We start from the raw sequence: 115343 nt of genomic DNA, 5'->3' as shown, positions 1-115343 counted from the left end.
TTTGACGTCAAAATTTTGCTTCACGTATTGAACCGTTTCCCGCTGCCACTCGCTGTAGCCGTCGGAGGAGTCGATGACGAGAATGTCCACGCCAGCCTCTACCAGGGCAGGTACGCGCTCCATGTAATCCTTCGTGTTGATGCCCGCGCCGACGATGTAGCTTTTGTTTTTATCCAACAGCTCCGTCGGGTTCTCCTTGTGCTCATCGTAATCCTTGCGGAACACCAGTGTGTCCAGACGCCCGTTCTCATCGACGATTGGCAAGCAGTTGAGCTTGTGATCCCAGATCAGGTTGTTCGCTTCGGACAAGGTAATGCCGGATTTGCCGTAAATGAGCTTGTCGAACGGCGTCATGAACGCCGATATCGGACGATCCAGCGGGTCGCGGCTCTTCCGGTAGTCGCGCCCTGTGACGATGCCCAGCAGCTTGCCGTTCGCTGTGCCGTCTTCCGTGATGGCAACCGTTGAATGGCCGGTCTCTTCTTTTAGTGCCAACACATCGCTGAGTGTGTGATTCGGTGTCAAATTCGAGCGGGAGACAACGAAGCCGGCTTTGTAGCTTTTGACCTTGCGCACCATTTCGGCTTCCGCTTCAATGGATTGCGAGCCGAAAATAAACGAAATCCCGCCGCTACGCGCCAACGCAATCGCCATTCCGTCATCGGATACAGCTTGCATGACAGCAGAAGAAAACGGGATGTTCAGTGAGATTGCAGGCTCCTCACCTTTTTTGAATTTGACTAAAGGCGTCTTGAGTGTGACATTCGCCGGTGTGCATGCCTTCGTCGTAAGGTTAGGGATGAGCAGAAACTCACTAAACGTACGGGACGGTTCGAGATAATACGTAGCCACTTGACTTTTTCCTCCTCAGTGATCGACAGGTAAATTTTTATAATCTTATCACTGAATCTATCTCGCGGTCAATGGCTATTTCGGGAAAAGAGCGCAGTTTATGGCTGCCACACCTGCGGCTCTTCGGTATCGCTGACATATTGAATGTTCGTCGGTGTAATTTCAAGAACGACATAGTTTGGATCCTGCGGACCGTCGAACCATTTTTTCATGTCTGCGTCCCACAGCTTGTCACGCAGAATCTGATTGCTGCTCACTTCCGCTGTCGCTTGAATTTGCAAAATTTGCGAAGACGGCTTGCCGTCATAGCCGACCAGCACATGCACATGCGGATTTGTCTTCAGTTCATCGACTTTGTCGGTTAGGCGGCTTGTGGCAACGTACAGCTTCAGCCCTTCGTGATGCAGCACCATGTAGCGCACGATCGGCTTGTCGCCGTCAATGGTGGCGAAGGAGCAAATGTGGTTGGCGTCAAGGACGGCCAGGATTTTGTCCTCTAGCTTCGTTTGAGTTGTTGTTGACATACGTGTTGGGACACTCCTCTCAAAAATGGGTGAACTGTCCTAGATTGCCCTGCGGGGAGGGACTTCATCCAGAAGTGTCCGGCGTGCGGGTGACCGACGGTGGTGGACCAAGTCAATGGGCGGGAACGGACGGATGATGGGCAAGTAGCGTGCCTTGCTTGTTCACCAACTGGAAAAACTCCCGTTCATTTCGTCTGGAAACGGCTCCAGCGTCGGCTGAACTGGAAAACCTCCAGCTCATTCAGCCGTTTCTGGGGATTGGCCGCCAAAAGGACACATAGACTGGAAGAATTCCAGTTAAGTCCCCCATTATGGGCGAAATTGCGAAATGAACTGGAGGAATTCCAGTTCGTTTGGGAGCAGCGGCGCTGGGGGATGAACTGGTTTGCGGGGAGGGCGGTGGCGAGCACCGTGATAGTTAGACGCTGGCGGCAGCAAGCATAACGACTGCAAAAGCAGAGGACAGCGGGCGGCGCAGCAGGCCGCCATGCAAAAAAAGCCGCATACCCGAAGGCATGCGGCTTACGCATTAAAGTGCCGCCAGCTCCTGCAGCGGCATCGTATAAAAGCTCGCCGGTGCGCCAGCATCCGGCGGGAAATGCACGACGAGCAGCTCGTGGCTGCGCTCGTCGATCTCCCCGCTTTGCAGGTACGCCTGCAAAGCGAAGGGCAGCACCTCCACCACCGTGTGCTTGTGGAGGTCTTTTTCGCTGATGCGGAGACTGGCGAAGTCTCCGCTCACGCGGCCCGGCTCCTCCGCCAGCAAGCGGAGATACGCGTTCTGCTCGGACTTCTCCAGGGAGAAGTCCCACCAGATTTTCCGCGGCTTGTATTTGTGGCCGAGGAAATAGTCCAGCTTCATCAAGGCTTCGATGATGGGGTAATTGTCCGTTCCGCGGTGCAGCAGGAAGTCACGCAGGCGTGTAAACAGATCTTCGAGCTGGTGCCCGATCTTTTGCCAGCCGCGCGCTTCCCAGTAGTCGCCGAACTCCTGGAAGAAATCGAACGCCGACTCGAACTCGTTCGCGATCAAATACTTCACCGTATGGTCCATGCGGTGGGCGTTCCAGTATTTTTCCAGCACGTCTTCGACGCGCTTGATGCGGATGAGATCGGTAAACGGCAGGATGTCGTTGCCGAGAATTTCATACGGGGCATGGTCCATGTAGACATAGCCGTATTTCTCGGCGTCGGCCCGCATGCCGGTGCCGCGCAGCATTTTGAGGAAGCCGAGCTGCAGCTCTTCCGGCCCCAGCGCAAACACGTCGTTGAACGTCTTGCGGAACGAATTGTAGTCCTCCTCCGGCAAGCCGGCGATGAGGTCGAGATGCTGGTCGATTTTCAGGCTGTGCTTCACTTTCGAGACGGTACGTGTCAGCTTGGCAAAATTCTGTCTGCGCTGCACAAGCTCGTTTGTCGTATCGTTCGTCGACTGCACGCCGATTTCGAAGCGGAAGATGCCTGGCGGCGCATGCTCCGCCAAATAATCCAGCACCTCCGGCCGCATGATGTCGGCGGTAATCTCGAACTGGAACACCGTGCCGCGATGGTTTGCGATCAGAAATTCAAAAATTTCCATCGCATAATCCCGCTTGATATTGAACGTCCGGTCGACGAACTTGATCAGTTTCGCGCCGGCATCGATCAGGTACAAAATATCGGCCTTCGTCCGCTCGATGTCAAAATACCGCACCCCCACCTCGATACTGGAGAGGCAGAACTGGCACGAGAACGGACAGCCGCGGCTCGTCTCAAAATACACAACCCGATTCGCGAGGCTTGGTACATCTTCTTTAAACCGGTGCGGCGACGGAATATCGTCCAGCTTGAGCTTCGGCCTGCCCGGCATGAGCACAACCTCATCCTCTTTGCGGTACGCCAGCCCATAGACAAAATGATACTTGCGCGTCGTGGAGATCTCCGTCAGCAGTTGGTGGAACGTCTCTTCCCCTTCCCCCATGACGATGAAATCAACCTCAGGGATGCGCTTCATCCAGTAGTCCGTGTCATAGGATACTTCGGGTCCGCCAAGGACGATGAGAATTTCCGGGCGGATTTTTTTGATCATTTTAATAATGTGAATGGTTTCTTCAATGTTCCATATATAACACGAAAAGCCCAGCACATCCGGCGCCTTCTGATAAATGTCGGAGACGACGTTCATGACCGGATCTTTGATCGTATATTCCGCGATTTCTACGTCAAAATCCTTCTCGCAAAACGCTTTCAGATAGCGCAGCGCCAAGGAGGTATGGATGTATTTGGCATTCAGGGTTGTTACAAGTACTTTCATGGTTATAAACCTCGTTCTATTCTCAGATATCGTGCCCTCTCATTTTACACGAAAAATGAGAATTCAACAAAGCCGCCGTCCCCCGGAACAGATCCGGTCGCGGCTGTCTTGAAGCGGCATCGGGGTTCAATGCCCCCAAAACGCAACAAACCGCCCCAAGGGCGGCTTGCTACAGAACCATATCGTCGTCCAAATGCGGAACCTCGTACGGGAATTGCAAGAAAGAGGCTTCCTCAATCGCCTGCTTCCACCGCTCCGCATGGGCGTAGAGCTGCTGCTCGACCTCTTCGATTCTGCGATGCACGTCGCTGGCGTTATCGGTTGCTTCCTTGCGCAAAAACGCCTGCAGGGCGGAGCGTTCTTCAAACCACTGCGTTAATTGATATAACAGCATGGGATTTCCCTCTTTTCCACTGTGAAATACAGCCTATAGGAAAAGTGTTCCCATTCTGGCGGCGGCGTATGCGTGGGGCCCGCTCAATACCAACTCGTAAACACCGACGAGCTCCCATACGCAATCGGAAAAGCCGCTGCGACCATAACAATCGGCCCCCACCAGGTGAAGAAGGAAAGTCCTCCAACGAGGCTAATCACGATCAATGCTGGGAGCACGAGAATCGGAACAGCCTTTTGCAGCGCTTGATGCTTCATCTCATCCTTGATTGGAAATAGGTTCAGAAACGGCGTCGTAAGCTCGTCCTTGCAGAACGATTTGCGCCAGAAGACGAGCAGCACCGCTGCGAGAATCCAGACAAGTACCTTGATCCCTACAGGGAGCAGAAATATAGCTGCACTCACCGCAACAGCAAACTGGATGGATTGCCGCCATTGCAGACCGTTTCTGAAAAAGGACTTAATCAGCATTTCGGCCATCCCGGTGCCGGCTCCCTTGCCTTTCAGCAGTCGTTGCGATTTGCCAAATAGAAGCGGCGTTCTGCGGATTGGCTTCCTTTTGCGTTCCATCACACGAATGAGCATCAGGGAGACGATTCGCATCCGCGCATCGCGTTCCCTCTCCACATCGGCAAAAAAGGTGCCTCTGGCACGCAGTCTTGCCCGGGTCAGCAGCGCGAACGTCAGCGCTCCTAACGCTATCGAGACCCAGCAGTAGAGCACATGATCCGCGAGCGCTGTCACGATGAACTGGAAAAAGGCAACGCCGACCGCGAACATCACAATACGCCATACCCAAAGCATGAAACCACGAAACCGCAGTGCCAACAATTGACGGAGTAATCCGATGTTCAATTTGAACACATAAATGAGCAGCCAGAAACACGCAACTTGCAAGACACTATACGCATACACGGGCACAAGCAGCGGCAGGAAAACAAGCGTAACCAGCAGCGACGTGAGGCCCTGCAGTGCCACCGAATACCGATAGCCGAGATGCATCAGATGGCGGAACCAGCCTTCATTTTGCCGGAGAAATAACTGATCCCCCTCCTCAACAAAGTATCGCAAGGTGCCCAACCATGTAAATAGATAGCAAAGTGTAGCGACGGTATGCACAGAAATCCCATGGAGCCAAGCGGGCGGCGTCATGTACCAAGCGTAATAATGATAGCCGGCCACAAGCAGCACAGGAATGACGAAATAGATGGCAATGACCCAGTCCACAGCCATACGCATGGCGCGAATCTGAAATTTCCAATCCGAGCGTACTCTTCGGGTAAAAAGCTGAAAGCTGCTAGTCAAACCGCGGTCTCCTCTCATAATAGCGAATGGAAGCAGTCAAATAACGGGGCATCGGGCATGTCGCACTGCTTCTGAATGTCCTGCAACGTGCCGTTCGCCACTAGCCTTCCGCCCGAAAGCAGCACGAAAGAGGAGCAAATCCGCTCGGCCGTATCGAGCACGTGCGTACTCATGAGAATACCGGCGCCACGCTTACGCTCCTCCTCCAGCATCCCGAGGAAGTCCTTGATGGCCTTCGGATCGAGGCCGATAAAAGGCTCGTCCACGATATACACATCCGGTTTATTGAGGAAACCGAGAATGAGCATAATTTTCTGCTGCATCCCTTTGGAAAATTTCCCAGGCAATTGATGCTTTTCATCCTGCAACCGGAACCGGTGCAAAAGATCGTCCGCCCGCTCCAGAAACACGGCACGATCCAGCTCATAAACCGAAGCCGCGAACTCCATATGCTCCCACAGCGTCAGCTCATCGTACAGAATGGGATGCTCGGGAATGTACGCGTAGGTTTTGTTTTCACCCATGAAGGAAATTTTGCCTTTAAAATCTTTCAAAAGCCCGAGGATGCTCTTGATGGTCGTGCTTTTGCCGGCGCCGTTCGGCCCTAGCAAGCCAATGAGTTCGCCTTGCCGAACGGTAAAATGAATCCCTTTAATCATATCCGGCTTCTCTTCATAACCGGCTTGTTCGATATATACGTCTAGTAAGGCTAATCGTTCATCTGGCATTCCGTGACGTCCTTTCTTCCCTTTTCTTGCCTCTATCCTATCACGAAAGTATGCCCGATATATGAAGGGAAGATAAAAAAGAAGAAAATTGCGGCACTTCCTGCGGCAGGTGAACCCCGCCTAGGACGCTGGGTTCAAACTGTCCCCCGTTACCTGCATTTCTTACATGTAATCTCGCAGAAAGGAAGGGATTGCAGGGGATTACCTGCATTTCCTACATGTCTCTTGCCCAACTTTCCTTCAAAAGTGGCTGAAATGGGCGATTTCTTGAAATGTTACTGTAGGTTTTGCAGTTCATGGGGCGATTTCGACTGATTTCTGGGAAAAGAGCTGTAGGATTTACAGGTCATCCTGGCGGGGGCTCCTAGCTGGGAGTCTATGAAGCGGCCCTTCTGCATCGAAAACCTGCAGCGTAGCTTCGATCCCAAACAAAAAATCCGCGCAGCGCGCGGATCGATAATCGATAGCGGCCCCCCAAGTCTCCTAAACGTTGGGACCGCTAACTGTGCCTCTTGTAGATTACCCTGCAAGAGGGCAACCTCTTTTCAGCTATAGAACACCCAGCTTCACTTCATTGATGGTGCCCTGCACGCCTTCGGGCAGGCGAATCTGAACGTCCACGTTCTCCGGATACGTGACGGTCAGCGTCATCGTCTGCGTGGACGTATCCAGCGTCCACGCGACGTCGATGCGGCCGCCTGCCGGATGCGGCACGCTGCCCTTCGCCCAGGTCAGATCGCCGGGGATCGGCGCGATCTCGACCTTGGTCCAGCCTGGCGTCAGGCTGCGCACGCCAAGAACTTCCCGGCCGAGGAAGTAGGCCGGCGCCGCCGACCAGGCGTGACAATGGCTGCGGCTGAGCATGTCGGGATTCGCCCGATTTTCGAGGAAATTCGGGTACTGCTCCCAGCATGTCGTCGCGCTATGGCGAATCATCTGACCGTAGTTGCGGCGGATGTCTTGCACCATTAGCTCCGTTTCGCCTAGCTTCGCCAGCGCCTCATAATAGAAGAACGACATGAACGGGCTGCCGATTTGAACGAAATTCGTCGGAGGCGCGATGAGATACGTGTCGATTACCGCTTTGCGGTCGCTCGGCGCGACACCGGTTAGCGACGCGACCACCTGCGTCTGCATGGAAATCACCGTAGAGCGGCGGCCATCCGCGTGAATGCAGTCGATGTAAGCCTGCGCTTCCTCGTTCCAGAGATGGCGGTTGATCGCCTCCTGGAGTTGATTCGCCGCCTTATCCAGCTCGGCTGCCCCCGCTTCGTCCCCGGCCAGACGCCCCATCGCCGCGCCGGATTTCAGCGTGTGGACTAGGAACATATTTTGATGGGTCACCACGCCATCATTCGGCTGATCGATTGGCGACCAGTCGAGCAGGTTCCAGCCTTTGATGTTAAATAGCCCTTTATCGTCAATATGCTTGAGGTAGTGGGTCAAGGTGAACTTGATGTGCCCATACATCTCCGCCGCAAACTCCCGGTCTCCCGTCTGCTCGTAATACTCCGCGCACGCGATTGCCCAAAAGAACGTCCAGTTCGGAATGACGCTGCTCCAGCCGCTCGGCACCTGATCCGCGAACAGCGGCGTCTGGAACTCCGAGCCAGGAACCAGCTTCAGACAGCGCTTCACGATGTCCTGCACACCGAACAAATAATTGCTCACCAGCGCTTCATTCCGGCTGTCGCCGACCCAGAACACTTGTTCAAACGCCGGGCAATCCACGAACGTGTCTTCCATGCAGAGCTTGGTCGTATGGCGGGAAATTTCCCAGATATCGTTAAGCAACGCGTCAGAGCTGGTGAACGAGCCCACCTCTGCCACCGGGTAATTGGACTGGAGCATTGTTACGCTGTGAATCTTCACCGGCTTGACAGCTCCGCGCACCGTCAATGTCAAATAGCGAAGCCCCCGGCGAATCGGCGACTCATAGCGCTCACGGCCCCCCAAAGCCACATAGCGCAGCGTGTGATCCAACCCGAACATATCCTGGCGGTACTGGCCCGACATATATTCAAAACCGTACCAATCCAGCACCGTCCCCGCTTCCGCTTCAATCTCGAATTGCAGGTAGCCAGAGTACTCCTTGCCCAAATCGAAGAGCACCTCGGTATCATAGCCTTCGAAAATCGGAACTTCCGCTGGCTGGCGATGCGGGATGACCGCGTTCTGCAGCTCCGCAGGCACCGCATATTTCACATTCTCCTTGCGCCAGACGCTGAGCGCGAAGACGTCCGCTTCCGAGACATGAGCGGCAGCGATCGGCTTCACCCATTCCCCGTATACCGACAAGTCGTCCAGGGTGATCGCTTTATCGCGCAGCGCCACGTACGTGGGATGCGCCTCGTTCAGCTCTCGCGTATGCTGATGATCGAGCAGCTCGACGCTGTCGAACGGGCCGATGCGCAGCCAGTCGGACAGCAGTTTCTCGCCTGCTGTGGTGGATTGGCCAGGCCACGTCGGCGCCCGAAACGACACGGAGGCCGGCTCGTCCGCATAGACGCCAACTTGCAGCTTGCCGGTATGAATATTGCTGGATACGTCAATGGCCAGCAAATTATCGCCTTCGTGCAGCTCCACATCGACATAGCGCTCCGGCTTCGAACCGTAGAACTGTTGCTCGAGCCTGCGACCGTTCACGCTGATGGCTCTCAAGCATTCATTCGACTGAACGAAACCGATCGTCGCTTTACATGCCCGATCCGCATAAAGCGAGGTAATCACATACCCGAGAAACACATTGCGATTCGCATGATTCTCACTGCCTTCAACCAAAGCGTTCCGAACGTCCACCGTTGCTGTCGCTCGGAAAGACTTTACTTTCGCCAGCGACTCTACGCGCACCGGCACGATCGTCTCCTCCGTGAGCAGCGGAATGTCCCGCAGCTTCAGTGCTGTCCAAGGCGCCATTCCCACGGCGCCAAGTGCAAGAGATGAAGCCCACGCCGTGTCGTCGAAATGCTCACTCGTCCACGCGGCATCCCAGAGCCGAGCATCCACAAACTCTGCGAATGCATGTTGACACGATGCCCGCGGTGCCCGTGGATGGTGCCCGAGATGCACAGCGTTCCGCCAGGTGGCATCGGTGGCCGCCAACACGTTCCCGCTGCCGTCCTGCACCTGGGCAAGCAGCCCGCCCCGCCCGCGTAAATAATAGAACGTGGAGATGCCAAAATGCATCACCAACACCGCGATGGTGTTCGGCTGACCGGGCTTCAGTAAATGCCCGATCTCGTATTGGTCGTAAGCCAGCTCGGACGGCCAAGAGCGAACCGGCCCACGCCCGAGCCGCGTGCCGTTCACATACAGCACATATCGCGAATCCGCGGTGATGCTGAGCAAAGCACCGCTTCTGCTTTCATTTGCTGCCGGGACCTCGAACGTTTTTCGAAAACACCGCCATTCATTTCGCGGGCTGGCCTCCCCCTCGCCCCAAATCCAACTTGCCTGCCAGTCTATGTTCGTCATTCACGTAAACCTCCTGTCGATGAGTCCGTTCTTTCCTTTATTTTAAAAAATACGGCTCGTAATGTTAGGGGTTTATCACGACATTTAAGGGGTATATAATGACATCAAGAAAGCCGAACTGAAAAGGAGATGGCGGCAGTGCGTAAAGCAGATTTACTGATGGAGAAAGGCGAGTATTTTTTCACGAACGGCTTCTCCATCTTCGTCAACAAAGTGAAGGAGCGTTTTGAGCTTCCGGAGCATGTGCACGATTTTTATGAGATTTGCTACGTGGTGGAAGGCAGCGGCTTTCACTATGTCGAGGAGGAAACGATTCGCGTAAGCAGGGGCGACCTGTTTTTCCTTCCGATTGGCGTCTCGCACATTTTCCGCCCGGCCTCGGCTGACCCGAATAAGGCGCTGGTGATCAGCAATTGCATTTTTGACGAACGGCTGTTTCAATTTCTAACCTCCATTCTGCCGGATCAGTTCGGCATGTATCGGTTTCGGGAGCAGCTGCTTCAACGCGACAACTGGCTGCACATGCGGGAACGGTCCGGGGAATTTGGCCTTGTGTTCGCATCGCTATTCGAAGAATTTCAGCAAAAACGAACCGGCTACGAAACGATGCTGTGCGGGCTGCTGCTGCAGCTTTTCATTCAGATGGAGCGTGCGCTCGAAAGCGCAGAGGCCCCTGTCTACAATCGAATGGAAACGATTTTGCGCGTGGTGCGGGAACGATTGGGGGACAAAATGACGCTGGCCGACGTCTCGGATGCCGTTAATCTCGGCGTTCGGCAGCTCCAGCGCATGATTGCCGAGCAGCTCGGCTGCTCCTTCTCCGAACTGCTGCTGAGCGAGCGAATCAACCTGAGCTGCCGCCTGCTGGAAGATGCGGCGAACTCGCGCCGCTCCATCGCGGACATCGCTGCCGCCGTAGGGATGCAAGATGTAAAACGGTTTTACCGCGTGTTCAAGGAGAAGACCGGGATGACGCCGGGGGCGTATCGGGTAGGTCGAGGGAGTGAAAATTTTGTCGGTTTTCCCTGAAAATTGTAATTTATTTAGTAAAATTTTCAAAATAATACTTTAGGTTATATCTCTTTTGAGATATAGTAATAGGGGTGGGAATAACTAACAAATATACCAAGGGGGATTTTTAGAATGTCGATGAATCAAGTGAATTTGGGTACAGATCCAAGAGAACAGGTGATGACGGTTAAAAACTGGCTGATTACCAGCTTGATTATGTGTATTCCGCTCGTCAATATCATCATGCTATTTGTGTGGGCTTTCGGTGACGGAACAAATAAAAACAAAGCTAACTATGCGAAGGCCGGCCTGCTTCTTATGCTGATTGTCCTTGTTCTATATGCCGTCATTGCAATTATTTTCTTTTCAGTATTCGCCAACGCTTTAAAAGACGCTTCCTTCTAAAACACGACATAAACCACAATGACCGTTACCAGGACCTCCGCAGCAGGAGATCGAGGAAACGGTCATTTGTTTTTCTATTACCCTTCCTTCATATCCGAGGAATCTTAACGCTCACCGTCGTTCCCCGGCCTAATTGGCTGTCGATCTCGACCCCATACCCTTCGCCAAACAGCAGCTTGATTCGGTTATGGATATTGGAAAGGCCGATGCTTGCCCCGTCCGGACTGCTGCTCACACGCTCGGCATAGTCCATATTCAGTTTATGTTTCAAGTGTTCAAGCTCGTCTGGGCCGATCCCTCTCCCGGTATCGGTAACTTGAAAACAGACATCTCCATTCGCATCGATGTAACCACGCACAGAAAGCTGTCCCTCTGCATCCATGCGTTCAAGTCCATGATAGACGGAATTTTCAACGATCGGCTGCAAAATCATTTTCGGCGTTTTCTTCTCCAACAGCCGCTCATCCACGTGGACTTCCAGCGAAAACTTGTTTTCATAGCGGATGGAAATAATATTCAAATAAGCTTGCACACATTGCAATTCTTCGCTGATCAACACCAGTTCGTCTTTTTTAATACTATAGCGAAAAATTTTGGACATCGATGAAGTGATCTGCGCAATTTCCTTACTGCCGTATTCGAGTCCGATGGAGCTGATGCAATTTAACGTATTGTACAGAAAATGCGGGTTGATCTGGCTTTGCAGCGCGGAGAATTCAGCCTGCTTTTTGCTGAGCTCGGATTCATATAATCTTGCCTGCGTATTGAGAATGTTGCCGGACATCTCTTCCATTTGATCAATCATCGAGTTAATATCGTACGCCAGAGCGCCAACTTCATTGGTGGAGCGCACCTTAATCCGAAAGCCTCTGTCCCTGGTGCCAATTCTTTTCATATCGGCGACAAGCCCCATGACCGGTCGGGTCAAATTGTTCAAAAAGAAGTAGCCCAGCAGCAGCATACTCAGACTGATCCCGACGCCGGCAATGATGCTCATGCTTTTCATATCGTTCATGTCGGTCGTCAGCTCGCGCACAGGAATGATACTGACGATACGCCAGCCGTCGGCCTGCTCCAGGCCCTTTTCCTGCACGATCACGTCCTCCCCGTTAAGGTTGGTTTTGACGCCATTTGTTAAACTGCTTCGGTCTACAGAGAGGATGTCCTTGTATAAAATGCCGCGAAAATTAGAATTGTTGGACGCGATGACCTCATTTCGGCTGTTGAGGATGTATAACGTCGACGTAGGCGTTAAATCTGTATTTTTCACAAGCTCTTGCAGCTTCTCCGAATTCACCATGACCGAGCAATAGCCGGTTTGTTCGGAGAAATGAATCCCGCCAATCGCTTCAATAATGGGGGCTATGTAAAAGAAATATTCGCTTCCAGTTTTTTCATCTTTTAAAATATCGGTGAACGTTCCTTGCTTCACATTTTTATAAGCATTGATGAAAGCATCATATTGATTGAAGAAAAATATATCGCTGTTTGCCGTAGATAAACTGTAAATTCGTCTTCCCGCGACGTCATTGATCGCGATGCCGTTCACATACGAGTTAAAGGACCTCATCGATTCCATGAGATCCAGGACATAAGGGCCGATGTCGAAAGCCCGTTTATAATCGTCATCCGCGATGGTAAATTCTTGAATTTTTTTATTATTCACCGCGATGCTTGTGCTCACTTCGATATCTTTAAAAACGGAATCGATCTTCTGACGTGTTTGTTCAATCATTTTATTCCCGTAGTTGGTTGCCCTTTGCTGGGTCAGATTGGAGAAGCTGTAATAGAAATAGCATTCCATCGTTGTGAAAAGGATGACCGTGAATACAAAAATAAGCAAAATCTGATGCTTCAGTTTCAGTCTACTAATCTGCAAACGCCCCACTCCGATCCCAATCCATCAGCTTTTTCTGAATTTTGCAGGTGTAACTCCGCACTGCTTCTTAAATACTTTATTGAAATAATAGTAATCGACGAACCCCACTTTGGTCGCCACTTCTTCAATCGAGAATTCCGTATGCTTCAACAATTCACAAGCTTTTTTAATCCGTAATTCCGTCACATATTCCGAAAACGTTTTGCCCAGATTTTTTTTGAAAAGTTGGCAGCAATACACTTGGTTAATAAAAAATTTGACGGATAAATCCTTCAGGTACAGCTTGGTCTGAAAATGATTGTCGATATATTTCACCATCTGGTTAAAATGCGCGAGGATGTCGCCTTCATGGACAGGCTGGCTGTTTAATTGCTTGATATACGTAACAATATCATGCAGGAAACTGCACAAGGACTCAAAGTTCTCAAAGCGCTCTTTCAATTCGGAATAATTGAGGAAATCGAGTTCCATGTCCCTCAGCTCTTCGTAATAGGTGCCGACCAACACGCTTACCAACTGGTTCCAGAAATAAACGACCTCGCCCATACCCAGTTGATGCTGCTTAAAGAAGCGTACGAGCCTCTCAACGAGATCATCCATTTCATCGAACCTGTTCTCCTGCATCATGGAAGCAATGCCGTCTGTCAAGGGCTTAACCACAGTCAGCTTGGGTTCATACTCGAATACTCCGTTCTCCTCATGCACAAAGATGTGAGACGCTGCGAGATCGGCCTCCTTGATGAGCTTGGCCATCTGATCATAATTCGCCGCCATGCTGCTAATCCCCACCGCTTTGATCGGGGATCCGGCCTCAGTGCCAACGGAACGACTCCATTCATCCTTCCAATCGGAGCTAAGGTCACCTTTGAGAATATATAACGTCTTTCTTGATCCCAATTCAACTTTTAACGTATGCCTGCGATCGAAGAACGTAAAGTCTTGATGAACTTTGTGATCGCCATTGGCGTATAGGATAAGCACACGGAAGTAATCACCCGAGGAATGTTCAAAAAAAGGCGTTAGGCGATTCAATTCGCCTTTATCCCCTGAGGTGAGCGCCTCCAGGATTAAGTGATTTCGCGTGCTTCTTTTTTTAGCAAAATGCAGGGCCAGCTTTTCGATTAACGGGTCGGCCATCTCAATATCCAGCGGCTTTAAGCAATAATCCAGCGCGCCGTATCGTAACGCCTCCTGCGCATAAGCGAATTCAGCGAAACCGCTTACAACGACAAACTCGACATCCAATCCCTTTTCCTTGGTAATTCTCATCAGATCAAGGCCGGATACTTCCGGCATTCGAATATCTGTAAAAACGAGGTCAGGGCACGTCTCGGCTATAAACGCCAATGCCTTATGTACGCTGGTAAATTGGCCTGTGATTTCGAAGCCGTATTTCTCCCACTGGAATGCATTTCGTATGCCTCTTATCGCCCATGGTTCATCATCGATAATAATAACGCTATGCATAGGTACCCCCTCCGCGCTGACCTTTCAAATTTTAATGCTTAAACGGCAAGATCACAAGACGGCGCCAAACAGCAAGGCACCTGACAGGCAGGCACCTTGCGCATAGGACCAGCGGGGCAGCCGCTGCGGCTGTGATTACTTCTTATTGGCTTGCATCGCCCTGTAAATTTTCACGTTCTCATCCATAACGGCCTTCCCGCCCGCAGCCATATACTCGGCAACCAGCTTATCGTACAAGCTGTCGAACTCCGCAGGCTTGCAAACGATCAATTTATCCGTCATTTGCTTGTTCATATCGCCAAGCGTTTTGCCGAGCTTGATATTGGACTCATTCGGCGTATCGAAGAAGAAGCCTGTGTACGTGTCCGTCGTATTAATCTTGTAGGATTGTTCCGCAACAGCCTCATATCCGGGCGCCGATGCAGCCAAAGCTTTGATGTTCTTCTGCTGGTCGCCAAGCTCCACACCGTTGACAACCAAGGTATAGTCAAGATTCAGATAGCTGGTTTGCATATTATCGCCCGTTTGGTTAATCACCTGCGGAAGACCGGCAACCATCTTGTGATTGACTCCCTCCTGTCCATATTGCAGGAAGAATAACACTTTGGGGTCGGACATCCAGTTCAAATATTTAATGGCCAGCTCGGCGTTTTTACTGCTTTTCGGAATAATGATATTTACGCCGTTTTCATTGTACGCAATTTTCTTGTATTTTCCTTCATCGTTCAAAAAGGTATCAATCGGCACAAAGTTGGCTGTAGGCGCATTTGCTTTTAAAGGTTCGCTGATATTTTGCCGCAGCGGGTAATCCCAGTTGGCACTGAAGAAGCCAACTTTCCCGTTCGTCAAGTCAGCGTCGGCTTGCTTGGCTGTTTTATCTAAAGCGAAATCAGGGCTGATTAACTTCTCATTATAGAGCTTGTTGAGGAATTTGAGCGCATCCTTGTTGCCCGGTTTTAGCCAGTTCGGCATTGTCACGAATTCTTCATCCGACTGTTTCCCCCAGAAAGATTCCGCTAAATTTCCATAGCCATAATTCATGCCAGTTGCTGCCAGTCCCCAAGGGATAACGCCATTGACGCCGCCCGGATTCTTATCTCGAAAGGCAACTAAGGCATTGTAGAGTTCATCTCTGTTCTTAGGAAGGGGCAAGCCCAACTTATCCAGCCAATCCTTGCGAATAAACGTGCCAATCCAGGCCAGTGAAGTTCGCTTGGCAGGGATCGCCATCTGTTTTCCTTCAAAAACGCCGTAAGAGAGAACCGTTTTCCCCAAGTAATTCGTCAATTCCTTGCCACTCTTCGCCAGCAGATCATCGAGCTGCATGATGCCGTTGATTTTCGCATATCGGGACACGGTCGGACTGTCATACGTAAAGGAAATATCGGGGGCCTCATTCGCGGCCATCAAGACATTGAGCTTATCGATTTCCTGCGATCTCGGAACCGGAACAAATTTCACAATCGCATTGTTCATCTTGCCGAAATTATCGTTGATATACCGCGTCCACGTATTATTGTTCAGGTCCGGCTGTCCCTGTATGCCTCTGTCAAAGATTTCAACAGTCAGTGTAGTCGGCGGACCTGAAGGTGCTGCAGCTGTCGCTGACGTCGATGCTGCCGCTCCCGTTGATTGGCTCTCTGGGGTCGTATCGCTGCCGCATCCTGCGAGTGCACTTGCGAACAACGTCAAAGCCGGCAATACAACCATCATCTTTTTAATTTTCATAGGTACCCTCACCTTTTTCAATTTATCATACTCCCAAACCTGTACCGACGGCCATCTTGCCTCCCAGCTCCTCGCTGATTGGCAGCCTAACCACCTCCTTTCGAGCCGAGCCTGTTTTCACCCTTTGATCGCTCCTGTCATGACGCCATCCACAAAATATTTTTGCAGCTTCGGGTAAACGACAAGAATAGGAACGGTTGCAAACATGACACTCGCCGCTTTCAAAGACTCAGGTACAATAAAAGCGCCGATACTGCCCTCGCCTTGCTGCGTATCCAACTGCTGATTGGCCGTTATAATCTGGTACAACTTTAACTGCATCGGATACAGGTTCTTATTCGTGATGTAGAAGAGCGCGTCCTGAAAACCGTTCCATCTGTCGACCGCGTAAAAGAGGCTTAACGTTGCGATCGAAGGCAAAGACAGCGGCAGCACAATGCGCACAAGTATTCCCAGGTCGCTGCAGCCATCGATCGAGGCCGATTCTTCCAAGCTTTCCGGCAGCGAAGAGAAAAAGGTTTTGAGAATAATGACATTGAACACACTCATCGCGCCCGGCAAAATCAAACTCCAGACCGTGTTGATCATGTCCAGATTTTTGACCAACAGATAGCTCGGGATTAGACCTCCGCTAAAGTACATCGTGATGACCAGGACGGTTAATAGGAAGTTTCTTCCCTTTAATCTTTTCTTTGTAAGCGGATACGCTGCGCAAATCGTTAAAAACATACAGAAAAGTGTATATATAATCGTAAGCACGATCGTATACCCAAGCGTATAAATCATTTCAATATCGCTTAAAATTGTTTTGTACGTTTCAAGGGTAAACCCTACCGGCCAAAGAGTAACCTTCTGAGAAGTAATGGCATTATTCGAACTTAAAGAAAGCGCAATCATATATAAGAATGGAACAAGACACGTGATGGCTACACCAGTTATGAAGACGATAATACATAGATCCACCCAATTGAATTTTTTCTTGCTGCTCATCCCAGGCACACTCCTTACCAAATTCCTTGCTCGCCAATTTTCTTAGCGATATAATTCGCTCCCACTAAAAACACCAGCCCGACCACCGATTGAAACAGCCCAACTGCCGTTGCCTGCGAAAAATCTCCGGAACCAATACCGATCCTGTACACATAGGTACTGATGACATCCGAATATTCGCTTACCAGTGAATTCCCCATCACAAACGGACGATCGAATCCGATGGAAACCATTCTGCCAATTTGCAAAATAAGCAAAATAATAATCGTCGGCTTCATGCCAGGCAGCGTAATATGCCAGACTTTACGAAGTCTGCTGCACCCGTCAATATCTGACGCTTCGTACAGCTCCTTATTAATCCCGATGATGGAGGCCAAATAAATGATGGTTCCCCATCCAACACTTTGCCACACCCCAACGCCGACATACATGACCAGCCAGTTCGCTTTTTGAGATAGAAATTCCATCTTCCCAAAGCCAAGACTGGATAAAACGCTGTTGGCCATGCCACCTGAAGCAAACATCAGGTACACCATGCCGCCGATAATGACCCAAGATAAGAAATGCGGCAAATAGAGAATCGTTTGGGTTATTTTTTTGAATCGTACATGCCGAAGTTCATTTAATAAAATGGCCAATATAATCGGTGCCGGAAACCCCGCGATCAAATCCAGAAAGTTTAAAACCAGCGTATTGGTCAGCGCGCGGTAAAAACTGCTTTGATGAAAAATGAAGTTGAAGACATCGAGTCCAACCCACTCGCTCCCGCTTATCCCCCCAAAAATGTTGTAATCCTGGAACGCCATCAAGACGCCGTAGATCGGGGCATATTTAAAGATAACGATGTACGCGATGGGCAGCAGCAGAAGCAGATAGAGCAGGGCATCCTTTTTGATGTAGTGCAGGATACTTTTCTTTCTATGTACTTTGACGTTTTCTCCAGCGTGGTTTAAAACCGCTTTCACAGATGTCATCCCCTCGTCTAGCAAGTTTTAGGTCATGTACCTCATTATAGTCTTGAGCATTCCGAATAAAATGTAATTTCTTAAATGGATTTTGGTAATAAAAAAAGGAACAGTCGCCGATTACGGCAAACTGTTCCTTTTTCGTTCGTATTACCCGACCTATTTCAGCAGCGCACCCGCCGCTTCCAGCACCGCTTGCAGCTCCGCGACGTCGATGTCCGCCGGCAGCACGCCGTGCTTGATTGCGAGTCCCGCCGCCGAACCGGCCGCCTGACCTGTCGCCATGCAGCTTGGCGTCAATCGTGTCGTGGCGAGCGCCTCGTGGCTCGTCGAAATGCAGCGCCCTGCGGTGAGCAGGTTCTCGATCTTTTTCGGCAGCAGACAGCGGTAGGGGATGTCGTAGGCACCATCGCCTTTGACCCATGCCGCCGTCACGCCTTTGCCGGACGGATCGTGAATGTCGATCGGATAGCCGCTGCGCGCGATCACATCGTCAAAGTGGCGTCCCTCCACGACGTCGTTGACCTGCAGCGCGTACTGCCCGTCGATACGCCGCGTTTCGCGAATGCCGATTTGCGCGCCGACATTAGAGATCGAGGCTTTTTCAAAGCCAGGCAGGTTGTTCCGCATGAACTCCGCCACCATCAACACCTGCTTGCGGCCCAACTCCTCCGCTTCCGTCAAATCCTCGACGTTCGTGCCGTCCAGCCCTTGGACACGCGTCGTGTTCACGAGCACTTCGTCCGCCTCAGGCCCGGTGAAGAACAGCACCTGATCCCGGTTGATCGGCAGGTTCGCTTCCTTCCAATGCTTGAAGTAGCCAAGCACGCCGGACAAAGGCAGTTCGGCCAGCTCGGCGAACGGCGTCTTTTTATAAAACTCGTCCGGATGGTCGATCATATACTGCTTCACCCGGTCCAGGTCCACACCGCGCATCCGGAATTTCATCGTCATCGGCTGCGTCAGCTTGTCGCCGTCACGCCCTTTGAGACAAGGCGCACCCGACAAGTACGCCACGTCCGCATCGCCCGTCGTATCGATAAACACTTTGCCGCGGACGTCGATTTTGCCCGACTTGCTCGTCAGTTGTACCGATTGGATGCGGTTATCCACCGTCTCCACGCTGTCGACAAAGCTATGCAGCAGCAGCTTCACGCCCGCCTCTTTCATCATATCGACTGCCAGCACCTTGTAAATTTCCGGATGATACGGGGTAATCGTGTTGACAAAGCCTACCGTATCGCGCAAATGCCCCGGCGAAGCGTTCATCGCCATCAGGCGGTCGATCATTTCCTGGGCAATCCCCGCAATGACCTGCTTGCCTTCCGTCGTATGAAACGTCATCCACGGATACACAAGCGCCGCCGTCGACATCCCGCCAATAAAGCCGTATTTTTCGATTAAAACGGTTTTCGCACCGCTTCTTCCCGCTGCAATGGCAGCGTTCACCCCCGCCGGTCCTCCGCCAATGACGACAATGTCTGCTTCTATCGTTTTGTTCATCGTTCTCGCGCTCCCCTAAGTAAAGTTCGTTGCTACTTCTTTCAGTATAAGTGTAAATTAAGCTTCAGATTAGTTTAAAATTAGTTTAAAATTGATAGCAAATAAAGAAAGCATGCACACGCTGAAAAGGAGACACCCAGACGATGCGCAAACGAATTACGCTGCAAGATTTGGCCGATCAACTTGGCCTCACGATCCAGACCGTATCCAAAGCGCTGCGCGGACTGCCCGGCATGTCGGAGCAGACGCGAAGCGAAGTGTTCAAGCTTGCACGCGAGCTCGGCTATATGACCAAAGAGCAAAAAACAACACTCCGTCACGATCTCATCTCGCCATACCCGACTGTGCAACGCCGGTTTGTGCTTGTGCAGAACAAGCTCTCGCTCAACTTCAACCGCCTGCTGCTGCAAGGCTTGCATGAACGGTTCATGGAGTTCGGCCATACGGTGCAGCCCTTGCTGCTGCCGCCCAAGCTCAAGGCATCGGACTTTGACGATTGGGCCGAGGAGGCGGGATTGCCCTATGCGGAGGGGGTTTTTATCGCGCCAAGGATGAATTTCGACCTGCTGGAGCAAAAGCTGCTGGAACTCCCCCTCCCCCGTATCCTGCTCAACTATCCCCCGCCGGAGGCGAAAGTGGACAGCGTCATCTGGGATGTGTACGAGGCGGTGTTCCAGGCGGTGCGGCGGCTCGTGCGTATGGGGCATCGCGACATCCTGTATGTGGGTGACACTGAGAGTCAGCGCGGTTTTGTGCTGCGGTGGCAAGCGTTCGGCGAGGCGATGAAAGAAGCTGGATTAGGGGCAGCTCCGGACGAGCATGCCATCCGGCGGGACGGGTCGGACCGGTGGCTGGGGGAGTTTGAGGCGCTGCTGCATGCGCGCAAGCCGACAGCCATCATCTGCGGCATCGACGAAGAGACCGCGCCGGTCTATCATAGGCTGCGCAAGCTGGGAATCGGCGTGCCGCAGCACATCTCGCTCGTGGCGCTGCTCAACGAGCAGACCGACACGCTGCCGCTCCTCTCCCGCCCGCAGCTCGCCATTCGGGAGGCCGGCTACCGCGCTGCCGATCGCATGCTGTGGCGGATCGCCAATCCACACCTGCCTTTTGAGCAGGTGCGGGTACAGGGGGATTTTAGCATGGGGAGTACGATTCAGCGGTTGTGCATGATATAGTAGATAGAAAGATTGGACCGGAAGGTCTGATCGCCATAGGAGGTTAATTTCATGCATAAAAAGCCAAGCGTACGCCCATCGCGTCCCGCTGCCAAATCTGGCGCGAAGCCCGGCTTCTCCCCTCGCGCAGCGCAAAGCAAAAGCGTTCAGGTCAAAAGCACGGCATCGGATGGGAACGTTCGCCAATATAGCGTAAAAGAGCCGCAGGAGCTGCTGTCTTTTCTACTTACAACGCTGAATCAAGGCCGCAATGCGGTCAAAGCGATTCTTGCGCGCGGTCAAGTCGCCGTGAACGGGAAAGCCGTCACCGCCTACAATTATCCGCTCCAGACCGGTCACACGGTGACGATCAACAAGGAGAAAATCGTGGAGGATATTCCTCTCGCCGGCATGGCGATTTTGCATGAAGATGAGGATGTCATTGTCGTTCACAAGGATGCCGGACTGCTCACAATCGCGACCAATCCCGAGGAAAAAGAAATCACCGCCTACCGCCAGCTGACGGCGCATGTGCGGCATCACAATCCTAAGGCGCGCGTTTTCGTCGTGCATCGTCTGGATCGCGACACCTCGGGCGTCCTGCTGTTCGCCAAAACGGAAGAAGCCCAGCAGCGTCTGCAAACGACGTGGCAGGACAGCGTCAAGGAACGCACCTACGTTGCGCTTGTGGAAGGCCTTGTGAAAAAGCCCGAAGGCACCGTTTCCTCCTGGCTCAAAGAGCATCCCAAGTCGCTGAAAATGTATTCGACGCCGTACCCGAACGACGGTCAGCACGCCGTGACGCATTATAAAACGCTGCAGGCGAATAAAAGCTTTTCGCTGCTGGAGGTCCAGCTCGAAACGGGCCGTAAAAACCAGATCCGCGTCCATATGCAGGACATCGGCCACCCCATCGTCGGCGATAAAAAGTACGGCTCCCGCACGAAAGAAATCGGCCGGATGGGGCTGCACGCCCGCGTGCTCGCGTTTGTGCATCCAGCGACTGGCGAGGAGATGCGGTTTGAGACGCCGGTGCCGAAGTCGTTTTTGCGGCCTTTTCAGGAGCCGGGCACTAAGAATTAATTGAAGGGAAAGGAGCAGCCAACATGAAAATGGTTGTCTTGGACGGATATACGCTCAATCCAGGGGATTTGAGCTGGGAAGCGCTGCAGGAGATGAGCAGCGAATGGGTTGTCTACGATCGCACGGCTGTGCATGAGATCGCGGAGCGAGCAGCCGGCGCCGCCATCGTGCTGACGAACAAAACGCCGATCAGCGCCGATACGATTCGCGCGCTGCCGGCGCTGAAGTACATCGGCGTGCTCGCCACCGGCTATAACATCGTGGATACGGCGGCAGCGCGGGAGCGCGGCATCATCGTCACGAATGTGCCGGCGTACAGCACTCATTCGGTCGCGCAGACCGTGCTCGCCCTGATGCTGGAATTCGCGAATCGCGTCGGGGCGCACAGCACAAGTGTGCTGCAGGGCGACTGGGCGAATTCGGTTGATTTTTGCTACACGGTTGCACCGCTCATGGAGCTTGCCGGCAAAACGATCGGCCTCGTGGGCCTCGGCCAGATCGGCAAACAGACCGCAGCGGTGTGCACCGCGCTGGGGATGAACGTCCTGGCCGTCGGCAGCGGCCGGAGCGTGCCGGCGCCGGTCGCGGGCGTGGAGTGGACGACCCTCGAGGCGCTGCTTCAGCGCTCGGACGTCGTCTCCCTCCACTGCCCGCTCACCCCGGCGACGCAGGGGCTGATCAATCGCGAGCGGCTAGCGCTGATGAAGCCGGGCGCGCTGCTGATCAACACCGCCCGCGGCGGGCTGCTCGATGAAGCGGCCGTCGCGGCTGCGCTGAACGAGGGCCGCCTCGCCGGCGCCGGGCTGGACGTGCTCAGCGTGGAGCCGCCGAGCCCGGACAACCCGCTGCTGCACGCGCGGGGCGTCATCATCACGCCGCACATCGCCTGGGCGACGAAGGAAGCCCGGACGCGGCTGATGGCAATCGCGGCGGACAATGTGCGCGCTTTTCTCGCCGGGGAACCAGTGAATACGGTTGGCTGATTGAACTTGAACCGCCAGGCACGGGAGTGCTTGGCGGTTTTTTGCTGTGCCGGTACGGCACCGGGCTTGCGCCGAATCGCGTTAAGCCTTGGCAGCAGCGGCCTACCTTGGGCACGGGGAAGTAGGCCGTGTAATGAGTGCGCTGGGCCTGATGGCGCGGGGTTTTGACGGAAGGTGCCCATCTTACTTACAGTTAGTTGGCTGCGGAGAATGGCGGTTGTCCCACTGCTGTAAGGGGACTTTAGCTGGCGGCCAATACCTGCATAATGTACATCAAATTCGCGGGGTTCGGCGTTTTGCATGCGAGTACCTGCATTTGATACATGTAAAATTGCGCCCTCCCCTGCAGAACCGGGTAAAACGTCGACTTCGGCGCATTTTTACTGTAGGTTATGCAGGTTTTATGCTGATTTCCGCCTCTTTGGGCGGAATTTGATGTAGGTTTTACATGATGTATGTGATCAGAGTGTGGCTCGTGCGGCAAGATTGGGCGGTGGAAGGCTGTGTGGCGAGTATCGCGGGGCAACGGATAGTAGCTAAGTAGCGAGTTTGGCAGGACACGGGAAGTAGCTTTGTAGCTTGTTCCGGCGAGTATCGTGGGTACCGGAAACTAGCTTGTTCGGCGAATTTGGGGGCACGGAAAGTAGCTTGTTCCCCCCGAACGGCTGGACACGGGAAGCAAATTACGGTTTCACAGGTCCCTTTCATCCCCGAAAGCAAAAAAATGGTTGACATTTATAATGATAATGATTATCATTTTCATAAAATCGAAACCATGTATCTTTCTAGGGGGAACACACTTGAAATCGCCGATCAAACTTTTCATCTTCGCCTTATCCGCGTTGCTGCTCGTCTTCATGACCGCATGCGGCTCCGGCAGCAGCACTAGCAATTCCAGTGCAGGCACAGCAACGCCTGCCGCTTCAACCGCAGCTTCCGCTGCTCCTTCTGCACCACCCGCCGGGCCAAAAACAATCAAACACGGACTCGGCACAACGGAAGTCAAAACGACGCCAAAACGCATCATCGTTCTGGAGTGGACGTATGCGGAAGATTTGCTTGCCGTGGGCGTACAGCCTGTTGGCGTCGCCGATATTAAAGGCTACAAAGCGAACGTCAACGTGTCGACGCCGCTGGCAGATACAGTTGTGGATGTCGGCACGCGCCAAGAGCCGAATCTCGAAACGATTACAGGCCTGAAGCCAGACCTGATTATCACGGCCGCGTTCCGCTCCCAGAAGAACTACGACGCCCTGAGCAAAATCGCGCCTACCATCGCGTTCAACCCCTACCCGGCTGAGAACGAAGGCGACCAATACACTGAGATGGAAACGACGTTTAAAACGATCGCTGACCTCGTCGGCTAGCAAACCGAAGCGGACAAAGTGTTGGCCGACCTTCAGCAAACGTACAAAGCGGCTGCCGACAAGCTGAAAGCTGCCAACAAAGCAGGCGCCGAGTTTGCCCTTACGCAGGCCTATACAAATCAAAATGCCGCTGCCTTGCGCCTTTTCACCGATAACTCTATGGTCGTCAAGATTTTGGAAAAAATCGGACTGAAAAACTCGTTTAAATCGAGCAAGTTTGAGAGCTATGGCTTCTCGCTCGGCTCCGTCGAGCTGCTGACGCCGATTCAAAACACGAACTTGTTCTACATCGTGCAGGACAACGACAATGTTTTTGAGAACCAATTGAAAGACAATGCTGTCTGGAAGGGCCTCACGTTTGTAAAAGAAAACCGCACCTTCAAGCTGCCGCAGAACACGTGGACGTTCGGCGGGCCGCTTTCCGCGAAGGTGTTCGTGGATCAAGCAACGACGGCTTTGCTGAAAACCAAATAAGCCTCAGCTAGCACAAGAGGGCGTCCCGGCCAGCCTAACGGCTCGGGGGACGCCCTCTTTCTTGTTCGCCTTGACCAAGGCGAACGGCTATTTCAGCAGCGCCGCATAGTCCTGCTGCGGCACAAGCCCTTCCTCCGCGGCACGCTGGAGCAAGGTGAGCACCGCGGCGTAGCCGCTGTCGCCGAGCTCCGCCGTGAACGCGTTCACGTATAGGTCGATGTGCGCCTGCGCGACCGCGGGGTCCATCTCCTGTGCGTGCGCCATCACGTAATCGCGCGACGCTTCGGGATGCGCCCAGGCGTACTCGACGCTCGCGCGCGCCCATCCCGCCAGCGCAGCAAGATCCATCGACCGGCGCGCCACGATGGCGCCGAGCGGAATCGGCAGGCCGGTATCCTGTTCCCACCAGTTGCCGAGGTCGGTGAGAAGCGCTAACCCGTAGGACGGGTACGTAAAGCGCGCTTCGTGAATGACCAGGCCAGCATCGATCCGGCCGTCTCGCACCGCCGGCATGATCTCGTGAAACGGCATAACGACGATCTCGCCGACCCCGCCCGGCACCTGTTGTGCCGCCCACAAGCGGAACAGCAGATACGCGGTCGAGCGCTCGCTCGGCACCGCGACCCGGCGGCCGCTGAGCGCTGCCGGTGTCGGCGCCTCTGCGCCGTCAGGACGCGTCAGCACCAGCGGACCGCAGCCGCGGCCCAGCGCGCCGCCGCAAGGCAGCAGCGCGTAATCCTTCAGCACCCACGGCAGCGCCGCGTAGGAGATTTTGAGCACGTCAGGACCTGTGCCTTCAGCAGCCAGCTTATTCGTAATATCAATATCCGCATATAAGACGTCGAGCTCCGGTGCGCCCGGAATCAAGCCATGCGCCCAGGCATGGAAAACAAATGTATCGTTTGGACAAGGTGAAAACGCAATTTTCATATTAAAGCACCTCCGCTAAGACTGAACCTGCTGCTTCTAACGCTTGCAAAGCATCGCCAATGCGCCACGCATCGCGATCCCGCGGACCTACGCGGTTGGAAATCGTGCGCAGCTCCAGCACGGGAACCCCGAGGAGCTGTGCCGCCGTCGCCAGCCCGAAGCCTTCCATGGCTTCGGCTGCCGCCCCAGGCACGCGAGCTGCCAGAGCCGCCGCCGTAGCGGCCGTGCCCGTGGCCGTCGCCACGGTCAGCACCGGCCCCGCCTGCGCTGGGAGCCCGGCGGCCTGCAGTGCGGCTGTCGCGCGCTGAGCCAGCTCGTCCGCGACAGGGACGCGCGACGCCCCAAAGCCCAGCTCTTCCAGGGAGCTGAAGCCGTCGAGCAATTCCGAGCCGAGGTCCGCCGCGACGATTTCGCTTGCCACGACGATCGAGCCAACCTCGGCTCGTCCTTCGAAACCGCCGGCGATCCCGGCGACTAGCAATAAATCATAAGGCGCTTTGGACAGCGCCAGCGCCCCGTTAACCGCACTGGCGGCCAACCCTACGCCCGCCAAAGCATATTCAAATCTCGGATCGTCGCCGAGCCCGCGCCGAATGGCGTCCCGCTCAGGCGCGACCGCTGTCATGACCAACACACGCATCTGTTTAAATCCCCTTTTCCCATCAACTTGCTTATCTTCTATTGTACATGACCTGTTTCGAATAAGAAACTTTTCCTCCATCTCCGGTGTATCCGCACGCTTGACACTTCCACCTAATTTAATTATTATCTAATTAGATACTCATTAAATCAAAGGAGCTCCCCTCCATGCAATTAGATAAAATCATCCTCTACCACAAAGCGCTCGCCGATCCGACACGGATTCGGCTGCTTATTCTGCTGGCGGATGGCCCGCTGAACGGGCAGACGCTAGCCGAGAAACTGGGCGTCACCCCTGCGACTGTCACGCATCACGCCGCCAAGCTGCGCGAAGCGAACCTTATTCATGAGCGTCGGGAGAAGAACACGATTTTCTTCGCCATCAACGAAAAGCAGCTGCGCGCAAATGCGCAAGCCTCGAACGACATTATTTTTCGCCAGCGCCAAGGAGGCCAGGAATCTATGCCCATCGACAATTCACAAGCCAGTCTGGAACAGTCTGTGCTGCGCAACTTTTTTACACAGGACGGCAAGTTGAAGCACATTCCCGCCCAGCTCAAGAAAAAACTGATCGTCCTCACTCACCTCGCCGGCCAGCTTGAGAAAGGCCGTTCCTATACGGAGAAAGAGCTGAATCAGTGGATTGAACGCTTCCACCCTGATTTTGCCACGCTGCGGCGGGAGCTGATTATGCACCATTTTATGTACCGTGAGCATGAAATTTACGAACTCAATCCGCCCGAAATGTGGGCCAAGTGGGAACAGCTCGGCTAACTGCACAATCCTAAGCGGATGGACACGTTTACCTATTTTCATATGTGCTATCAGGGCATTCATCCATACCTCTCCTAGTCACCTGACATATAGTAATCTTGTGAAGGGAGGGATTGGCATGGGTTATGGTTGCGGCACTCCAGGTTACTCCGGTGCTTCTGTAGTTCTCGTATTATATATCCTCTTGGTCATCGTTCTGGCTACTTTCGGGTTCGGATGGTAATCACTTGCCCCCAATAGCATCACTTGCTTATCTATTCCCATTGCTCTTGGGGGAGCCCCCTACATGGACAAAACAAGCGGCCGGCGCGATATTCTCGTTCCTGCCGCTTACGTTTTTCCCTCGTAATACGTTATAATGAAAGCTTAAGGGGGCTGGACGCGCATGATTGCGGTGTACAAGCTTCCGTTGACCTTATTTGAAGCAGGATGGTGACGAAGATTTGTGGCTAACCCAATCTTGACGATCGTGGTTCCTTGCTATAACGAAGAAGAAGTGCTCCCGGAAACGGTATTTCGGCTTAGCGCGATCCTGGACGGTATGATTACGGAGGCATTGATTTCTCCCGACAGTACGATGCTGCTCGTAGACGACGGCAGTAAAGACGCAACCTGGCAGCTGATCGACCGTTTTCATGAAGCCAATACATTCGTAACCGGGCTGAAACTTGCCCGCAACGCCGGCCATCAGAGCGCGCTGCTCGCAGGCCTTATGCAGGCCAAAGCCTACTCCGACTGCGTTGTATCGATCGACGCCGATCTGCAGGACGACACGGATGTCATCCGCGAGTTCGTCTTGAAGTATCGGGAAGGCTACGACATTGTCTACGGTGTGCGGCAGGACCGTTCGTCGGATACGTTGTTCAAGCGGGCGACGGCCCAAGGCTTTTATAAACTGATGACCTCGCTCGGGGTCAAAATCCACTACAATCACGCGGACTTCCGCCTCATGAGCAAACGGACACTGGACGAGATGGAACAGTTCCAGGAAGTGAATCTGTTTCTGCGCGGCATTGTGCCCCTGCTTGGTTTTCCTTCTACGAAGGTGTATTACGACCGGAAGGAGCGTTTTGCCGGGGAGTCCAAATATCCGCTGCGGAAAATGCTCGCTTTTGCCTTCGATGGCATTACGTCATTCAGCGTCACTCCGATCCGCTTTGTGACCGTGCTTGGCTTTCTCTTGTTCGCACTGAGTGTCGTGGCCGCGATTTATGCACTCATCGGCAAAATCGTCGGCGCCAACGTCACCGGTTGGACGTCGCTCATTCTGTCCGTATGGTTCATCGGTGGGGTACAGCTCCTGGCGCTCGGGCTCATCGGCGAATACATAGGCAAAATCTATAAAGAAGTGAAGCACCGCCCGAAATTTGTCATTGAAAAAAGGCTGCTGGCCCCCGCTGCGCTTGAAGATGCGCATGCCAAGTCAGCAGCTCCCAGCTTTGCAGGTCGGACAAGATGAACAAGTTCTCGCGACTGCTGACCGGCAGCTTTGCCCGCTTCCTGCTCGTCGGTCTGCTCAACACGCTGATCGGCCTGTCCGCCAGCTTCATGCTTTTTAATTGGCTGCATCTCAATTACTGGGCTTCCACGTTCGGCGGCAATACGATCGGCGCCATTGTCAGCTATTTCCTGAATCGCACTTTTACGTTCCGTTCGACCGCGCGTATCGGCAGCTCTTGGTGGAAATTCGGGCTCGTCATTCTCATCTGCTACGGCTTATCTTACGGAGCCAGCTGGGGGCTGGCCTCGTTTGCCGCGGCGCTGTTCCCCTCCGTTCCTGAGACCTGGCTCCATAACGCCGCCATTCTGGCAGGCAACGGGTTGTATACGATTGGCAATTATTTCGGGCATAAACTTTTCACGTTCCGGGCTCATGGGATGGAGGAAGGCAGGGCAACCTAACTTCCAAGAGGTGATGCCTAATGGCACGAAGAAGAAGCAGCCGGGCTATGGTTCCCGGTGCAAGCGAAGGATTGGGCTTGCTGAAAGCCCAAGTGATGAAAGAGCAAGGGTACGCTGTCGATCCGGCGCGGCCCGATCTGGTGAAATACGAAGTCGCTCGCACGCTTGGCGTTCCTCTGCAGCCCGGTTACAACGGGCAGCTGAAATCCGAGGATGCCGGCCGGGTCGGCGGGCCGATCGGCGGCGCGATGGTGCGCGAGCTCGTGCGGATGGCGCAGCAGCAGTTGGCAAAGAAATAGTGAGGATGGCCAAAGCCGGCGGTGTGTCGGAACGGTGATCCTTTGTTCCCTCACATCGCTGTGAAACTAAGGGATGGCATAATGCCATCCCTTTTCATTATGGAAACTATGTTAGATAACCGACCGACTGCTGCCCCTCGGACTGCTTGTTCACCGCTCTGCCGGTAAAGGTGTAGGTGCCGGACCCAAGCTTCACCTGCGTTCCTTCCGTTTGCTCGAGGACAGGGATCGCCGCGTCTCCCTCACCAGCTTTTACGCCATCTATGCTTATATTGCGTGCCGGAACGAGTACGCTTGCGGTCGTATTCGCCGGGATTTCTACGATAAGCGTCAGCTCTCCCGCTTCAATCAGCGACCACTCTACGGCGATTCGGCCGTACAGCGACGCATAGGAGGCTTTCACATGCTTAAGATCGCCGCCCGGCTGCGGACGAATGAAGGAATGACGGAAGCCGGGGACGGACGAATCCGCCTCAATTCCTGCCATGTAACGGAACATCCATTCGCCAACGGAACCAAGGGAATAATGGTTGAATGAGTTCATCGAAGGCGTTTGGAAGCCTTTATCCTCTGTCCAGCCGTCCCAACGCTCCCAGATTGTCGTAGCTCCATGCAAGATGGAGTACATCCAGGATGGGAAAGCCTTCTGGGTCAAAAGCGTATAGGCGACGTCCGACTCGCCGCTTTCCATCAAGGCCGGCAGCAAATACCCGACGCCGAGGAAGCCCGTGGACAACCGGTCGCCGCGCGCACGGATATTGTTCGTGAGGTGCCGGATGGCGAGCGTCTTCAACTCCGGCGTGAGCAATCCGAAGTGAAGCGCCAAAACGTAGCCGGTTTGGGTTTCGCCATGAATACGGCCGTCGCTGCGGACGAACCTCTCACAGAAAGCCTTGGCGATGTTCGTAAAGTGAGTTTCGTACAGGAGCTGATCCTCTACTCGTCCGATCGCTCCAGCGATTTTGGAAAGCAGCTTCGTACTGTAAGCGAAGTAGGCTGTGGCGAGCACCTCGTTCGGAGTGTCAGCTTCGATCGAGAGCCAATCCCCATAATTGGCGTAATTCGGACGAATCAGATTATCCGTACTGCTCGTTAAATAATCGACCCATCGAACCATGGCGTCGTAATGCGTTTGCAAGATCCGCTTATCACCGTACATCGTGTACAACGTCCAAGGAATAATGACACCCGCATCGCCCCAACCTGCATTATCGGGAGCGAACCAGTTCAGACGCGTGTTCCACATTTTGTGGCGAATCCATCCGGCGTCCGGAGCGACGTCTGTGAACGCGCCGGACGGCTGCTGACAATCGATGATGTCTTGCATGTATTTAGTAAAAAACCGTGAAACGTCCATATTATAAGAAGCCGTCCGAGCAAAAATCTGGGCATCCCCGGTCCATCCCAGCCGCTCATCGCGCTGCGGACAGTCCGTGGGTACGGACAGGAAATTACCCCGTTGGCCCCAAGTAATGTTCGCGTACAGCTGATTCACCATCCCATCCGACGTTTCGAGCGCACCTGCAACCGGCGTATCGGAATGAATAACTTTGCCGGTAATCGCGGTCAAGTCTGGTTCCCCCGGATACCCGATCACTTCTACATATCGAAAGCCATGGAACGTAAAATGCGGTTCGTACTTCTCTTCTCCGTCTCCCTTGAGTATATAGTGGTCCTGCTGTACGGCAACCCGCAGATTGTCGAGATAGAGCGAACCGTCGGGATTCAACATCTCCGCATGGCTTAACGTAATTTGCGTACCGGCTGCTCCCTGTACGTTCACTTCCGTCCAACCCACCATGTTCTGCCCCATATCGAAAATGTAACTGCCCGCTTCCGTTCTTCTCACAGTGATCGGCTTCATCGTTTTCATGATCCGTATCGGAGGCTCGACGGCGGCCACAAGCAGGCCATTGTAGCCCGATCGAATATCCGGAGTCTCCCAGTCCGAGTCGTCGTAGCCCGCTCGATCCCAGCCGGTCAGCTCCAGTCTGGCATCGTAGATTTCGCCCTTGATCAGATCGGAATACCGAATCGGCCCTTCTGTCGTTCGCCATGTGGCATCCGTTGTGACAATTTCCCGGCTGCCGTCCTCGTACTCGAGGCATGCCTGCATAAGGAAGAAAGGCCGTTCCCCATACACGTGCCTGCCCAGAAACCCGACCGTACCCGCATACCAGCCGTCTCCGAGAATAACCCCGAACGCGTTCGCGCCTTGCGTAAGCTGTTCGGTCACTTCATAGGCATGCACCTGAACGCGCTTGTCATAATCCGTCCAGCCAGGGGCAAACAGATGGCCGACCGGCTGCCCGTTCACCTTCAGTTGAAATAAGCCAAGTGCCGTGACGTACACCATCGCACGGCGAATATCGGAGCGAACCGAGAACTCTTTGCGCAGAAACGGCGACGGCTGCATGTTCAGCTCGGGCTTCGCTTTGCGGCCGATCCACTTGCCTTTCCATTCACTGCGGGAGAGAATCCCCATCGACCAGAACGCGGGCTCGCTCCATGCGGAGACCTGTCCCTGCTCATCCCAAACGCGCACCTTCCAAAAGTATAACTTCTCCGATTGCAGGGCTTTGCCTGCATAAACCACTTGAATCGAATCGTCCGAATCGATCTTGCCGGAATCCCACTGATCGCCCCTATCCAGCTCCAAATCTTCCTTTGTGGAGGCTACTACAATTTGATAGGTGCTCTGCCGAACATTCCTTCGATCCGCTTCCAACTGCCAAAAAAAGCGAGGCTCCAGGCAATCCAGCCCTAACGGATTCATCAGATATTCGGTTTTACATGCCGTCACGCTTACTGTCATTAGGGAATCCTCCTATTGTAGATAGCGAACAATTGTAATTTGGCATACAGGTCCTCCAAGGTAAACCGGGAATCCACATAACGGTAAACCCGAATCTTCCTCGCTCCCGGCTGCGGCACATACCGCTGATCCGGCCCGATCAGAGGCGCTTCCAGGAAATCATATTCAAACATATGGTCATCCAGCAGCAGCGACACGGCGGGCGAATCGCCCAAGCTCCACATTTCTCCCTTCGGCCACCGCGGCTTGCTGCCCCATGCCATATTGAATTCTGCCAATTGATCGAACAAATATTTCCCGATTTCTCCATACGGCCTCACCCGAACAGCAAGCTCCGCCAGGCTTACCCGGACCATGGAATACACGTTCTTGGGCACCTGCCACAACGGAATCGGTGAGCGCAGCACCACGTTGGCTGCTGCGATGTCGTTGCCGAGATTGAATTCCTCCCCGCCCTCGGGATACGTGCCGCCGCCGATCCAAACAGCCGTCAAGCGCTCCGCAATACGAGGCTCCTGCAAGTAAGCCGAAGCCAAATCGGTGAGCGGCCCAAGGAAAATGACATATAAAGGAAGGGAATCCTCTCTTAATGCCTCCCGAATGATTAACTCAGAGCCTGCCGAAGGGATCGGCGTCTTGTCATCCAGGAGAGCGGAAGGCGCTCCCTTGAACACCTGGACGTCTGATTCCATTCCCATAATACGTAGGACCTTGCCGATTTCTTCGTAGGAATCCTCCATGGAGGTTGCGCTTCGCTCCCCGAAGTTTGCCGCAATCATGCCGCTAATGCGGAAGCGCGGCGTCAAGAGCGCATGCACAATCGCATATTGGTCGTCCGCCTCATTTTTAGCGTCCGTATTGACGATAAGCCGGATCTTTTTCTCCTCCGGCACGGAATAAGGCCAATTCATGAGATCACTCCTTCGTCCAGCACGAGCTTCACAATGGTGTCGACGGTCTGCCAATAGGCTTCCGGCACGGAGATCGTCATTCCGCTGTCATCCTGCGTGAACGGTAGACTCTCCAAAGCAAGCGTTTGGCAGGCAAGCACCTTCCGCTCCAGCGGAGGCAGCTTCACGTCGCGGAACGCTTGCGGATTCAGAATGTGCACATACACGATGTTATCGCGGCAGGTGGTTCCATACACGCCGTCCGCCGGCTGCCAAGGGCCGCCGCGCGTGCCGTAGACACTCTCACCGTTCGCGCGCATCCAATCCCCGATCCGAAGGAATAGCTGCACTTGATCCTCCGGAATCACGCCATCTTGATCCGGCGTGACGTTGAGCAGCGCATTGCCGTCGCGCACGAAGACATTCAGAATCAAATCCATCACTTTTTCGAACGGCATTGCCTTATTTTCCGGCCGCCATGCCCAGGAGCCTCCTATGCTGAAGTTTTTCTCCCATGCGAACGGAATGATCGATCCGTTGATATCGTGCGGACCTTCGTCACAGGAGAAATCCCCTTCCCAGCCGGAGCGCTCGTTGATGACGGTGTTCGCATTGTATTTCCGCACCATGCTGTTCAGCTTGATCGGCTCCCACAGCCAGGCCCCGCCTGCGTCCGAGCCCTTATGCGCCAGCCACGAGCCGTCATACCAGAGGATATCGATCTTCCCATATCGCGACATCAATTCTTCGACTTGATCGTAAGCTTGCTTTTTTAACAGCAAGGCGTTATCGTACTTCTCCACCGGCTCGAAGTAGCCGGGAAATCGCCAATCGAGCGGAGAATAGTACAGCCCGACCCCAAGCCCTTGCTCCCGTGCCGCCTCGGTATATTCCTTCACGAAATCGCGCCTTGCCTCCGCCTGCATCGTCGTATACTGCCCATAGCTGCCCGGACTGTCCCAGAGGGAGAAACCATCATGGTGCCTTGCGGTCATCACCATATAGCCCATGCCGGCATCCTTCGCCAGCTTTGCCCATTTCCTCGCATCGAACGACTGTGGGTTAAAGGACATGGCTATCTTGCGGTACTCCTCCTCCGGCACTTGTTCATGATGCATCACCCATTCACCGCGTCCGATGATCGAATACGCACCCCAGTGGATGAACATCCCCAGCCTGGCTTCACGCCACCAGCCGAGGTCCTCTTCCGACAGCTTAAGCTCCGAACATTTAATCCCGTCGGTGCTCTTGAACCGGACGTTGCTTTTCAGCATCGAAGCGAGCTCCGCCCCGCTCATGGGAGACGGTTCGCCGTTCGAATAGGAGAGTCCCAGCTTGGCGATCTTCCTTCGGTTCGACTCGTTATACATAAGCTTTTTGACTTCCTGCAAGGAGAACCAGTACGTATCGTCCGGATTCAGTTCCGATTGATAACGATTGATCTTCCCCGCGTATACCTCCAGCTGTTCATCGGCCAGCGTATCCAACTGGACACGAAGATACTCCGCTTTCTCTTCAGCCGGCAGGCGGCCTGCACTCAGAAATTTTTCAACGAAATCGAGCTCGGTTTGCGTAAGCATCCTTAAGTCCTCCTTATTGCCGAAGCGAATAATCGCGTAAAATATCGCTGACCCTCACCGGCTGCCCCGTCTCCATGCTTCTTTCCATAGCGGCCATGACCGCCAGCGTATGGATGCCTTCGTTCAAATCCGGCTTCGGCGTCTCCCCACGGTCCAGGCATTCGGCAAAATATTCGATGTAGTTTTGATACTCCCCGGCGTGATGACTTTCTCCTTCGAAGCGGAAATAGTAACCGTGCTTCTCTTCGAACGAATGCGTTATCGGCTGCTCGCCGGCAAAATGGGTGTGATACAGCAGCTTCGAATAAAGCGATCGGCTCGTTCCTTTGGAGCCCCTCAGCGTGCAGCCGATGCCCGAATCGATCTGGCGGAGCGTCGGCTTCGTATACGAGCCGCTTACTTGGGCGATCCTTCCCTCCCCGTCGCGAAGCAGGAATCTCAGATCATCGGGTGCGGAGAGTCCATATTCCTTGTTCACTGTGCTGGCATGGCCGTAACCGAACACTTCCTCTATGCCGGGAAGATACCATTTGGCCAAGTCAACGGCGTGGCTCATGAAGTTGTGCATCCAGCTAAACCCTTTCTGCCGGGCCCAATCCCGCTGCAGAAACCAGCGCGCGTCGGAGATGTAGTACGTTTCGATCGTATCGACATCCCCGTGCCGTCCTTCCAAATAATCTCGCCGCTGGTGCATCATCGGCTCGAAGAACCGCGAGCTCTGCCCGACGAAAACGAGCTTGCCTGCCGTCTTCGCCGCTTCCAGCAGAGAGCCTGCCTCTTCGAGTGAATGCAGCAGCGGCTTCGTCACGATAACATGCTTGCCGGCCTCAAGCGCTTGCTTGATATGCCGGCCGTGCAGTTGATCCGGCGTATAGATCGCGATAACCTCAATTTCCGGATCTTCCAGAAGGTCGTCATACCGCAGCGTATAGCGGCTTAAGCCGAATTCCTCCTGGCGCGCCCTGCATACTTCCTCATTCAGATCGCATATGTTTATTAATTGCCAGCGGCCGCTCTGCTGCGCCGCCGATAGGATGCTTCGTCCTTCGCCCAATCCGATTACGCCTAACTTATACGTCTTGGCTGCCATGCCCGCTCCACTCCTTAGCTCTTTTCCTCTTCCGTGTATACAGGGTCTTTCAGATCCCATATAACGTTCATCCGATTAATTTGCGTTCGTCAAAGCCTGATGCTCCGCATACAGCCAATCCAGGGAGCTTGCACTTTCGCTTAGCGGAGATACATCGCGCTCGACCAGCTTCTGGTTCGCCGAGATGACGCCGACGATCGCAAAAGCCCCCTTGCCCAGATTCAGCGAGTGCCGTCCGGGTTCGTACAGAAACGCATGCACATTCGCGCTCGGGTAGAAAGCCGGCTTTACGCCCTTTCGCAAAACCGGCGCGAGACCGCCTCGAGCATCGGCATGGGTGTTTTCGTCCAGTGTCGGGACTTGCAGCCATTGGGCTTCGGGGGATTGGAAATAACCGACGAGTACACGGGCCGGTTCGGCCAGCTCGAAATCGACGATCACCCCGCGATTAGCCGCCTCCTCACGGCTGAACCGGATCCCGGTCAAGCCCTCCAGCTCCTCCGCATAGCTATGCGCGAACACTTCGCCGTCCGTGAAAAGAAAGCTGTCCTTGCGGAAGACATACGTTTCGGCATCCGTGGAATGCAGGATGAACGGCGCGGCACGATAAGGCGTGATCTTCTCCTCGCTGCCCACAGCCAGCGGCAGCCTTCCCTCTTTCAAATCTTGAACGCGCGCCTTGAAGTTCTGCAGTTCCTCCTCGTAAAGCGGCAGGCAATCCCTCCAGTGGCAATATTTTTCTCCATCCGGAAAAGGAATTTTTCGATGCGCCGTCAGCATGCTGTTGGCGTACATGTACGTTTTTTCCGTGAGGGCGGTCAATTTCCGGTACCACTCCACGCTCTCCTGCAAATAAGGCAAGCCTTTCTCCAACACCTCAAGCCGAGTCAGGTAATCTCCCTTCGCAGCTTGCTTGTAGAGCAGCACCTGAACCGCTGCACGCACCTTAGCTCCGTAAAAGCGAACCATATAACGAATCGCTTGGATGTCGGTTGCGATGCGCTCGAATTCCTCCGGGTTGCTCGTCACGTGCGGCCGAGCCCGCTCGATCGCTTCCGCGGCCAGGTCAGCGAACATCTCCGCCGCTTCGACGACGTCGAGCGGCGTCTCGCCGATATGCGGCTCGCCGTTCGCCTCCCGCTCCGCATACAGCTCGAGGCGCTCTCCTTGCGGAGCATGATCCTCCCAAAGCGCTTTGTACGGAGAGTACCGGTCGGGATTCGTCAATTGGCTCATCGTCATCCCGAGCGACAGCGTCTGCCGGTTGCCCTCGGTGATGCCGAACCGGCGGAGAAGACGCGGTGCGCATTCGCCGAATGCATCATACGCCTCCAGAAGCGCGGCGCCCGCTTCCTGTGAGCCGAAGCGGCTCGCAAGCTCCTCGGCCCAGTAACTGCGCTCTGTCTCCTGATCGCGATCCGGATTCCAAGCGTATCTGGCCCAAGCTGCGTACCAGATCCAGTCGCGTTCGACTTGGCGCAGTCTCGGGGATACCTTATCTGCCGTGTAGGGCCAATCCCAATAAAACAACGGATACACGTGCAAGCCGTTCGCCTGCTGCCGATGTTTGGCAGCCTGCATGCTCTTCTGAATAAAGGCCGGCGCTCCATAGCGGAACGGCTCCAAATTAGCCAGAATATGAATGTTGACGATGTGAACGGATTGCATCGAGCTCAAGTTATTGTGCGTTTGCACCCAGCCGCCTCTCGGCGTCCATGTGGTGAGCGATTCACCGTTATATTTGGCTTCCGTATAGAGGTTCGGGTAAAGCGGCAGCGCCTTCTCTACGATCGGCTCCGCCTTAACGGCGTGCGCACGCAAAATGATCGGAGGCAGCTCTTTCACCTTCAGATCCGCAAGCCCTTCCTTCATCCCGGCGATAATCGTTTCGGTAAACCATTCCATCCCGTACACGCTGCCGTGCAGAGCCTCGCCGAGACAGAGCATAATGCCGACATTCGGGAAGGAACGCACGAATTCAGCGATCGATTTGCGCGTATAATCCGCCGTAATCGGCAGAGGCTTCGGCTGGTGCAGCTCCAGTCCATGCTTTTCGGCGAACGGCAGCGGAATATGGATGTTGTAGAAGTTAAGCACCACCCAGATCCCGCGTTTGTCGGCCTCCGCCGTAAGCCAGTGGAAGATCTCAACATTCTGCAGGTATTCTTCTTCCGTCACCTCAAGCGCTTCCGGATAGTCTTTCAGCTTGACGAGCGAAGCGAACGGGTGGCCGGTCCAGATGTAGACGACGTTGCTGCGCTGTTCGAGAAGCATATCCAGATATTCCTGCCACATTTGTTTGTCATAAAACCACGGAAAGCGGTCCGGTGTAATCGGATACTCATACGTTCTACGCGGCGGCTCAATCAACGTCTTCTGGAGACCGAGCACTGGTCCGCGCAGCACGAACGCCGGCGTTTCGCCAACTGCCACAAGCTCCGGTACCCGCCCCGCCTTTCGGATTCGCCGTGCCAGTTCCTGCGCGCCATACAGCGCGCCGGTGTCGTTACCGCCGGACACGACTATCAAACCGCCCGGCAGCGTCGCGAGATAAAAGCCTTCTTTGCCGGGAGACATACTGTGATAAAGGAGCACTTCCTGCTCCTCCAATGTACGGATAAAATCCGATTCTTCCCGGTTGCCGACAAAGATCTTAAGCCCTTTCGTATTGCGGTAAGCCGCTGCGGTCCAGACATCCCTGCCCGCGCACTTAACCTCGTAGCCGCAAGATTCCAGGCTGGTTTGCAAAAGCGTTAAACCGTGCAGAAGTCTGTTTGAGGCATCTTCCTGCACACCGATATACACGATTTCCTTCTGGTTTTGCATGGTTTTTCTCCTCCTGGCGGTATACGCAATGTATTTTTTACTTAAGCAATCCGGATATTTCCGCATGCAGTGTGCAGCCTGTCGGATCGGCTTTATAGAACCGGACTTCCGCATCGCCGAAGCGCTGTTTCCAGCAATCGCCCGTTCCGAGATAAGGGGCGGCCGTTTCCCGTGCGTCATCACTCAAGAAATCGTTGGTGACAAGCCATACGCCTCCTCCGGGAAACCGGCGGCTTTCCTTCATGCCGGCCGGAGCAAGCCACTCCGCGATGATCACGACGGTGCCTTGTTCCGCTCTGCGTTGCAGTGTGTTCAATGTATCCCCGGACAGGCGGGAGCCTGCAGCGATGATCAGCTTAGGGCTGCCCAGTTGATCATCCCGCACGTGTTCATCGAAGACGACGACGTTGTTGACGGGGTCGAACAGCGTATGCATGGACGTTTGCGGAAGCTCCGCGCACCCTGATGGAAGCGGATACCCTTCCGGCGTCACCCGCTGCTTCAATTCATGCCGGGGGAAGGTGTATCCCGGAATGTGCATACAGCTGCCGTGCGCCGGGATAGAACCTTGACTGAGCAAATGCCATGCTGCGAAAATGCTTTTCGTCGATTCGGCCGGCTCCAGCTCGCGGTTCCCGTAAAGCCGGGCGTTCTGCCCGTAGTTGCTGTCTTCCGAATGAATGAGGACGATATCCGGGCTCGCTTCATGATGAGTCCAGCCTAGCGGATGGTTCGGCACGAAGTCCTTGACGAACCGCTCCCAAACGTCGCCGTAGGCCGTTTTCGCAAAGCTGTTGCCCTTATGATGGAGCAGCACATCGACGTTCTCGACGAACAGATGGGACGGTCCCATCAAATAGCCCATCCGCAAAGCCGATTCGAATTCCTCCGGCGAATGTCCCGGGAAGCCCGACGTCCGCGTGAACCAGCGGCCGATATCCGGTCCCCAAAGGTCGGCGCATATCCACATCGAACGGCCGTATTGCTTGGCGGCGCCGAGGGCCGTTCCGAGCTGAAGCGCCTGGAACGATTCCTTCATGATTTTCGGGCAAATGTCCATGCCGGCGCGGGCTTTGGCGTGAAACATAACCGGAAAAACGTGCTCCGACACGAGCGGAAACTGGGCCGGATTCAAACTGTGCTTCTCTGCAAGCTTCCGAACATGGTCCGTTCGCGCTGATACCGACGCCACCAGATGCTGATACGACGCCTCCAGTGAAAGGCCATCTGTCGCCCCCCAATGCGGGTGCCAGCCGTCCTTGCGATATTGTCCGGCATTGATTTGCAGATGCTCCGGTTCGTCGTACAGCAGGCCGATCAGCCTGCCGCTTCGAGCGGCCTCTACAATCGCTTCGTCAGGTACGTCCCAGCGGTTGGTTCCTTCCACCCAAGGCCCGTTAATATTGCCGTACTCGTTGCCCAAGCACACATCCATCCCGCTGCGCACCATATCCTGGAGCATCTCCGAATGTCCCTCAAGACCTGGCATCATATGGTGCACGTAAAATTCCGCCCCCAAGCCTTGAAGCGCTTCTACAAATCGTTTCCCGGTCGGGGGAGGATCCTGCGACAAATAAATCATCCCTGTACCGGTTCGCATGATCTCATCTGAGCTATCCCCCGCCCACGGATCCTGCCAGGCCAGCACAGGCCCTTGTATCCCAAGCTTTGGCTGCATGGACTGCCGCTCTTTCGTCATTGTTCAAGACCCCCTATTTCATACGTAACGGCTTCGGCTGCGCTTGCCGGTTCGAATGAAACGGTTTCCCCGGCACGCAGCCCGAGCTCGATGACGCCGCCTGCCGCAGACACAACCGCCCTTCGCCCGTCCCGAAGCACCGTTGCTTCGCCCTCAAACGGATGGAATAGACGGAGTACATTCCTTTGCTCACTGTACACCGTCACCGAAATCACCTTGCCGTTCTCCTTCTTACCCGAAAGAAGAAAAGCTCCTTCCGCCCGAACGCCCGAGAACGAGGCATCCTTAAACCGTGCGGGGACTCCCGTGAATACCCGGATTTTCCCTCTCACGCACTGCACGAACATTTCAAGAACGGCCGCCGACGCTGCGATGCAAGCCTCGATCTGCATCGTTTCCCGGCCCGCGAATTGCGTGAAGCCCTCGTAGGTCCCATTATGCTGGCTGGCATAGCTCGGCATCATAAATACTTCTTTCAATAACTTCAGCGATAGAAGCGCCATATCCGGCTTCCCCAAGCGATTGTGGATCATGGACGCCCACGGCATCGACCATCCGGCCCAGCGGCCCATCCCTTTATCCACCCACGATTTGTAGGAATTCAAGACGATAGCCGCTTCCTCCGGGTCCGACATGTCCAGCGTGTCGAACGGATAAATGCCCGCCAGATGGGAATGGTGCCGATGAGAAACTTCAAGCGGCTGTCCCTCCCACAGGTAAAGCTCGAGACCGGGCTTGCGGTCGAATTCCTGGAATTGCCGAGGACCTGCGGTATACGCGGGCAGCTTTGCACGAATGTCGGCGACAAACGCGGCATACTCCGCATCGAGCCCGTAGCGCTCCTCCAGCTTCAGCAGCTTGTCGCAAAGGAAGTGTACGTTCACCAAGAAAAAGGTAGAGTTACGCCCGAGCCCCTCCGGACTCGAGCCGCCGTATTCCGGCGAAACCGACACCGGCAAAGCGTACGCGTCTCCATCCCGTTCCATCATGGCGAAGAACACATTCAATGCTTTTTTCATGAACGGATACACGTCTTCCAACAGAAATTGTTCGTCCCCGGCGTACTCGGCATATTGCCACATCATTTGCGCCACCCAAGAGGTGTTGGCCTGGTCGATCGTGCCAGTCCACATGCCGCCTACCGGCCGGCCGCGGTCGTCGACCGAATGCCCGAGCATGTAGCCGTCGTCGATACCGACGAAGCGCTTCGCGTTGAGCGCAAGCGTCGGCTTCCAGCTGTCAACCATTTTGAACAAAGGCTTCAGACTGTCCAGCAAATTCGCACCGTACGCCGGCCACAAGCATTCCTGAACATTAATGTTGAAATGATAGTCGCAGCTCCACGGCGGGTTCCGGTAATCCTCGGCCCACGGGCCTTGCAGCGTCGGAGCGATGCGGCCCGGCATTGAATTCCCCAGCATGCGGTAGAGTCCCAGATAGTACATGTTCTCGATCTCCCGGTCAGGCAGCGAGATGTCGGCCGCTTGCTCCCAGAGGGCGTGCCAGTGCATTCTCGTCGAGGCGAGCGCTGCGTCGTAGTCTAGGTGCCCAGCTTCGCGTATCCGCGAATAAGCGGCTTGAACGGCCGCCTCCACCGAGCTCCCATATTCGGCAGCGATCCACAACCTGCTGTCGGTATGTTCCGACATGACGGCGCACGCCGGATCCTCCGGCAGTTCCTGCACCCACCCACCCCGAATCCGTCGAGGTGCGGGGATTTCGAAATCATTCCAATACGCTTTCACTTTCTCGAAGGAGTAGGAGGGCTTCGCTTCCACAGACGCAATCACCTCGGCATCGCAGGAAACGGCAAGCGTCGGGCTGTCAATGGGCACACTGAGCCGTATAAACCGTTCCCCTTCGCTCGTGCGGCAGCGGAGAACCGCTTCCGCCTCCTTCAGCCGAAGCTCCGCGGAAACAATCGAAACGCCAGGCTTCAGCTTCACCTCGTATCGTCCCATCGCAAGCCGGGCGGGCCTTTTTTCTTTGCCGTTCATCATCATCGTCGTATAAAGCTGTCGGGCCGCCTCAAAATCTCCCCCCTGCAAAAACGATTTCAAACGCTCATAGGTGCACGCTTCCTGCCAAATCATTCCACCCCGGTGGTCCCAGAAATCCGCACGGTTAATTGTCAGCATGACGGTTTCTCCCTCAAACCAGACAAGCGCGCCGAACACCCCGTTCGACAACGGAATTCCGTCGTGACAGAAGCTTGTTTCCAACGTCCAAGGAATGGTATAAGCCGGCTTGATCGGTATGGCTTTCACGTTTCCAGCTCCTCGCTATTCCGAATTGATTCTACTTACACATGTTCTTGCAGGACCGCTACGAGCCGCTCGTACGATCCTGCAGATTCGCCACCTTCTGCGCTCCCCAACTAAAACCGTCAACCCGAAGCCGCTCTACCTTCTCCCAGTCGATGTCCATGCCGAGCCCCGGTCTATCGGCATCCGGCACAAGCAGATAACCGTTCTCGTAGCGAACCGGCTCCGTCGTTACATCGTCGATGTAAAGCTCCGGTCCCGTCGGGTCGGAAATTGCGTTTAGATTCGTCAGACTTGCCCCGAAAATCGCCTGTGCCGCCGTTCCGAACGACAGCTCCTGGGTCGTTCCGATCAGCACGCCTTTGCCGGACACTTCCGCCGCCGCCGCTGCCTTGCGCGCCGCTTGGAAACCGCCGATAAAAATAAGTGCGATGTTGAAAATGTCGACCGAGTCGTATCGGATCATATCCTGCAGCTGCTTGAAGCTCCACACGTGTTCGCTGACAGGCAGATCGACCGCCATCCGAAAATGCCGAAGCCCCTCGAAGTCGTTGCGATAGGCAGGGCTTTCCACAAGCTGCACGCCATAGGGAGCAAGACGCTTCGTGATGCGCAGCGCGCTTTTCCAGTCCAGCAGGTGGCTGTAATCAAGCGATTTGATCGTCACGAGGCTGCCGAATTCCTGCCGGACCCTATCAAGGAACGCCTCGTCGGCGTCGGGATTAACCCCCGCATACAGCCGGAACACGTCAAAGCCTTGCGCCAAACGCTGGCGAACGACATCCACATTGGCGTCCACTTCCTCGATCGTCCGAGATCGAAAAATCGGATAACACACCTTCAGCTTATCCCGCACACGGCCGCCGAGCAGCGTACTGATGTTGACGCCGAGCGCTTTGCCAGCCAGATCGTGCAAAGCGATATCGATTCCGCAGCGGATGAAGGTGCCTTTTTCGTAGTAATACATCGTCTCGGGGAACATCTCGGCCATTTCCCGGTTAATGCCGACCATGTCGAGCGGATTACGACCGACAAGCTGAGCTTTAAGCGTCGCTTGTAAGTCGCGGACGTCCACCGAGTATTTCGGCAAATGCGAGAAGTCGGACATTTCTCCGATGCCGACGACCCCCTCGTCGGTCAAGATTCGCACGATGGCATGCTGACACACGAACCCGGTATGGCGGGGAATGCTCACAACATAGAGCAGCAGGTCTGTAATCTTCATCTCTATCCACTCCTTAGATCGACAGCGAAATCGTCTGAATATGGGTAAAAAAATCCATAGCCGCCCGCCCTTGTTCCCGGGAGTTCGAGCTGGATTGCTTCAGGCCGCCGAACGGCGCCTGGTACTCTACGCCGGCCGTCTCGGCGTTGACTTTCACCATGCCGGCTTCGATGCGCGAAACGAACGCCATCGTGTTGGATAGGCTGTTTGTGAAAATAGCTGCGCTTAAACCGAACTCTGTGTCGTTCGCCATCGAGATGGCCGCTTCCAAGCTGTCCGCCTCCATTAAGGCGAGTACCGGACCGAAAATTTCCTCCCGCGCGATTGACATTGCCGGCGTTACGCCAGCAAACAGCGTCGGCTCGACGAAGCAGCCGTCCCGGTTAGCCGTGCCGCCTCCCAGAAGCAGCTTGGCGCCTTCGTCCTGGGCTTTTCGAATATGCGCCAAGACGGATAACTGCGCGCTTGGGGTAGCGACCGGACCGAAATACGTTTCCGGGTCCATCCCGTCCCCTACTCGAATCCTGCGAAGCCGCTCCAGCAGCTTTTCGGTGAAAGTCCCCGCGATAGAGCGCATCACAATCACCTTGCTTGTCGCCGTACATTTCTGCCCGGTGCTCTTCATCGAGCCGGAAACGACGAGCTCGGCCGCTTGATCAAGGTCGGCGTCCTCCATGACGATAACGGCGTTCTTCCCGCCCATCTCAAGCTGGTACTTGATACCGCGTGAGGAAGCCTTAAGCGCAATCTCCTTCCCGACCGCGTTCGAGCCTGTGAAGCTGACGGCTGCCAGCCGAGGATGCTCAAGCAGCGCATTGCCCGTCACGCTGCCCGAACCGTGAACGAGGTTCAGAACCCCTGCCGGTACGCCGGCATCGACAAGCGCTTCGACCAAAAGCCCGGCGGTCACAGAGGCGTTGCCGGCCGGCTTGAGCACGACCGTGTTGCCGTAGGCAAGCGCCGGCGCCAGCTTCCACACCGGGATCGCAACCGGAAAATTCCACGGTGTAATGAGACCTACCACCCCAAGAGGGATTCTTCTCGTATAGAGAAGCGACTTGCCGTCGGCAGGCGGGATGTGGTCTCCATTCGCCCGCTCGCCTTCACCCCCATAAAATTTCAGGATAGCCGAGCCCCGCAGCACCTCGCCCCGCGCTTCAGCGAACGTTTTACCCATTTCCCGAGTCATGATTTCCGCAATAGCATCTGCACGTTCTTCAAGCAAACGCGCAGCCGCATCCAGCACCTTTCCCCGCTTCGCGCCGGGCAAATCCCGCCAGGAAGCGAAGGCTTCCGCAGCGGCATCCACGGCCCGTTTCACATCCCCCTCCGTCGAACGCGCAACGAGCCCAACCGTTTCTCCGGGACGTGCGGGGTTGTCATTGGCAGTCCATTCTCCGGATTCCGGTTCACACCAATCTCCGCCTATATAGTTCAACGTGCGTTTCATTCGTATCTCACTCCGTTCCCTGATTCAGCAAACCCCAGCTTGCCAAAATTTCGCTTACCCGCTTCTTCTCGCTGGGAAGCAGTTCCGCAATCGGCGGGCGAACATAGACGTTCAGCCGGCCCAGTTGCGCCATCGCTTCCTTGACTACGCTGACGTTATTGCCGCTGCGATTCGCCTCGCGCAGCTCCTCGAACGGCCGCATGTCGTCCCAGAGTGCCATGGCCTCTTCATAATTGCCCGCATTCAGTGCCTCCAGCATGCGCTGCGACCTCTTCGCATCGACGTTGACCATACCGGACGTGAATCCGACGGCTCCCGCCGCATAAAAGAAAGGCGCCCACATTTCGGCGGTTCCGCAAATCCATACGAGATCGTCTCCGATCAAACGGACGGCTTTGGCAAACGAAGGCAGATGGTTAACCGCATATTTCACGCCGACAATATTCGGCTCTCCGCTTGCCTCGCGAAGGGCTTCTGCCGTCAGATTTTCGCTGCGAACGTACAGGATGAGCGGCAGCCGGGTGGACCGGGCGACCGACTGATAGTAAGCAACAAGGCCGCGGTCCAGCATGAACGGATGAACCGGCTGATGGACCATAATGCCGTCCGCCCCCGCCTGCTCTGCATGACGGGCCAGCTCACCCGCGGTCTGCGCATCGTAGCCGACGCCCGCAATCACCTTCGCCCTGCCTCCAATGTGACGGACAGCGAAAGAAACGGATTCCCTGGCTTCTTCCTGCGTGAGCGAATAAAATTCTCCGGTGTTGCCGCATGGATAAATCGTTTGTATCCCGCTTGCGATCAAATGCTCGAGCACTTCGGCGAACACGGGATAATCAATCCTGCCCTCCGCATCGAACGGTGTAACCGGAATGGCGTTTATGCCCTTAAGACTTTCCATGAACGCTTGGTACATGAATGCTGATCCCTCTCATCTTCGCATCGATTTTTTATTCCGCTCTCTGGAGCGCGGAGCGACCGCCGTCGACGACCAAAGTCGTCCCGGAAATATAAGCGGCGTCATCCGAGGCGAGGAACACGGCCGCAGCCGCCACATCCTCCGGCTGACCGAATCGGCCGAGCGGGTACGTCGCCAGCATCGCCTTCGCCTTCTCCTCGCGGTTCGGAAACTGCCGCATATGCTCCTCCGCCAGCGGTGTCTCGACAAAGCCCGGACATATGCTGTTGGCCCGAATGTTCTTGCTGCCAAAATCAACGCAAATGCCATACGCCATCGCAATCATGCCGGCCTTCGACGATTGGTAAGGAAAATGATCCTGCTGCGTACGGTAAGCATGCGTGGACGCGATGTTCACCACGCTGCCGCCGCCGCTTTCGATCATGAACGGAATGGCAAACTTGCTGCAGTACCAAGAGCCTTTCATGTTGATATCCATGATCCGCTCCCAATCTTTATCCTCGGCTGCTACGACCGACTTTCCACCGGAAACACCTGCATTGTTAACCAGAATATGCAGGGAGCCGAATCGTTCGTATGCGGCCTGCATCAAAGCGGCCGCTTCCTCCCGGCGGCGCAAATCGGCCTTGAAGAACATCGCCGAACCGCCCGACTGGATAATCTCCTTCGCAATGTCTTCCCCGCTGTCGCTCACATCGTTCACGATAACGTTCGCTCCCTCCCTGCCAAAACGAAGAGCGATTGCCATACCAATGCCGGACGCTCCGCCCGTCACGACAGCGGTCTTCTTCTTCAATCTTCCATGTCCCATCTCTCTGTCTCCTTCAATCGATCTGGTTCTTGGCTGCGAGAGAAGCGAGAAGCCGGTCAAGCGGAGGGTTGCAGCCAATCCGGCCTTCCAGCTCCAGCCCGATGAATACGAGGCTGCCCTCGCCAAGCATCCGCGAACCGACAACCGCAAGCTTCGGCTTGCCGACCGGTGTCGGCGGCTGTCCATGCGGCGGCCTCTCATACGTATACAGCAGCGGCGTCAATCTCTCCGAACGCCAGCCACAACCGGTCAACGGATCAATTCGATCCGTCATCCTGTTATAGAAATAGCTGAAATCCGCCGGCTTCGTCTCGCTTAAGAGGGGTTCGGAACCGTCTCGCGCCAGTGTAAACAGCGCGCCAATGGGCTCCTCATGCACGATCACATCGCCGATTCTCCATTGCCGGTGTCCAGTCTCGTCAGAGAGGAAGACTGCCGTCGCCCCCGCTTCCACTCGCTGTCTCACCTCTATCTCATGTACCCGAAACCGTTCACAGGAGGATACGATGATCGTGTCGAAGGGGCTTTCAGGTGAAAAGCTCGCCCCCGACAATTCGAGCGCGGAACAGAGCTTCTCCGCCTTCTCACCGATATAAGCGATGCGGCCGCTCGTGACGGCGACGTCTGTTCTCGCGAAAACTTCGATTTCGAACCGTTCTCCGTTAAGAATACACCCGGAGGCATCGATCAGGCACGCCTCCGCGTAAACGGTATGCCTTCCTTCTACCTCCGGCATAACCAGCGTCACCGTTCCCGAATAGCAGGAAGATACGCCTTTCACTTGAGCCTCAATCGCGAACGAAGCGTAATCCGCTTTCTCGTCCCGCAGTGTGACGATGATGCTGCAGCCGTTATACGCTGTCGATGTATCATTGAGCAGCCATGCCTCCAGCTCGACAACCTCGCCCGCATACGCGCGCCAGCGATCTCCCCGCACATGTACCCGAATCGGCTCAAGACTCTGTGCATAGGCAAAATAGGCAGGCTTCGGCACGCGATCGACGCCGACCAGCGACTTCATCCAGCCCGACGGCCACGCGTCGATCAGCAGATGAATCGCAGATTGCACGATGCGGTCGGAGCGTCTGCGGAGCGTATCCGTCATCAGCTTCGTTACGAAGGCTTGATACCGCTGACTGTCGCGAATCCAATCTTCGATGCAGGATAGCTCCGGGTACCAATCCCCATGCAGCGCATAAGACTGGGCGTCCACAATGGCGTTCGGCATCCAGGTATCGCCGAGCTTTTGCGGCAGCCATTCCCGTGGATATCGCGCCTGCATGAGCTCAAGCCGGTCAAGCCCTTCGGAACCGTACTCGCCGCACCCGGTTTTCCAGCCCGCCTTGATCGGAGGCAACCCTCCTTTGTACAGCTCCCCGAAGGGGATCATATGATTCGTATACCACATCGTATAGCAATGAAAATCGGACAGCCCCTCCGCGGTCGGCGGGTCATAATCGCCATCCGCATTTTTGACGACGCGGTCAGGATTCTCGATGTAGATCGCTTGACGGGCTGCCGTGAAAAAAGCCTCCATCTCATCCCGGAATAGGTGACGATGCCCCTTGCCCCGCTTGGCTGGACGGGACGGTTCGTTGATCAGCGAAACCATGATGACGCAAGGGTGGCTGCGCACGAGCCGCTCCATCTCTGCCGTTTGGCGCACCGCTTCGTAAAATTGACTCCGTCTAATAAAACCGAAAGCTGGAAGATCGCATTGATTCAGCATCCCCAACCGGTCCATGCAATCGTAGATTTCTTCCTGAACCGGGCGCTGCGTCACTCGGTAAAAGTTCAAATTCGCCAGCTTCGCGATCAGAATGTCATCCACCAGCTGGTCATAGTCATCATTCATCACACACAGCTGAAGATGCCCCATCTCATTGGCACCCCGTAGAATAATGGGCCGGTTATTGAAAAAGAGTGATCCCTTCGGCTCCGTCGATTCGTCCATGCGGAACGAACGCATTCCAAAGCAGCGGTCGTGCACGTCTTCGCGCTCCTCTCCTCGAAACACGGAGACCCGCAGCGTATACAGGCGAGGCTCGTTCAGTTCCCAGCTTTTAAATTGCGGAAAAGCAATCTTATACCGGTAATTGTTCAAACCCGGCCCGGCATAAGCGACGGGAAAGCGAATCTCGGAAAGCCCCTCTCCCTCAAAATTATCCGCATGGACTTCAAGCCGCAGCTCCGCATGCTCGATCAGCCCGTTGGTCGCGTTCATGACGTCCACCCATGCCTCGAACATCGCTTCGTCCGGATTCGTTCTTACGAAAATGTCTTGAACGAACAGCTCGGCGCGCTCCTCCACAAACACGCGGTTATAAATGCCGGCGCCGGGCGGACAATGATGCCAGCCTTGGATCGGCTCATCCCAGCCAGGTCCGGTCGCCGCATACATCTTGTCGCCGTCCAGCCTTGAACCGTTCACACCCATCATCGGATAGTCGTTGTGCACCTCTACGACCAGCACGTTCTCCTCTTGAAGCACGGAGGTGATATCACATTCAAACGGTGCGAACAGCCCCTCGTGGCTGCCAACACATTTGCCGTTGACATACACGACCGCCTTGTAATCGACGCCTTTAAATACGACAAACACCCGCTTGCCGGCCGCCGGGCGCGAGCTCTTGAAGGCGGTTCGGTAGTAGCCGGTCCAGCGGCCGTTCTCTTTGGTAGGTCCGCGGAAGTCAGGCACCGTTACATGCTCCCACTCGCCCAAGCCGGCAAGCACGCTGCCGAATTCCCTGTCCTGCTGATCCTCGTACCGGAAGTCGAAAGCTTTGAGCTCTTGCCGGGGACGGGCAAATCCAGCAGCAGGTGTCAGCCGACGCAGGTACGGACGGTAATACGCCCGAAGTCTTTCCAGTTCCAGCTCATACTCCTCTAATTGCATGTCGTAAGTCGGCTTAGGAAGACGCGCAGCCGCTTCCGTTCCCAAAGCAAACATGCGTTTCTCCCACTCGCGCGGAGCTGCCGCCTCGAGGCCGTCTCCCGCCAGCGGGTGTTCCCGCAGCGCGATCTCGGCGAACGGATCCCTTACAAGTTGTTTATCTGCTTGATCAGCCACGCCATTACCTCCTGTTCAACGGAAGGAAGAAAGCACCCGCCCCTTAGGAGCGGGTCCAGTCTGTTGCTTACGAATCATTACTGCTTCATCGCTTTGTCGTAGATGGCTTGCGCCTTATCGAGCCCCACTTTATTCAGATTGGCCAGGTGCTCCTTCCAAACCTGATCGTCATTGACATTCACAAGTCCCATGATCGCTTTAGTCGCAAATTGGTACACTTCGTTCCAAACGCCAGTCATAATCGTATTGACGGTGCTGGAATCATCGTCATTCATATTGGCGGCTTGGGCATACATTGTCTCCATTGACTGGAAGATCGGAGCGGCTTCTTGATCGATCTTGAAGGCCGGGTCGGTCTTCTGTGCGTCGTCATTCTTGGTGATATAGTAGTCGAAGCCAAATTGCTCCAGCACTTTCTTGCGGTCAAGATCGCCTTTGTACGTCGGCAATCCATCCTTCATCTCGTAGGAGAGGCCTTCGACGCCCATTTGGTTGAACAGCTCGCCTTCCGGTGTTGACGACCAATCGATATATTTCAGCAGACGGTTTAGTTTATCCGGCTGGTCGGCCAATTTGTTGCTGAGAATGGAACCGAACAACGCAAAGTCCGGCCCTTTGAACATGACGGGATTTTTACCGAAAGCCGTGTCCTTCACGAACGCCTTCGCATAATCCCAATCCTGCGTGCTGTCCGCCTTCTCCAGGCTGACAACGTGGCTGACGTATTGGAAGTCGATCAGATCCTTGCCGTTTTTCCGATTCTGGTTGAATTGGTCCTCCGTCGCTGTCGCGAAGTCCTTCTGAATGAGACCTGCCTTATACAGCTTTGCCAAATAACTAAGCATGGCGCGCTGCTTGTCGGTCGCCGGAGCGAACACCATCTGATTGTTATAATCGGGATCGTGCCAGAAGCCGTACCAGCCGTTCGAACCGTTGAAGTCAGGCGGGATCCGGAACGTGTTGTCGAAGCTGATCAACAGGTTCCGGATGCCGGTATTCCCGGAGCCTCCCCGAACCGCGAGCCCAATGAAGCTCGGGTTGGTCTCTTTCAGTTTCTGCAATGCAGCGGTCAACTCGTCGGTCGTCTTGGGGAAAGAAGTGATTCCCGCTTTGTCAAAGGCGTCCTTCCGGTAAATGAAAGTCATCGGATCAAACGTCGTCGTGATGAATGGAACCATATACATTTTTCCATTAACGCTGGTGAAGTCCTTAAGCATTTTCCACTGATCGTCGGTATAGAGCTTGCGGTAATTCGGCATCTTGTCAAAGTAATCGCCGATCGGCAGCAGATAGCCTGCCGCCGCCCATTTGCGAACGGCGTTCCACTGGTTCATGTTCGGAATAAATTCCGGATAGTCGCCGGACGCGAACATAACGTTGTACTTATCCATACCTGCGGACAATGGGATAGCCTGGTAGTCCCATTTCATATTGAACTTCTGCTCGGTCTGCTTGGTGTATTCGTTCGGCACGGAGTTCGGTGCGTATTTGGTCTGGCTGACGACCGTAAGCGATACGGTTTTGTCCATATTGTTCGGGTCGGCAGACGAACTTGCTGAAGAAGGCGCTGACGACGAATCGTTCGATACCGGATTGGATTGCGAAGAACATGCGGACAGAACAACCGCCATTGAAAGTGCCGTCAAAGTGCCTGATGTTGCCCATTTTTTCTTGCCCATACTCACATTCGCCTCTCTTTGCGTAATTTGAATTCCATTTGACATCCCTTTTTCCAGCAATCCCTATTTCGAGCAGTGTCCAAGGCATCCCTCCCAGACGAAATTTATGGTTTCTTTCGCCGGCTTCCCTTAACCTTTCAGGGAGCCGATCATCACGCCTTTTACGAAATATTTCTGAATGAACGGATAGACGATCAGCATTGGAACGATGGAGACGACCAGTGTCGCGTACTGCACGCTCTGCGGGGTCAGACTCGTTTGAAGGTCGTTCGCAAGCGCCGCATTCCCCTGCGATGCAAGCTGATCCGCAAGTGTATTCTGCAGGACGATATCTCTCAGAAGCAACTGCAGCGGATACTTCGCGTAATCATTCAGGAACATGAGGGCCGGGAAGAAGGAATTCCAATAAGAGACGGCATAGAACAAAGCAATGGTTGCGACGGCAGCGGTAGACAAGGGCAGAACGATCCGGATCAGCGCGCCAAAGTCGCTGCAGCCGTCGATTTTGGCGGCTTCCTCCAATTCAGCCGGAAAGGTGCGGAAGAAGGAGATCATGATGATAAGCCACCATGGACTGATCAAATACGGAATGATCAGCGCGGAATAGGAGCCGACTAGGCCAAACGTCTTCACTACGAGAAAAAGCGGAATGATGCCGCCTCCGAAAAACATCGGAATAACCACGTAGGTCGTAAAAAATCCACGGAATACAAGGTACTTTTTGGATAAAGAGTAAGCTGTGATCGTCGTTAGGGCTACGTTGAAGATCGTCCCCACAACCGTAATAAACACCGAATTCAAGAACGATTTTGGAATATGAACATCCTCAAAAAGAATGGTATAGTAAGCGCTTAAATTAAGGCCCTTCGGAAGCAGAAAGACCTTCCCGCTTGCAATGTTGTCCGGGCTGCTAAACGATACCGCAAAAACATTAAGCACGGGCAAAAGCGTCGCGACGATGACAATCACCATAACGATATGAATGACGGCATCGAGCACTCTCGAGCTCAGCGATGTATCTTTAATCATCGTAACTCTCCTTTCACACAAACAGCGTTACCAGAGGCTTTCCCCTGAAATCTTTCGCGCAAGATAATTAGAGCTGACCAGGAAAATGACGTTGATGGCGGAATTGAACAAGTCGACCGCCGCTCCGAAGCTGAAATCCATGTTGACCAATCCCTGGCGATATACAAACGTCGAGAAAACATCAGCCGTATCGTACGTAAGCGGCGAGTACATGAGGATAATCTTCTCGGCACCGACGCTCACCACATGCGACAATCCGAGAATCAGCGTGATGACCACCACAGGTTTAATGGCGGGAAGTGTAATGTGCCACATCTGCTTGATCCGAGTAGCCCCGTCGAGAACAGCGGATTCGTATTGCTCTGGATCGACCTTGGACAAAGCTGCCAGATAGATGACCGCTCCCATCCCGAGATCTTTCCAAATGTGCGACCCAACGAACAAGGTGCGGAACCATCCCGGCAGTCCGAAGAAGTAAATCTGCTGCAAGCCTAGTTTCATCAGCAGCACATTCACAATTCCGGAATCAGGGGCTAGCATAAGCTTCATCATCCCGACAACAGCGACAATGGACAGGAAGTACGGCAGATAACTGACCGTTTGCACAAGGCCCTTATAGTAGCGGTTACGCAGCTCATTCAACAAAAGCGCGAAGATGATCGGTACCGGAAAGCCGAATAGAATGGAATAACATCCAAGCAGGAACGTGTTCTTAAGCAGCATCCAGAAGTAGGGGCCATTAACGAAGGTTTTAAAATAGTCGAGACCGAACGGCCCGGCCCACGGTGCTGTAAACACCGAGCTCCAGAACGGATGTCCCGCCTGCATGCGAAACTTTTTAAACGCGACCAGAATGCCGTACATCGGTACATACGAAAAGATAAAGAAGTAAATAAGACCCGGTAACAACAGCAGCAGCAACACCTTCTGCTGTTTGATTCTATACCAAAGTCCGCTTTCGGCTTTCGCCCGCTTTGCTGTCGCGCTCATGAGGACGGAATTTTGGCTTGCATCCATGGTTCGTTTCACCAGCCCTTCAAGTAATTGAAACCGTATTCAGTGGCATCGTTTTTGTAAACGCTTTATTCAAATTGAATGTACGGCAACAAAGTGCAATTCGTAAAGGAACAGTTCTTTTTTCACACCCATTCAATGCGATTATTTGCCTGAATCCCTTGTAAGGCAAGGGATTTGGGTTCTGCATAAGGTTTTGCACGGGTGCGTTGTGCATAGCCTTCTGAATGCAAGGAACAATAGTTTTTTCACGCTCTTTTCTTTCCGAAATAAGAAAACCTCTATCCAGGACCACTCTGAGAAGAGTGACCTCGTATAGAGGTTGGGTTTATCGGGAGGATTCGCGATAGGAAGTCGGTTGAATACCGTACACCCGTTTGAATGCTCGACGAAATGTCTTATCGCTGTTATATCCACTTTCCTGCGCGACCAGTACGATGCTCTTGTCTGTCCCCTTCAGAAGCCCGCATGCCAGTTCGAGCCTGAGTCTTTCTACATAGTCGGAAAAATTCTCCCCTACGTGGTCTTTAAATAAAATCGAAATGAAGCTTTCCGATAATTTGAAATGCGAGGCCAATCCCGTCAGACTGAAATTCGGGTCCGTGAACTGGGCTTTCGTCATTTCGAGGATCGCGATTGCCGTTTTAATATACTTGTCCTTTTTCTGATGGGAGAGATGTTCGCAGATCGTTTGGAGCGCTTTCTTCCATACCTCCGGATTGAAGGCCTCCCCGCTCTCAGTATTCTGTGCGGCCAACTTCTCTCGCAGCTTCCCAAACGAATCGGAGCTTGCCTCCACCTGCTCCAGCAATTTGGCTAATGTCCCCTGCAATTCGTACTGAAATTGCCTTCTCGTCACCGTGTTCAATCGCCGTTCCAGCAAGTTGACATCCAACAAATGCTGCAGCAAACGATCAAGCCCTTCCATATCGCCGTTCTTAACCGTCTGGATTAGCTTTAGTTCCATATCGAGCGGATAATAATAATAGGAAGAATCCTGAACTCGCTCTTCATACCAGATTAATTCCCCGCGATCCGTCGGAATATGATATTCCAGCGCCTGACGCGCTTCATTATGCGAGCGCCACAGTTCATGCAGCAAGGCGGTGCCTCTCCCGATTCCGATGGTCAGCAGCAAACCGTTCTCCTCCTGAAGCAGGTCTGCTTGTACAAGCCATCGCTCGCCAAGCAAGGCGCGCAATGCCTCCGGATCGTTTTCCTCAAAGGCAACAATCAGATCGGCACGATTCCCCTCCACATTGATCAGGAAATCAAACCCCTCCAGCATTTGCTCCAGCCGCTCCGTTAAAAAGCTGCGAATCTCTTCCGTTTCTTCGTAGGCAACCTCCGCCCGATCATCGCGGTTGGCCGTAACGGAAATGGCAAAATAACCGACGCCTCGAAGTTGGATCCAAGCCTCTTCAAGGGCAGCTCGGGCCCCTGCCTCGTCCTTGTAGTAACCTTTAAGCAAACGATCAAGCACTGAAGCCCGTAAGAGCGGCAGCTGATGTTCAATCTGGGAGCGCAGCTCCGACATGGAATTCAGCAATTCCGAGAAAGGCTTGCTGTTCCTGTAGGCCAGGAACAGCGCAGCTAGAATGCCCAAGCCAAGGGTGATTCCAGCGAACGTCAGAATCGCCCGTTTAATCGTTTCCGCCTTTGCCAGCACGACGGAAGATGGTTGAGCTGCAATATAAGTCCAGCCATTTTGGTCAGAGCGGGAATGGGATACAAGCATGCTCTGGCCGCCAAGCTCCTCGAAGGAGGAGCCCAGCTTCCCTGTCAAAGACTGAGGGAGCGTAAGTCCGCTCTTCAGCTGCTCGGACGTAAAGGTAGGTGCAATCACCTGGCCTTGCCCATCTCGAATGTAAGCGTATCCATTATCTTCAACTAAAAGTTGAAACAAGTCCGTGATGTCTTTCTGATCTATAAAAACGATGATGGAGCCCAACACTTTTCCTTGAACGCCGTTTGGCAAGGGGCTCACATAAGCGAGCATGGATGACTGCTTTCCTTCTATCGTCACATCATTCAAATTATAGTATTGCTTTTGCGTGCTTCGTTTGGACACCTCATCCAGCCATTCGCTTAACTTCATTCCGTTGATATTGACCAAACTGTCATTCATATCGAAGGCCGTTTTCGACGACACGACCGCTCCGCTATTAGCGAAACAAATGAAAATATCCTGCAGCAATTTATTCGTTATCACGTATCGATTCAAGCTGCTGCGCAATAAGGAATAATTGTAAAGCTGCTCGGGAGTCGGCGGTGAGGTTGCGTTTAACAGCATCGACAGGACATTGTTATCATCGGAGATCGCGGAAACGACAGCATCGGATTCAACGAATAGCCGGTCCACCGTGTTTTGACTCATTCTCAAAATTTGCAGGCTAAGATCCGTTGCGCTCTTCGTCAAAACCTCTTGCGTTTGCACATATTGCTGAACACCGAACGCAATCGGAAGGCATAAGAACAACAAATAGGAGAAGACATATTTTCTAAACACCGATTGTTTATTTCTCCTGATCGGCAGACGCAGCAAGTTCCTCATCACCGGACTTCGTCCTTTCAGCAGGAATATATGGCATATATACCAAACTAATTTTGGAACCCTTTTCAAAAATGCTTGTTATGATATATTTATGTTATCGGTAACAAAATAATAACATTGCCTATCGCGGAGGTCAACCAAACCATACATCAGGTTGAGAACTTTTATGGCATTGTCCCATTATGTAACGTATTCAAGTAGAGAGGATGAATGGTGATGGTGACCATTTATGATATAGCGAAGAAAGCCGGCGTGTCTCCGATGACGGTGTCCCGGGTTATCAATCGCTCCCCCTTAATTAAGGAATCGACTCGAATGAAAGTGGAGCAAGTGCTGCGGGAAATGGACTATCTGCCGAACAAACAGGCGCGCAGCTTGACCTCGAGGGAAACGGGACTGGTCTCGCTCGTAATTCCCGATATATCCAACCCGTTCTTCACGAACGTTGTGCGCGGAGCGGAGGATAAAGCCCTGCAGCTCGGATACCAGTTAATATTGGGAAACACCGACGAGAATAAGGACAAAGAGGCCAAATACACGGAAATGCTGATGTCGACCCGAGTTGATGGCGTACTGATCGTACCTGCCAGCGATGAATCCGAGGACAACATGAAGAAGCTTGTTAAACGCGGGATTCCCTTCGTTTACGTGGACCGTACGCTTGATGCGATCCCGGCCGACTCCGTCAAGGGGGATAACTACAACACGACCCGTCTGCTGGTTCAGCATCTCATCCAACTCGGGCACAAACGAATCGCCTTTATTAACGGTCCAAGATACTTATCAAATACAAGAGAACGCGCTTTGGCTTTTCGGGAGACAATGGGGCTTCATGAGCTCGAAACGAACCCGGTGTACATGTTCGAGACCCATTTAAAGAAGGACAGCATGGAGGAGATCATCGACAAATGGGCTTCCCTCCAATCCGTAGAGCGACCAACCGCCATCCTGGCTGCAAACAATTTTATTGGGGTTAATACGCTGCGAGCTCTGCAAGCTCTACATCTCCAGGTACCCGACGATGTAGCTGTGGCCTGCTTCGACGATCCCGACATTATCCCGGACTACAACCCGTTTCTGACGGTTGCCAAGCAGCCTGCCTACGATATGGGGTATCTGGGCATGCAGCTCTTGATCGAGCGAATTCAGGGCACTGCCCCTGCATCTCATCGCAAAATCATCCTCCCTGCTGAAATTGTAATTCGCCGATCAACGCTTAGGGCGGACTTAAACTCCTCTTGACAATCAGGGATTTCAAGTTTAACCATAATCCGCAGCTTCCCTTCATAAACTAAAGAAGCAGCGCATGTCGCGATCCTAGTGGAAGTCTGAGGTGATGGCAGATGAGTGCTCCCGGCGGTCGTCCGCCGAAGCCGGATTGGAAGGGTCTTACCGCGCAGGCCGGCGACGTGCTGGGTCCTGAATTTTGGCAGGACATCGCCAGCATTATCCCGCTGACCGGTCCGCGCATTGATATGTACGAAACGCTGCAGGAAGTCGTCGTGGTGGCAGAACTGCCAGGGCTGTCTTCCCCGGAGCAGATTCAGCTTTCTTTTCACAACTCCGCCCTGCTCATCCGCGGCTCGCTTGTGCGGCCCTACCCTGTGCAGGACGACCAAATGAAGCTCTCGGAGCGCTTCTTTGGCGCTTTCGAACGGACGGTCCGCCTGCCGGCGAGAGCGTTAACGGCGCATATGCGTGCGCAGTACCACAACGGCCTGCTCATTGCCCGCATTCCCATGGCTCCGCCGGACGACGAAAAGGTCGTCCCCATTCAATTCACATGACGTCCCCTCGTCCGAGCACATTGCCGCTTGCGGGGGGCGTTATTTTTATCTGTAAAGAGAAATGAAACGCGATTTGTCCCCATATACTGAGGAGAGGGTGCTACGAACCTGATACTAGGGGGAATCGCTGTGGTACGGATCAAGTTTCAATCTATTCATATCGATCAAATCGCGGCTTCATCGAGCGTGAATAAAGGCACGAATCGCATCGTGGGACGACGTTCGGACGACAAAGTCAATAACGGGCTGGGCGCAGTCAGAGGCGACGGCAATCTCGTGCATGACAGCAAGCATATTGTGTATGATGCAGATACGCTGGATTACAAGCCTAATCGCGAAAAGAGCTGAGCCCTATGTGGTTTCGCCGAAAAAAACATTCTCTTCCCTTAGCGCAAAAACCGCCGTCAACCGCAGCCCCCTCATCTTCGCCCGCAATTATGCGAACGGAAGTAGCTCCTTCCGCCGCGTACACCGACAAGCTGGAACGCCGCATTCAGCAGTTGGAAAAGCAGCTCGCAGCGCTGTCTGAAAGACCCGCGCACATTCACATCGAAACACTGCATGTGCACCAGCCCGTGCTGGACAGCTTGACGTTTCGACTGGATCAACTCGACATTGGAGAGCTTAGCGGCTCCTTGAATTTAGGCAACAACTTCGGCGCCAAAACCGCCGATCTCAGAGCGCACGGGGCGTCCCCCGCCATGAAAACCCGCACTGGCTCCGCCGGCGATGATGCCAAGGCAGCGCCCGCACAGCAAGTCGGCGCCAAACCTTCAAAAGCCACAACGCCCTCTGCAGCGGGCTCAGAGCGCAGTCCCGCCGCAAGCGCGGAGGAGCCTGTCCGCACGGAGACTGGCTATCGTTACCATCCGAAGCCGTCTCCGCCAGCTTAGAGTCCACAAATAAAGGAGATGAACGAGCATGTCCTCCTTCATGTCGCCCACGTTTGTCATCGGCTCGATCCGCATCGGATCAGTCGAAAGCGCGTCCTGCATCAATATGGGCAACAATTGGCCGACCGATTTTCAAAGCAACCAGAAAACCGTGCAGGGCTTCGGCTCCGTGGAAGGCGACAACAATCAGCTTGTCGGCACCCGTGCCATGCTGAACGACTCCGACTTCCTCGATATGCTCAACGTCGGCGAGCAGGAGACGCCTGTATGGCTGCAGGACCTCATAACGACGGGCGCGCAGGCTTCCCGCTTCACGCAGCCCCAGGACGCTGCCGTCCCTCCTTCGGACGCCGACGGTGACAGCTGAGTCGGCCCGCAAGCTCCCTAGATCGGCGCATGTGCGCAGATCCGGGAGCTTTTTTACACCCGCCCAATAATCAAATCGCCCTTCGTGTACGGCGCGTCGATAATATCGTTGTCGTAAATGACGTTCGTCACCTGCTCAATCCGGTTATGCTCCCCGCTGATCTCGCCGACCCCTTTGTTCACTTTGGCGCTGGAGGACCAGAGCACTTGCGTGTTCGTCCCGATAAAAATACCGGACCCCTCCGTAATCGCGTTCACATGAATCGCATCAAACTGAATAGCCGGTGGGTCAAGCAATATCGGTACTCGCTGCTGCATCGCGACTTCGCCTCCCTACGCCTGACTCTGATAGGTTAGCCTATTCAGATTCGCGGCGGTGTGTGCCTCATCGGTCTGAGATGCACAAAAAAGGACCCTCTCCACACGGAAAGAGTCCTTGCCTGTTATACCGATGCCATTACCAGAAGAACCCTGGACCGCCGAAGCCGCCCCCAAAGCCCCCGAACGGGCCGCCAAAGCCGCCTCCGAAACCACCGCCGAAGCCGCCTCCCCAACCGCCGAAACCACCATACGCATATGGGGCTGTACCGATGGCGAGCAAATCGAACAAGACGAGCGGAACGATCGCTTTGACCTGCACCTTTTTACCGTTTTGCGGAGCGACCAGAAGCGTGTTGCCGCTGATGCGCACCAGTTTGCCCGTTACGTGCGAGCCGTCTTTTTTCACCGCGACGATGTCTTTGCCGATCAGCTTGCGCACGTCTTCTTTACGAATTTTGGATGCCATGTACATCCACCTCCTCAGCCAACAGAGATACATTGCTCTACAGTGTACGGCTAAGCGGGTCACATGGCTTGGATAACTGTCCCTATTTTGAGCAAAATACGCTCATGTCCGTGCATACGCCTGTCCGTCAGGGGGATCAGGTCGGGTTACGCTTTGCGCAGTTTACCCAGTTCGGTCGTAATCGCGTCGATCTCGCTGATACTGAATCTATCTTTGCTTGCAACCATTTCGTACAGATCCCGCAAATCTTCGTAAACCTCTTCGCTTACATTCGAGGCTTTAATGGAGCCGCCTGTCGCCATGCGCAGCTTTTTCTTGATTTCCTCGAACATAAACTCCACATTCGCTTCCGACCATACGCTCAAATCCATCCTTGCTCGCCCACCTTTCCCTCATGTCATTCCATCATTTTATAGTACAGGCATCCGAATGTCTAGGCGGCTGTAAACAAAAAAGCGAGCCTCGCGGCCCGCTCCATCATGATTAACCAAGCATTTTGACAAGCGGCCGCTGCTGTTCGTAGGCATCCATATCCAGACTTGCACAGATGAGACGGATGTGCTCGTCAGCCAGTTTGCGCGCTTCTTCGTAAGTAAGACGGAATTGAATACAATAGGAAATAAGACCGTGTAAAGACATGAACAAATTCCAAGGAAGCGTGTATCTGCGGCTCTCGGCACCCGGCTGTCCAGCCACGACATCGCGAACAACAATGGCGAACAATTCTAGACATTGCGCCTGCTCCGTTCTCGAATACTGCTGAAGCTCCGGCTCATTCATCATGAACATCATCTCGTAATGATTCGGATTCGTCAGCCCAAACCAGACAAACTCCATCATTAACTTCTGAAGCAAATTCACGCTGATGCCATGCTCGCGGGCAACCATCTCCCGCTGCCGTTGCAAGAGTAGGGCGAAATCGTCTTTAATTAACGCATAAAACAACTCAGCTTTTTCCGTAAAATGGTAATACAACGCTCCGTGACTGTATCCCATTGCCTTTGCAATGCTTCGCATTGTTAAAGCGCGATAGCCAAAGGTAGCGAATAATTCCCGTGCTTCCGAAAGTATTCGCTCTCTGCTAAGCTCTTGCGCGACTGCTTTTCTAGCCATGCCAATCCCTCCGCATCCTTAGCTGTTATGAAGTTGTCTTGGTGTCTTCGTGCTGTGAGCCCGCCTTATTCCGGCAAGCTGGTATGTTCGATGTACTCGCAATCTCCTGCTAGAATTACGCCTTGTCCTTGCGTAAAATCTGTGGCCCAATCGATGAACGTTTCCGCCTCCGCCTTCAACGGGTAACACGGTACCGTCACCTTGTCCGTAAATTGAATATCACCGAGCAGCATAGTCCGGTTTCTTAACTCATTTTCAAGCTTGCCGAACCACGTATAATCCACTTCAATCAACACTTGCTGATGATTCACTTTGTACACCGGCTGCGCTGCTTCAAGACCTGCTACGGCTCCATCCGTATAAGCCCGAATCAGCCCGCCCGCACCCAGCATGATGCCGCCAAAATATCTCGTAACGACAACCGCCGTGTTCTTCAGGCCTTGCTGTTTAATGACTTCGAGTATCGGCTTACCCGCCGTTCCGCTCGGCTCTCCGTCATCGGACTGCTTCTGAATCTGGTCTCGCTCTCCCAGCACGTAAGCGCTGCAGTTATGGGTTGCGAGTTTGTGTTCTTTCTTAATCGCTTCAATAAATTGAATCGCTTCTTCTTCCGTTTCCACCGGTTTGGCATGTCCGATAAAACGCGACTTCCTGATGACAATTTCCGACAATCCGAACGACTTGACAGTTTTGTAATAAGCTAGCATAGCCGACCTTTCTGGGTAGAAGAAACAACTGGTTTCATTACATTCTACACACATCTCTCTAGTTCTACAATATAGAAAGAAAATTTACCACATAAATATTGGAAAATCCAGCCCCTTATATGACCACCATTCAATTAAAAAACGACCAACCCGATGGGATTGATCGCTTTTTATTTTTTGACGCTTGATTATTGCTGCAGACGCGCTTCCAAAGCCGCTTTCTCTTTCTCATAGCCCGGTTTGCCGAGCAATGCGAACATGTTCTTTTTGTACGCTTCAACCCCTGGTTGATCGAAAGGATTCACGCCCATCAGGTAGCCGGAGATGCCGCAAGCTTTCTCGAAGAAGTAGACCATGTACCCGAAGGAGTACGGGGTCATGTCAGGCAGCGTCACGATCAGGTTCGGCACGTTGCCGTCCGTGTGCGCCAGCATAGTGCCTTCGAACGCTTTTTTGTTGACGAAGTCCATCGTTTTGCCGCTCAGGAAGTTGAGCCCGTCCAAATCGTCCGCATCGGTACCGATGGTGATGTGATCGGAAACTTGCTCCACTTGGATCACGGTTTCGAACAGGATCCGGTTGCCGTCCTGCACAAATTGGCCCATGGAGTGCAGGTCCGTGGAGAAATCGACGGATGCCGGGTAGATGCCCTTGTAGTCTTTCCCTTCGCTCTCGCCGAAGAGCTGTTTCCACCACTCGGATACGAAGTGCAGGGACGGCTCGTAGTTGACGAGAATTTCGATCGTTTTGCCTTTGCGGTATAGCGCGTTACGGACTGCCGCATATTGATACGCCAAGTTCTCGCTCAGCTTCGGATTGGCGAATTCTTTTTGCGCATCGGCTGCGCCTTTCATCATCGCTTCCACGTCAATGCCTGCTGTCGCGATTGGCAGAAGGCCTACCGCTGTCAACACGGAGTAACGTCCGCCAACATCGTCCGGGATGATAAAGCTTTCGTAACCTTCCGCTGTAGCGAGCGTTTTGAGCGCGCCTTTCTCACGGTCCGTCGTCGCGTAGATGCGTTTGCGGGCGGCGTCTTTGCCGTATTTTTTCTCCAGCAGCTCACGGAAAATACGGAATGCGATCGCAGGCTCCGTCGTTGTGCCGGATTTGGAAATGACGTTCACGGAGAAGTCTTTGCCTTCCAGCAGTTGAATCAGGTGGGTCACATATGTAGAAGAAATGTTATTTCCTACGAAATAAATTTCAGGTGTTTTGCGTTTGCCTTTCGGTAAAATGTTATAAAACGAATGAGAAAGCATTTCCAACGCCGCACGCGCGCCGAGATAGGAACCGCCGATGCCGATGACGACAAGCGCGTCCGAATCGGATTGAATTTGTTTGGCAGCCGCCTGGATGCGTGCAAATTCTTCGCGGTCGTAATTCTCAGGTAGATCGACCCAACCTGTGTAGTCAGAGCCTGCCCCTGTTTTGTCGTGCAGTTGGTTATGCGCCAGCTCCACTTGCGCCGTCAAATAATCAACCTCATGCTGGGAGATAAAAGATAATGCCTTGCTGTAATCAAAGTCTAGCTTTTTACTCAAAAGGTTCGCCTCCATCTCTATTTTACCTTTTCCTAGCATACTGATTTGCTCCTTTAAAAGCAAGTAAAGAAGCCATTCACAGGGATACTTTCCCATGCTAAAATGAAGCTGAGGTGAAGGAGCATGAAACGTATCGGTTTTATCGGACTTGGCACGATGGGTAAGCCCATGGCTGCTAATCTGCTTCGAAAAGGGTTTATGGTAACCGTCTACAATCGGACTGCCGGCAAAACGGACGAGCTGGAACAGCTCGGCGCCGAGATCGGCGTAACGCCGGCCGCGGTCGCGCGCAACTCTGACGTTGTGATCACCATGCTGAGCCATGACGCGGCATTGTTGGATATTTTTTATAGTGAGAACGGTGTTCTCAGCGGGATTCACCCTGCGCTCACGATTGTGGATTGCAGCACGGTTTCTCCGCAAACCAGCCAAAAGCTCGCCGGCGAGCTCGCCGCGCACTTCGTCGACTTCCTCGACGCGCCGGTGACCGGCACGAAGCCTGCGGCTGAAGCCGGAACGCTGACGTTCATGGTCGGCGGCAGCAAGGAAGTGTTCGACGAGCAATCGGACGTGTTCCAGGCGCTAGGCAGCAAAGCCCTTTACCTCGGACCGAGCGGCTCAGGCTCCTATGCCAAGCTCGCCCATAACACGATGGTGGGCATTAATTTGGCCGGCCTTGCCGAAGGTTTATCGATCGCGACCAAAGCAGGCATCAATCCTGCTCAATTCCTAGAGATCGTTCGCTCCGGCGGAGCGAACAGCAAGCAAGTCGAGCTGAAAAGCGATAAGATTCTCGATCGCGATTTCAGCAATCAATTCTCCCTGAAGCTCATGCTGAAGGATCTTCAGCTGGCCCAGGACATTACGGGCAAGTTCCAGCTGCCAGTGCCGATGCTGCAAGCGGCGACGAACCTGTTCCAGATCGGCCACAGCCAAGGGCTGGGCGATCAGGATTTGAGCGCGCTCATCCAGCTCTATGAGGGCTGGATGGGACAGCAGGTCGTCCGGCAGGACGAGCAGGCGGCCGCGGCCGCCGCGGCGTCGGCACAGCCGGCTGCGGGACTGGCGGGACTGGCGGGATTGTCGGGGCGTGAACGCCGCCGGAACACCCGCGTGAAGCTGGACATCGATTTGAAGCTGTCCATCTATCAGTGGGAGCAGGAGGGTTCCTTCTCCGGACAAAACATCGACGGCACGCTGTTCGATTTGTCCGAAAGCGGCCTGCAGATCACGACGCCGGTCATGCTGGCGCCAGATATGTTCCTCGTGATCCACTTCCCGCAGGAAGCGGATCTGCCGCCGATCACAGCGCGCGTCATCCGCATCGAGACGGAAGGCCGCCTGTTCCGCTACGGCTGCATGCTCTCGGGCCTGCCGCCGTACGTGCGGCTGAAGCTCGAGAAATACATTGAGGCGCGGATGGAGTTTGCGTTGTAGGGGATTCACGAGGCCGGTCACGGCAGTCAGACGCATGGCGCGGTCTTGCTAAGAGGGGCTCCCCCCTCTTATCGCAGCGATTTTAGTCATTTCCGGCGAGTTAACAAGGGCTAGGCACCCTTATGTGGCTGAAATTTACGGTTTAAGCTCGATTTCGCCGCTGTTAAGCAGGGCTGTGCCCTCTTAGCTGAGCGATTTCTGCCATTTCCGGTGATTTAACTGGGGCTAGGCACCCTTAGCGAGAATTCAATACCCAATTTAGACGCGTGAAGCACACCGTCCTTTCCAGATAAATGGAAAAGGCGGTGTTTTTATTTTGAGGAGGTAACTTGCAAATGACAGTATCGAAAGAATTCACCACAAATTATGAACAATATCTTCAGTACCATCACACTCACCGCTCTGGTGAAAGGCTTCGAAGACTGCTTGAAGGCCATGCGCATGCAGAGAAGCAGTTTCTTTCGCAAGTATGGTGGCCCAGTATCGGCAACTTTCGGTATCTCCATCCCGAGTATGAAGTAAAAGACTTTCAAGATGGCACTCGCTTCATTGACTTCGCCTATCTCCGCGGATCCTACCGAATTGCTATTGAAATAGATGGCTTTTCTGCTCATGCAAGAGACATAGACCGCACTCGGTTCTCTAATCAACTCATGCGGCAAAACCAACTAGTACTGGATGACTGGAAAGTGCTTCGCTTTTCCTACGATGATCTTTCACAGAGAAGCAGACGCTGTCAGCAAATTATTTTGCATGTGATGGGGCATTGGTTTGGGGAAGCAAAGCCTACCGTGCCGCTCAACTATAGAGAAAGAGATATTATCCATCTAGCTAAAATGTCCTCTGATCCGATAAACTCACGATTGGTAAGCGAGCACTTAGGCATACGGATGGACAGCCCTCGTGAATGGCTGCATCGTCTATACGCCAAAGGCATTCTGCGCCCTGCTCGCGGTAAGACACGTGTTCATTCCTATGTGTTGACTGCTACCAATCAAATGTACGAATTCTAGCGCAGCTCCCTCTCCTTGGCATGAAAAAAGCCCCCCACCATCCCCAAAGGGGATGGTGAAGGGCTCGCTCGCCAACTACTCGCTAATATACGAGCAGATGTAGTCGCTCACAGTTTTCACGTCGAGCTTGAATTTCGCGTTGGCTGGCACGGTGAATTCACCTTGGCCGCTGATGGAGATCCACTCGTCGCTGCCTGGCAGCTGAACGTTCAGCTCGCCGGCTTGGATTTCCATGATTTCCTTGGTATCTGTGCCGAACTCATATTCACCTGGCAGCAGGATGCCAAGTGTTTTCTTCGTGCCGTCTGCGAAAACGACGGTGCGGCTTGTCACTTTGCCATCGAAATAAACGTTGGCTTTTGTTAGGACGGTTACATTTTCAAAGCTGGACATGTGGACCATTTCCCCCAATATGCTTAGTCATGTGCCCGGCCGTAGCCGGGCTGTTATATGCAAGCTTCAGAGCGAGCCACCGACGCGCCCCGAAGCCTCGAATCCCGAAGCCCTCTTACCCCAGCAAAGCCTTCACGCGTGCTACCACGTTCTCCGGTGAGAAGCCGTACTCTTTGAGTACGCGGTCGCCAGGCGCGGAAGCGCCGAATGTAGAGATCCCTAGGATCGAACCCTCGTCGCCGACATAACGTTCCCAACCGAGTGGGTAAGCCATCTCGACAGCCAGACGTTTTTTCACATTAGGCAGAATGACGGAGTCTTTGTATGCTTTGGACTGTTTCTCGAACAGTTCCAAACTTGGCAAGGAAACAACGCGTACGTTGATACCTTCCGCCGCGAGCAGCTTCTGAGCCGCAACCGCAAGCTGCACTTCAGAGCCTGTTGCCAAGATTTGCGCATCCGGCTTGCCGTTTGCCGCATCGGATACGACGTAGCCGCCTTTGCTCAGGTTCGCTTTGGCGCCTTCGACGGTGCCTTCCAGAATCGGCAAGTTTTGACGCGTCAGCACCAGCGCAACCGGGCCTTTCGCTTCGGCAACCGCATAGCGCCAAGCTTCGGACGTTTCGTTGCCGTCTGCAGGACGAATGACCGTGATGCCTGGAATGACGCGCAGTGCAGGCAATTGCTCGATCGGCTCATGCGTAGGGCCGTCTTCGCCAACCGCGATGCTGTCGTGCGTCAGGACGTAGATCACCGGAAGCTGCATCAATGCGGCAAGACGGATGGATGCGCGCAGGTAGTCGGAGAACACGAAGAACGTCGCGCCGTACACTTTGACGCCGCCGTGAAGCGCCATGCCGTTCATCGCTGTGCCCATGCCGAACTCGCGCACGCCAAACCATACGTTGCGCCCCGCATAGTTGCTTGCGCTGTAGTTCGATTCGCCTTTGATCATCGTATTGTTGGAGCTCGCCAGGTCGGCAGAACCGCCGATCAGTTGCGGCAGCTTGCCTGCAATCGCGTTGATCGCATTGCCGGAAGCGACGCGCGTCGCCATTGGCTTGTCAGCCGTCGTGTATACCGGCAATTCCGCATCCCAACCAGCTGGAAGCTCGCCGCTCACTGCTGCGCTGAACTGTTTGCCAAGCTCAGGATATGCCGCGATATAGTCATTCAGCAGGCTGTTCCATGCTTGCTCAGCAGCCGTGCCTTCTTTTTGAATTTCCGCGTAGTGCGCGCGAACTTCATCCGGAACCAAGAAGTCTGGTTCTTCCGGCCAGCCGTACGCTTGCTTCGTCAGCTTCACTTCGTCGCCGCCCAGCGGGGATCCGTGTGGTCCGACATGGCCGCCTTTGCCGCCTTTGTTCGGAGAGCCGAAACCGATCGTCGTTTTCACTTCGATCAGCGTAGGACGCGTCGTATCGGCTTTCGCTTCTGCAATCGCGTTCGAAATCGCCGCCAGATCGTTCTGCTCTTCCACGCGAAGCACTTGCCAGCCGTACGCTTCAAAACGCTTGTGCACGCTCTCGGAGAACGCCATATTCAGCTCACCGTCGAGGGAGATATCGTTGGAATCGTAGAGCATGATGAGTTTGCCCAGCTTCAGGTGCGCCGCCAAGGAAACCGCCTCGGACGAAACGCCTTCCATCATGTCGCCGTCGCCGCAGATCGCGTATGTGTAGTGATCGATCACCGGGAAGCTTTCTTTGTTATACGTTTCTCTCAGGTGTGCTTCAGCCATTGCCATACCTACAGCCATACCAACGCCTTGACCAAGCGGGCCTGTAGTGGCGTCAACACCTGGCGTGTGGCCATACTCCGGGTGACCCGGGGTTTTGCTTCCCCACTGACGGAAGTTCTTGATCTCTTCCATCGGCAAGTCGTAGCCGCACAGGTGGAGCAAGCTGTAGAGCAGCATGGAGCCGTGGCCTGCGGACAGCACGAAGCGGTCGCGGTTGACCCAGTTCGGGTTCGAAGGATTGTGTTTCATATGCTGCTTCCACAGCACGTAAGCCATTGGCGCAGCGCCCATAACCATCCCTGGATGGCCGGATTTTGCTTTTTCAACTGCATCGATCCCGAGTGTACGAATGGTATCAACTGCAAGTTGCTCGATTGTTTTATTTGTTGCCGTCATGCGAAAATTCCCTCCAATTTCTCTGTATATTCATCAGCATTCGACTTCTTAGACAAGTCATTTGATCGCTTGCATTATTGTACCATTTGCTTTAAGGCTTTGCCACAATAACTCATGAAATCGGATCGCACGCGGACAGACGCAGAAACCCGCCGAGAATCCCGCACAGCAGTTTCCGCCACCGCAAATGGATAAAAAAGCCAGGCGAAGCAGATGCTACCTCTAAATCAAGCTCAGGTGATCCATATGCTGATCTTTCTCGCTACATTAGCAGTACTTGCCATCGGGTACCCTCGAAAAGCCGCCCGTCAGCAAGATGCCAGACTTGTCCCTGCGTACATATCCCTGCTGCTCATCGGACTCATACTTGCCGTATTATTTGTTCTTGGAAAATCCGATCTGTTGACGACGCTTTTGCAAAACGTCATGGATATCTTTGCTTCCGAGGAGGGCGAATAAACTTGTCATTATTAGGAAAGCTTCTTATCCGCTCCGCAACCCGAACGTTGCCCGACAGCTCGGAATCCAGCGCCGACTTTCAGAGCATTGCAGAAGATCCGCTGAGCAGTAGCCTGGACAGCAATCTGACGGCAATCCGCCAAGCCATCCCTTACGCCTCCGATCTCATCCTGCGCGAAATACCATTGCGCGGTCCCGATGGCTCAGAGACGCGGGCGGCCGTGCTGTATATCGACGGACTCGCGGAAAAAGACATCGTGCATCAATGTGTTACCTTGCCCTTGGTTCGATTAGAACCTGCAGGACAAGTGACCCTGCCTTACCTGCAAAATCATGTGATTACGGCCAGCGGCATCAAACTCGTGCCTTCGCTGCGGGAAATCCTTCGCGGGCTGCTGTACTCCAACACGCTGGTGCTGTTGGACGGCGCCGCAGGCTGCTTGCTCATCACGTCCGAGGGCTGGGAGCATCGCACGATTTCCAATCCGACAACGGAGCCCCTGATCCGGGGGCCGCAGGACGCTTTTAATGAAGTGCTCCGCACCAACACCGCCTTGCTCCGGCGCAAAATCAAAGATCCGCATCTGGATCTATTCCCCGTTCAGATTGGCAGTCGCACCCAAACCGATTGCGTCGTCGCCTATCTGCGCGACATCGCGAATCCGCATATCGTGGAAGAAGTCAAACGGAGGCTGGCAGCCGTCACCACAGAAGGTATTCTGGACAGCGGACAATTGGAGGATTTTCTGGAAGACGCTCCCTTCTCGCCTTTTCCGCAAATTGCTTCTACGGAACGAGCGGACAAAACAGCGGCAGCCCTGCTGGAAGGCAAGGTGGTCGTCCTGGTCGACGGAACGCCATTTGCCCTGATTATGCCGGTGACCTTTCCCGAATTTCTGCTAGCCACGGAAGATTACAACTTAAATTATCTCGCCGTCACGATGGTACGCGGGGTTCGCCTCTTCGCGATGCTGATGGCCTTGCTGCTGCCTTCTCTCTATATTGCAATCTCCTCCTTTCATCAGGAGATGCTGCCCACGCAGCTGATGCTGGCCATTGCCAGCAATCGCAGCGGCATCCCATTTCCCGCTTTCTTCGAAGCGCTGATCATGGAGATCAGTCTGGAACTGCTGCGAGAAGCCAGTCTCCGTCTGCCGGGCTCCATGGGCCAAACGATCGGCATCGTCGGGGCACTCGTCATCGGCCAGGCGGCCGTACAGGCCAACATCGTCGGACCTGTTCTGACGATCATCGTGTCTTTTACGGCAATCGGCTCGTTTGTCATTCCCAACTTCAATGCTGCCCTGGCCATTCGTTTGCTGCGGTTTCCCATTATGGTACTCGCGGCGGTTTTCGGCATTTTCGGCATCGTTTTCGGTACAGGCTGTATTCTGATTCATATGATCCATCTGCGTTCCTTCGGCGTCAGCTACCTCGCGCCTCTGACGCCGCAAACACTGGGCCTTGTGGACGATTCCATCGTGTTCAAAAAGCCGACACCTTTCAACCACTACCACTTGGGGTTCCTCGGCCGCAAAAAATCAAAAACTTAAGCACGTGGAGGTTACGTCTTGTTACCCGGACATCTCTCAACCAAACAAATTATCATCCTCAGCTGTTTTACCGTGTACGGTACGATCTTTTTCACGCTGCCGCGCATCTTGGCCCAAGCAGCCGGGCACACTGGCTGGCTCTCCATTCTGATCGGCAGCCTCCTCTCCGTGCCTATGATTTGGCTTATCTCCCGGGTCGGCGGCGCGATGGATGAAAAAAATCTAATCGGCCACGCCTTGCACGTATTCGGCCCGGTTATCGGGCGCCTGTTCGCGCTGCTGCTTTTACTGCCGCTGCTGCTCGTCTCAGCCATGACCGTGCGCATCATCAGCGAGCTCTTCGTGGCCCTGCTGCTCCCGGAAACGCCGCTGGAACTGATCATCCTGATGCTGCTCTTGCTGCGCTGCTACCTGATTAAAGACGGCATGCGGGCTGTCGCCCAATGGGGAGAAATCGTGCTTCCCGGCGTCGTTTTGCTCATGGCCGTGCTCTTCACCCTCTCGCTGAACGATGTGGAACTGCAGCGCATCACGCCTTATTTCACCTCCTCCTTCAGCGACGTATTTCGAGGCTCGCTCGGCATCTGCAGCCTTTTCTCCGAGATGATTTTGCTGCTTTTTATCTATCCGTCAATTAAGCACAAACATCACATGTTCCGGATCATGCTGTGGTGCGTCGTCGTTGTCACGCTGTTGTTCGAGGTTACTTTCTTCCTTACCTTGGGCACATACGGCAGCGCCTACACGCAGCGACTTACATTCCCTGTCGTTGAAATGATCAAAGACATTGACATCTTTGAATTTATCGAGCATCTGGAAAGTCCTTTTATCGCCGCATGGGTATTTATCAATGTCACGAAAGGTAGTTTCACACTCTATGCCAGCTGCGTGGGCTTTCAGGAATGGTTCGGTACACAAACCCACCGCAGTCTGATCGTCCCTATGGCAGTCATCGTCTTCTATTGTGCATTAATTCCGGGCAATATTTATCAGTCCATTGTCGAGTTTGAAGCGGCAAAAGGACTCATTTTCTGCGTCTACGCCTTGGTCATACTTCTCCTGCTTTGGGCAGCCGGCAAACTAAAAACAAGGAGATCTCGGAATGACTGCTCTTCGTAAAACAGTTCTCGGCTTCCTGCTGCCCGCACTCTTGCTCCTGACGACCGGCTGTTGGAATCGGCACGAAGCGGATACGGTAGAATACGCCCTGGCCGCCGGCATTGACCTGAACGATAAGGGACAAATCGTCGTTACCGTCCTCACCCCCGTGCTGGAGGCGATGAAACCATCGAACAATCTGAAGGGTGAGCAGAAAAAAACATTAAGCGTCTCGGGCCCAACAACCTTTGAAGCCATTCGTAATTACGTCAAAATTACAGGCAGAAAGCTGTACTGGTCCCACCTTCAAGTGCTGCTCATCGGCGAGAAGGCCGCCAAAATGAACGTCCGGCACTATCTGGACTTCTTCTCATTAGATCCCGAGTTAAGAGGTACAGCCTATATTGCAATCGTCAAAGGAAGAGCCCTGGATCTATTGGAATCAAGCCCTGACATTGCGACCATATCCGCCAATTACTTGCGGGAGTTGATCCAGCATACCGACATGGAAGGCAATTGCGCCAAAGTGCAATTCACCGAATTTGCACGCAAGTTTGCGCAGCCGACCGGCGGTCAACCATTTTCACCGATTGTGCATCTGATCGATCAATCGGACTATGTCAGTCAAATTGTCGGAATAGCGCCTTACCAGGGAAAGGATACGAAGCAGTCCACTTTATTTTACGCAAACGGTACGGGGGTTTTTCGAGACGAGCGGATGGTAGGAACATTATCAGGCAAAGAGACGAGAGGCTTTCTGTGGGTGATGGGGGAACTAAAAAGCGCAATCGTCGCGGTTCCTTGCCCCAATGAAACTAACTGCCACATCTCGTTGGAACTGGTCGACGATTTGAAGACAAAGCGAAAAGTGACTTATGAGGGTGGCAAAGCGAGCATCCATTTGTTTATCAGCGTCGAGTTCAACCTTGGCGACAAATCCGGCACCTCGTTTAAAGTCGACAACGCCACCATCGCCTTCCTGGAGAAGGAATTTGCCAAAAAAATCGAATCTGAGGTCCATCTTGCTTTTCATAAAATCGCGGTCGAGCTGCACTCCGATATTTTCGCCTTCGGCAATACGGTCGAAGACCGCAACCCCAAACTGTGGGAACAAATCAAAGCAGACTGGGAAACCTCCATTTTGCCGAATGCGGAGCTCACATTGGAAGTCGAAGCCAAGATGCGGCGGACCTCACGTACGCTCTACTCGCCTTGGGTGAAATCGAGGGAACGGTAAGCTCATTTTTAGCAAAAAAGGCTTCCCGAGGCCAGGCTCAACGTTAGCCTTGGCAGGGAAGCCTTTCTTATGTCCTCCCCGCAGCAAGCAGGGAATTAATTGAATACGACTGTTTTATTATTGTGTACAATAACCCGGTCATCCACATGCCAGGCGACCGCCCGTGCCAGCACGATGCGCTCGATGTGACGGCCTATCCGCTTCAAGTCCTCGACATTGTCGCGGTGACTTACGCGCTGCACGTCCTGCTCAATGATCGGACCGCCGTCCAGCTCTTCCGTTACGTAGTGCGCGGTAGCGCCGATGATCTTGACGCCACGGTTATGCGCCTGCGCATACGGCTTGCCGCCGACAAACGCCGGCAGGAAGGAGTGATGGATATTAATGATGCGGTTCGCATAATGCTTGATGAACGTCGGCGATACGATCTGCATATAGCGCGCGAGAATAATCGTGTCGACCGTGTCGCCGACTACTTCCAGTTGCTTCTGCTCCGCTTCCGCCTTCGTCGCAGCGGTCACCGGAATGTGGTGATACGGGATGCCGAACGGCTCTACCAACTCGCGCATGTCCGGATGATTGCTGACGACCATCGCGATGTCGGCGTTCAAATCGCCGGCGCGCCAGTGCCACAGCAGCTCCATTAAGGCGTGATCTTCTTTGGAGACAAAGATCGCGATCCGCTTTTTCCGGCTGGCCAGCGAGAGGCTCCACGACATGGACAGCTTGTCCGCGATAACGGAGAAGTCCTGTCTCAACTTCTCGACACGATCGGCCAGGTTCTCAAGATCGAATTCGATCCGAATGAAGAACATGCCGCCTTCCGGGTCCATCGTATATTGATCGGACTGCACGATATTCGCGCCATACTCATACAAAAACTGGGATACCGCTGCTACAATTCCCGGCTGATCCGGGCAAGAAATCAACATTCTCGCTCTATTCTTCCATTCGCTTTCCCTGCGAACAGTGCTGCTATTGCTTCCCACTTCCATGGTTCTCCCCCTAGCTAAACGCGTCTTACGCTTTCTTCAATACATCGCTGCCAGCCAGCCAAACGATCAAACGCTGATTGATCTGCTCTTCGCTCAGATCGGCGAACAGTTGCTCTTCATGCAAAATATCGTACAAACGCTCTAGCGGCTCGCGTCCGTCCGCTTTCTTCGCTTTGGCGTCGTTCTTGAGCAGCTCCCAAGTCTTCACAACGAAATCGCGGAAGTGAATGTCCCGCTTGTTCATGAGGTGCGCGATGCGCTCAACACCGTCCAAGAAATCGCCGCCGAAGCGTCCGCCGAGGTTGCCAGACAGCAGCGCGATCTCTGCTTCGTACATCGGACGCTGCGTCTTGTCTTCCTTGCCGATCCACGGCGTCTCCAGAATCATCGGCAGATGCTGCAGCGACTCGTGGTTTGCCACGTTGTTCATCGCCTCGAAGCCGATCCAGCCCGAGCCGAGCGGCGCATGGCGGTCTTTGGCCGCGCCGCGCGGGTTCTTGCTGTCGTTGAGATGGAGGACAGCCAGCTTCTCAAGCCCAACCGTACGGTCAAAGTGGCGCAGCACACCGTCCAGATCGTTCACAATATCGTAGCCGGCATCGTGCACGTGGCACGTATCCAGGCAGACGGTGAGTTTATTGTTAAACTCGACCTGCTCCATAATTTCCGCGAGTTCCTCGAAGCTGCGGCCGATTTCCGTGCCTTTGCCCGCCATCGTCTCGAGCGCGATGTTCACGTTCGTGTCTTTGACGCCGGCAAGCACTTCATTCAAGCCTTCCGCGATACGCGCAATGCCGTAATCCGAATCCTTATCCGTGTAAGCGCCCGGATGCAGGACGATGTTCTTCACGCCGAGGTAATCCGTGCGGCGAATTTCTTCCTGCAAGAAGCGGACCGCGAGCTCATACGTATCGTCTTTGTAAGAGCCGAGGTTGATAATGTACGGCGCGTGAACGACGATTTCGTTCATCGCATGCTTGTCCATCACCGCTTTGCCTTCTTCGACGTACTGCTCTTCGATCGGCTTGCGGCGCGTATTTTGTGGTGCACCTGTGTATATCATGAAGGTAGAGGAGCCGTAGGAAACGGCTTCTTCGGCTGCATTCAGCAAGCCTTTGTCCGAAAAGGAAACGTGCGAGCCAATTTTGGGCATGGTTCAAAACTCCTTTGTATGTGAGTACTACCTTCCTATTTTACTCGGAATGTCGCAAGAAATCTAGAAATACGCTATAATTCTTAACATATCCTTACACGCTGCTGAGGTGACATCCATATGGCTCACGATACATTCATGATTTTTATCCTGTTCTGGGCGTTCGTTCTCCTGTTCTTCATGGGGGTCGGCGGCTATTTCATGTTTCGCAAATTTCTCAAGGTTCTGCCCAAGGAAGACGGCAAATCCAAGCTGGATTGGCAAAATCATTACGTCGATAGCTCCCGCCATCTGTGGACGGAGGATTCTAAAGATTTCCTCGACAAGCTTGTCTCGCCTGTGCCTACCGCGTTCCGCGACATCGCGAAGCACTCGATCGCCGCGCGAATCGGACAAGTCGCGTTGGAAGCGAACGCAACCGAAGTGACCCGCGCGCACTGCATCGAGGGCTACATTTTGGCGACGCCGCGGCGCGACTATAAGAGCTTGACCTCCTTCCTGGATCGGGAGGAGATCGATTACAGCGCATATCTGCATTTGCTGGGGTAGGGTGGAACAACTCCGGAATACCAAAAAACCAATCCTTTCTTTTGTAGTTAGGATTGGTTTTTGCATTAATTATTTTATAAGTACGCTATCTCACCAAGATCATTCGAATGAAATTTTGTTTTTCCCGCATCAGCGATAATCCCAACTTCTGTTATTCTATCTTCTATACAAGAGCAATATTTGCAATGACATAACGGAATATTCGTTCTATAAAAGCCTGTTCTAAATATGATTTGCGCTTCATTCCTTAGTACTAACAAATTACACTCCAAACAGTAAACCGTAGTAGCTTCATTCATGTAACACGTCAACTCCTTTACCTGTTCTATCACACCGATAGATACATTTTGTACTTATATATATAATATGATACAATATGTATCTAATCAAGTTCTTTTTCAAATATTCTATTATTTTTTTATTGAGGGGGAGCTTTTGCCGTGTTCAAATTGGACTACAAGCATATAAGATACTTACTCTTAGTTATTGCTATTCTCCTTGTTCTTTTTTTAATATACAAATATTTTCATCCAACTCCTACCATCCTCAACGTTAAGGATTTTGGTGCGAAAGGAGATGGTATTAGTGACGATACTCGTTCGATTCAAACAGCTCTTGATGCCGGTACTAAGAAAAAATTAAGTATCTACTTCCCTGCAGGTACTTATATCGTCAATGCCAATGACACTCTTATGATAAAATCAAATACCAGAATGGTTGGTGATGGTTTGAATTCGGTCATTAAAGCCGACAAATCCAAATTTGCATGGAGCCTATTTTACATATCCGGTTCAAACATACAGATTAACCAGATACAATTTGATGGCAATAACACCGTCAACCGCGTGGTGGTCATCCAGCCAGGAAGCTCAAAAGTTCAAATCTCCAATAGTCTAGTCTCCAATGCCTCTCAAAGTGATGACAAGTCCAGCGATTTTTATTCTTCCATTGTTGCTGGCATTCTGATTTATGGGAATACCTATTCAATTGCCATTGATCAAACTGAAATCCAAAACGTAGTTTCTCTTCACCAACTGGATGGAAGCTTAATTGCAAGAGGTATTTACATTACGACTACGCCCGGCGCCTCAGAAAAATCTTCAACAAACCTAAGCATTCAGAACACCACAATTCATGATATTGGTCCTGCCGATGATGGCGATGGTATTTATTACGAGGATCCTCTTCTTAATAAAAATATAATTCAAAATACAAATAGTACTATAAAAAATAATACCTTCTACAATTGTGCAAAAAGGGCAATCAAACTTTACGCAAATGGAATTGAAGTAACGGGAAATCACATTTTGAATAATTATTTAAACAACAATTACTATCAAGGCAAAGATAAAGGCAAGTTAGCCCCCGATATGTATGCAGGAATTAGTGTATATGGAAATAATATCAAGGTAGCAAATAATGTATTGGAAGGAAGAGGAAGCTTTTATTCAGGGATAGAGATTACTTCATCTCAAACAGTTAGGAACATTGAAGTGAGTGCTAATACAATTACAATGGGGACACAAAGCAAAAAAATAGGAACCACATCCATCCGAGTGGGGAACATAGAAGATTTTTCAATTTCATCTAATATCCTGGAGAACGGCGAGCGCGGTATTTGGAATTGGCAGAATGCCACCCGAGGAACTATCACTGAAAATATCATTCATATGCCTGATGGTGGCGGCATCGATCTCACGACCTACTTACCTAACTTCATACAAAATAATATTCGTTGTTCAAATAACAATATTACGGCTAAAACCTTTGCGATTCGTACACCTGAAGGAAACTCATCTATTTATTTAAATAGCTGACAGCACCATAATATCAAAGAAAGAGCCCGTTGCCCGTTTATGGTTAGGGCTTATTTTCACTACATCACTTCTTGCTCGTAATATTCTTTAATTGTCATAAATTGATGATTATTCCGCACGAGCCAGTCTAGGCAGTGAAAGGACATTTTCGATAATCCTTTTGGATGCGAAATAATATTTACAACATCTTGCTCCGAATGTTGAATGATGCGGGATAAGTCTCCGGGAAACATGCGTTCAAGCGATACCATTTCATAGGCAGGTAAAAATCTGTTTACAGAAGATACTGGAATGCCATTTCCATCACCATAAGGGATCAGTTCATTGCGATGTAATTTATTCTTGAACTTTCTTTTTATCTTCGAATAACTGCTGCATCGGAAGGTAGATATCGGTATTTCAATTAAATCTCCATTTTGTTCACTCTTGGTTGGATCTGTATTAAAGCGATAGTAACTCATAGGCTTAACTTCCGAAAAATCGAAACTATGTACGGAGCTGCTTCCCTTCATGTAAGGTGCCACAGAACTATCTACGATCACGCCGCATTCCAGAAAAGATTTCTTTAACTGCTCGAAAGGCTGAATACACCAACCGCCTGCTCGATACGACATCACTTTGTAATCATTCTGGACTTCACCTGCAATTTCTTCTAGAACACGGCAAGACTTACGAAACAAACCTATAATTTCAGATTCATTTAATGCCTGTAAACGGTAACGTTGATAATGCGGGAACTCCCAAGCGCCGTTGACATAAGTGGCATCTAGCCAGTGAGGATGCAAATGCGGCTCAATTCTGCTGCCTGAAAGAACTAATCGCTGTAATTGTGATTTGAGAAGTTCTGCAGTAGGTCTCGTTTCCTCATATTCAAGCAATCTTAAATAATACAAAACATCAACAAAAAAAGTGGCACCAATGTTATGCGTCTCAAAAAATACTAACAAGTCATTTACAGGTTTTTGAATGCAGTACTCAAACGTTCCCGATTTTCTGAAGAAAACTTCATAATCAAATGTTAAAAGTATCTTTTTTTTATTTTCCTTCCGCATAATAATGCTATTCCCCCTGTTCAGTTCCATACAAGTATTAACCAAAAAAGGCATCCAATTGACTTACAATTTGCTGTGATGCATGCCCATTGCCATATAAATCATCTTTATAGCTTGACATTCTTTTTTGATTCATGACTTTGTTTAGATCCATTGTTAATGGGTTCACCAGCGTATTCCACCCTGTCTCCACGGTCTCTTCCCATTCTGTTTCGTCTCTCAATGTGAAACAAGGAACCTTGGCAAAATAAGCTTCTTTTTGCACACCACCAGAATCGGTAATAATTCCTTTTGCCTCCATTTCAAGAATAATCATTTCTAAATAGGACACAGGCTCCATCAATTTAATATGTTTGTGTTTATGGATTTCCTCCATAAGCCCTAATCCCTTGAGAATTTTGTGCGTTCTAGGATGAAGAGGCAAGAGAACAGGAATCTCCAGGCCAAAAAGTGAATTTATAATTGCCTTTAATCTCGTTGGCTGATCCGTGTTCTCAGCTCTATGAATTGTACATAAATAATAGGATCCTTTACTTTGGCCCAAATTACTTACATCAAACTTACTGCGAGCGAGTTCATAATTGTATCGTACTGCATCATACATCACATCACCGCTCAACCGCACATTATGTTTGATATTCTCTAATGCAAGATTATGTACGGCTCTCTCGGTAGGAGCAAAGAGCAAATTTGATAAATGATCCGTCATAACACGGTTTATTTCTTCTGGCATTTGTCTGTTATAACTTCTCAGCCCCGCTTCTATATGAAAAAGAGGAATATGTAACTTACTTGCTGCCAATGCTCCTGCTAGTGTTGAATTGGTATCGCCGTACACTAAAACACCGTCAGGCTTTTCTTTCATTAATATTTCTTCGATTGCCCCCAACATCATCCCCGTTTGTTTACCATGCGTGTGCGAACCAACTTCCAAATTATAATCAGGCCTTGGAATTTGCAGTTCTTCAAAAAATACACCTGACATATTAAAATCATAGTGTTGACCTGTGTTCACTAGGAGCTCTTGATAAGTTTGTCTTAAAACTCTAGAAACCGGCGCGACTTTAATGAATTGTGGTCTAGCCCCAACAATGGTTATCATTTTTTTCATACCCTGCTCCTTACGTCATACATACTTTTGTTTTGCATTCATTACGCATTTAATTTTACTCCTAACTGTATGTCCTCTACTTTAATACCTTTTGATTGCTCCCGATGCAGAACGACAAGAATGGTTTGAAATAAGATTTTTAAATCTAAAACCAGCGAATAGTTTTTGATATACATCAAATCGTACCTCAATTTATCTGACGGCAATGTACTGTAATTTCCCATAACTTGTGCCATTCCTGTAATACCAGGCTTCACCATAAAGCGGTAAGGATACTGTGGTAACTCTTTAGTAAAAGCCTGCGTAAAAAAAGCACGTTCAGGCCTTGGACCCACCAAACTCATTTCTCCTCGAATGACATTAATCAATTGAGGCAATTCATCAATTCTAGTAGCTCTTATGAATGCACCAATCTTCGTGATTCTGGCATCTCTTTCTGTAGCAAGTACAGGACCTGTGTGTTTCTCTGCATTATCTACCATGCTTCGAAACTTTAAGATCTTGAATGGCTTCTCATCTTCTCCAACCCTTTCCTGCAAGAAGAAGGCTTTACCCCGTGATGATAAAGGAATGATGAACATCATCAATAGGAGGATTGGCGAAGTACAGATGAGAAGTGTTATCGAAATAATCAAATCCAAAGCACGTTTCATTGCTTTCTCAAACTGGTTCAAATGCGGAGGTTGAATCGAATAAACGAGCATATCGTCAATTTGCTGGGTTTCTGCACCTAGTATGAAAAGCTCATAGAACTCTGGAATGAGCAAAACTTCTTTGCCTTGCATACCTGCCAATCGTAGCAACTCTTCTTTTATTGCAGGATCAATATCCGGGCTAATGATAAATAAATCACTATCCTGGAAAGCATCTGCTTTAATCTCTATCCCATCTGCTTCTGTCTGAACGACACCGCTCACTTCAAACCATTTTTCTCCTTTGGTTAAAACCTTTTGGATCATACCATTGTCCGGTCTTACATTTTTAACAAAAATAAGCGCTCTTTTTTTACTAAGTTTTTTGGATTGCACTCTGAATAACATGATTCTAATGCCGGTTATCGAAGTGAGTTGGATGATCAGTGCCATGAGAACCATACTAGTAGTCATGCTTAATGCTTTGATACCATATTTTAGCAGCATCCATTCAACAACGATCATCATATGCGCAATGATGACATTGTAGTAATATTTCGAATGCGAGATGCGTCCCGCGAATGCATATAAGTTAAAAAATTGATATGTTAGGATGCACATTAACACAGTCCAAGGGATATAATTCAGGATGTTAGTTAAAGTGGCAGCAGAATCGCTTAATTGGCGACTCACGCTGTAAGCAAGGAGATAACTAATTGCAACCACAATGCAATCCACCAGACAAATGACCCACTTTAATCCCCTAGACCGATTTAAGTTATTCATATGACCAAGCCCTCTCCATGAATTTGCGATGCTGATGCAGCAGGCAGCTTGTTATGAATGAAATAAACTTCATCCAGCATCGCCATAATTTGTTTCAAATCATACTGACTAGCCTGAGCATAGCTATTACGTCCCATCTCTCTACGTAATTCCTGATTCGAATAAAGCAGCTGCAAAGCTTGAATCGTCTCTTGGTCCCCGCCTACTGGCACAACATATCCGTTCACCCCAGAAGACACGAGTTCTCTGCTCCCTCGAACATCGGTAACAACCATGGGCTTACCCGCGGCTAGCGCCTCCAATATCACTTTAGGAAGTCCTTCGCGCCTAGACAATAAGGCAACCGTGTCCGCCAGCTGCATTAAATTAGGAATATCTTTCCTAAACCCTAGGAGGTGTATACAATGTTCCATTTGGAGCTGCTTGACAAGCGATCGGAGATATCCTGACTTGGCTCCCGTACCTACGAGCAAACATTGAACAGGAACACCTTTCTTATGCAACTCATATGCGCTGTATATTAGTTGCTCTTGATTCTTATTGCGATTTAATTCAGCAACACATAGAACGATAAAATCAGTTTTCTTGATTCCCAACTCATCTCTTAAATTGTCTATCACTTGTTCGTTTACACCCCGATAAGCTTGAACATCAACACCGACACCCGGGATATACGCGGCTTTTTTTCGAACTGAAAGTTTGCTAGCCCGCTCATAATCCTCCTGATTAATCGTTACAAGTACATCTGTCCAAAATGCCATTAACCACTCGACTGGATAGTAAAAAAGCCAGTTCACCCAGGAAGCGCCTTTAAAAAAATGAAACCCATGTGCTGTGTAGACGACATTCCTACATCCTGCAAGTTTCGCAGCTATGCGACAAATCACACTAGCATTTGGTGTATGCACATGGATCAGATCATACTGCTCGCGCTTAAACCACTTTGTAAGTGTAATAAGTGCCTTAAGGTTTCGAAGCGCTAGCGGATTCCGACTAAACGATATATCTCGGCATTCAATTGACGATTGTTGTAGGTCGACCTTGCAGTGATCTTGACCACCGTAAGCATGCACAGCATAACCTTGTGATTTCAGCCGTTGGATGAAGGGAATGTGAAATACAGCAAGATGAGAATATACGGTCGCAACATAGGCAACTTTAGGGTTTGTCATTGAATTCCCCTTTCTATTTTTCGATATTGCGTTCTAGTCGATAGCAGTTCACCGTAAATAGACTCCCAGCGCAGGACAATCGCATCAATGTCATACTTGGCTAATACGAACGCACGGCCTTTTTTTCCCATCTCTTCCCGAGCATCCTTCGATAACGACATCATCTTTTGCATGGTTTTCGAAAGATCTGAAGCATCTGCCGGGCGAGCAAGATACCCAGATACGCCGTCTTCCACAACTTCACCATTACCTCCAACATCCGTAGCTACCATTGGAAGCTCACTCGCTGATGCCTCCAGTAATACCATTGGCATGCCTTCCCAAATCGATGAAATCACAAATGCATCTGACGCATTCATTAAACGAGGAATGTCTTTTCGAATACCAAGAAACATAATATGATTTTCCAACTGCAGTGATTGGACATAAGATTCTAGCGTTTCTCGTAGTACCCCCTCGCCAACAATCAGCAGCCTGGCATGCGGATTACACTTCACAACTTCTGCAAATGCTTTGATCATCGTATGATAATCCTTAACCTCAACAAGTCGACCGACGGCCAACCAGATGAATTCTTCCTCAAGTCCCAGCTCACTCCGAATTTCCTTATAGTCCTGTTCATGTTTATTAAATCTTTTCAAATTAATGCCATTGGGTACGAACATTATTTTGTTCGCAGGGCATGCCTTTTTCTTAATGTAACTCTGCACAGCATCTTGACTTACGTTCGTCGTTATTTCACACAAAGCATCCGTCGCTCTGTAGAGCAGCATCCTTGCTTTACCACCTTCATTATTACTATGAGCCGTTGAAACGAGCACTGGTATTTTGACAAATACCCGAGTAACCCTGGCCAGGATGTTGGCATGGATCATATGACTATGTACAATATCAGGCTTGAATCTTTTAATGATTTGTTTCAGTTTTCGGATGGCTCTTGGATCCGGAACCCCTTTCTTCATGTTGAGCGTGAAGAGTTCGATACCAAGTTCATTTAACTCCTCGACATACGCAGAGGGTTTAATCATGGATATGACTTGAACGAGCCAGCCTCTAAGTTGTAAACCTATTGCCAATTGGATTACTTGAGCTTCGGCTCCTGCGTAGTCTAAACCGGTTAAAATAAAGATAATTTTGTCCATGCCTGTCAACATCCTTTTCTTTCGCTTTTGGCGCTAAGGCCAATGCAGTAATTGCAACTAATAAGTATTCATAGTTATAGCCGTAATCTCCACTGAAAAGTGCAGATACCATGCTTTGGATTAGCAATACCAATAACACGCCGCTGAACCTTGCTATATAACAAGAGTAGAGAAAGGCTATCCCCCATAAGGTAATACCAATTAAACCAAGCTCACTCGCAATTTCTAGAATTATGTTGTGAGGATAATAAAATCTGCCCATTAATGAATCCCCGCCTAATCCCGTACCAAAAAAAGGGTGATCGACAAATTTATTTAATGCATTGATCTGCAAATACTTTCGCCCCAGAAAGTTTGCGTCACCCGTTAATTGACTCTGGTTAACCAATACCGTAAAGCGACTTCCTCCAATAACTTCCAGCGCCTGTTCTTTGTAATGCATGGCAACAAAACCGATCACGATAAGGAACAGCAGCGCACCTATCTGGAACGATTTACTTATTCGCAGCTGATCATTCTTGTATTTCTTGTACAGGACATAAATGAGCACAAGCACATTCGCAATGACTAATGCCAGTAATGGCCCTCTAGATTGCGTTGCAATTCCTGAGTAAATTCCAAAACCAATCGTCGCTACTCGTAAGACAAGAGGGATTTGCTTACCCCAAATCGCTATTGTAACTGCACCGAATAGAATACGTGCGTCGAAAATAGGATTACCGCCAGGGAGCGTTAATCGCCCAGGGTATTCTGGCGTATACAGTGCGAATACGTGATGAGTAATCGAGTACGCAAGGCCAAACAGAACTACCGAAGTCCAAGAGAACTTCTTGTATTTCTTGTACACAATAAACGTGTAGATACCAGGTATAATTCCATGAATGAAGAGGATTTGCAGTTTGGAAAAACCTAACTCATCATTGAATGCCCATCCTAACGAAATAATGCTATAACTAAGAAATAGGAACCATAGCAGTAAACCTTTGTTAGTGAATAAACCCTCACTTAGTCTTTTTTTGTGTAGAAATGTTATACCGACAAGAACGAAGGGAAGGGCCAGTAGAAGAAACAGCGAACTACCATGTACATATTTTTTGTATAGAAAACCGATTAAATCGAAAAAGAAACTAAAACCAAAAATCCAACCCGCATCTAGCTTCAGATTCAGCTGCATCACACATTGTAAAAAGAAAACAAATATACAAATACTGAGACAACCCAACATAAGTAATTGAACACTCAATATTGTCACCTTTTCTCTGCAATACTTTTCATATAGGCGATACGAATTGCTTCTTTCTGCTTCGTATCTAAATGCTGAACTGACTCTCTTGGTACTCTTTTACCAGTCCAATACATGGAGAATTCTCTTATTTTATCTAAGTGAGGTACGATATTATCGGATTCATTGGGCAGCTCTAGTATGAATGGGGGGGAGTCATGAAAATCAGTATCCTGATAGCCTACGATAACTGGAATTCCATAAGCTAAGTATTCTCTAACTTTCAATGGAGATGCTTCTTTCATATTCTTTCGATGTAAAGCCAAAGTTCCAATCGCAATGTCTGCTTGCTGTAAAATTGGTTGGTATTGGTCCTTCGTTAATTTTCCGTGAAAGGTCATGTTGGGGGGGCTTTTTTTCATTACATTTTCTGTACCGATCATATCGAACTTCCAGCTTGGCTCGCTTTCTGCCAATAAAATAATTTTATCGATACCATGCCAGATTTGGCCTGCAGATCCAATAAACACTAGTTTGGTCGGCCCATTTTTAGTACTCTCCGTGTGTGGATACTTCTCTAAATCTATGCCATTGCCAATCACAATTTTGCTTTTGACATATCGACTATAATGCCTTTTCTCAGCCAGCTCCTTTGTTACAAAAACGAACCCTTTGCTTACTTTTAAAGCTCTAGTTCGCGTTAGGCGATGATACCAATACCTAACACCTAATATGGATTTCATTTCTGTCAAGTCATTTGAGTTAATCTCAAGAACTGAGGGAAATTTACGCAATAAACGATTTAAATAGGGATAGTAAAGATCAAATCGATGATAAATCGCGTCCGGGCTCCATTGTTCGATTTGGGCTACTAACATTCGAAATTGAGACAATCTACTCCGCCATCCATCGTATTGCTGCATGACGACTTCAATTTGATCGCAGTGCAGATGCCAATCATTGATACTTCTATTGGTGAATATAAATAATTTAACTTCATTCCCCAGCTTTCTCCATTCATTAACTTGAGCGCATATTTTCTTAAAAACCCCGCTCTCAGGGCCTTCATTCCAGTGAAATAAATAAGCTAATTTCATTGTGCACCTTCTTTCCTAAATTGTTTTTAAAAGACCCATACACGCTTCATACAGCGATAACTCCTTTGGCTTCACTAACTGACTGTTATGCCATAACAATGTGAAATCACCATTAAATTTCTTGCATTGAGAATGAAAATTTCTAATTACCTCTAAGGCTTCCTGCCCTTGCACGCCCATATACTGCTTATGAAGTACAGTCTGTTCCATGACAATGAGTGGTCTTTCTTTTAGTTTTAATGGTTTTCTCGTCACTACATTAAACACAGAGTATTCGTAACATACGCCACAACGAAACCCAGGATAATCCGCGTAGCTTAATGTACTGTCATAACTTAAACCAGCATCTTCCCAATGCTGCCACGTTTCAGGAGCACTCCATCGCAAGTAATGTTGTCTGCCTCCCCATTCTTTCTGATAGATCCCATTAGCTTGTATAACATCGAGTAAAATATCAAATTGTTGCTTTATCCTTTGAGGATTAGAATAGGTGTGATAACTTGGGTGCAACCCAATCTCATGCCCTCTAGCATGTATTTCACAAAGCAATTGTTGAATTTCACGATCATACATCGAATAGTTACCATCCAAGTCACGGGCAGTCTCTTGTGTGATAAAATAAAATGCACTGCGGATACCTGCTTTTTCGCTTTGATCCATGATCCAACGAAATGTATTAAAAGGATCTTTCGTTAAGTCTCCGTTTCTTGTCGACCATATGGCCTTTGCCTTTGCATAGGCAGACTGTAGGTCACGCCTTTTCAAAGCATCTGACATGACTTCCTTCATCATTCTTGGGTTTGTCTTCCCTCCCACATAAAAGGGCCAATCAACATCGTGACTTACAATAAACCTTTGTTTTCTTGGCAATCTCTGCATATGGGGCCAAAGGTCCCGCATACATGCCCACAAAATTTCTAGATACTCATTAATAATCGGGCGATGCAGAAATTTTTCTCGAAAAGCAAGGGAACTGCGCGCGGAGAAACGATCACGTTGATCTCTCTCTGTAATGACATACTCCTCATACCGTGTTAACATGAAAAAAGCACTTCCAAATATATCTAAACCACAATGAATCGTTTGCGGATGTTTTTCAAAGTAAGAGCCATTCCGGTATCTCTGTCCAAAAATAATGGGCAGCGTCCCAAACGACTCGTGCTCCCACACTTCCAGCGGAGAATGAGGCAGGGAAGCTTGTTGTAACCATAGCCGTTCTTCCGTTTGTAAGAATACGTCTGCTACTATGAGCTTCGAATCGTTATTGCCTTCAATTGTAATTTCAAATTCCCTTCGCTCTTCAAATAGAACTGTGTAATCAAGACCTAGAAACTCTTGAAAAATAACCTTCAATATATATTCTCTTTCTGGTATATACCTGAACGGAGATCGTATAGTCAGCACTTCATTGTCCCCCATGCTTTTTCATGAAATTTATCCACTCTCTGCCCGTTCGAAATAACTCTTTGATTCCTTGTTTCCTTACAAGATAATAAGGGGTTAGCTTGCCTCCCCAGGGCGATTTGGCTTCGGATACAGATGGAATATTAGCGCCACAAAAGTCAAACCCCCCTATACCGTCTGAAGACAAGTCCTTAAAGGAGAAATCAATTAATTGCTGCGTGACGCCATGAGACAGATAGGCTTGTTTAGTGCCCAATACCCAACCTAAAGCACATTTCTTATTCAGTACGAGTATGATATTGGCACTAACGGGTACCCCCTCTTTGCTATAACAAACATAGGAACGGAAGGACTCCTCGCCTAATAAATTTTTTGCCAATTTCATATCCGAAATGGATAACTGGTGCTGGAATCCTTTTCTTGTTTCAGTTTCGACTAGGCATTGATGAATGTCCTCAAAGTTGTCCGTTTTTTCCACAACATAGCCTTCTGAATTAGCCTTCTTTATCTTCCTTACAATGAGACTGTCCAGCTCTTCAGGTTTGTATGGAAATTCAATTTTATAGGTATATTGGACACTGATCTGAAAGCCTGCCCAGATCCAAGGTCGAATATCGGTAATTTCTGGGGGAAGTACAAAGTCGACATCAGATCCATTCTTGATCATATCTCTTAGCATCACATCAGCTACATCATTCCATTGCCGAAGGATACGATAACTTTTGTTCGTCGGTGTGGGGGAGAATTCAACAGGATGGTAGAAATTTAATGGCGGCAAATATAGCTTTCCTTGCTGATTTAGAAAGAAAATACTCTCACAATACGCATCTGAATTGGGAGCTTGAAATCGCTTCAGCTGAACCTGGCATTTCCACTTCTGTCTATTAAATTCCGCCCAATTAACTAAAGCTTCTTGAACTTGAACTTGCATCATGCTCGCTCCTTTTCAGTCCCCTCATTTTTCGAACAGCATACCAAGATAAACTTAGATGTAAACTGTATCCTAGCGTGGCCGCAATGCTTAAGAACGCAACTGCCATATCCGCACTTTGATTTGTTAGGCGAGCAAGATATAGTGATCCAAGAATCATTATGATTCGAATCACTTCTCTATATAGATGAAGATCCTGCCGCTCCATTACACTAAGTGTTGCTCCTACCGAAGTAGCAATAAACTGACTTAAGTACATGATTGAGATAATTCTCATAAAGTGACCCGACCTCTCCCAGGCATCACCGAACAAATAATGGAATAACATAGGAGCAAAGATGACGACGCCTCCGATGATAATAATCCCAAGGATAAGTGCCTTTTTGACTGTACCTTTAAATAATGAATATATTTTAGATGGATTTTGGTTCAAACAAATGGCGAATTCAGACATATAAACTTGATTAATTGAAAGGGAAATCAGTGTGATCGGTGCTCCCAGGAACCGCTGTCCCATTGTGAAAAGTCCCGCAATAACCGGGCCGTACAAAGCAGCCAGTATGATGTTTGGGAGATACAAACCAATACTATTAAGAATATTCGACCAGCTCGAGAGGAGCGGAAACCTTCGATACCGATGAGCACTATCTTTCATTTCCATCCATGTCGATCGAAGATTATCCCTCTGAACATCTTTACGCCATAGCTTCCACTGCGAATGTACGCCCGTCACGCGACCGAGCAGTTCACCGATAATAAGGCCTAGCGCACCCCAGCTTGTAAAACTTAAGAGGAATTGCGAGGAAACTTGACTGATGCTTTGCATAAATTTCGTGCGAGAGAGTTGATTAAAGTATTCTTTTCGAACAGACCACAGATTTAAGATTTGGTGACATCCTGCACCGAATAAACTTAGCGCGAACAACCAAACATAGTTCTGCATATCCTGCTCATCCAACCATCGTGATAACTGGGCGTGCAACAAATAAAAGCCAATTCCACCAACGATACTAATGATCACGCATAATAATAAGGATAGCTTGACGAGGCTTGAGGCGATTCGATCGTTATCCGGCAAGGGAATCGCAATTTCATAGGATAAAGAGACAATAACGAGTACAATTGAAATAATCGAAATATATACAGAGAAAATGCCGAAATCAGCAGGGCTATATAGACGAGTTAATAAAGGTAACGTCACCAGAATGATGACTTGACTCAGCACCGTTCCCCTCGCCAAAATAACGACATTGCGCATAAACTGGTCCAAAGATAGCCCCTTGAGAAATTTCATAGTACGCTCCATTCACAGTGATTCGATCAACTTTGAACTTACATAGCTTTGAATTTGAGGGTCAATTTGCGGCCAAATTGGCAATGATAATACTTCACTGGCTAATTTCTCTGCCTTCGGCATCTGAGCTCCCATTGCCCGATAAACCGGAAGCTTATGAACAGGAACAGGATAGTAGATCATCGTGCTTACACCTATCTGTTCTAACTTCGCTTGAACCTGTTCCCGTTTTCCTTCGTTAACCCGAATTGTGTACTGATGATACACATGCTTGGCATAACCGGCTTCCTCGGGAAGAACAATGCCGTTCACTTCACTTAACATCGCTTTGTAAGTATTCGCAGCTTGCCGCCTGCCCTCATTCCATTTGTCAATATGCGGCAGTTTTACGCGTAGAACTGCTGCTTGCATTTCATCAAGCCTAGAATTATATCCAATGATCTCGTTAAAATACTTCTTCTTGGAGCCATGTACTCTAAGCATGGCTGCTTTCACTGCGAATTCTTCATTATTCGTAGCTAACAATCCACCATCCCCATATGCACCTAAATTCTTGGATGGAAAGAAAGAGAAGCAGCCGATATCACCAATCGTCCCTACCTTTTGTCCGTGATATTCCGCCCCAAACGCTTGAGCGGTATCTTCAATGACAAGCAGTTGATGTTTGTTGGCTATTTCCAGGAGCAACCCCATATCAACAGGATGACCGAACAGATGAACAGGAATGATTGCCTTTGTTCGTTCCGTAATAACAGCTTCGAGCTGTGACAAGTCTATATTGTACGTGAGTTCATCCACATCTACGAAGACCGGTGTTGCTCCAACTTGACTTATCGCTTCCGCCGTGGCAAAGAAAGTGAATGGTGTTGTAATAACTTCATCGCCAGGACCTATTCCGGCAGCAAGTAGACCAATTATGATAGCATCCGTTCCAGAATTTAAAGTGATTGCGTATTTAACACCTAAGTAATCTGCCACTTCCTGTTCAAACTTTTTAACATTAGGTCCCATAATAAATGTTCCCGCATCTAAAACATCTTCAAACGCTTGCATCAGCTGAGGCTTGAGCTCTTTAATTTCGTAACTTAAATCAAGGACAGGCACCGATTTCATTGATAACATGGCTATTCCTCCGATACTTTCGATAATGTTCCATCATGTAATCGGTATCTTCGACCGCATTCTGGGCAGTCCGCCGCATACCCGTTCATTGTTAAGTTGTGACCACACTCGCATACCCAGCCTATTCTTCTTGCAGGAACACCTGCTTGGAGAGAATAAGACGGGACATCTTTCGTAACAACAGCCCCAGCAGCGATAAAGGCCCATTCGCCAATCGTTACGCCACAGACAACTGTTGCATTAGCACCAATGGACGCTCCTCTTTTAACAGTCGTTATGTAATAATCATCACGTGTGTTTCGCGGGAATGCGGATCTTGGTGTTTTGACATTCGTGAAGACCATACTTGGCCCGCAAAACACATCATCCTCAAGAACGACACCTTCATAAACAGAAACATTGTTTTGAATTTTCACGCCATTGCCAATTGCTACATGATTCGCAACGAACACATTCTGTCCTAAACTGCAGCTCTTACCAATGACAGAAGTGCTGCTTACATGTGAAAAGTGCCACACCTTCGTTCCTTCACCAATGCTTGCACCTTCATCTACAATCGCTGACTCATGCTTGAAATAAGTCATTCTCTACGCTCCCCACTATAATAGGAAATACTGAGCCGGCTTCTTGCAATGCTTCATTGCATTTCTCGTATCAAATACAATCGAAGCCGTGCTGCCAATTAACTCGTAATCAAATTGTGTATGGTCCGTGGTAATGACGGTGATATCGGCTTCGGTTAATCGCTCGCTTGTGACAGCCACGCATTCATAATGGCGATTGTGATGTTTAAAGGACCGAATGCACGTATCACTTAGAATAACTTGTGCTCCTCTGCTCTCCAGCTCTTCAATAATGTGAAGTACGGGAGATTCTCGATAATCATCAATGTCCTTCTTATACGCAACACCTAACAGATATACCGTCGAACCATTAATGGATTTACTTTGCGCATTTAGAATTTCACCAATCTTCTTTACAACGAATTCTGGCATCGCATTATTAATTTCGCCCGCTAATTCAATCAGTCTCGTATGATAATTAAACTCTCTTGCTTTCCATGTCAGGTAAAATGGATCGATCGGGATGCAATGGCCGCCTAGCCCTGGTCCAGGATAAAATGCCATGAATCCATATGGCTTGGATTTGGCTGCATCAATGACTTCCCATACATTAATACCCATACGATCACATAAGATTGCCATTTCATTGGCTAAAGCAATATTGATATGCCGAAACGTGTTCTCATAAATTTTTTCCATTTCAGCTACGGAAGGACTGGAGACCGTATGTACATCACCTTCTAGCACTTCTTGGTAGAGCGCAACTGCTGTTTGTAAACATGCCTCGGTCACGCCTCCAACCACTTTAGGTGTATTCTTTGTGCTAAAAAATTTATTTCCGGGATCAACACGCTCAGGAGAATAGGCTAGGAAGAAATCCACACCACAGCGTAAACCCTTTTGTTCTAAAATAGGTTTAACAAGCTCTTCTGTTGTCCCTGGATATGTTGTACTTTCAAGAACAACTAGCATGCCTTGATGCAAATAGTCTGAAATCGCTTTGGCTGAATTTACCACGTAGCTTGTATCCGGTTGTTGGTAAATATCGAGCGGGGTCGGCACACAGATGGCGACTGCATCCACCTCGCTTAAAAATGCGAAGTCCGTGGTCGCTTGTAAGCGTCCTTCTTCGATAATGACTCGCAAATCTTCGTCAATAACGTCTCCAATGTAATTAATACCTGCATTCACCATATCTACTTTCGTTACTTGTACATCGAAACCAATGACTTTATAGCCTGCTTTGGCTTTCTCAACGGCAAGTGGAAGACCTACATACCCAAGTCCAATCACACCAATGACAGCCGTTTTATTTTCAAATTTATTGATGAGTGTCTTGCTATGATTATCAACAACACTTTGCGTATCCATTAGCATACGAACCCTCCTATTTCTCTTGTCGGCATATTTCTCAGCCCGTCTTCACAGATTTCAAGCACTAATTTCACAGCACTTCTTCCATCTGCAGCAGATACAATTGGTTGACGATTCGTATAAATGGCTTCAACCATATCGTTAAGAATGGCTTGATGGCCTGAAGTGCCGATAGGATCTGCTTCTACTTGTTTGATCCATTCATTAACTTCCTCTGCGGGGTACTTAGCACAGTTCCATTGTTTGATCCAGCTCGCCGTAGGCCCGCCAATAATGGCATAGCCCTCTTCGCCGAAAACACTGATGGATTCTTCTAAATTGGCACGATAGATCGTTGTCGCGGCTTCAACAACGCCTAGGTAACCATTGGCGAATCTTAGTGTTGCTACCGCAACATCCTCTGACTCGATGTTTCGAATACGTGTATCAATCATCGCCTTCACTTGAGTAATAGAACCGAATAGCCATTGCAATAGATCCAGACTGTGTATAGCTTGGTTCATAAGTACACCACCATCCATACTCCGTGTTCCGCGCCATATGGATTGATCGTAGTACGCTTGATCTCGGTTCCATCTCAATGTTGCGCTGATATGACTGATTTTTCCAAACACCCCCTTGTCGAGAGCCCACTTCAATCTCTGCACAGCAGGGCGAAAACGGTTGGGGTGGACGACAGCTATCTTCACATCATGCTGAGAAGCCGCATCTATGATGAGATCAATGTCTTCCAATGTCATGGCCATTGGTTTTTCAATAATTAGATGCTTCCCCGCTTTGGCTGCAGCGATTGCATGCTTGACATGCAGTCCGCTTGGTGTGCAAATACATACCACATCAATCTCAGGTAAGCTTGCCAGCATTTCTGTTAAATCTGTAAAACAGGCAATTTGTAAGCTCGCGGATAACTCCTGCAATCTCATCAGGTTCGTGTCACAAACTGCAACTAGTCTGGCTTCTCCAATTTTATTAATTGCTTCAATATGTTTGTTAGCGATATGGCCACAACCAACTATGGCAAAATGAATCATAACTTACCCTCCAACTGGGTGGAAATCTCCCTTTTAACTTGCGTCTCTAAGCGAAAATTCGGTAAACGATCTTTTTTTTTTACTTTTTTTAATCGTTTCTTTTCTAAAAATAGGCTAAAGCTTGCAGCTGCGAAGAAACCTATAAAAAAGCTTACTGCTAAATTAAACATTTTCTTCGGTTTGACCGGCGTAGAAGAATTCTCATAAACAGCAAGGTCTAACACATTCACATTAGCTTGATTAAGAATTAGCGTTGAGTTACTTACAAAGGATTCCGCAAACGCATTTGCGATAGCAACAGCCTGATTCGCATCATTCGCATTCGCGTAAATCGATAAAATTAAAGCACCAGGATCCGTCTTCACTTGGACTTTTTTCAACAATTCACTTGGAGTTAAATTGCTCGAAAGCTTTGACTTTACAATGTTTGCGATAAATAGACTTTGTATAGCTTCCTGGTATGTGGTTGTTAACATTTGGTTAGCAAGCAGTTCATTATATTTGTTTGAAAGATTATCAGATCTATCAAAATTAGCAATCAATGTCGATTTTGCTTGATATTCGGGTTGAAGCACCGTATTTAATGAGAATCCTGCAGCGACAAAGCAAATCAATATGATTGGAAACACGATAAAATGTCTACGAATCGCGATAAGAATCTGTTCTCCCATTACCTCACCTCTCTCATTTTTTGACTCATGGTTAGAACTTCTTGATTATGCTGAGTTCCTAGCACCTTTTCGCATAACTCCTCCATGCTCGTACTTACCATGCCATATTGCTTTTGAAGCCTTTTAAAATGCTCTATAATTTGCTGAAAAGCTGCCATATTGGCATCTTCGTCATTGGCGAAATTGTAAGGATGCCACCAGAGGTGGTATACAAGTCCTCGCTGAGCAGCATAAGTCATACTAGACAGCACTCGCTTTAATCTTAAAGTCTCCAACAAATTCGTTCTCTGAGAATAGGGTCTTAGGAAATGACTAGCAGGTAAGTTAAGAGGAATTTGTTTCTGCAGCTCATGCATAGCGTAGCAATTGTGTCCTGAAATGTTGATGTAGGAGTCAGCCAATCGAAAAATCCGTTTCACCATGGAGTCTGATCTGGAGTAACCTTTTTTATAAATCCAATGTGATGGATTACCTCGGTAAGAAAGAATGCCATATTTCTTTAACACGTTAATGTAATTGTCATTGACTTGGTTTCTGGGAAAAATAATACTTTTCAGTTTCAGTCCTTTTTTTTCGGCAATTCTTACAGCAGCCTTTAAATCCGCTTCAAAATGCTCTAAGGATTGTCCCCGCTCTAAGCAATAATAATGAGAAAAAGTGTGGGTTGAGATCTGTTGGTTTCGAGTCTCTTTAATAGCTTTGATCAACGAAGGCGCATAATGATGAGGATCCTGCAACTCATTTAATCCTACATTCCCATTCTTTATGTAAGGATAAGGCGACAGTTCAGGCGAAGAGTACTCAGGCTTCATGACAGGCAAGTTATTCGCAAGTTCGTCGTAATTTTCAAAAAATAATAGTCCCACAATAGCCCAGGTCACATGAATTTCGTTTTCCTCTAGGTATGTAAGGAGCTTGGGAATTAATTGCCTTTCGCCAGACATCTCCTTATCATACCGATGAAGCGAATAGATATCTCGAATTCCCCAATACATTTCAAAATCAAGTGATATGACAAATTGTCCTTGTAATTTTTCCATATGATCTCCAGCCAATAATTTATACCCAGCTTCTTTCCAGTTCAAATGAACTTTCATAACCGTTTGGATTATTCACTTGCCAACGCCAAGCATCCATACACATTTCTTCAAGACCTTTCTGAGCTTCCCAACCTAACTCAGCCTTCGCTTTTGTAGGGTCGGCATAGCAGATTGCCACATCGCCAGGTCTACGGTCAACGATTGAATAAGGAATATGCTTTCCAATGATTTGCTCGAATGCTTGAATCATCTCAAGCACGCTATACCCTTTGCCTGTACCTAAGTTGTAAGCATTTACTCCGGTTACACCAGACATTACTTTCTCAATCGCTTTAACATGGCCTAGTGCTAAATCTGTTACATGGAGATAATCTCGAATGCCGGTTCCATCTGGCGTCGGATAGTTATTTCCAAAAATGCTCATCTCCCTTAACTTCCCAGCAGCAACTTGCGTAATGTAAGGGGCCAGATTATTGGGGGTACCATTTGGATATTCCCCAAGACGTCCACTTTGATGAGCTCCCACTGGATTGAAGTATCTTAAAGGAATAATGCTCCATTCGTTATCGGATATATAAAGATCCCTCAGTATTTCTTCAACCATCAATTTCGAACGGCCGTAAGGGTTGGTAGCTTCCAAAGGAGAGCTTTCAGATATCGGAACTTGTGCTTTCAATCCGTATACGGTCGCTGATGAGCTAAACACTAGTTTCTTGACATTATGCTTTTTCATCATTTCGATCAGTGTTACTGTTCCATTAATATTATTATCATAATATTTGAGTGGCAGATGAATGGACTCTCCAACTGCTTTCAGCCCTGCCAAATGGATTACAGCATCAATACGATTTTCCATGAATACTTTTTCAAGCCTTTCTTTATCCCGCATATCTAATTGATAGAATTGTAAATTCTCGTTTGTTACTTCGTAGATTCTTCGAAGAACTTCTGGCTGACTGTTGCTAAAATTGTCGAACAAGACAATATCATAACCAGCATTTAGCATCTCGACACTAGTATGAGCCCCTATAAATCCACAGCCGCCAGTGATTAAAATTGCCATCTTCGTCCACCCTTTCAAGGTACTAGCCTCTTGGTTTACCCAAATAAGCATGTCATTCATGATACAAAACGGATACGTACATCTAGTCACCGAAACATTTTGTATCATTCACAATTTAAGGATACGATACAAAACGTATCTAGTCAAGCACTACTTTGCATTAAATTAAATACATTTCGTATCACCACAAAGACATGTATATTAATTTCATTCACTTTGAAGGAATTCTTCAGAGATTTCTTTCACTTTAAGCATATCCGGAATCCAATACCAAACAGTACTCTTAACCAGTGGATCCATTTCCAAACTTGACTGTCCAGGAATTTGAATATAACTAAAATCGGATGTTTTTACTCCCTTTAAAAGCCAAGCTAAACTAATCAAATCTCCATCAGAAAAATTTGTATCTGAGATATCTTTCTTAGCTAATGTAAGCAGCTTAGGTAGCTTGGGAAGTTGATTGGGTTGCAGTAATTTTACCGCAACTTCTTTTAGCACCTGAGATTGGTGAATTTGCCTTCCGAAATCGCCGTCTTGCAACGAATGTCTTTCACGTACCAAACTTAGGGTTGTCAATCCATCAATATGTTGTGTGCCTTGATGCAGCAACAGTGACGACTCCCCTAAATAAATATCCTCCGGTATTTCAATATCGATACCACCTATTTCATCAATTATGTTGATAAAACCCTTGAAATTTGTTTTTATGTAATAATTAATTGGGATATTGAGAAATGTGCTTACCGTTTGAAGCACCAATTGAGTTCCTTCTTTATTCCCTCCGCGAAGTTCCCCCACGATATGCGCATGATTGATTTTGGTATAACCGACGCTTTCAACAAGCACTCTCGAATCGCGCGGAATAGATACGATGGCAACCTTTTTCTCATTTGGCATGACATGCGCTACAATAATAACATCTGAACGAGAGTCTTCGTCCCCAATTGCATCTGTACCTAGGATCAGCACGTTAAAAGATGCATGCTTTTCTTGTTGCTTTTCTTCTTGTTTTTCTTGAATACCCGTCGACGTTGATGCAGGATCTACTACAATATTCGCATCTGGTTGATTAGATTGATTTAACGATGTAGATTGCACATTCGGTGTAGATAATATAGGTAATTCACTTCCTTGAAAGTGACGATTGGGCTCAAAGCTCAAATAGATCCAGCAACTACCTGCGAGTCCTAAAGAAGCAATAAAATAACAAATGGTTTTGCGTCTCATTTTTCACCCTTCTTATCTAAATTGGCACCTGAACGTAACAAATTGTATCATTCACTCGTTTACTTTACGATACATTTCGTAACATGTCAACAGTTGACTTTAGCTGTAAAATGAAGAAAGACGGTAAAGTTCACCGTCTCTTTAACGATATACGATCGCGGCCTTTCTCGCCTGAATTTTATTATTACTCTCTTTCACATTGGAGAATGGTTTACCCGTTACATAAGTACTAAACTGAATCCCATAATCAACTTCACTAATATCATTGCCGGTGATTGTACCATTCTGAACTCCCTGCCACGTCCAAATTCCATTACTGCCTCGCACTATTTTATTATTTGAAATTTCGAAATTTGCGATATCACCAATTCGCATTCCGCTTGTACCACTTTGGTTTGAGCCTGCTCCCATCGCAACCGTATTATTTGTTATTTTAATACGGTCTACCATTGTTTCGGCTGAGACCTCAATGCCACCATAAAAGCTGCCGACTCCATCTATGTTGTTGCCACTTACAACGACATCGTTGGCATATACAGATATACCTGCATACATATCTATCCCTGGTACGGGATTACTCGCCACATATTGATTATTATTCAAGAAGGAATTTATGATATGGTTATTTGAAACGGTAATGCCTGGCGTTGAAATTTTAATGCCACGTTTTGCAACCCGTTCAAATGTATTGCCACTTATTACGGAGTTAGATAAGGTGGTACTTGAGTCGAAGTAGATGCCATCAGCGTCATCTTTTGGATAAATACCCGAAATCGAATTATTACTGATCGTCACGTTCTTGGCAATCGTACCATTGTAGCTCGAAACCATGACTCCTCGAGACACAGCTGGTGCATTTTTGGCTCGAACACTTGTAATCGTATTGGCATCTAAGAGTACACCAACGATTCCAGTTTTTATCATAACACCAGCGACAAGATCCGTTGAATAATTCCCGCCTTGCGTGATGTTCTTAATTGTACTGTTTGTTATTTTAATGTTGGATATGTTCTCATAGAGCGTTATTCCAGTCTTACTTAGGTTATTCCCGTCGACAATTAGTTTATCGATCGCTACATTACTGCCCTTAATTCCGATTACTTCGGCTGCATGACCGTTTCCTGTCATCTTAATGGTGGATCCATTACCCTGTACACTAACGTTAGCTGCAATAGCTAAGGGAGCTCCTGTAGCGATGGTATATTGACCATTTGCGGGGAATACAACCGTTCCACCAGTGACAGCCGCGGCATCTAAAGCCTGTTTAACTGTACTATAATTCCCAACATTATATATCTTTCCCGTTGGTGTCGTTGGTGTTGTTGGGTCAGGTGGCGTAACAACTGCCGGGGTTGCTACTTTGGTTGTTTGCTTACCATCGAAGATATACGCACCATCATCGGGAATAATAACATAAAATGGTTTTCCATTAACGAAAGCATTATCCAGCGCCTTTTGCATTTCTGCATCAGCCATGCTCCATTCATCTCCTTTTTTCATTTTTTAGCATTCATGTCTTATGACAATTCATGCTGTAATTCAGCTTATGCACAAAAACGCCATTTGCTCGCGGCCAATGACTCTATGACATTGATCTCTTAAAATTTAGTTTCTAGTAAAAAGAAAAGAAGCCAGCTTAGAGCTGGCCTCTTCTTCCTTTACTAGGCACGATTTACATCATAATCACTTGCATGAATATGATTATTGTTGATTTCAATATTTCTCTTATAGTTGTTTGGCAGATATGTCTCTAAATTGATTCCCCCGCCACGAGGCATATTAATTTTATTTCCTTTTATGATGCCATTTGAGGCGCTCTGCCAAGTCCAAATGCCGGTTCCCCCATTTTCCAACTCATTATTACTTATTGTAAAATAATCCACGTATCCAATTCGAATACCCGTTGTCCCTTTTTGATTACTAGTCGCACCCATTTTAATTTTATTATTGTTGATTATGACATGACTAACCATTCGTTCCGCTGCAATTTCAATCCCCGCATAATAACTTCCTACTCCCTGGAGAATATTATCAGAAATCATAGTATTATCTGCATAAATACTTATGCCCGCATACATATCTGGAGCTAGGCTTCCTTCGTCTTTACCTTTGTAATAGTTATTGTTCAAATAATTGTTAATGATTTGATTACCAATAATTTGGACGCCTTGGGCGTTTATTTTAATGGCCCTCTTTGCGCAATTTTCAAATCTATTATTTGAAATTTTGCTATTCGTGTCTTCTTTAACATCACGACTTAAGTTTGGATCTTCATAAAAAATGCCATCTCCATCATCTGCTGGACCAATATCATGGATGAAATTATTGATGATGGAAACATGCATAGCAGCCTTTTCATGCCATCCCGACTTATTTTCCGTCAGATAAATACCTCTAGCCACCAAACTACCTTGATTCTCATGAATAGCTTTCATATTTTTTATTTCTGTATGATCAATCGTTATATCCGTAGTATTCCCATAAATTGTTACACCACTTACTACTTCATTATAATCGTCTCGAGAGGGGTCACTACTCTGGGAAGCATTTTCAATGACACAGTTACTTACGATTATATTGGAGCTATTTGAATCAACTAACACAATATTAATCGCCCGTTGATCTCCATCCAAGGTAAGATGACTTATTTCAATATAATCACCGGAAATGGTTAATAAATTACTTCCAAATTCCTCATCTGATTTCGCCTTTAAGACCGTTGTAGCCCCCTCTCCAAATATTTTGGTATTAGAACTGACCGTTAGTTTTTGAGTTGCATCGATAAGGTAAGTACCACTTGGTAGAAATAACGTGCTATTTTTTATAGATACTTGTTGTAATGCAGTTTGAATGGCTTGTGTATCATTGGTTAAGCCATCACCTTTAGCTCCAAATTGCTTTACATTAAAAGCAACAATGCCTAACGGATTTAATTGATCTGGTAGGATATTATCCGGGGTTTGAATGCTAACAATTCGAGTATCGGAATCCCAATTAATCGAATAGCCACTATTTTCACTAATAAAACGAAGCGGAACAACTGTCACATTATCCACTATTTTTGCAGGTATTTGGAGCTTGATCGGTTTATCATTCACATAAGCGATGGAGCTATTGATCGGCAATGTGATCCGTAGTCCAACCTTTTCTCCTGTAACCGTCTGTTCTTCTTCATTCCAGAAAACGTCAAAGCCCATTTTTTCAAAAATCGATCGAAACGGAACAAGTGTACTTCCTTCCTCAATAAAAGGACTGACCTCAAACTGCATCTCTTCATGATCAAAAAGAACCGTAACATTACTTTCTGCTCTTGCTTCGTTGGATGCGAGTACGAATATCCATAAAAATACGACTTGCACACCGAATAGTAATAACTTCAAATTATACTCTCTCCTAACATGATGCAGAATTAGCATTCAACTTAACATTCATAGCAAAAAAGTCTTGATTTACAAGACCTTTTTGCTCACGCCCGATTTATTAATTTGTAATAAACTATTTTTACCCACTCTAGTGGAACGTTTTCTTTGGTATCATGATGTGTCCACCATTGGTCAAACGTATATTCAGAAGGAGCTGCTACAAAGTGCAATTCAACATCAGACTCTTTGAACACTTTTCTGAAGGTTAACCGAGTTCGAAGTGTATGCCAATCTGAAGTAACTACCAATGCTTTCTTCATATTTTGTTGAAGAAGTATTTCCTTCGAATATTTAGCATTTTCATAGGTATTTTGAGACTGTTTCTCAAGAAGAATAGCTTTTTTAGGTATCCCTAAGGTTTCAACTCTTGAGAGCATTTTATTAATTTCCATATCATGTTTGTAATCAAATGTTCCATCAGTTAACAGTACCTTCGGAGCGTATCCATCCAAATACAATTCAGCAGCTTTTCTTGACCGCTCTGAAAAATCCCCCTCTCCACCGAGCAAAATAATGACATCACTACTAATGACATTGTCAGCAACGATTAATTTGTACCCTAGAACATTCAACCACTTATCCTTTGTAAAATACAGCAATAGCAACATAACAACCATGAGAGGTATGATCCATCTCATGGAACGTAATATTACTTTTATTACTTGCATAATTTCCACTCTTTCCTCTTGCCCTTTTTACAAATCATTGACATAGTAAGTCGATTTATTTCCTTCAACTGTACGATATTCATTACAATAAGTATAACTCTCATAGGCATGTGTACTTACTGGTTGTGGTTGAATAAAAAATGATAAGACAAGACGACCTAATTCTAGGCCACCTTTCCATTCCACTTCGTATTCAGTTCCATCTTCACATGGATTTACATTTACAAGAATGCCCTCGACAGAAAAAGTCATCTCATGCAATGTTAATTGAAATCTCCAAGTGACATGCCGACTGAGTGGCAGTACCAATGGCGATAAAAATCGCAACCCCCTCGAAGTAATTTCAGTTAGAATCACTTGAGACGAGTTGGATTCCACCCGCTTATTATTAATTTCTACAATTCTAATATGGGAATAGATCAATGTCTCATTTTTAAGGTCGAATTTTCGACTTCTGATAAAGTTATTGCCCATACACTCAGCTTCCTTTTTTCAATGATGGAGATTCTAGTTTTGAATTTTGTGAAGCATAGAATTAACTACGAAATGGCATATTTCATTTTCATATCTACTTAAACACTGGTATAATAAGTCTTACTTAATGGATAAACTAATATTATTTATATGGAAAGATGAGGAAATAAACAATGACAAAATACGGGGACAGAATTGCCCTTCTGAGAGAACGGCATGCACTCACCCAGGAAGATTTGGCAAGTAAGCTGGGTATTTCAAGAGCTTCACTATCACATTATGAGACTTCACGTAGAGAACCAGACTATACGACACTTAATAAAATTGCTTCTTTCTTTCATGTATCTATTGATTACTTATTGGGAAGAACGAATCAATCAAATCGTACACTCGATGTAGAAGTACGTGATTTCGTTGATAATTTAGAACTTTCTGATGAAAAGATTATGGAAAAATTCGCATTAACTATAGATGGGAAAAAGCTATCTCCGGATGAAGCGCGGCGTTTTATTGCCTTTGTAAGGGCTGAACGCTCTCTAGATTAATTGTACTAGTTGTTACATGCTACTAACAGATTTTCAGCCTGTTTATCTAAATGAACACCAATATAACGCAATGTTACCGATGGGGCAGAATGATTAAACAAATCACGAAGAACAGCAATATTTTTCGTCCGTTGATAGTAATGGTAACCATAAGTTTTTCGTAAAGTATGTGTACCTATATCTTGGAGTCCGATCTGCTTCGCAGCTTCATTTAGTATACGGTACACACGAATACGCTTGATTGGCTTTCCAGTTCGCTTTGAAGGAAAAACATAATCATTATCATCCATATACTTGACATAATCTAAAATAGACTCAGTAAGATTGGCATTAATACTAAAAGTCTTTTCTTTCCCTGTCTTCTCCTCCCGTATACTGACTTTACTCTTACCCTTTAAATCTAACACCTTTAAAGTTAATAAATCGCTTAAATGTAACCCGGAATTAATGCCAATTGTAAATAGGAGCCAGTCTCGATGGGATTGCCTAATTAATATCTCTTGCATTTGTGCAATCTTTTCTTGATCACGAATCGGTTGTACCACTTGCATGAATCAACGCTCCTCTTTATAAATTATTGATACAAAATGTAACTAACATGGTATGACTAAGCACAACCAATTAATTTTAGAGCTAAGTCCAATCGCCCCCCATCCCTAAATTAATAGTTTTTTAATTCTTATTTGTAGAGCATTGCATGATACATATCGTATCATTAGAGTGATACAAAAACAAGTGTTTTATTAAATATTTATACGTTTAAATACAAACTGAAAAAAAACCCTTGTTTAAGATCTTTAAAGGGCTTTTTTTCAAAGTATTTCGTCTATGGCTCCTCGTCTACATCCCTGCCGAAACCATTCGCGCAGACTCACTTGATCCAAGCTTTAATACATGCAAAGCTTGCTGCGAGGAGAAGCACAAGCAGCTTGTGCATCGAGCTGATGCCTATTTTCCCCATAATATTTGCCAAATGGATTTTTACAGTTTTCTCGCTGATACAGCAGCTTTCCGCAATTTCTTTGTTGGTGTAACCATATGTCGCCAGCAAAGACAAGATTTCTGATTCCCGCTGGGTAAGGCTGTAACTAGCATAGTACTGGAAGGGCTTGTACATGGCTCTCAAACTCCGCTTCACATGCCATTATGGTCACTTTGTCTACGCCTGCGGCTCCTTTATTGCGTTTCATCTCTTAGAAAGCTTCCTCCAGGTTTGGTGTTGCCCAGATCTTATCGAAGAGGCTTTACGTTATGTATGTTCAGCTAGCACTTTACCTCATCCCCGCCGAAGCAACCCTTGCCGACTCGTTCGTCCCAAGCTTCGACACGTTCAACGCTTGCTGAAGCAGCATCGCCAGCAGCTTGCGCATAGAGCTGATGCCGATTTTACCCATAATGTTGGCAAGATGAATCTTTACCGTTTTCTCGCTGATGCAGCAGCTTTCCGCAATCTCTTTGTTCGTGTAGCCGTGCGCAGCCAGCAAGCCCAGAATTTCCGTCTCCCGCTGCGTCAGCCCGTAGTTCGCGTAAAAATGCTGCAAAACCTCTTGCTCGTAGGATATTTGCTGATTCATATCACAACTTCCTTTATATGTATATTCCTTTCGCGGCTAAGGTCCAGGAAAATATTTTCGATTTTTACCAATGGCTTCGTATCGTCCGACGGGTTAATATACACCACTTCACCCCAGCGGCCATCCGTAAGCAGGACTTGTCGTCCGATTAAATTTTTGATCATATTATTCAGAAAAACAGAAACGATGTGCGGGTCCAGCTCGCCGAAAAAACCTTTTCTAAGCCGGCTGACAACTTCATAAAAAGGCATCATTTCGTGATACGGTCGCTTCGACGACATCGCATGAAACACATCCGCAACGGCGACGATCCGGCTCATTTTATCCAGTTGACTGTCCTTGAGCTGCAGCGGATACCCCTTGCCGTCCGCCCGCTCGTGATGCTGCAGCGCCACAAGCGCCACCCGATAATTAATGCCGACCGTTTCCCTGAGCATGTTGTAGCCCAGAATCGTATGCTTCTTGATTTCTTCGTACTCTTCCGTCGTCAGCTTGCCGGGCTTCATCAATATTTCTTGGGAAATTTTGATTTTGCCAACATCGTGCATCGTTGCCGCCAGGGAGAGCAGAGCGACTTCCGTATCCTCCAGGTTCATCCATTTGCCGATCAGCGTGGAAAGGACGCCAACTCCGATATTATGCTGGTGTGTATATTCATCCTTCGCCTTGACCGCCTGAAAAAGCTGGAACAAGTCCGGATTCTCGGCAGCCTGTGAAACGATCGGGATCAATTCGTTCTTTATTTCCAACAGCGGAATTTTCTTCTGCGTTTGAATGCGTTCGAAAATATCTTTGGCATACTGCGCCGCTTTTTGTACGAGTCGCTGTGAAGAATCCTGCTTCTCGGCTGCTTCCTGCCGATGATCCGGCATGTTGACGGTTACAATATCCAGTACGTCAATGCGATGTTGGCGGAACAACTCCAAATGCTCTTCCAGCACCATCGTCTGACTGGGAACTAAAACTAACCCGTAACTCGTCGTAACGTCATACTTTAGCACTTTGCCCACTAATTCTCTCACGAGTTATCGCTCCATCTATTTGAAAATTGTACCATTTTTCTATTATAAACGACAAATTACAACAAAGGAATGGGAGATATCACCTAAATTTTTACTATCTCGTGTAGGTTAAAATTACCAAAACAAGAAGATGAAAACATCCTTGCAAAACAAAGCAGCCCCCCGTGACATTCGTCTAACGCCCTGCATATAGTAAGTATCGACAATCCGCTTCTACCTAAGGAGGACTTCAAGAATGGCATCGAACAATAAAAAGCAGCAAGAACTTCGCGATCTCGAGATTATTTCGGACATCGACAACTCGCCGGAATCGGCTTATCCCGCTTACTATCCGGAACCGGGTCCTTACGCATACGGCTATCCGGTCCCTGCAGCCTACGGCTGGGTATCGGCATACGATCCGCGCAATCTGGGATTGCCCGGCTTTCCCGGCGGCGGATTCCCAGGCATGCCAGGCGGATTTCCCGGTGCGCCGGGCGGGTTCCCTGGCGGCCCTGGCGGGTTCCCGGGTGCACCAGGCGGATTCCCGCCTCCGCCGCCATTCCCAGGCGGCCCTGGAGGTCCCGGCGTTCCCGGAGCACCGGGCGCAGGGCAAGCGCCAACCTCGGCGCCGCCAAGCTTTACGCCGCATAAGCCGCATAAAGCGCCAGGCGTATTCGCCGTGGACCCAGGCGGCATCTCACGCTGTATGTTCCGCTTCACCTACGTGTGGCTGACCAACGGCCAGCAGTTCTGGTACTATCCGATTTTTGTCGGACGCCACTCCATCGCCGGCTTCCGCTGGACGGGATTCTCATGGATGTACTTCGGCGTGGATCTGCGCAACATCGATTCGTTTACTTGCTGAGAAGCCCAGTGTACAGTTACACACAAAGCCCTCCTCTCGCGGTTAGAGAGGGGGGCTTTATGTGTGCTCGTTGGTCTTCCAGCCGGCTTAATCTGGCGTCAAAACCGATGAAGATTCCTGCAAATCTGCAGGAATCTTCATCGGTTTCGCAATTGCATGCTCCTCAGCGACGTATTATTGATCCCATGGCCCGGGAACATCGCATTGCGGAGGCGGCGCAAAGTAAAATGCATGTGTGCCGTCACGCGGAAAACAGTTGCGGCCAACCACCACATCCTGATCCCTAAACTCCGCCACCATGCCGCCACCGACCATACGTCCGTCCCGAAGCACCATCACGTAGCGCCCGAATAGTATGGCATCAAAAAAGTCGCAATCCCATTGTAATTGTTTCATCAAGCGACGATTATCCCCTTAAGTATGATATGACTATGCACTCGTTGTATTAAACATACAAATGAATCATCCTCGATACAATGGGCACGTATGGTAAAACTTACAACTTCTCCATCAAATTTTCATTAAGTTTGAATAAAGGCGATCCCGCAACCACGGCACCTACCAGGCTTAGCCTGACATTGCAGGGGGATAGCTCAAACGTGTTGGAAGCATTTACAAGTAAACTAGCTTCGAATACGATAATATAGAAGGAATGCAAGCTAATTTTGAAAAAAAGGAGTCGTCGCCAACATGAATCTAAAAGTGGAAAAGCTTCATCTGGAAATGGCCGATATCTCGGAATCGACGTTCGACAAATTGAAAGCAGAGTCACTTCGTTTTAACAACGTCAACTTGGCCAGAACGGACATTGTCAACGCCAACATGAGCGGCATGACTTTGGACGATGTGAATATGTCCAATACCCGGATCACCAACGCAAATTTATCAGGCAGTGAAATCAGGGGCGCAAATTACAGCAACGCCGTTATTGCAAATGTTCATCTTTACGGCACAACGATTCGGGATGTCATTTTGCCAAAAGAAGGCGAAGGTCCTTACCCTGCCGGGGAACATCCGCCGGTTCGTTTTGAGAACTGCAACTTGACCGGGGCGAAGCTAACCGCCTGTAACTTAAGCAATGTAGACATTTCAGATTGTGAGATTAGTGGATTGCGAATTAACGGGGTGCTGGTCGAGGAGCTACTGAAGGGGCTGGCACGCAAGGAAAAGAGCCAGGAATAATCGGCTTCACCGCCCTTCACGAACATGCGCTTCCCTCCCCCGATGTCCCTACTTAAGTAAGGGAATTTACGCCGCCTAATCCCTCAGCTCCCGATACTCCGTCGGCGTGCAGCCCACCATCTGCTTGAACAGTGACATAAAATATTTGGCGTTCGGGTAGCCCGACAGCCGGGAAATGTCTTGAATCTTCAGCTGCGTCTGCTTGAGAAAGCCTTTAGCCTTCTCCATGCGGCACTGCGTGACATAGTCGGAGAGGTTGATGCCGGTTTCGGTTTTAAAAAGCACGGACAAATAGCGGTGGTTCAAATTCACCTGATCCGCCAGATACTGCAAGGAAATATCCTGATCGAGCCGAAGCGCGATCAGCTCCTTGACGCGACGAATGATCTGCCGCTCCTCATTGTCGAAGGCGGCGTCGCCGCTTCGAGAGCCCCCGGCCGGGGCATCCGCGCCGGATTCTTTAGCGCTCCCGGCTGATGCTGCGGCTGGGGCGCTGTTTTTTACCTTTTGCGCGAGCTTCTGAATGACCAACGTCAGCTCCACACGATCGACCGGCTTCAGCAGATATGCCGTCACTTCATAGCGAATCGCCTCCACGGCGATGGCAAAATCACTATACCCGCTAATGATCACTACCGGCATCGCAGGCAGGATCTCTTTGAGCCGGCGCGTCAGCTCGATACCATTCATATCCTTCATGCGTACGTCCGTGATGACGGCGTCCGCCGCATTCGATTTGAGCCATTCCAGCGCCTCGGTGCCGCCTGAGGCTTCCCCGACCACTTTGCACCCGCCGATCATATCCTCAAGCAGGCTGCGGAACCGGGAACGGAGATTCGCTTCATCCTCCACAAGCAAAATTTTCAGCATCATCAGCCCTCCTCTCCAAAGCGTAAAGGTATTCTGATTTCAAAAAGCGTGCCTCTGGCAAGCACGTCCCGAATAAACAAGCCGTACCCTTCTCCGTACAGCAGGATGAGCCTCATGTGTACATTGCGCAGCGCGAATTCCTTCTTTTTCTCGCCAAAGCGGGCGATCTTCGCAGACGCTTGCCCTTGTCCTTGTCCGGCATACATCCCCTTCTCCACTTGCACTCTGCGCTCGGCCGTCATGCCTGCCCCGTCATCCTGCACGCGAATCACAAGATCCTCCTGCTCCATCGCGGTCGAAATCGTCACGGTGACCGGCTCTTCCCCCAGTGCGTGTTCGATCACATTTTCTACCAAGGGCTGTAAAATCAACTTCGGAATCAGCAGCGACTCATGCCCCATATCGACATCAAATTCCGTCCGCAGCTGAAGTCCTAGCCGTGAGGACTGAATTTCCAAATACGACTCTACAAAAGCGATCTCATCCCCGAGGTAGACGTGTTTTTCATTCTTGTCGACGGTATAGCGAAGTAAACGCCCGAGATTCACCACAAGACTCGACACCTCATACTGCTGCGAGCGCAGGGACAGCGTGTTAATTGATTCCAGCGTATTATAAATAAAATGTGGATTGATCTGGCTTTGCAGAGCATAAAATTCCGCCTCCCGCTCGCGCAGGTTACTCTCGTACACTTCCTTGACGAGACGCTCGATTTCCATGACCATTACATTAAAACCTTCCGTCAACTGCCCGATTTCATCGTATGTGGTGACTTTGGCTCGTTCGGTGAAGTCGCCTTTTTGCACTTTTTTCATCTTGCTTTGCAGATGCCGAATCGGCTTGACGAGCCTTCCCGACGCGATGCCTGCGATGAAATATGCAACGAGAATCGCTCCTAGCGAGATGAGGATCGTGAACCGAATCAATTGCTTTGGCCCCGCCTGCATATCGGATTGCGGAATGAGTCCGGTGACGACCATGCCGGTGTAATCCGACTGCTCGACCGCGGTAAGATACGTTTCACCCACCATCGAGACGTGGTTGTCCGTGACGTACTGCGCAGGATCTTCATGCAGCGGGTACAACTGATGCCCCTGCCGATCGGACACGTAGATGTGGCTGTTTTTGCTGAAAGACGCGGAAGCAAGAATTTTCTCAAACCCTTTCTCGGAGAGATCGATCTTTACAATCCCGAGATGCTTGCTGGTCGTCGTTGCGTCCCGGATGACACGGGCGATGGAGACCACTGTTTTATTTTCGCCAAAATAGTAATTCACCTGGTGGGGCGGAATGACCACGAGCCCGCCGTCGGCCCTGACGACCTCATCCATCCAGCGGTTCGAGGCATAATCCCAGTTCTGCGAGATGCTTTCTTGCAGATTGCTGAAAATGATGCCGTCATTGCTGAAAATCATAATGCCTTGAATTTCATTCCGATCGATGGCGAGCGACGTGATCATGAAGTTCATTTTGAGATTTTCATCCGTCTTGACATAGCCGTTCGTGTGGTTAGTTGAGAGGTGGGCGTTCAGAATTTCCGTCGCATTGCTATCGTAATAGGGCGCTAGCGTCAGCCGATCCATGTCTTTGATATAACGATCCAGGTTGATCGTAATTTGGTCGATAATTTGCCGGGTATACGCCCTGGCATCGGCTTCAACGTTCTGAGAATACAGTCGATACGTCATGTAACCGCTTAACAAAAAGGGGATCGTAATTAGCATGAAAAACAGAAAGATAAACTTTGAGCGCAGCGGTAAAAAGATCTTCTTCGGCTTCATGATGCCCCCCTAACCCCTAGCCGCACACGGCTTTGTCCCTTCATGTTAGCATGAATCGATACGGTTCGGAAGAAGATAAAGATCCTTGTTGGCAAGGGGGGTTCTTCCCTCCCCAAAGCTGCAAAAAGAAGCCCGAAGGGGCTTCTTCTCGTGCAGTTCGCTCGTCATCAAATACGGAAGCGGATAGTGGAGCCGTGCAGCCGTGCCCGGATATTAAGGCACCGGATCGAATTTCACCGCATCCACGGTGACATACCCATTCGCGCCATCGTTGCGAACCTTCACATACCCGCCCGAGCCTGCAGCAAACGGGAACGTGCCCAACAGGTTCCACTGGCCGCCGTTCAGCTGCTGATTGATGGTCACGGTCGTGCTGCCTCCGTCATATCCAATATCCACTGGAATGTTCGTCGCACGGTTCGCGTGCGCAGGCCACCACATGTACACGTTGTAGTTGCCTGCGCCTGTCAGCGTCGGCGTCAGCGTCACGCTCTTCGTGCCTTGACCCGTGTTGCTGTCATGCACATAGTTCGTCAAATATTTGTCGGTTGCCGTTGAGGCCGTCGTCCAGGATCCGACTTTCGTCACGCCGGAGCCAGCGTTATCGACGATCACCGTAGTGCCAGCTGGCGGCGTCGGCGGTGTAACCGTACCGGTGAAGTCGAATTTCACCTTAAACGATTTGCCTTTAGACGCCCCGACATTTACCGTAAATTTAATCGTTGGGCTGAGCTGTGTCACCGTAACGCCGGCATCTGCAGAAATGGTGCCGGTTGCAGCTTTATTGATTTCGATCTGAATGCTGCCGGTATTCGCCTGGGTCGGATCAGAGACGGAGACGCTCAGATCGCTTGCCGTCTCCTTCGTCATGACAGACGCCTTCTTGGTGGACGTAATGCCGCCGACCGTTTTCACCGCATCGTTCCAGAAGTTGACGCCAACGACATTCAGCGTATTTTCTTTAACCGCCTGCGCATCGTTGGAATTCTCCAGCACCGAGATATTCGGATTACTGGCGTAGCTGGTCACCTGAGCGCTTGTTTTATTCGGCAAAATCACATATTGATACGAAGCATTCGTCGGGTTCACCCCGTGATCGAACCACATCGTCAAATAATTGCGTGTGTAAGGTGTGGAAGGCGTTGATGCCCTGGAATTAATTTGCTTCCAGTTGCCGGTTCTCGCTTCCCGCTTCGCTTGAATCGTCGGGGATGTCGGGAAGTAGTAGCCGATGTCGGAGCCAGCCACATTGCCAGCCATGTGAATCGTGTTTACATTCGTTAGCGACTGAGCCCAGCCCAGTGCCGTCGATTGCGCTGTGCCGTTCACCGTAAGCGCGTTCGTGCCTGCGCTGTTCAGCTTGCGGTTCTCGACAATCGATTCGATCGTTGCGTTGTCGGTGCTGGAAATGCCCGCACCAAGAGCCACGATTTCGTCATCGAACGTAAACCAGGATTTCTTTGCCGTCAGTGCATTGGAGGCAACTCCCTGCGCCATGCCGGTCGTCCCATAAGTGCCGAGCAGATCGGTGCCGCCAACCCAGTTGTTCGTACCGAATTGCGCCGTGGTACCCGTTTGCGAGATGACCGTCGTTCCCGGCAACCGGTAACTGTCAACCGTTGGCCAGTAGCTGTCGCTGTATTGATCAAGATCATTATTGTACACATACGTCGTACCTGCACCGCTGTACCATCCTTTGGCGTTCTCGCTATTAATCGACTCATAGTTTTGGGTTCGCGTAGAGAACATGCCGATGCCCAGACCAAAGCCCGGACGCAGGAACACAGCGCGGTCCATCGCAGCAAACTGCTGGTATTTAACAAGTTCCGGCGCTGCCGTAATTGAAGCATTCGCCATAATCGCTTTAGCCAATGCAATCATGTTGACGCTGGCGTCCCCGTAGAAATTAATCCCTGTGCCAAGTGAATTTTCGGATGAAATCCAGCTTTTAATCATCGCTTTATAAGCCGCCGCATCCGTGGCGGGAGCAAACTGCGATACGCGAATGATGCCCTGCATAATCAGATGGCCTGTGTTGCGATCCTGTGCATAGTACCGGGAAATTTCACGGCCCCGCACCATATCCATCATCGCCCCTTTGTACAGCAAAGGCTGATACGCATTGTAAATCCACTGATAAAGATTCGATTGCTCCGGCGCCGTCACAGCCCACGTCGAACCGCTGAGCAAGTACATCAAATTAGCCAAGTCCATGAGGATGCTTGCCCCATACCCACCGGTGTATCCGAAGTAATTATGCTGAATGAAGGAACCGTCATTGTAAAAGCCGTCGCCCGACGCCACATTCGGGAACACGGAAGTAAGGCCGTCCCGGGTCGCAGCAATCTTCACGCTGTCTTTCACAATGACCGCGCGAATGCCGACAGCCGTCGCTTTCCAGACGCGGTTAGCACCTGTTTTGTCTACGGTCGGCGCGAATCTATCGACAGCCGCCATGTAGTTGGCAATTTGCGTTGAAGAGAGCAGATCGTACATCAACACAACCGTGTCGTTGAGTGCCAGCGGCACGCCGATTTGCCAATCCCACCAGTTTTGATATGACGTCTTGGTCGCATAGTATTTCCAGGTGTCCATCCAATCCAACGCCATGATCGTATCGGCAATTAAATCTGTGTTGCCGTACAACGTAGAGCCCGGCGTTTGGGAGGCGAGCGCCATGCTTTTAATCCGATTGTACGCGGTGGTCAGTTGGGATGAATCGGAGGACGACCGAAGATCGACCCACAGATAGTTCGTCGTACCGCCCGGCGTTTTGTTCAGGTTGGTCCAATTCGTCTGCGCTTCAGCGGTAAGCGTCGTAATCGCCGTCACAACATCCGGATCAGACGTCGATACGGAAGAGCCGCCGATCAACATATCGCGCCATTTCAGGCGCAGCGTATCATACTCGTCCGAGGCATGTGCCGGAGTCGGCAGCCAGCTAAGCAGCAGTACCAGGGAGAGCAAGGATGCAAGGAAGACCTGTACGTAATTTCTGCGCGCTAAGCTTCTGGTTAAACTCATCATATTCCCTCTTTCGCATGCATATTTTGAAAGCGCTTTACTCAACTTCATTATAAGTAAAAAAGAACATCAGGATAATGCCCTAATGTTCAGAAAAGGTTTGAATTGTATTGATTCGCGAACCCGTTTGCGATCCCTTCAGATCTCGACGTCCACCAACTTGAACGCCGTCACATCGACCAACCCGCGGTTGGAGATGCGGATTTCCGGAATGACCGGCAGCGCAATCAGCGAAAACGTCATGAACGGCGCGTTGAGCGGGCAGCCGATGGCCTTCCATGCCGCATCCAGCTGCGTCACTTCCCGGACGACCTCCGGCAGCGATTTGTCTGACATGAGGCCGGCGATGCGGAGCGGCACCTGCGCCAGCACCTTGCCCCCATCAACCACAATCGTGCCGCCGCCGAGCTTGATGAGTTCATTCGCGGCTAACGCCATATCCGCCTCGCTGACCCCCATCACGATCAGGTTATGGCTGTCGTGCGCCACGGTCGACGCAACTGCACCGGTCTTCACCTGAAAACCGTGAGTAAAAGCAAGCGAAATCTGTCCTGATCCGTGATGCCGGTCTATGCAGGCGAGCCGGATCACATCCTGCGCCAGATCCGGCTGGATCAGGCCGTCACGGACCGGCAGCTCCGCCGTCCGCTTCTCGGTGCGCGCGCTGTTCTCAATCGCGCCTACCACATTCACCCGCGTCACAGACGCTCCGGGGTCGCGACTTGTCAGGCGGAAGTCCTCCAGCGTCAGCGGCCTTTTTACATTCATGGAATTCAGAATACGGTCCGGGTACACGTACGCCGGGAAATCCACGCAAAGCTGCTCCCCATCGTAGATCACCCTGCCGTCCGTGATCACGGTCGACGGCTCCATCCTGCGCAAATCCTCGATGAGCACAATGTCCGCGCACTTGCCCGGGGCGATGCTCCCCACATCCTGCTCAAGGCGGAAATACCGCGCCACGTTGATCGTCACCATTTGGATCGCGGTGACCGGATCGACGCCCTCTTCGATCGCGCGGCGCACGACGTGATTGAGGTGCCCTTTATCCACCAGCGTCTGCGGGGAGACGTCGTCGGTCACAAGCGAGATGTTCGAGGTGTCGACCTTGTCCTCCGTCACCACCTTGATCACTTCTTTGACATCGTGCCAAGCCGAGCCCTCGCGAATCATCAGATGCATGCCCATGCGCAGCTTGTGCAGCCCCTGCTGCCGCGTCACCGTCTCATGATCGGACGTGACACCGGAAGCCAAATACGCTTGCAGCATGCGGTCATCATCGCTTGGAAAATGCCCTGTAACCGCTTTCCCTCTCACAACGGTCGCCTCAATCTCGCCGAGCATCTTCGGATCGCCGTAGACGACGCCCGGAAAGTTCATGACTTCGCCGAGGCCGATCACGCCCTCCCAGTTCAATCCCGCTTCAATGTCCGCCACGTCAAGGCTTGCGCCCGCATCCTCCAGATCGTTCGTCGCCGGCACACAGGACGGGAACGTCGTGAACACCTTCAGCGGCAGTCCTTGCCCTTCTTCATGCATGAGCCGCACGCCTTCCGAGCCGAAGACATTGGCAATTTCATGCGGATCCATGAAAATGCCGGTCGTGCCTTTCGCCAGCGCCGCTTTGGAAAATTCCGTGACCGAGAGCATCGTGCTCTCCACATGCATATGCCCGTCAAGCAAGCCCGGCACCAGATGCATCCCTGCTGCATCCCGAACGACGGTCTGCGGGCCAATCGTATGCTCTGCATCGCCGATCAATGCGATTCGCCCTGCGGCGATCGCCACATCCGTGCCCGGCAGCAGCTCGCCTGTATAGACGTTGACCAGCGTGCCGTTGCGAATGACCAACTCGGCCGGCTCTTCCCCCAACGCCACCTTGGCCAGCGTTCGACTTACCTCCGTAAGTCTTTTTCGTTGATGATTTGCCATGCGTAGAACCTCCTGTTCGTTTGTTGCCATAATAGCCCTGCGCGAGAAGTGTGTCAACTTCCTCATCACAGCAAGAAAACGGCATCCCGTCGGATGCCGTTCCCTTAGGAAACGCGTGAATTATCTTTCGCTTCTTGTGCAATAGCCAACAGACCCGCCATCTCCTCCGGCGGAGCCGGATAGCCGTGAAAATACCCCTGCACCGCGTCGCAATGATGCTGCTTCAAGAGCTCGAGCTGCGCGCCGCTCTCGACGCCTTCGGCCAGCACCTGAAGCTGGAGGCTGTGCGCCATGCCGATGATGGCGGAGACGATCGCCATATCCTCCTGCTTCTGCGCGATGTCTTTCATGAACGATTTATCAATCTTAAGCGTATCGATCGGGAACTTCCGCAGGCAGCTGAACGACGAGTACCCTGTGCCAAAGTCATCGAGCGAAATCAATACCCCAAGCCGCTTGATCTCATGCAGCTTGCGAATCAATTCCTCTTCATTGTTGGAAGAGGCCACCGATTCGGTAATTTCCAGTTCAATGTGGCCTGGAGCGATGCCGTTTTCTTTTAGAATCTGGGCCAATCTCTCGGCCAGATCGTCCTGCTTGAATTGGCGCACCGACAAATTTATGGCCACCGGCGGCACTGTGAGGCCGAGCTGCTGCCAAGCGTTGATCTGCTCGCACACGCTGCGCACGACCCACTCGCCGATCGGAATAATGAGACCGGTTTCTTCAGCCAGCGGAATGAATTCAGCAGGCGATACCATCCCCAGCTTCGGATGGTTCCATCGCAGCAGCGATTCAAGTCCGATCAACTGCCCCGTCTGGATGTTCTCCTTCCGCTGATACACCAGATGAAGCTCACGCTGATCCAGCGCTCGTCGCAGATCATGCTCCAACCGCAATTTGCGGCTGCTTTCCTCACTCATCTGATCATCGTAGCGCACATAATGGCTGATTCCCTGCTCCTTCGCCGAATACATGGCCATGTCCGCA

100 protein-coding genes (2 of these 100 cut by a window edge) are annotated in these 115343 nt (G+C 50.4%); 27 read left to right on the top strand and 73 right to left on the bottom strand.

The genetic code is table 11. The features are described 5' to 3' along the window. The 7 genes from ABE504_RS02270 to ABE504_RS02240 all read right to left on the bottom strand — a co-directional run. Positions 1–852, bottom strand: partial view of an IMP dehydrogenase gene (locus ABE504_RS02270; protein WP_430083888.1) — the 5' portion only. It extends 651 nt beyond the left edge of the window; only the first 852 of its 1503 coding nucleotides appear in the window; its start codon is at positions 850–852; its stop codon lies beyond the left edge, outside the window. A gap of 98 nt (positions 853–950) precedes the next feature. Continuing rightward, positions 951–1376: a pyridoxamine 5'-phosphate oxidase family protein gene (locus tag ABE504_RS02265; RefSeq protein WP_430083885.1), complete on the bottom strand. Its 426-nt coding sequence runs from the start codon at positions 1374–1376 to the stop codon at positions 951–953. 529 nt (positions 1377–1905) lie between these two features. After that, on the bottom strand, positions 1906–3669 hold the full coding sequence (locus ABE504_RS02260; RefSeq protein WP_430083881.1) for a B12-binding domain-containing radical SAM protein: 1764 nt from the start codon (positions 3667–3669) through the stop codon (positions 1906–1908). 169 nt (positions 3670–3838) lie between these two features. Beyond that, a complete protein-coding gene (locus ABE504_RS02255; protein WP_430083878.1) occupies positions 3839–4063 on the bottom strand; it encodes a hypothetical protein in 225 nt (74 codons plus the stop codon). Between the two features lie 83 nt (positions 4064–4146). Beyond that, positions 4147–5367, bottom strand: coding sequence for an ABC transporter permease (locus tag ABE504_RS02250; RefSeq protein ID WP_430083875.1), 1221 nt, complete (start codon positions 5365–5367; stop codon positions 4147–4149). 14 nt (positions 5368–5381) lie between these two features. Beyond that, positions 5382–6095 carry an ABC transporter ATP-binding protein gene (locus ABE504_RS02245; RefSeq protein ID WP_430083871.1) on the bottom strand — a complete coding sequence of 238 codons (714 nt, stop codon included), beginning with the start codon at positions 6093–6095 and terminating at the stop codon, positions 5382–5384. Between the two features lie 549 nt (positions 6096–6644). Then, entirely contained in the window at positions 6645–9569 is a 2925-nt protein-coding gene (locus ABE504_RS02240; RefSeq protein ID WP_430083868.1) for a family 78 glycoside hydrolase catalytic domain, read from the bottom strand. Between the two features lie 138 nt (positions 9570–9707). Between ABE504_RS02240 and ABE504_RS02235 the strand changes: the two genes are divergently transcribed. Further along, positions 9708–10598 carry a helix-turn-helix domain-containing protein gene (locus tag ABE504_RS02235; protein ID WP_430083865.1) on the top strand — a complete coding sequence of 297 codons (891 nt, stop codon included), beginning with the start codon at positions 9708–9710 and terminating at the stop codon, positions 10596–10598. Positions 10599–10712: 114 nt separating this feature from the next. Continuing rightward, positions 10713–10985 carry a hypothetical protein gene (locus tag ABE504_RS02230; protein WP_430083861.1) on the top strand — a complete coding sequence of 91 codons (273 nt, stop codon included), beginning with the start codon at positions 10713–10715 and terminating at the stop codon, positions 10983–10985. 88 nt (positions 10986–11073) lie between these two features. Here ABE504_RS02230 and ABE504_RS02225 read toward each other — a convergent pair whose 3' ends face one another. From ABE504_RS02225 to ABE504_RS02200, 6 genes are all read right to left on the bottom strand, one after another. Then, a complete protein-coding gene (locus ABE504_RS02225) occupies positions 11074–12864 on the bottom strand; it encodes a sensor histidine kinase (RefSeq protein ID WP_430083859.1) in 1791 nt (596 codons plus the stop codon). A gap of 24 nt (positions 12865–12888) precedes the next feature. Then, positions 12889–14331, bottom strand: a complete 1443-nt coding sequence (locus ABE504_RS02220) for a response regulator transcription factor (protein WP_430083855.1) — start codon at positions 14329–14331, stop codon at positions 12889–12891. A gap of 135 nt (positions 14332–14466) precedes the next feature. After that, entirely contained in the window at positions 14467–16059 is a 1593-nt protein-coding gene (locus ABE504_RS02215; RefSeq protein WP_430083852.1) for an extracellular solute-binding protein, read from the bottom strand. Between the two features lie 117 nt (positions 16060–16176). Then, complete coding sequence (locus ABE504_RS02210; protein WP_430083849.1) at positions 16177–17049, bottom strand: carbohydrate ABC transporter permease; 873 nt, start codon at positions 17047–17049, stop codon at positions 16177–16179. A gap of 14 nt (positions 17050–17063) precedes the next feature. Next, entirely contained in the window at positions 17064–18023 is a 960-nt protein-coding gene (locus ABE504_RS02205; protein ID WP_430083846.1) for an ABC transporter permease, read from the bottom strand. A 150-nt stretch (positions 18024–18173) separates the two neighbouring features. After that, positions 18174–19517, bottom strand: a complete 1344-nt coding sequence (locus ABE504_RS02200; RefSeq protein WP_430083842.1) for an FAD-dependent oxidoreductase — start codon at positions 19515–19517, stop codon at positions 18174–18176. Between the two features lie 143 nt (positions 19518–19660). On the opposite strand from ABE504_RS02200, the gene ABE504_RS02195 reads away from it, so the two are divergent. The 5 genes from ABE504_RS02195 (at position 19661) to ABE504_RS02175 (ending at position 24581) form a co-directional block, all read left to right on the top strand. Then, positions 19661–20695: a LacI family DNA-binding transcriptional regulator gene (locus ABE504_RS02195; RefSeq protein WP_430083839.1), complete on the top strand. Its 1035-nt coding sequence runs from the start codon at positions 19661–19663 to the stop codon at positions 20693–20695. Between the two features lie 51 nt (positions 20696–20746). Further along, a complete protein-coding gene (locus ABE504_RS02190; protein ID WP_430083836.1) occupies positions 20747–21757 on the top strand; it encodes an RluA family pseudouridine synthase in 1011 nt (336 codons plus the stop codon). A 23-nt stretch (positions 21758–21780) separates the two neighbouring features. Beyond that, positions 21781–22740, top strand: a complete 960-nt coding sequence (locus ABE504_RS02185) for a D-2-hydroxyacid dehydrogenase (RefSeq protein ID WP_430083834.1) — start codon at positions 21781–21783, stop codon at positions 22738–22740. Between the two features lie 800 nt (positions 22741–23540). Beyond that, positions 23541–24107: an ABC transporter substrate-binding protein gene (locus ABE504_RS02180; RefSeq protein WP_430083832.1), complete on the top strand. Its 567-nt coding sequence runs from the start codon at positions 23541–23543 to the stop codon at positions 24105–24107. 21 nt (positions 24108–24128) lie between these two features. Further along, positions 24129–24581, top strand: coding sequence for a hypothetical protein (locus ABE504_RS02175; RefSeq protein WP_430083830.1), 453 nt, complete (start codon positions 24129–24131; stop codon positions 24579–24581). 87 nt (positions 24582–24668) lie between these two features. Here the strand turns inward: ABE504_RS02175 and ABE504_RS02170 are convergent, their stop codons facing one another. Together ABE504_RS02170 and ABE504_RS02165 are read right to left on the bottom strand one after the other, a co-directional pair. After that, the gene (locus ABE504_RS02170) at positions 24669–25511 is read right to left on the bottom strand and encodes a 1,4-dihydroxy-6-naphthoate synthase (protein WP_430083827.1); all 843 of its coding nucleotides are present in this window, start codon (positions 25509–25511) and stop codon (positions 24669–24671) included. A 1-nt stretch (position 25512) separates the two neighbouring features. Further along, positions 25513–26151: a futalosine hydrolase gene (locus ABE504_RS02165; RefSeq protein ID WP_430083824.1), complete on the bottom strand. Its 639-nt coding sequence runs from the start codon at positions 26149–26151 to the stop codon at positions 25513–25515. A 167-nt stretch (positions 26152–26318) separates the two neighbouring features. Here ABE504_RS02165 and ABE504_RS02160 point away from each other — a divergent pair, with 167 nt between their 5' ends. The 4 genes from ABE504_RS02160 to ABE504_RS02145 all read left to right on the top strand — a co-directional run bounded on the left by ABE504_RS02160 (position 26319) and on the right by ABE504_RS02145 (position 29125). After that, complete coding sequence (locus ABE504_RS02160; RefSeq protein WP_430083822.1) at positions 26319–26924, top strand: metalloregulator ArsR/SmtB family transcription factor; 606 nt, start codon at positions 26319–26321, stop codon at positions 26922–26924. A 445-nt stretch (positions 26925–27369) separates the two neighbouring features. After that, positions 27370–28383 carry a glycosyltransferase family 2 protein gene (locus ABE504_RS02155; RefSeq protein ID WP_430083819.1) on the top strand — a complete coding sequence of 338 codons (1014 nt, stop codon included), beginning with the start codon at positions 27370–27372 and terminating at the stop codon, positions 28381–28383. Beyond that, positions 28380–28826: a GtrA family protein gene (locus ABE504_RS02150; protein ID WP_430083817.1), complete on the top strand. Its 447-nt coding sequence runs from the start codon at positions 28380–28382 to the stop codon at positions 28824–28826. Before ABE504_RS02155 ends, ABE504_RS02150 begins: the two co-directional genes overlap by 4 nt. A gap of 20 nt (positions 28827–28846) precedes the next feature. Continuing rightward, a complete protein-coding gene (locus ABE504_RS02145; protein WP_430080663.1) occupies positions 28847–29125 on the top strand; it encodes a small, acid-soluble spore protein, alpha/beta type in 279 nt (92 codons plus the stop codon). A 106-nt stretch (positions 29126–29231) separates the two neighbouring features. On the opposite strand, the gene ABE504_RS02140 is transcribed toward ABE504_RS02145, so the two are convergent. From ABE504_RS02140 to ABE504_RS02065, 16 genes are all read right to left on the bottom strand, one after another. Then, entirely contained in the window at positions 29232–31940 is a 2709-nt protein-coding gene (locus ABE504_RS02140; RefSeq protein ID WP_430083813.1) for a family 78 glycoside hydrolase catalytic domain, read from the bottom strand. Continuing rightward, the gene (locus ABE504_RS02135; RefSeq protein WP_430083810.1) at positions 31940–32851 is read right to left on the bottom strand and encodes a nucleoside hydrolase; all 912 of its coding nucleotides are present in this window, start codon (positions 32849–32851) and stop codon (positions 31940–31942) included. The genes ABE504_RS02140 and ABE504_RS02135 overlap by 1 nt, the downstream gene beginning before the upstream one ends. Continuing rightward, positions 32848–34410 carry an alpha-L-fucosidase gene (locus ABE504_RS02130; RefSeq protein ID WP_430083807.1) on the bottom strand — a complete coding sequence of 521 codons (1563 nt, stop codon included), beginning with the start codon at positions 34408–34410 and terminating at the stop codon, positions 32848–32850. Before ABE504_RS02130 ends, ABE504_RS02135 begins: the two co-directional genes overlap by 4 nt. A gap of 13 nt (positions 34411–34423) precedes the next feature. Further along, complete coding sequence (locus ABE504_RS02125) at positions 34424–35500, bottom strand: Gfo/Idh/MocA family protein (protein WP_430083803.1); 1077 nt, start codon at positions 35498–35500, stop codon at positions 34424–34426. A gap of 75 nt (positions 35501–35575) precedes the next feature. After that, on the bottom strand, positions 35576–38326 hold the full coding sequence (locus tag ABE504_RS02120) for a hypothetical protein (RefSeq protein WP_430083800.1): 2751 nt from the start codon (positions 38324–38326) through the stop codon (positions 35576–35578). A 37-nt stretch (positions 38327–38363) separates the two neighbouring features. Next, entirely contained in the window at positions 38364–40025 is a 1662-nt protein-coding gene (locus ABE504_RS02115) for a hypothetical protein (protein WP_430083797.1), read from the bottom strand. After that, a complete protein-coding gene (locus ABE504_RS02110) occupies positions 40022–42292 on the bottom strand; it encodes a glycosyl hydrolase family 95 catalytic domain-containing protein (protein WP_430083794.1) in 2271 nt (756 codons plus the stop codon). The genes ABE504_RS02115 and ABE504_RS02110 overlap by 4 nt, the downstream gene beginning before the upstream one ends. A 58-nt stretch (positions 42293–42350) precedes the next feature. Beyond that, entirely contained in the window at positions 42351–43514 is a 1164-nt protein-coding gene (locus ABE504_RS02105) for a mandelate racemase/muconate lactonizing enzyme family protein (protein ID WP_430083791.1), read from the bottom strand. 13 nt (positions 43515–43527) lie between these two features. Continuing rightward, a complete protein-coding gene (locus tag ABE504_RS02100) occupies positions 43528–44964 on the bottom strand; it encodes an aldehyde dehydrogenase family protein (RefSeq protein WP_430083788.1) in 1437 nt (478 codons plus the stop codon). 7 nt (positions 44965–44971) lie between these two features. Beyond that, on the bottom strand, positions 44972–45880 hold the full coding sequence (locus ABE504_RS02095) for a dihydrodipicolinate synthase family protein (RefSeq protein ID WP_430083785.1): 909 nt from the start codon (positions 45878–45880) through the stop codon (positions 44972–44974). Positions 45881–45914: 34 nt separating this feature from the next. Then, complete coding sequence (locus ABE504_RS02090; RefSeq protein WP_430083782.1) at positions 45915–46694, bottom strand: SDR family NAD(P)-dependent oxidoreductase; 780 nt, start codon at positions 46692–46694, stop codon at positions 45915–45917. A gap of 13 nt (positions 46695–46707) precedes the next feature. Next, a complete protein-coding gene (locus tag ABE504_RS02085; RefSeq protein WP_430083779.1) occupies positions 46708–49764 on the bottom strand; it encodes a glycoside hydrolase family 2 protein in 3057 nt (1018 codons plus the stop codon). A gap of 77 nt (positions 49765–49841) precedes the next feature. Continuing rightward, positions 49842–51488 carry an extracellular solute-binding protein gene (locus ABE504_RS02080; RefSeq protein ID WP_430083776.1) on the bottom strand — a complete coding sequence of 549 codons (1647 nt, stop codon included), beginning with the start codon at positions 51486–51488 and terminating at the stop codon, positions 49842–49844. A gap of 84 nt (positions 51489–51572) precedes the next feature. Beyond that, positions 51573–52472, bottom strand: coding sequence for a carbohydrate ABC transporter permease (locus ABE504_RS02075; RefSeq protein WP_430083773.1), 900 nt, complete (start codon positions 52470–52472; stop codon positions 51573–51575). Positions 52473–52499: 27 nt separating this feature from the next. Then, positions 52500–53489 (bottom strand): ABC transporter permease, encoded by a 990-nt coding sequence (locus ABE504_RS02070; RefSeq protein ID WP_430083770.1) that lies wholly within the window; start codon positions 53487–53489, stop codon positions 52500–52502. A 325-nt stretch (positions 53490–53814) separates the two neighbouring features. Continuing rightward, positions 53815–56040: a helix-turn-helix domain-containing protein gene (locus tag ABE504_RS02065; RefSeq protein ID WP_430083767.1), complete on the bottom strand. Its 2226-nt coding sequence runs from the start codon at positions 56038–56040 to the stop codon at positions 53815–53817. Positions 56041–56256: 216 nt separating this feature from the next. On the opposite strand from ABE504_RS02065, the gene ABE504_RS02060 reads away from it, so the two are divergent. The 5 genes from ABE504_RS02060 (at position 56257) to ABE504_RS02040 (ending at position 59087) form a co-directional block, all read left to right on the top strand. After that, positions 56257–57282, top strand: coding sequence for a LacI family DNA-binding transcriptional regulator (locus ABE504_RS02060; protein ID WP_430083764.1), 1026 nt, complete (start codon positions 56257–56259; stop codon positions 57280–57282). A 101-nt stretch (positions 57283–57383) separates the two neighbouring features. Continuing rightward, on the top strand, positions 57384–57827 hold the full coding sequence (locus tag ABE504_RS02055) for an Hsp20/alpha crystallin family protein (protein WP_430083761.1): 444 nt from the start codon (positions 57384–57386) through the stop codon (positions 57825–57827). Between the two features lie 129 nt (positions 57828–57956). After that, entirely contained in the window at positions 57957–58175 is a 219-nt protein-coding gene (locus ABE504_RS02050; RefSeq protein WP_430083758.1) for a hypothetical protein, read from the top strand. 5 nt (positions 58176–58180) lie between these two features. Next, the gene (locus ABE504_RS02045) at positions 58181–58720 is read left to right on the top strand and encodes a hypothetical protein (RefSeq protein ID WP_430083755.1); all 540 of its coding nucleotides are present in this window, start codon (positions 58181–58183) and stop codon (positions 58718–58720) included. A 28-nt stretch (positions 58721–58748) separates the two neighbouring features. Continuing rightward, on the top strand, positions 58749–59087 hold the full coding sequence (locus ABE504_RS02040) for a hypothetical protein (protein ID WP_430083752.1): 339 nt from the start codon (positions 58749–58751) through the stop codon (positions 59085–59087). A 53-nt stretch (positions 59088–59140) separates the two neighbouring features. On the opposite strand, the gene ABE504_RS02035 is transcribed toward ABE504_RS02040, so the two are convergent. The 6 genes from ABE504_RS02035 to ABE504_RS02010 all read right to left on the bottom strand — a co-directional run bounded on the left by ABE504_RS02035 (position 59141) and on the right by ABE504_RS02010 (position 63237). Next, positions 59141–59404, bottom strand: a complete 264-nt coding sequence (locus tag ABE504_RS02035; RefSeq protein ID WP_430083750.1) for a hypothetical protein — start codon at positions 59402–59404, stop codon at positions 59141–59143. 139 nt (positions 59405–59543) lie between these two features. Then, positions 59544–59873, bottom strand: coding sequence for a hypothetical protein (locus ABE504_RS02030; protein WP_430083747.1), 330 nt, complete (start codon positions 59871–59873; stop codon positions 59544–59546). Between the two features lie 146 nt (positions 59874–60019). Beyond that, a complete protein-coding gene (locus tag ABE504_RS02025; protein ID WP_430083744.1) occupies positions 60020–60244 on the bottom strand; it encodes a DUF1128 domain-containing protein in 225 nt (74 codons plus the stop codon). Between the two features lie 112 nt (positions 60245–60356). Continuing rightward, entirely contained in the window at positions 60357–60986 is a 630-nt protein-coding gene (locus ABE504_RS02020; RefSeq protein WP_430083741.1) for a TetR/AcrR family transcriptional regulator, read from the bottom strand. 65 nt (positions 60987–61051) lie between these two features. Further along, entirely contained in the window at positions 61052–61693 is a 642-nt protein-coding gene (locus tag ABE504_RS02015; RefSeq protein WP_430083738.1) for a YigZ family protein, read from the bottom strand. Positions 61694–61881: 188 nt separating this feature from the next. Then, positions 61882–63237 carry a glucose-6-phosphate isomerase gene (locus tag ABE504_RS02010; protein WP_430083735.1) on the bottom strand — a complete coding sequence of 452 codons (1356 nt, stop codon included), beginning with the start codon at positions 63235–63237 and terminating at the stop codon, positions 61882–61884. A gap of 123 nt (positions 63238–63360) precedes the next feature. Here ABE504_RS02010 and ABE504_RS02005 point away from each other — a divergent pair, with 123 nt between their 5' ends. Both ABE504_RS02005 and ABE504_RS02000 read left to right on the top strand, forming a co-directional pair. Further along, positions 63361–64674: an NAD(P)-binding domain-containing protein gene (locus ABE504_RS02005; RefSeq protein WP_430083732.1), complete on the top strand. Its 1314-nt coding sequence runs from the start codon at positions 63361–63363 to the stop codon at positions 64672–64674. Between the two features lie 335 nt (positions 64675–65009). Next, entirely contained in the window at positions 65010–65687 is a 678-nt protein-coding gene (locus tag ABE504_RS02000; protein ID WP_430083729.1) for a DNA-binding response regulator, read from the top strand. 75 nt (positions 65688–65762) lie between these two features. Here ABE504_RS02000 and ABE504_RS01995 read toward each other — a convergent pair whose 3' ends face one another. Both ABE504_RS01995 and tkt read right to left on the bottom strand, forming a co-directional pair. Continuing rightward, positions 65763–66080 carry a pyrimidine/purine nucleoside phosphorylase gene (locus ABE504_RS01995; protein WP_126141065.1) on the bottom strand — a complete coding sequence of 106 codons (318 nt, stop codon included), beginning with the start codon at positions 66078–66080 and terminating at the stop codon, positions 65763–65765. Between the two features lie 115 nt (positions 66081–66195). Next, positions 66196–68217 carry a transketolase gene (gene tkt / locus ABE504_RS01990; protein WP_430083727.1) on the bottom strand — a complete coding sequence of 674 codons (2022 nt, stop codon included), beginning with the start codon at positions 68215–68217 and terminating at the stop codon, positions 66196–66198. A 246-nt stretch (positions 68218–68463) separates the two neighbouring features. Here tkt and ABE504_RS01985 point away from each other — a divergent pair, with 246 nt between their 5' ends. From ABE504_RS01985 to ABE504_RS01970, 4 genes are read left to right on the top strand one after another with little or no spacing between them, the layout of a single operon-like run. Further along, positions 68464–68676, top strand: coding sequence for a hypothetical protein (locus tag ABE504_RS01985; RefSeq protein ID WP_430083724.1), 213 nt, complete (start codon positions 68464–68466; stop codon positions 68674–68676). Between the two features lie 2 nt (positions 68677–68678). Then, positions 68679–70229, top strand: a complete 1551-nt coding sequence (locus ABE504_RS01980) for a spore germination protein (protein WP_430083721.1) — start codon at positions 68679–68681, stop codon at positions 70227–70229. An 18-nt stretch (positions 70230–70247) separates the two neighbouring features. After that, positions 70248–71348 carry a GerAB/ArcD/ProY family transporter gene (locus ABE504_RS01975; protein ID WP_430083718.1) on the top strand — a complete coding sequence of 367 codons (1101 nt, stop codon included), beginning with the start codon at positions 70248–70250 and terminating at the stop codon, positions 71346–71348. Further along, the gene (locus ABE504_RS01970) at positions 71332–72564 is read left to right on the top strand and encodes a Ger(x)C family spore germination protein (RefSeq protein WP_430083715.1); all 1233 of its coding nucleotides are present in this window, start codon (positions 71332–71334) and stop codon (positions 72562–72564) included. The genes ABE504_RS01975 and ABE504_RS01970 overlap by 17 nt, the downstream gene beginning before the upstream one ends. Before the next feature lie 95 nt (positions 72565–72659). Here ABE504_RS01970 and purU read toward each other — a convergent pair whose 3' ends face one another. Both purU and ABE504_RS01960 read right to left on the bottom strand, forming a co-directional pair. Continuing rightward, on the bottom strand, positions 72660–73559 hold the full coding sequence (gene purU / locus ABE504_RS01965) for a formyltetrahydrofolate deformylase (RefSeq protein ID WP_430083712.1): 900 nt from the start codon (positions 73557–73559) through the stop codon (positions 72660–72662). Between the two features lie 25 nt (positions 73560–73584). Then, entirely contained in the window at positions 73585–74712 is a 1128-nt protein-coding gene (locus ABE504_RS01960) for a deoxyribonuclease IV (protein ID WP_430083709.1), read from the bottom strand. Between the two features lie 120 nt (positions 74713–74832). Between ABE504_RS01960 and ABE504_RS01955 the strand changes: the two genes are divergently transcribed. Together ABE504_RS01955 and ABE504_RS01950 are read left to right on the top strand one after the other, a co-directional pair. Continuing rightward, positions 74833–75261: a DUF2621 family protein gene (locus tag ABE504_RS01955; protein WP_430083706.1), complete on the top strand. Its 429-nt coding sequence runs from the start codon at positions 74833–74835 to the stop codon at positions 75259–75261. Between the two features lie 440 nt (positions 75262–75701). Next, entirely contained in the window at positions 75702–77078 is a 1377-nt protein-coding gene (locus tag ABE504_RS01950; protein ID WP_430083703.1) for a glycosyl hydrolase family 28-related protein, read from the top strand. Positions 77079–77137: 59 nt separating this feature from the next. On the opposite strand, the gene ABE504_RS01945 is transcribed toward ABE504_RS01950, so the two are convergent. From ABE504_RS01945 to ABE504_RS01840, 22 genes are all read right to left on the bottom strand, one after another. Continuing rightward, on the bottom strand, positions 77138–78130 hold the full coding sequence (locus ABE504_RS01945) for a hypothetical protein (protein WP_430083701.1): 993 nt from the start codon (positions 78128–78130) through the stop codon (positions 77138–77140). A 37-nt stretch (positions 78131–78167) separates the two neighbouring features. After that, on the bottom strand, positions 78168–79241 hold the full coding sequence (gene wecB / locus ABE504_RS01940; protein WP_430083699.1) for a non-hydrolyzing UDP-N-acetylglucosamine 2-epimerase: 1074 nt from the start codon (positions 79239–79241) through the stop codon (positions 78168–78170). Between the two features lie 41 nt (positions 79242–79282). Further along, on the bottom strand, positions 79283–80659 hold the full coding sequence (locus ABE504_RS01935) for a sugar transferase (protein ID WP_430083697.1): 1377 nt from the start codon (positions 80657–80659) through the stop codon (positions 79283–79285). Then, positions 80656–81831 (bottom strand): glycosyltransferase family 4 protein, encoded by a 1176-nt coding sequence (locus tag ABE504_RS01930; RefSeq protein ID WP_430083694.1) that lies wholly within the window; start codon positions 81829–81831, stop codon positions 80656–80658. The genes ABE504_RS01935 and ABE504_RS01930 overlap by 4 nt, the downstream gene beginning before the upstream one ends. Then, entirely contained in the window at positions 81828–82973 is a 1146-nt protein-coding gene (locus ABE504_RS01925; RefSeq protein ID WP_430083691.1) for a glycosyltransferase, read from the bottom strand. Before ABE504_RS01925 ends, ABE504_RS01930 begins: the two co-directional genes overlap by 4 nt. Beyond that, the gene (locus ABE504_RS01920) at positions 82885–84216 is read right to left on the bottom strand and encodes an O-antigen ligase family protein (protein ID WP_430083688.1); all 1332 of its coding nucleotides are present in this window, start codon (positions 84214–84216) and stop codon (positions 82885–82887) included. Before ABE504_RS01920 ends, ABE504_RS01925 begins: the two co-directional genes overlap by 89 nt. A gap of 5 nt (positions 84217–84221) precedes the next feature. Continuing rightward, the gene (locus ABE504_RS01915) at positions 84222–85292 is read right to left on the bottom strand and encodes a hypothetical protein (RefSeq protein ID WP_430083684.1); all 1071 of its coding nucleotides are present in this window, start codon (positions 85290–85292) and stop codon (positions 84222–84224) included. Positions 85293–85307: 15 nt separating this feature from the next. After that, complete coding sequence (locus ABE504_RS01910) at positions 85308–86645, bottom strand: polysaccharide deacetylase family protein (protein WP_430083681.1); 1338 nt, start codon at positions 86643–86645, stop codon at positions 85308–85310. 52 nt (positions 86646–86697) lie between these two features. Then, the gene (locus tag ABE504_RS01905; protein ID WP_430083679.1) at positions 86698–87627 is read right to left on the bottom strand and encodes a hypothetical protein; all 930 of its coding nucleotides are present in this window, start codon (positions 87625–87627) and stop codon (positions 86698–86700) included. Next, a complete protein-coding gene (locus ABE504_RS01900; protein WP_430083677.1) occupies positions 87596–88921 on the bottom strand; it encodes a lipopolysaccharide biosynthesis protein in 1326 nt (441 codons plus the stop codon). Before ABE504_RS01900 ends, ABE504_RS01905 begins: the two co-directional genes overlap by 32 nt. Positions 88922–88933: 12 nt before the next feature. Continuing rightward, positions 88934–90034, bottom strand: coding sequence for a DegT/DnrJ/EryC1/StrS family aminotransferase (locus ABE504_RS01895; protein ID WP_430084735.1), 1101 nt, complete (start codon positions 90032–90034; stop codon positions 88934–88936). A gap of 11 nt (positions 90035–90045) precedes the next feature. After that, complete coding sequence (locus ABE504_RS01890; protein WP_430083675.1) at positions 90046–90627, bottom strand: acyltransferase; 582 nt, start codon at positions 90625–90627, stop codon at positions 90046–90048. Between the two features lie 15 nt (positions 90628–90642). Then, positions 90643–91977: a nucleotide sugar dehydrogenase gene (locus tag ABE504_RS01885; RefSeq protein ID WP_430084733.1), complete on the bottom strand. Its 1335-nt coding sequence runs from the start codon at positions 91975–91977 to the stop codon at positions 90643–90645. Beyond that, complete coding sequence (locus tag ABE504_RS01880; RefSeq protein WP_430083673.1) at positions 91977–93011, bottom strand: Gfo/Idh/MocA family protein; 1035 nt, start codon at positions 93009–93011, stop codon at positions 91977–91979. The genes ABE504_RS01885 and ABE504_RS01880 overlap by 1 nt, the downstream gene beginning before the upstream one ends. Continuing rightward, positions 93008–93682 (bottom strand): YveK family protein, encoded by a 675-nt coding sequence (locus ABE504_RS01875; RefSeq protein ID WP_430083669.1) that lies wholly within the window; start codon positions 93680–93682, stop codon positions 93008–93010. The genes ABE504_RS01880 and ABE504_RS01875 overlap by 4 nt, the downstream gene beginning before the upstream one ends. Continuing rightward, positions 93682–94767, bottom strand: coding sequence for a polysaccharide deacetylase family protein (locus ABE504_RS01870; protein WP_430083666.1), 1086 nt, complete (start codon positions 94765–94767; stop codon positions 93682–93684). The genes ABE504_RS01875 and ABE504_RS01870 overlap by 1 nt, the downstream gene beginning before the upstream one ends. Further along, positions 94742–95785, bottom strand: coding sequence for a UDP-glucose 4-epimerase GalE (galE, locus tag ABE504_RS01865; protein ID WP_430083663.1), 1044 nt, complete (start codon positions 95783–95785; stop codon positions 94742–94744). The genes ABE504_RS01870 and galE overlap by 26 nt, the downstream gene beginning before the upstream one ends. 207 nt (positions 95786–95992) lie before the next feature. Further along, entirely contained in the window at positions 95993–97012 is a 1020-nt protein-coding gene (locus ABE504_RS01860; RefSeq protein ID WP_430083660.1) for an LCP family protein, read from the bottom strand. Positions 97013–97153: 141 nt separating this feature from the next. Continuing rightward, positions 97154–98488, bottom strand: coding sequence for a right-handed parallel beta-helix repeat-containing protein (locus tag ABE504_RS01855; protein ID WP_430083657.1), 1335 nt, complete (start codon positions 98486–98488; stop codon positions 97154–97156). Positions 98489–98673: 185 nt separating this feature from the next. Then, the gene (locus ABE504_RS01850; RefSeq protein ID WP_430083655.1) at positions 98674–100392 is read right to left on the bottom strand and encodes a stalk domain-containing protein; all 1719 of its coding nucleotides are present in this window, start codon (positions 100390–100392) and stop codon (positions 98674–98676) included. A gap of 86 nt (positions 100393–100478) precedes the next feature. Further along, positions 100479–101102, bottom strand: a complete 624-nt coding sequence (locus tag ABE504_RS01845; RefSeq protein ID WP_430084730.1) for a YdcF family protein — start codon at positions 101100–101102, stop codon at positions 100479–100481. Positions 101103–101129: 27 nt separating this feature from the next. Beyond that, entirely contained in the window at positions 101130–101576 is a 447-nt protein-coding gene (locus ABE504_RS01840; protein ID WP_430083652.1) for a hypothetical protein, read from the bottom strand. Between the two features lie 173 nt (positions 101577–101749). Here ABE504_RS01840 and ABE504_RS01835 point away from each other — a divergent pair, with 173 nt between their 5' ends. After that, a complete protein-coding gene (locus tag ABE504_RS01835; protein WP_430083649.1) occupies positions 101750–102121 on the top strand; it encodes a helix-turn-helix domain-containing protein in 372 nt (123 codons plus the stop codon). A gap of 5 nt (positions 102122–102126) precedes the next feature. On the opposite strand, the gene ABE504_RS01830 is transcribed toward ABE504_RS01835, so the two are convergent. The 4 genes from ABE504_RS01830 to ABE504_RS01815 form a co-directional block, all read right to left on the bottom strand. Next, positions 102127–102672 (bottom strand): site-specific integrase, encoded by a 546-nt coding sequence (locus tag ABE504_RS01830; RefSeq protein ID WP_430083647.1) that lies wholly within the window; start codon positions 102670–102672, stop codon positions 102127–102129. A 320-nt stretch (positions 102673–102992) separates the two neighbouring features. Next, a complete protein-coding gene (locus ABE504_RS01825) occupies positions 102993–103238 on the bottom strand; it encodes a response regulator transcription factor (protein WP_430083644.1) in 246 nt (81 codons plus the stop codon). Positions 103239–103392: 154 nt separating this feature from the next. Next, positions 103393–103695 carry a response regulator transcription factor gene (locus ABE504_RS01820; protein ID WP_430083641.1) on the bottom strand — a complete coding sequence of 101 codons (303 nt, stop codon included), beginning with the start codon at positions 103693–103695 and terminating at the stop codon, positions 103393–103395. Next, positions 103692–104717 (bottom strand): HD-GYP domain-containing protein, encoded by a 1026-nt coding sequence (locus ABE504_RS01815; RefSeq protein WP_430083638.1) that lies wholly within the window; start codon positions 104715–104717, stop codon positions 103692–103694. Before ABE504_RS01815 ends, ABE504_RS01820 begins: the two co-directional genes overlap by 4 nt. A 235-nt stretch (positions 104718–104952) precedes the next feature. Between ABE504_RS01815 and ABE504_RS01810 the strand changes: the two genes are divergently transcribed. After that, the gene (locus tag ABE504_RS01810) at positions 104953–105564 is read left to right on the top strand and encodes a hypothetical protein (RefSeq protein WP_430083636.1); all 612 of its coding nucleotides are present in this window, start codon (positions 104953–104955) and stop codon (positions 105562–105564) included. Positions 105565–105738: 174 nt separating this feature from the next. On the opposite strand, the gene ABE504_RS01805 is transcribed toward ABE504_RS01810, so the two are convergent. Then, positions 105739–105963, bottom strand: a complete 225-nt coding sequence (locus ABE504_RS01805; protein WP_430083633.1) for a hypothetical protein — start codon at positions 105961–105963, stop codon at positions 105739–105741. A 291-nt stretch (positions 105964–106254) separates the two neighbouring features. On the opposite strand from ABE504_RS01805, the gene ABE504_RS01800 reads away from it, so the two are divergent. Further along, entirely contained in the window at positions 106255–106746 is a 492-nt protein-coding gene (locus ABE504_RS01800) for a pentapeptide repeat-containing protein (RefSeq protein WP_430083631.1), read from the top strand. A 75-nt stretch (positions 106747–106821) separates the two neighbouring features. On the opposite strand, the gene ABE504_RS01795 is transcribed toward ABE504_RS01800, so the two are convergent. The 5 genes from ABE504_RS01795 to ABE504_RS01775 form a co-directional block, all read right to left on the bottom strand. Next, positions 106822–107616 carry a response regulator transcription factor gene (locus tag ABE504_RS01795; RefSeq protein ID WP_430083628.1) on the bottom strand — a complete coding sequence of 265 codons (795 nt, stop codon included), beginning with the start codon at positions 107614–107616 and terminating at the stop codon, positions 106822–106824. A 2-nt stretch (positions 107617–107618) separates the two neighbouring features. After that, entirely contained in the window at positions 107619–109397 is a 1779-nt protein-coding gene (locus ABE504_RS01790) for a cache domain-containing sensor histidine kinase (RefSeq protein ID WP_430083625.1), read from the bottom strand. A 213-nt stretch (positions 109398–109610) separates the two neighbouring features. Next, positions 109611–112421, bottom strand: coding sequence for a polysaccharide lyase family 8 super-sandwich domain-containing protein (locus tag ABE504_RS01785; protein WP_430083623.1), 2811 nt, complete (start codon positions 112419–112421; stop codon positions 109611–109613). A 138-nt stretch (positions 112422–112559) separates the two neighbouring features. Next, complete coding sequence (gene ade, locus ABE504_RS01780; protein ID WP_430083621.1) at positions 112560–114353, bottom strand: adenine deaminase; 1794 nt, start codon at positions 114351–114353, stop codon at positions 112560–112562. A gap of 104 nt (positions 114354–114457) precedes the next feature. Beyond that, positions 114458–115343, bottom strand: the 3' end of a protein-coding gene (locus ABE504_RS01775) for a putative bifunctional diguanylate cyclase/phosphodiesterase (RefSeq protein ID WP_430083618.1). The gene runs 1334 nt beyond the window's last position; only the last 886 of its 2220 coding nucleotides appear in the window; its start codon lies off the right edge, out of view — the gene reads right to left on this strand; it ends in the stop codon at positions 114458–114460.

The organism is Paenibacillus oryzisoli, from assembly GCF_050467285.1.
Taxonomy (GTDB): domain Bacteria; phylum Bacillota; class Bacilli; order Paenibacillales; family NBRC-103111; genus Paenibacillus_E; species Paenibacillus_E oryzisoli_A.
Note: the sequence above shows the minus strand (reverse complement) of the source record. Positions and strands in the feature narration are given on the sequence as shown.

Excerpts from the sequence above, each read along its gene's own strand:
- ABE504_RS02265 (WP_430083885.1), bottom strand. The coding sequence starts at position 1,376 with ATGTCAACAACAACTCAAACGAAGCTAGAGGACAAAATCCTGGCCGTC.
- ABE504_RS02260 (WP_430083881.1), bottom strand. The coding sequence starts at position 3,669 with ATGAAAGTACTTGTAACAACCCTGAATGCCAAATACATCCATACCTCC.
- ABE504_RS02255 (WP_430083878.1), bottom strand. The coding sequence starts at position 4,063 with ATGCTGTTATATCAATTAACGCAGTGGTTTGAAGAACGCTCCGCCCTG.
- ABE504_RS02245 (WP_430083871.1), bottom strand. The coding sequence starts at position 6,095 with ATGCCAGATGAACGATTAGCCTTACTAGACGTATATATCGAACAAGCC.
- ABE504_RS02240 (WP_430083868.1), bottom strand. The coding sequence starts at position 9,569 with ATGACGAACATAGACTGGCAGGCAAGTTGGATTTGGGGCGAGGGGGAG.
- ABE504_RS02230 (WP_430083861.1), top strand. The coding sequence starts at position 10,713 with ATGTCGATGAATCAAGTGAATTTGGGTACAGATCCAAGAGAACAGGTG.
- ABE504_RS02220 (WP_430083855.1), bottom strand. The coding sequence starts at position 14,331 with ATGCATAGCGTTATTATTATCGATGATGAACCATGGGCGATAAGAGGC.
- ABE504_RS02215 (WP_430083852.1), bottom strand. The coding sequence starts at position 16,059 with ATGAAAATTAAAAAGATGATGGTTGTATTGCCGGCTTTGACGTTGTTC.
- ABE504_RS02210 (WP_430083849.1), bottom strand. The coding sequence starts at position 17,049 with ATGAGCAGCAAGAAAAAATTCAATTGGGTGGATCTATGTATTATCGTC.
- ABE504_RS02205 (WP_430083846.1), bottom strand. The coding sequence starts at position 18,023 with ATGACATCTGTGAAAGCGGTTTTAAACCACGCTGGAGAAAACGTCAAA.
- ABE504_RS02200 (WP_430083842.1), bottom strand. The coding sequence starts at position 19,517 with ATGAACAAAACGATAGAAGCAGACATTGTCGTCATTGGCGGAGGACCG.
- ABE504_RS02195 (WP_430083839.1), top strand. The coding sequence starts at position 19,661 with ATGCGCAAACGAATTACGCTGCAAGATTTGGCCGATCAACTTGGCCTC.
- ABE504_RS02190 (WP_430083836.1), top strand. The coding sequence starts at position 20,747 with ATGCATAAAAAGCCAAGCGTACGCCCATCGCGTCCCGCTGCCAAATCT.
- ABE504_RS02185 (WP_430083834.1), top strand. The coding sequence starts at position 21,781 with ATGAAAATGGTTGTCTTGGACGGATATACGCTCAATCCAGGGGATTTG.
- ABE504_RS02170 (WP_430083827.1), bottom strand. The coding sequence starts at position 25,511 with ATGAAAATTGCGTTTTCACCTTGTCCAAACGATACATTTGTTTTCCAT.
- ABE504_RS02165 (WP_430083824.1), bottom strand. The coding sequence starts at position 26,151 with ATGCGTGTGTTGGTCATGACAGCGGTCGCGCCTGAGCGGGACGCCATT.
- ABE504_RS02160 (WP_430083822.1), top strand. The coding sequence starts at position 26,319 with ATGCAATTAGATAAAATCATCCTCTACCACAAAGCGCTCGCCGATCCG.
- ABE504_RS02150 (WP_430083817.1), top strand. The coding sequence starts at position 28,380 with ATGAACAAGTTCTCGCGACTGCTGACCGGCAGCTTTGCCCGCTTCCTG.
- ABE504_RS02145 (WP_430080663.1), top strand. The coding sequence starts at position 28,847 with ATGGCACGAAGAAGAAGCAGCCGGGCTATGGTTCCCGGTGCAAGCGAA.
- ABE504_RS02140 (WP_430083813.1), bottom strand. The coding sequence starts at position 31,940 with ATGACAGTAAGCGTGACGGCATGTAAAACCGAATATCTGATGAATCCG.
- ABE504_RS02135 (WP_430083810.1), bottom strand. The coding sequence starts at position 32,851 with ATGAATTGGCCTTATTCCGTGCCGGAGGAGAAAAAGATCCGGCTTATC.
- ABE504_RS02130 (WP_430083807.1), bottom strand. The coding sequence starts at position 34,410 with ATGCTTACGCAAACCGAGCTCGATTTCGTTGAAAAATTTCTGAGTGCA.
- ABE504_RS02125 (WP_430083803.1), bottom strand. The coding sequence starts at position 35,500 with ATGGCAGCCAAGACGTATAAGTTAGGCGTAATCGGATTGGGCGAAGGA.
- ABE504_RS02120 (WP_430083800.1), bottom strand. The coding sequence starts at position 38,326 with ATGCAAAACCAGAAGGAAATCGTGTATATCGGTGTGCAGGAAGATGCC.
- ABE504_RS02115 (WP_430083797.1), bottom strand. The coding sequence starts at position 40,025 with ATGACGAAAGAGCGGCAGTCCATGCAGCCAAAGCTTGGGATACAAGGG.
- ABE504_RS02105 (WP_430083791.1), bottom strand. The coding sequence starts at position 43,514 with ATGAAGATTACAGACCTGCTGCTCTATGTTGTGAGCATTCCCCGCCAT.
- ABE504_RS02100 (WP_430083788.1), bottom strand. The coding sequence starts at position 44,964 with ATGAAACGCACGTTGAACTATATAGGCGGAGATTGGTGTGAACCGGAA.
- ABE504_RS02095 (WP_430083785.1), bottom strand. The coding sequence starts at position 45,880 with ATGTACCAAGCGTTCATGGAAAGTCTTAAGGGCATAAACGCCATTCCG.
- ABE504_RS02090 (WP_430083782.1), bottom strand. The coding sequence starts at position 46,694 with ATGGGACATGGAAGATTGAAGAAGAAGACCGCTGTCGTGACGGGCGGA.
- ABE504_RS02080 (WP_430083776.1), bottom strand. The coding sequence starts at position 51,488 with ATGTCAAATGGAATTCAAATTACGCAAAGAGAGGCGAATGTGAGTATG.
- ABE504_RS02075 (WP_430083773.1), bottom strand. The coding sequence starts at position 52,472 with ATGATTAAAGATACATCGCTGAGCTCGAGAGTGCTCGATGCCGTCATT.
- ABE504_RS02070 (WP_430083770.1), bottom strand. The coding sequence starts at position 53,489 with ATGGATGCAAGCCAAAATTCCGTCCTCATGAGCGCGACAGCAAAGCGG.
- ABE504_RS02065 (WP_430083767.1), bottom strand. The coding sequence starts at position 56,040 with ATGAGGAACTTGCTGCGTCTGCCGATCAGGAGAAATAAACAATCGGTG.
- ABE504_RS02060 (WP_430083764.1), top strand. The coding sequence starts at position 56,257 with ATGGTGACCATTTATGATATAGCGAAGAAAGCCGGCGTGTCTCCGATG.
- ABE504_RS02055 (WP_430083761.1), top strand. The coding sequence starts at position 57,384 with ATGAGTGCTCCCGGCGGTCGTCCGCCGAAGCCGGATTGGAAGGGTCTT.
- ABE504_RS02045 (WP_430083755.1), top strand. The coding sequence starts at position 58,181 with ATGTGGTTTCGCCGAAAAAAACATTCTCTTCCCTTAGCGCAAAAACCG.
- ABE504_RS02040 (WP_430083752.1), top strand. The coding sequence starts at position 58,749 with ATGTCCTCCTTCATGTCGCCCACGTTTGTCATCGGCTCGATCCGCATC.
- ABE504_RS02035 (WP_430083750.1), bottom strand. The coding sequence starts at position 59,404 with ATGCAGCAGCGAGTACCGATATTGCTTGACCCACCGGCTATTCAGTTT.
- ABE504_RS02030 (WP_430083747.1), bottom strand. The coding sequence starts at position 59,873 with ATGGCATCCAAAATTCGTAAAGAAGACGTGCGCAAGCTGATCGGCAAA.
- ABE504_RS02025 (WP_430083744.1), bottom strand. The coding sequence starts at position 60,244 with ATGGATTTGAGCGTATGGTCGGAAGCGAATGTGGAGTTTATGTTCGAG.
- ABE504_RS02020 (WP_430083741.1), bottom strand. The coding sequence starts at position 60,986 with ATGGCTAGAAAAGCAGTCGCGCAAGAGCTTAGCAGAGAGCGAATACTT.
- ABE504_RS02015 (WP_430083738.1), bottom strand. The coding sequence starts at position 61,693 with ATGCTAGCTTATTACAAAACTGTCAAGTCGTTCGGATTGTCGGAAATT.
- ABE504_RS02005 (WP_430083732.1), top strand. The coding sequence starts at position 63,361 with ATGAAACGTATCGGTTTTATCGGACTTGGCACGATGGGTAAGCCCATG.
- ABE504_RS02000 (WP_430083729.1), top strand. The coding sequence starts at position 65,010 with ATGACAGTATCGAAAGAATTCACCACAAATTATGAACAATATCTTCAG.
- ABE504_RS01995 (WP_126141065.1), bottom strand. The coding sequence starts at position 66,080 with ATGTCCAGCTTTGAAAATGTAACCGTCCTAACAAAAGCCAACGTTTAT.
- tkt (WP_430083727.1), bottom strand. The coding sequence starts at position 68,217 with ATGACGGCAACAAATAAAACAATCGAGCAACTTGCAGTTGATACCATT.
- ABE504_RS01985 (WP_430083724.1), top strand. The coding sequence starts at position 68,464 with ATGCTGATCTTTCTCGCTACATTAGCAGTACTTGCCATCGGGTACCCT.
- ABE504_RS01970 (WP_430083715.1), top strand. The coding sequence starts at position 71,332 with ATGACTGCTCTTCGTAAAACAGTTCTCGGCTTCCTGCTGCCCGCACTC.
- purU (WP_430083712.1), bottom strand. The coding sequence starts at position 73,559 with ATGGAAGTGGGAAGCAATAGCAGCACTGTTCGCAGGGAAAGCGAATGG.
- ABE504_RS01960 (WP_430083709.1), bottom strand. The coding sequence starts at position 74,712 with ATGCCCAAAATTGGCTCGCACGTTTCCTTTTCGGACAAAGGCTTGCTG.
- ABE504_RS01955 (WP_430083706.1), top strand. The coding sequence starts at position 74,833 with ATGGCTCACGATACATTCATGATTTTTATCCTGTTCTGGGCGTTCGTT.
- ABE504_RS01945 (WP_430083701.1), bottom strand. The coding sequence starts at position 78,130 with ATGCGGAAGGAAAATAAAAAAAAGATACTTTTAACATTTGATTATGAA.
- wecB (WP_430083699.1), bottom strand. The coding sequence starts at position 79,241 with ATGAAAAAAATGATAACCATTGTTGGGGCTAGACCACAATTCATTAAA.
- ABE504_RS01935 (WP_430083697.1), bottom strand. The coding sequence starts at position 80,659 with ATGAATAACTTAAATCGGTCTAGGGGATTAAAGTGGGTCATTTGTCTG.
- ABE504_RS01930 (WP_430083694.1), bottom strand. The coding sequence starts at position 81,831 with ATGACAAACCCTAAAGTTGCCTATGTTGCGACCGTATATTCTCATCTT.
- ABE504_RS01925 (WP_430083691.1), bottom strand. The coding sequence starts at position 82,973 with ATGGACAAAATTATCTTTATTTTAACCGGTTTAGACTACGCAGGAGCC.
- ABE504_RS01915 (WP_430083684.1), bottom strand. The coding sequence starts at position 85,292 with ATGAAATTAGCTTATTTATTTCACTGGAATGAAGGCCCTGAGAGCGGG.
- ABE504_RS01905 (WP_430083679.1), bottom strand. The coding sequence starts at position 87,627 with ATGCAAGTTCAAGTTCAAGAAGCTTTAGTTAATTGGGCGGAATTTAAT.
- ABE504_RS01900 (WP_430083677.1), bottom strand. The coding sequence starts at position 88,921 with ATGAAATTTCTCAAGGGGCTATCTTTGGACCAGTTTATGCGCAATGTC.
- ABE504_RS01895 (WP_430084735.1), bottom strand. The coding sequence starts at position 90,034 with ATGAAATCGGTGCCTGTCCTTGATTTAAGTTACGAAATTAAAGAGCTC.
- ABE504_RS01890 (WP_430083675.1), bottom strand. The coding sequence starts at position 90,627 with ATGACTTATTTCAAGCATGAGTCAGCGATTGTAGATGAAGGTGCAAGC.
- ABE504_RS01885 (WP_430084733.1), bottom strand. The coding sequence starts at position 91,977 with ATGGATACGCAAAGTGTTGTTGATAATCATAGCAAGACACTCATCAAT.
- ABE504_RS01880 (WP_430083673.1), bottom strand. The coding sequence starts at position 93,011 with ATGATTCATTTTGCCATAGTTGGTTGTGGCCATATCGCTAACAAACAT.
- ABE504_RS01875 (WP_430083669.1), bottom strand. The coding sequence starts at position 93,682 with ATGGGAGAACAGATTCTTATCGCGATTCGTAGACATTTTATCGTGTTT.
- galE (WP_430083663.1), bottom strand. The coding sequence starts at position 95,785 with ATGGCAATTTTAATCACTGGCGGCTGTGGATTTATAGGGGCTCATACT.
- ABE504_RS01860 (WP_430083660.1), bottom strand. The coding sequence starts at position 97,012 with ATGAGACGCAAAACCATTTGTTATTTTATTGCTTCTTTAGGACTCGCA.
- ABE504_RS01855 (WP_430083657.1), bottom strand. The coding sequence starts at position 98,488 with ATGGCTGATGCAGAAATGCAAAAGGCGCTGGATAATGCTTTCGTTAAT.
- ABE504_RS01845 (WP_430084730.1), bottom strand. The coding sequence starts at position 101,102 with ATGCAAGTAATAAAAGTAATATTACGTTCCATGAGATGGATCATACCT.
- ABE504_RS01840 (WP_430083652.1), bottom strand. The coding sequence starts at position 101,576 with ATGGGCAATAACTTTATCAGAAGTCGAAAATTCGACCTTAAAAATGAG.
- ABE504_RS01835 (WP_430083649.1), top strand. The coding sequence starts at position 101,750 with ATGACAAAATACGGGGACAGAATTGCCCTTCTGAGAGAACGGCATGCA.
- ABE504_RS01830 (WP_430083647.1), bottom strand. The coding sequence starts at position 102,672 with ATGCAAGTGGTACAACCGATTCGTGATCAAGAAAAGATTGCACAAATG.
- ABE504_RS01825 (WP_430083644.1), bottom strand. The coding sequence starts at position 103,238 with ATGTACAAGCCCTTCCAGTACTATGCTAGTTACAGCCTTACCCAGCGG.
- ABE504_RS01820 (WP_430083641.1), bottom strand. The coding sequence starts at position 103,695 with ATGAATCAGCAAATATCCTACGAGCAAGAGGTTTTGCAGCATTTTTAC.
- ABE504_RS01810 (WP_430083636.1), top strand. The coding sequence starts at position 104,953 with ATGGCATCGAACAATAAAAAGCAGCAAGAACTTCGCGATCTCGAGATT.
- ABE504_RS01800 (WP_430083631.1), top strand. The coding sequence starts at position 106,255 with ATGAATCTAAAAGTGGAAAAGCTTCATCTGGAAATGGCCGATATCTCG.
- ABE504_RS01795 (WP_430083628.1), bottom strand. The coding sequence starts at position 107,616 with ATGCTGAAAATTTTGCTTGTGGAGGATGAAGCGAATCTCCGTTCCCGG.
- ABE504_RS01790 (WP_430083625.1), bottom strand. The coding sequence starts at position 109,397 with ATGAAGCCGAAGAAGATCTTTTTACCGCTGCGCTCAAAGTTTATCTTT.
- ABE504_RS01785 (WP_430083623.1), bottom strand. The coding sequence starts at position 112,421 with ATGAGTTTAACCAGAAGCTTAGCGCGCAGAAATTACGTACAGGTCTTC.
- ade (WP_430083621.1), bottom strand. The coding sequence starts at position 114,353 with ATGGCAAATCATCAACGAAAAAGACTTACGGAGGTAAGTCGAACGCTG.